Source organism: Cupriavidus sp. L7L, assembly GCF_004353535.1.
GTDB classification, from domain to species: Bacteria; Pseudomonadota; Gammaproteobacteria; order Burkholderiales; family Burkholderiaceae; genus Cupriavidus; species Cupriavidus oxalaticus_A.
Map to the genome: position 1 here is coordinate 457,056 of NZ_SMNY01000003.1, position 115,343 is coordinate 572,398.

At 62.2% G+C, this 115,343-nt stretch carries 95 protein-coding genes and 7 pseudogenes (2 of these 102 cut by a window edge); 52 read left to right on the forward strand and 50 right to left on the reverse strand.

The window, feature by feature from the left end; translation table 11 throughout:
- The 4 genes in view from E1J61_RS04155 to E1J61_RS04170 are tightly spaced (at most 22 nt apart) and all read left to right on the forward strand, a layout consistent with a single transcriptional unit that may run on beyond the window.
- Nucleotides 1-334: the final stretch of a transporter substrate-binding domain-containing protein gene (locus E1J61_RS04155; protein WP_133092854.1), read on the forward strand. Its footprint begins 473 nt before the window's first position; the window shows 334 of its 807 coding nt (coding positions 474-807); its start codon lies off the left edge, out of view; it ends in the stop codon at nt 332-334.
- A gap of 22 nt (nt 335-356) precedes the next feature.
- Nucleotides 357-1,025, forward strand: coding sequence for an amino acid ABC transporter permease (locus E1J61_RS04160; protein ID WP_133092855.1), 669 nt, complete (start codon nt 357-359; stop codon nt 1,023-1,025).
- Nucleotides 1,022-1,678: an amino acid ABC transporter permease gene (locus E1J61_RS04165; protein WP_133092856.1), complete on the forward strand. Its 657-nt coding sequence runs from the start codon at nt 1,022-1,024 to the stop codon at nt 1,676-1,678. The genes E1J61_RS04160 and E1J61_RS04165 overlap by 4 nt, the downstream gene beginning before the upstream one ends.
- Nucleotides 1,659-2,390 carry an amino acid ABC transporter ATP-binding protein gene (locus tag E1J61_RS04170; RefSeq protein WP_133092857.1) on the forward strand — a complete coding sequence of 244 codons (732 nt, stop codon included), beginning with the start codon at nt 1,659-1,661 and terminating at the stop codon, nt 2,388-2,390. Before E1J61_RS04165 ends, E1J61_RS04170 begins: the two co-directional genes overlap by 20 nt.
- Before the next feature lie 155 nt (nt 2,391-2,545).
- Here the strand turns inward: E1J61_RS04170 and scpA are convergent, their stop codons facing one another.
- The 9 genes from scpA to E1J61_RS04215 are packed head-to-tail and all read right to left on the reverse strand — an operon-like array spanning nt 2,546 to nt 11,282.
- The gene (gene scpA, locus E1J61_RS04175) at nt 2,546-4,645 is read right to left on the reverse strand and encodes a methylmalonyl-CoA mutase (RefSeq protein WP_133092858.1); all 2,100 of its coding nucleotides are present in this window, start codon (nt 4,643-4,645) and stop codon (nt 2,546-2,548) included.
- Nucleotides 4,642-5,481 carry a Pnap_2097 family protein gene (locus E1J61_RS04180; protein ID WP_133092859.1) on the reverse strand — a complete coding sequence of 280 codons (840 nt, stop codon included), beginning with the start codon at nt 5,479-5,481 and terminating at the stop codon, nt 4,642-4,644. Before E1J61_RS04180 ends, scpA begins: the two co-directional genes overlap by 4 nt.
- A gap of 1 nt (nt 5,482) precedes the next feature.
- Nucleotides 5,483-6,778 (reverse strand): MSMEG_0569 family flavin-dependent oxidoreductase, encoded by a 1,296-nt coding sequence (locus E1J61_RS04185; protein WP_218959646.1) that lies wholly within the window; start codon nt 6,776-6,778, stop codon nt 5,483-5,485.
- Nucleotides 6,779-6,835: 57 nt separating this feature from the next.
- Nucleotides 6,836-7,123 carry an MSMEG_0570 family nitrogen starvation response protein gene (locus tag E1J61_RS04190; protein ID WP_133092860.1) on the reverse strand — a complete coding sequence of 96 codons (288 nt, stop codon included), beginning with the start codon at nt 7,121-7,123 and terminating at the stop codon, nt 6,836-6,838.
- Nucleotides 7,124-7,126: 3 nt separating this feature from the next.
- A complete protein-coding gene (locus tag E1J61_RS04195) occupies nt 7,127-8,143 on the reverse strand; it encodes a sll0787 family AIR synthase-like protein (protein ID WP_133092861.1) in 1,017 nt (338 codons plus the stop codon).
- The gene (locus E1J61_RS04200; RefSeq protein ID WP_133092862.1) at nt 8,140-8,694 is read right to left on the reverse strand and encodes an MSMEG_0567/Sll0786 family nitrogen starvation N-acetyltransferase; all 555 of its coding nucleotides are present in this window, start codon (nt 8,692-8,694) and stop codon (nt 8,140-8,142) included. Before E1J61_RS04200 ends, E1J61_RS04195 begins: the two co-directional genes overlap by 4 nt.
- Nucleotides 8,691-9,770 (reverse strand): MSMEG_0568 family radical SAM protein, encoded by a 1,080-nt coding sequence (locus E1J61_RS04205; protein WP_133093000.1) that lies wholly within the window; start codon nt 9,768-9,770, stop codon nt 8,691-8,693. The genes E1J61_RS04200 and E1J61_RS04205 overlap by 4 nt, the downstream gene beginning before the upstream one ends.
- Nucleotides 9,763-10,779, reverse strand: a complete 1,017-nt coding sequence (locus E1J61_RS04210) for a Nit6803 family nitrilase (protein WP_133092863.1) — start codon at nt 10,777-10,779, stop codon at nt 9,763-9,765. The genes E1J61_RS04205 and E1J61_RS04210 overlap by 8 nt, the downstream gene beginning before the upstream one ends.
- 20 nt (nt 10,780-10,799) lie before the next feature.
- Nucleotides 10,800-11,282 (reverse strand): MSMEG_0572/Sll0783 family nitrogen starvation response protein, encoded by a 483-nt coding sequence (locus E1J61_RS04215; RefSeq protein WP_018004190.1) that lies wholly within the window; start codon nt 11,280-11,282, stop codon nt 10,800-10,802.
- A gap of 383 nt (nt 11,283-11,665) precedes the next feature.
- Between E1J61_RS04215 and E1J61_RS04220 the strand changes: the two genes are divergently transcribed.
- Complete coding sequence (locus E1J61_RS04220; RefSeq protein ID WP_133092864.1) at nt 11,666-13,057, forward strand: PLP-dependent aminotransferase family protein; 1,392 nt, start codon at nt 11,666-11,668, stop codon at nt 13,055-13,057.
- A 70-nt stretch (nt 13,058-13,127) separates the two neighbouring features.
- Here the strand turns inward: E1J61_RS04220 and E1J61_RS04225 are convergent.
- Nucleotides 13,128-13,601, reverse strand: a pseudogene (locus E1J61_RS04225) (substrate binding domain-containing protein); the annotation flags it as partial.
- A gap of 490 nt (nt 13,602-14,091) precedes the next feature.
- Here E1J61_RS04225 and E1J61_RS04230 point away from each other — a divergent pair.
- Nucleotides 14,092-14,526, forward strand: coding sequence for a MarR family winged helix-turn-helix transcriptional regulator (locus E1J61_RS04230; RefSeq protein ID WP_133093001.1), 435 nt, complete (start codon nt 14,092-14,094; stop codon nt 14,524-14,526).
- A 27-nt stretch (nt 14,527-14,553) separates the two neighbouring features.
- On the opposite strand, the gene E1J61_RS04235 is transcribed toward E1J61_RS04230, so the two are convergent.
- A complete protein-coding gene (locus tag E1J61_RS04235) occupies nt 14,554-15,330 on the reverse strand; it encodes an enoyl-CoA hydratase (protein ID WP_133092865.1) in 777 nt (258 codons plus the stop codon).
- Nucleotides 15,331-15,777: 447 nt separating this feature from the next.
- Here E1J61_RS04235 and E1J61_RS04240 point away from each other — a divergent pair, with 447 nt between their 5' ends.
- Nucleotides 15,778-16,536: a sulfite exporter TauE/SafE family protein gene (locus tag E1J61_RS04240; protein ID WP_133092866.1), complete on the forward strand. Its 759-nt coding sequence runs from the start codon at nt 15,778-15,780 to the stop codon at nt 16,534-16,536.
- Nucleotides 16,537-16,563: 27 nt separating this feature from the next.
- Here the strand turns inward: E1J61_RS04240 and E1J61_RS04245 are convergent, their stop codons facing one another.
- Nucleotides 16,564-17,895 carry a PLP-dependent aminotransferase family protein gene (locus E1J61_RS04245; RefSeq protein ID WP_133092867.1) on the reverse strand — a complete coding sequence of 444 codons (1,332 nt, stop codon included), beginning with the start codon at nt 17,893-17,895 and terminating at the stop codon, nt 16,564-16,566.
- Between the two features lie 198 nt (nt 17,896-18,093).
- On the opposite strand from E1J61_RS04245, the gene E1J61_RS04250 reads away from it, so the two are divergent.
- The 5 genes from E1J61_RS04250 (at nt 18,094) to E1J61_RS04270 (ending at nt 23,657) form a co-directional block, all read left to right on the forward strand.
- On the forward strand, nt 18,094-18,546 hold the full coding sequence (locus tag E1J61_RS04250) for a MarR family winged helix-turn-helix transcriptional regulator (protein WP_165971418.1): 453 nt from the start codon (nt 18,094-18,096) through the stop codon (nt 18,544-18,546).
- Between the two features lie 70 nt (nt 18,547-18,616).
- Nucleotides 18,617-18,943: a YtcA family lipoprotein gene (locus tag E1J61_RS04255; RefSeq protein ID WP_243736767.1), complete on the forward strand. Its 327-nt coding sequence runs from the start codon at nt 18,617-18,619 to the stop codon at nt 18,941-18,943.
- Nucleotides 18,944-18,965: 22 nt separating this feature from the next.
- A complete protein-coding gene (gene mdtN / locus E1J61_RS04260; RefSeq protein ID WP_133092869.1) occupies nt 18,966-20,003 on the forward strand; it encodes a multidrug transporter subunit MdtN in 1,038 nt (345 codons plus the stop codon).
- A gap of 28 nt (nt 20,004-20,031) precedes the next feature.
- Nucleotides 20,032-22,134 carry an FUSC family protein gene (locus E1J61_RS04265; RefSeq protein WP_133092870.1) on the forward strand — a complete coding sequence of 701 codons (2,103 nt, stop codon included), beginning with the start codon at nt 20,032-20,034 and terminating at the stop codon, nt 22,132-22,134.
- A gap of 14 nt (nt 22,135-22,148) precedes the next feature.
- A complete protein-coding gene (locus E1J61_RS04270) occupies nt 22,149-23,657 on the forward strand; it encodes an efflux transporter outer membrane subunit (RefSeq protein ID WP_133092871.1) in 1,509 nt (502 codons plus the stop codon).
- A gap of 401 nt (nt 23,658-24,058) precedes the next feature.
- Here E1J61_RS04270 and E1J61_RS04275 read toward each other — a convergent pair whose 3' ends face one another.
- A complete protein-coding gene (locus E1J61_RS04275; RefSeq protein WP_133092872.1) occupies nt 24,059-26,098 on the reverse strand; it encodes a 4-oxalomesaconate tautomerase in 2,040 nt (679 codons plus the stop codon).
- Nucleotide 26,099: 1 nt separating this feature from the next.
- Nucleotides 26,100-27,071 (reverse strand): tripartite tricarboxylate transporter substrate binding protein, encoded by a 972-nt coding sequence (locus E1J61_RS04280; RefSeq protein ID WP_133092873.1) that lies wholly within the window; start codon nt 27,069-27,071, stop codon nt 26,100-26,102.
- Between the two features lie 145 nt (nt 27,072-27,216).
- Between E1J61_RS04280 and E1J61_RS04285 the strand changes: the two genes are divergently transcribed.
- Nucleotides 27,217-28,146: a LysR family transcriptional regulator gene (locus E1J61_RS04285; protein WP_133092874.1), complete on the forward strand. Its 930-nt coding sequence runs from the start codon at nt 27,217-27,219 to the stop codon at nt 28,144-28,146.
- A 54-nt stretch (nt 28,147-28,200) separates the two neighbouring features.
- On the opposite strand, the gene E1J61_RS04290 is transcribed toward E1J61_RS04285, so the two are convergent.
- The 4 genes and pseudogenes from E1J61_RS04290 to E1J61_RS38785 form a co-directional block, all read right to left on the reverse strand.
- Nucleotides 28,201-29,547, reverse strand: a complete 1,347-nt coding sequence (locus tag E1J61_RS04290; protein ID WP_133092875.1) for an adenylosuccinate lyase family protein — start codon at nt 29,545-29,547, stop codon at nt 28,201-28,203.
- Nucleotides 29,548-29,594: 47 nt separating this feature from the next.
- Nucleotides 29,595-30,785: a CaiB/BaiF CoA-transferase family protein gene (locus E1J61_RS04295; protein ID WP_133092876.1), complete on the reverse strand. Its 1,191-nt coding sequence runs from the start codon at nt 30,783-30,785 to the stop codon at nt 29,595-29,597.
- 22 nt (nt 30,786-30,807) lie between these two features.
- Nucleotides 30,808-31,668 (reverse strand): MaoC family dehydratase N-terminal domain-containing protein, encoded by an 861-nt coding sequence (locus E1J61_RS04300; RefSeq protein ID WP_133092877.1) that lies wholly within the window; start codon nt 31,666-31,668, stop codon nt 30,808-30,810.
- A 138-nt stretch (nt 31,669-31,806) separates the two neighbouring features.
- Nucleotides 31,807-33,166, reverse strand: a pseudogene (locus tag E1J61_RS38785) (porin).
- On the opposite strand from E1J61_RS38785, the gene E1J61_RS38625 reads away from it, so the two are divergent.
- On the forward strand, nt 33,150-33,275 hold the full coding sequence (locus E1J61_RS38625) for a hypothetical protein (RefSeq protein ID WP_256376124.1): 126 nt from the start codon (nt 33,150-33,152) through the stop codon (nt 33,273-33,275). The pseudogene E1J61_RS38785 and the gene E1J61_RS38625 overlap by 17 nt on opposite strands.
- Nucleotides 33,276-33,444: 169 nt before the next feature.
- Here E1J61_RS38625 and E1J61_RS04310 read toward each other — a convergent pair whose 3' ends face one another.
- From E1J61_RS04310 to E1J61_RS04330, 5 genes and pseudogenes are all read right to left on the reverse strand, one after another.
- On the reverse strand, nt 33,445-34,371 hold the full coding sequence (locus E1J61_RS04310) for a glyoxylate/hydroxypyruvate reductase A (protein WP_133092878.1): 927 nt from the start codon (nt 34,369-34,371) through the stop codon (nt 33,445-33,447).
- Nucleotides 34,372-34,381: 10 nt separating this feature from the next.
- A complete protein-coding gene (locus tag E1J61_RS04315; RefSeq protein ID WP_133092879.1) occupies nt 34,382-36,139 on the reverse strand; it encodes a dihydroxy-acid dehydratase in 1,758 nt (585 codons plus the stop codon).
- A 115-nt stretch (nt 36,140-36,254) separates the two neighbouring features.
- Nucleotides 36,255-36,923 (reverse strand): haloacid dehalogenase type II, encoded by a 669-nt coding sequence (locus tag E1J61_RS04320; RefSeq protein ID WP_133092880.1) that lies wholly within the window; start codon nt 36,921-36,923, stop codon nt 36,255-36,257.
- Nucleotides 36,924-37,122: 199 nt separating this feature from the next.
- Nucleotides 37,123-37,419: pseudogene (locus tag E1J61_RS04325) on the reverse strand (IS4 family transposase); the annotation flags it as partial.
- Nucleotides 37,420-37,474: 55 nt separating this feature from the next.
- Nucleotides 37,475-38,467: a LysR family transcriptional regulator gene (locus tag E1J61_RS04330; RefSeq protein WP_133092882.1), complete on the reverse strand. Its 993-nt coding sequence runs from the start codon at nt 38,465-38,467 to the stop codon at nt 37,475-37,477.
- 124 nt (nt 38,468-38,591) lie between these two features.
- Here E1J61_RS04330 and E1J61_RS37310 point away from each other — a divergent pair, with 124 nt between their 5' ends.
- Both E1J61_RS37310 and E1J61_RS04335 read left to right on the forward strand, forming a co-directional pair.
- Nucleotides 38,592-39,257, forward strand: coding sequence for an HAD family hydrolase (locus E1J61_RS37310; protein WP_165971419.1), 666 nt, complete (start codon nt 38,592-38,594; stop codon nt 39,255-39,257).
- A 38-nt stretch (nt 39,258-39,295) separates the two neighbouring features.
- Nucleotides 39,296-40,591: an NAD(P)/FAD-dependent oxidoreductase gene (locus E1J61_RS04335; protein WP_165971420.1), complete on the forward strand. Its 1,296-nt coding sequence runs from the start codon at nt 39,296-39,298 to the stop codon at nt 40,589-40,591.
- A 115-nt stretch (nt 40,592-40,706) separates the two neighbouring features.
- On the opposite strand, the gene E1J61_RS04340 is transcribed toward E1J61_RS04335, so the two are convergent.
- From E1J61_RS04340 to E1J61_RS04350, 3 genes are all read right to left on the reverse strand, one after another.
- Complete coding sequence (locus tag E1J61_RS04340) at nt 40,707-42,032, reverse strand: FAD-binding oxidoreductase (RefSeq protein ID WP_133092884.1); 1,326 nt, start codon at nt 42,030-42,032, stop codon at nt 40,707-40,709.
- Between the two features lie 108 nt (nt 42,033-42,140).
- The gene (locus tag E1J61_RS04345) at nt 42,141-43,604 is read right to left on the reverse strand and encodes an aldehyde dehydrogenase family protein (RefSeq protein WP_133092885.1); all 1,464 of its coding nucleotides are present in this window, start codon (nt 43,602-43,604) and stop codon (nt 42,141-42,143) included.
- A 389-nt stretch (nt 43,605-43,993) separates the two neighbouring features.
- On the reverse strand, nt 43,994-44,875 hold the full coding sequence (locus E1J61_RS04350; protein ID WP_243736769.1) for a CoA ester lyase: 882 nt from the start codon (nt 44,873-44,875) through the stop codon (nt 43,994-43,996).
- Between E1J61_RS04350 and E1J61_RS38110 the strand changes: the two genes are divergently transcribed.
- On the forward strand, nt 44,864-45,469 hold the full coding sequence (locus tag E1J61_RS38110; protein WP_243736770.1) for a helix-turn-helix domain-containing protein: 606 nt from the start codon (nt 44,864-44,866) through the stop codon (nt 45,467-45,469). The two genes, E1J61_RS04350 and E1J61_RS38110, sit on opposite strands and share 12 nt — an antisense overlap.
- Before the next feature lie 11 nt (nt 45,470-45,480).
- Here the strand turns inward: E1J61_RS38110 and E1J61_RS04360 are convergent, their stop codons facing one another.
- Both E1J61_RS04360 and E1J61_RS04365 read right to left on the reverse strand, forming a co-directional pair.
- Nucleotides 45,481-45,975: an Lrp/AsnC family transcriptional regulator gene (locus E1J61_RS04360; protein ID WP_116294987.1), complete on the reverse strand. Its 495-nt coding sequence runs from the start codon at nt 45,973-45,975 to the stop codon at nt 45,481-45,483.
- A gap of 203 nt (nt 45,976-46,178) precedes the next feature.
- The gene (locus E1J61_RS04365; RefSeq protein ID WP_243736771.1) at nt 46,179-47,099 is read right to left on the reverse strand and encodes a GNAT family N-acetyltransferase; all 921 of its coding nucleotides are present in this window, start codon (nt 47,097-47,099) and stop codon (nt 46,179-46,181) included.
- 498 nt (nt 47,100-47,597) lie between these two features.
- On the opposite strand from E1J61_RS04365, the gene E1J61_RS04370 reads away from it, so the two are divergent.
- From E1J61_RS04370 to gabT, 5 genes are all read left to right on the forward strand, one after another.
- The gene (locus E1J61_RS04370) at nt 47,598-48,554 is read left to right on the forward strand and encodes an ABC transporter permease (protein ID WP_133092887.1); all 957 of its coding nucleotides are present in this window, start codon (nt 47,598-47,600) and stop codon (nt 48,552-48,554) included.
- 30 nt (nt 48,555-48,584) lie between these two features.
- Nucleotides 48,585-49,469, forward strand: a complete 885-nt coding sequence (locus E1J61_RS04375) for an ABC transporter permease (RefSeq protein WP_133092888.1) — start codon at nt 48,585-48,587, stop codon at nt 49,467-49,469.
- A complete protein-coding gene (locus tag E1J61_RS04380; protein WP_133092889.1) occupies nt 49,469-51,121 on the forward strand; it encodes an ABC transporter ATP-binding protein in 1,653 nt (550 codons plus the stop codon). The genes E1J61_RS04375 and E1J61_RS04380 overlap by 1 nt, the downstream gene beginning before the upstream one ends.
- A 25-nt stretch (nt 51,122-51,146) precedes the next feature.
- Nucleotides 51,147-52,625, forward strand: coding sequence for an NAD-dependent succinate-semialdehyde dehydrogenase (locus E1J61_RS04385; RefSeq protein WP_133092890.1), 1,479 nt, complete (start codon nt 51,147-51,149; stop codon nt 52,623-52,625).
- 345 nt (nt 52,626-52,970) lie between these two features.
- Nucleotides 52,971-54,263, forward strand: coding sequence for a 4-aminobutyrate--2-oxoglutarate transaminase (gabT, locus tag E1J61_RS04390; protein WP_133092891.1), 1,293 nt, complete (start codon nt 52,971-52,973; stop codon nt 54,261-54,263).
- Nucleotides 54,264-54,384: 121 nt separating this feature from the next.
- Here the strand turns inward: gabT and E1J61_RS04395 are convergent, their stop codons facing one another.
- The gene (locus E1J61_RS04395) at nt 54,385-56,004 is read right to left on the reverse strand and encodes an ABC transporter substrate-binding protein (RefSeq protein ID WP_133092892.1); all 1,620 of its coding nucleotides are present in this window, start codon (nt 56,002-56,004) and stop codon (nt 54,385-54,387) included.
- 640 nt (nt 56,005-56,644) lie between these two features.
- Here E1J61_RS04395 and E1J61_RS04400 point away from each other — a divergent pair.
- Complete coding sequence (locus tag E1J61_RS04400) at nt 56,645-58,048, forward strand: aspartate aminotransferase family protein (RefSeq protein ID WP_133092893.1); 1,404 nt, start codon at nt 56,645-56,647, stop codon at nt 58,046-58,048.
- A 256-nt stretch (nt 58,049-58,304) separates the two neighbouring features.
- Here E1J61_RS04400 and E1J61_RS04405 read toward each other — a convergent pair whose 3' ends face one another.
- Nucleotides 58,305-59,045, reverse strand: coding sequence for a cupin domain-containing protein (locus tag E1J61_RS04405; protein ID WP_133092894.1), 741 nt, complete (start codon nt 59,043-59,045; stop codon nt 58,305-58,307).
- Nucleotides 59,046-59,593: 548 nt separating this feature from the next.
- Between E1J61_RS04405 and E1J61_RS04410 the strand changes: the two genes are divergently transcribed.
- Entirely contained in the window at nt 59,594-60,451 is an 858-nt protein-coding gene (locus tag E1J61_RS04410; protein ID WP_133092895.1) for a GNAT family N-acetyltransferase, read from the forward strand.
- Between the two features lie 108 nt (nt 60,452-60,559).
- Here E1J61_RS04410 and E1J61_RS04415 read toward each other — a convergent pair whose 3' ends face one another.
- From E1J61_RS04415 to E1J61_RS04455, 9 genes are all read right to left on the reverse strand, one after another.
- Nucleotides 60,560-60,856, reverse strand: coding sequence for a hypothetical protein (locus E1J61_RS04415; protein ID WP_133092896.1), 297 nt, complete (start codon nt 60,854-60,856; stop codon nt 60,560-60,562).
- A 244-nt stretch (nt 60,857-61,100) separates the two neighbouring features.
- A complete protein-coding gene (gene acs / locus E1J61_RS04420) occupies nt 61,101-63,083 on the reverse strand; it encodes an acetate--CoA ligase (protein ID WP_133092897.1) in 1,983 nt (660 codons plus the stop codon).
- A 125-nt stretch (nt 63,084-63,208) separates the two neighbouring features.
- Nucleotides 63,209-64,324: a porin gene (locus E1J61_RS04425; protein WP_133092898.1), complete on the reverse strand. Its 1,116-nt coding sequence runs from the start codon at nt 64,322-64,324 to the stop codon at nt 63,209-63,211.
- A 205-nt stretch (nt 64,325-64,529) separates the two neighbouring features.
- Entirely contained in the window at nt 64,530-65,153 is a 624-nt protein-coding gene (locus tag E1J61_RS04430; protein WP_243736772.1) for a response regulator transcription factor, read from the reverse strand.
- 95 nt (nt 65,154-65,248) lie between these two features.
- Entirely contained in the window at nt 65,249-66,178 is a 930-nt protein-coding gene (locus E1J61_RS04435; protein ID WP_133092900.1) for a glyoxylate/hydroxypyruvate reductase A, read from the reverse strand.
- 152 nt (nt 66,179-66,330) lie between these two features.
- A complete protein-coding gene (locus E1J61_RS04440; protein ID WP_133092901.1) occupies nt 66,331-67,950 on the reverse strand; it encodes an ABC transporter substrate-binding protein in 1,620 nt (539 codons plus the stop codon).
- Nucleotides 67,951-68,023: 73 nt separating this feature from the next.
- Nucleotides 68,024-69,313, reverse strand: a complete 1,290-nt coding sequence (locus E1J61_RS04445) for an FAD-binding oxidoreductase (RefSeq protein WP_133092902.1) — start codon at nt 69,311-69,313, stop codon at nt 68,024-68,026.
- 31 nt (nt 69,314-69,344) lie between these two features.
- Nucleotides 69,345-70,010, reverse strand: a complete 666-nt coding sequence (locus E1J61_RS04450; protein ID WP_133092903.1) for a haloacid dehalogenase type II — start codon at nt 70,008-70,010, stop codon at nt 69,345-69,347.
- Nucleotides 70,011-70,242: 232 nt separating this feature from the next.
- Complete coding sequence (locus E1J61_RS04455) at nt 70,243-71,724, reverse strand: aldehyde dehydrogenase (protein WP_133092904.1); 1,482 nt, start codon at nt 71,722-71,724, stop codon at nt 70,243-70,245.
- Nucleotides 71,725-72,229: 505 nt separating this feature from the next.
- Between E1J61_RS04455 and E1J61_RS04460 the strand changes: the two genes are divergently transcribed.
- Genes E1J61_RS04460 through E1J61_RS04470 form a run of 3 tightly spaced genes read left to right on the forward strand, consistent with a single transcriptional unit; the run spans nt 72,230 to nt 75,164 of the window.
- Nucleotides 72,230-72,604, forward strand: a complete 375-nt coding sequence (locus E1J61_RS04460; RefSeq protein ID WP_133092905.1) for a (2Fe-2S)-binding protein — start codon at nt 72,230-72,232, stop codon at nt 72,602-72,604.
- Entirely contained in the window at nt 72,601-74,001 is a 1,401-nt protein-coding gene (locus tag E1J61_RS04465; RefSeq protein ID WP_133092906.1) for an NAD(P)/FAD-dependent oxidoreductase, read from the forward strand. Before E1J61_RS04460 ends, E1J61_RS04465 begins: the two co-directional genes overlap by 4 nt.
- Nucleotides 73,998-75,164, forward strand: coding sequence for an FAD-binding oxidoreductase (locus E1J61_RS04470; protein ID WP_133092907.1), 1,167 nt, complete (start codon nt 73,998-74,000; stop codon nt 75,162-75,164). Before E1J61_RS04465 ends, E1J61_RS04470 begins: the two co-directional genes overlap by 4 nt.
- Before the next feature lie 108 nt (nt 75,165-75,272).
- On the opposite strand, the gene E1J61_RS04475 is transcribed toward E1J61_RS04470, so the two are convergent.
- From E1J61_RS04475 to E1J61_RS04485, 3 genes are all read right to left on the reverse strand, one after another.
- On the reverse strand, nt 75,273-76,694 hold the full coding sequence (locus E1J61_RS04475; RefSeq protein WP_133092908.1) for an aspartate ammonia-lyase: 1,422 nt from the start codon (nt 76,692-76,694) through the stop codon (nt 75,273-75,275).
- Nucleotides 76,695-76,817: 123 nt separating this feature from the next.
- The gene (locus E1J61_RS04480) at nt 76,818-77,171 is read right to left on the reverse strand and encodes a cupin domain-containing protein (protein ID WP_133092909.1); all 354 of its coding nucleotides are present in this window, start codon (nt 77,169-77,171) and stop codon (nt 76,818-76,820) included.
- A 34-nt stretch (nt 77,172-77,205) separates the two neighbouring features.
- Nucleotides 77,206-78,387: an amidohydrolase gene (locus tag E1J61_RS04485; RefSeq protein ID WP_133092910.1), complete on the reverse strand. Its 1,182-nt coding sequence runs from the start codon at nt 78,385-78,387 to the stop codon at nt 77,206-77,208.
- A 383-nt stretch (nt 78,388-78,770) separates the two neighbouring features.
- Between E1J61_RS04485 and E1J61_RS04490 the strand changes: the two genes are divergently transcribed.
- On the forward strand, nt 78,771-80,894 hold the full coding sequence (locus tag E1J61_RS04490; RefSeq protein WP_133092911.1) for a TonB-dependent siderophore receptor: 2,124 nt from the start codon (nt 78,771-78,773) through the stop codon (nt 80,892-80,894).
- Nucleotides 80,895-81,109: 215 nt separating this feature from the next.
- The gene (locus E1J61_RS04495; RefSeq protein ID WP_133092912.1) at nt 81,110-82,219 is read left to right on the forward strand and encodes a tartrate dehydrogenase; all 1,110 of its coding nucleotides are present in this window, start codon (nt 81,110-81,112) and stop codon (nt 82,217-82,219) included.
- A gap of 17 nt (nt 82,220-82,236) precedes the next feature.
- Here E1J61_RS04495 and E1J61_RS04500 read toward each other — a convergent pair whose 3' ends face one another.
- The gene (locus E1J61_RS04500) at nt 82,237-85,650 is read right to left on the reverse strand and encodes an adenylate/guanylate cyclase domain-containing protein (RefSeq protein WP_133092913.1); all 3,414 of its coding nucleotides are present in this window, start codon (nt 85,648-85,650) and stop codon (nt 82,237-82,239) included.
- Nucleotides 85,651-86,035: 385 nt separating this feature from the next.
- Between E1J61_RS04500 and E1J61_RS04505 the strand changes: the two genes are divergently transcribed.
- Genes E1J61_RS04505 through E1J61_RS04520 form a run of 4 tightly spaced genes read left to right on the forward strand, consistent with a single transcriptional unit; the run spans nt 86,036 to nt 89,686 of the window.
- Nucleotides 86,036-86,731: a haloacid dehalogenase type II gene (locus E1J61_RS04505; protein ID WP_133093005.1), complete on the forward strand. Its 696-nt coding sequence runs from the start codon at nt 86,036-86,038 to the stop codon at nt 86,729-86,731.
- 8 nt (nt 86,732-86,739) lie between these two features.
- Nucleotides 86,740-87,795, forward strand: coding sequence for a phosphotransferase (locus E1J61_RS04510; RefSeq protein ID WP_133092914.1), 1,056 nt, complete (start codon nt 86,740-86,742; stop codon nt 87,793-87,795).
- Between the two features lie 4 nt (nt 87,796-87,799).
- Nucleotides 87,800-89,155, forward strand: coding sequence for an aspartate aminotransferase family protein (locus E1J61_RS04515; RefSeq protein ID WP_133092915.1), 1,356 nt, complete (start codon nt 87,800-87,802; stop codon nt 89,153-89,155).
- A gap of 27 nt (nt 89,156-89,182) precedes the next feature.
- Nucleotides 89,183-89,686, forward strand: a complete 504-nt coding sequence (locus tag E1J61_RS04520) for an Lrp/AsnC family transcriptional regulator (RefSeq protein WP_133092916.1) — start codon at nt 89,183-89,185, stop codon at nt 89,684-89,686.
- Nucleotides 89,687-89,826: 140 nt separating this feature from the next.
- Here the strand turns inward: E1J61_RS04520 and E1J61_RS04525 are convergent, their stop codons facing one another.
- Nucleotides 89,827-90,747, reverse strand: a complete 921-nt coding sequence (locus E1J61_RS04525; protein WP_133092917.1) for a LysR family transcriptional regulator — start codon at nt 90,745-90,747, stop codon at nt 89,827-89,829.
- A 350-nt stretch (nt 90,748-91,097) separates the two neighbouring features.
- Here E1J61_RS04525 and E1J61_RS04530 point away from each other — a divergent pair, with 350 nt between their 5' ends.
- From E1J61_RS04530 to E1J61_RS04585, 12 genes and pseudogenes are all read left to right on the forward strand, one after another.
- Nucleotides 91,098-92,375 (forward strand): FAD-binding oxidoreductase, encoded by a 1,278-nt coding sequence (locus tag E1J61_RS04530; protein WP_133092918.1) that lies wholly within the window; start codon nt 91,098-91,100, stop codon nt 92,373-92,375.
- A 95-nt stretch (nt 92,376-92,470) separates the two neighbouring features.
- Entirely contained in the window at nt 92,471-93,463 is a 993-nt protein-coding gene (locus E1J61_RS04535; protein WP_133092919.1) for an ornithine cyclodeaminase family protein, read from the forward strand.
- A gap of 34 nt (nt 93,464-93,497) precedes the next feature.
- Nucleotides 93,498-94,469: a threonine/serine dehydratase gene (locus tag E1J61_RS04540; RefSeq protein ID WP_133092920.1), complete on the forward strand. Its 972-nt coding sequence runs from the start codon at nt 93,498-93,500 to the stop codon at nt 94,467-94,469.
- 536 nt (nt 94,470-95,005) lie between these two features.
- The gene (locus E1J61_RS04545; protein ID WP_133092921.1) at nt 95,006-95,446 is read left to right on the forward strand and encodes an Hsp20/alpha crystallin family protein; all 441 of its coding nucleotides are present in this window, start codon (nt 95,006-95,008) and stop codon (nt 95,444-95,446) included.
- A gap of 15 nt (nt 95,447-95,461) precedes the next feature.
- Nucleotides 95,462-95,869 (forward strand): Hsp20/alpha crystallin family protein, encoded by a 408-nt coding sequence (locus E1J61_RS04550; protein ID WP_133092922.1) that lies wholly within the window; start codon nt 95,462-95,464, stop codon nt 95,867-95,869.
- Nucleotide 95,870: 1 nt separating this feature from the next.
- Nucleotides 95,871-96,035 carry an Hsp20/alpha crystallin family protein gene (locus E1J61_RS04555; RefSeq protein ID WP_243736773.1) on the forward strand — a complete coding sequence of 55 codons (165 nt, stop codon included), beginning with the start codon at nt 95,871-95,873 and terminating at the stop codon, nt 96,033-96,035.
- Nucleotides 96,036-96,133: 98 nt separating this feature from the next.
- Nucleotides 96,134-96,514, forward strand: a complete 381-nt coding sequence (locus E1J61_RS04560; protein ID WP_133092923.1) for a hypothetical protein — start codon at nt 96,134-96,136, stop codon at nt 96,512-96,514.
- A gap of 148 nt (nt 96,515-96,662) precedes the next feature.
- Nucleotides 96,663-96,950, forward strand: a complete 288-nt coding sequence (locus E1J61_RS04565; protein WP_133092924.1) for a co-chaperone GroES — start codon at nt 96,663-96,665, stop codon at nt 96,948-96,950.
- A gap of 41 nt (nt 96,951-96,991) precedes the next feature.
- Nucleotides 96,992-97,642 (forward strand): annotated as a pseudogene (locus E1J61_RS04570) (TCP-1/cpn60 chaperonin family protein); the annotation flags it as partial.
- A pseudogene (locus tag E1J61_RS04575) lies at nt 97,641-98,546 on the forward strand (Hsp70 family protein); the annotation flags it as partial. The pseudogenes E1J61_RS04570 and E1J61_RS04575, both read left to right, overlap by 2 nt.
- Before the next feature lie 57 nt (nt 98,547-98,603).
- Nucleotides 98,604-98,892 (forward strand): annotated as a pseudogene (locus tag E1J61_RS04580) (tyrosine-type recombinase/integrase); the annotation flags it as partial.
- 61 nt (nt 98,893-98,953) lie between these two features.
- A complete protein-coding gene (locus tag E1J61_RS04585; protein ID WP_133092925.1) occupies nt 98,954-99,382 on the forward strand; it encodes a hypothetical protein in 429 nt (142 codons plus the stop codon).
- Nucleotides 99,383-99,407: 25 nt separating this feature from the next.
- Here the strand turns inward: E1J61_RS04585 and E1J61_RS38115 are convergent.
- A pseudogene (locus E1J61_RS38115) lies at nt 99,408-99,574 on the reverse strand (type II toxin-antitoxin system VapB family antitoxin).
- Nucleotides 99,575-99,847: 273 nt separating this feature from the next.
- On the opposite strand from E1J61_RS38115, the gene E1J61_RS04590 reads away from it, so the two are divergent.
- The 3 genes from E1J61_RS04590 (at nt 99,848) to E1J61_RS04600 (ending at nt 104,799) form a co-directional block, all read left to right on the forward strand.
- On the forward strand, nt 99,848-101,110 hold the full coding sequence (locus E1J61_RS04590; protein WP_133092926.1) for an adenylate/guanylate cyclase domain-containing protein: 1,263 nt from the start codon (nt 99,848-99,850) through the stop codon (nt 101,108-101,110).
- Nucleotides 101,111-101,875: 765 nt separating this feature from the next.
- The gene (locus E1J61_RS04595) at nt 101,876-103,429 is read left to right on the forward strand and encodes a phage integrase family protein (protein ID WP_133092927.1); all 1,554 of its coding nucleotides are present in this window, start codon (nt 101,876-101,878) and stop codon (nt 103,427-103,429) included.
- Between the two features lie 461 nt (nt 103,430-103,890).
- Nucleotides 103,891-104,799 carry a site-specific integrase gene (locus E1J61_RS04600; RefSeq protein WP_243736786.1) on the forward strand — a complete coding sequence of 303 codons (909 nt, stop codon included), beginning with the start codon at nt 103,891-103,893 and terminating at the stop codon, nt 104,797-104,799.
- A gap of 839 nt (nt 104,800-105,638) precedes the next feature.
- On the opposite strand, the gene E1J61_RS04605 is transcribed toward E1J61_RS04600, so the two are convergent.
- The gene (locus tag E1J61_RS04605; RefSeq protein ID WP_133092929.1) at nt 105,639-106,610 is read right to left on the reverse strand and encodes a ParB/RepB/Spo0J family partition protein; all 972 of its coding nucleotides are present in this window, start codon (nt 106,608-106,610) and stop codon (nt 105,639-105,641) included.
- Nucleotides 106,607-107,818: a ParA family protein gene (locus E1J61_RS04610; protein WP_133092930.1), complete on the reverse strand. Its 1,212-nt coding sequence runs from the start codon at nt 107,816-107,818 to the stop codon at nt 106,607-106,609. Before E1J61_RS04610 ends, E1J61_RS04605 begins: the two co-directional genes overlap by 4 nt.
- Nucleotides 107,819-109,154: 1,336 nt before the next feature.
- Here E1J61_RS04610 and E1J61_RS04615 point away from each other — a divergent pair.
- From E1J61_RS04615 to E1J61_RS04625, 3 genes are all read left to right on the forward strand, one after another.
- Nucleotides 109,155-110,552, forward strand: coding sequence for a replication initiation protein (locus E1J61_RS04615; RefSeq protein ID WP_133092931.1), 1,398 nt, complete (start codon nt 109,155-109,157; stop codon nt 110,550-110,552).
- A 583-nt stretch (nt 110,553-111,135) separates the two neighbouring features.
- The gene (locus tag E1J61_RS04620; RefSeq protein WP_133092932.1) at nt 111,136-111,468 is read left to right on the forward strand and encodes a YqjD family protein; all 333 of its coding nucleotides are present in this window, start codon (nt 111,136-111,138) and stop codon (nt 111,466-111,468) included.
- A 236-nt stretch (nt 111,469-111,704) separates the two neighbouring features.
- Nucleotides 111,705-112,103, forward strand: coding sequence for a TraR/DksA family transcriptional regulator (locus E1J61_RS04625; RefSeq protein ID WP_133092933.1), 399 nt, complete (start codon nt 111,705-111,707; stop codon nt 112,101-112,103).
- 1 nt (nt 112,104) lies between these two features.
- Here E1J61_RS04625 and E1J61_RS04630 read toward each other — a convergent pair whose 3' ends face one another.
- The 3 genes from E1J61_RS04630 to E1J61_RS04650 form a co-directional block, all read right to left on the reverse strand.
- Nucleotides 112,105-112,359, reverse strand: coding sequence for a hypothetical protein (locus E1J61_RS04630; protein ID WP_133092934.1), 255 nt, complete (start codon nt 112,357-112,359; stop codon nt 112,105-112,107).
- 881 nt (nt 112,360-113,240) lie between these two features.
- Entirely contained in the window at nt 113,241-113,393 is a 153-nt protein-coding gene (locus E1J61_RS38740; protein WP_371702781.1) for a tyrosine-type recombinase/integrase, read from the reverse strand.
- A 176-nt stretch (nt 113,394-113,569) separates the two neighbouring features.
- Nucleotides 113,570-114,484, reverse strand: a complete 915-nt coding sequence (locus E1J61_RS04650) for a LysR family transcriptional regulator (protein WP_133092935.1) — start codon at nt 114,482-114,484, stop codon at nt 113,570-113,572.
- A 163-nt stretch (nt 114,485-114,647) separates the two neighbouring features.
- On the opposite strand from E1J61_RS04650, the gene E1J61_RS04655 reads away from it, so the two are divergent.
- Nucleotides 114,648-115,343: the 5' portion of an alkene reductase gene (locus E1J61_RS04655; protein ID WP_133092936.1), read on the forward strand. 387 nt of this gene lie beyond the right edge of the window; only the first 696 of its 1,083 coding nucleotides appear in the window; its start codon is at nt 114,648-114,650; its stop codon lies beyond the right edge, outside the window.

Below are 115,343 nucleotides of genomic sequence, written 5' to 3' on the forward strand. Positions count from 1 at the left end.
GGAAGACCTGGAACTGAGCAAGATCGCTCCGGCCAGCGCGAACATCAAGCGCTATGAAGACAACAACGCCACGATTTCGGCCTTTCTGTCGGGGCAGGTGCAACTGATTGCCACCGGCAACGTGGTGGCCTCGACGCTGATCGCCAAGCATCCGCCCAAGGCGCCCGAAACCAAGTTCCTGATCAAGAATTCGCCGTGCTTCATCGGAATGAACAAGGGTGAGAAGGGGCTGCAGGACAAGGTCAACGCCATCCTGGCCGAAGCCAAGAAGGACGGCTCACTGAACACGCTGTCGATCAAGTGGCTGCTGCGTCCGCTGCCGGCGCAGCTCTGATACGCACCGCCGAGGTAGAAGCATGGCTTACGCGTTCGATTTCGTGTCGGTGCTGGATTACACCGACGTGCTGCTCAAGGGCATCGCGGTCACGGCGCAGCTCACGCTGACGGGCGGTGTGCTTGGCGTGGCCGTGGCGTTGGCGGGTGCCTGGGCCAAGACCCAGGGACCCGCCTGGCTTCGCCCCGTGGTCAGCACCTATGTGGAGCTGATCCGGAACACGCCGTTCCTGATCCAGCTGTTCTTCATCTTCTTCGGGCTGCCCAGCCTTGGCGTGCATCTGCCCGAAATGGTGGCGGCATCGCTGGCCATGGTTATCAACTTGGGCGCCTACGGTACCGAGATCGTGCGCGCCGGCCTGGCTGCCACCCCGCGCGGGCAGTTCGAAGCCGGCGCGAGCCTGGCCATGTCACCATTCCAGGTGTTCCGGCACGTCGTGCTGCGCCCGGCATTGCAGAAGATCTGGCCAGCGCTGTCGAGCCAGATTGTGATCGTGATGCTCGGATCGGCTGTCTGTTCGCAGATCGCAGCGCAAGACCTGACGTATGCGGCCAACTTCATCCAAGGGCGAAACTTCCGCGCTTTTGAGGTCTATCTCGTGAGCACAGCGATCTATCTTCTTCTTGCCCTCGTGCTGCGGCAATTGCTGCGCGGCGTTGGCCGGCAGCTTTTTGCGCGGAGGGCGGGATGATCGAGTTCACGTTGTGGGATATCGTCCGCAACCTGATGTTGGCAGCACGCTGGACGGTGCTGCTGTCATTGGTTGCGTTCGTGGGCGGTGGCCTCGTTGGCCTGCTCGTGCTGTTGATGCGTACCGGCAAGCGCCCGGTAGCAAGACGCCTGGCGCAGGCGTATATCGAGCTTTTCCAGGGTACGCCGCTCCTGATGCAGCTATTCCTCGCTTTCTTCGGACTTGCACTGTTTGGCATCGAGGTGCCAGCGTGGCTGGCCGCCGGGCTTGCGTTAACGCTGTGGACGTCGGCCTTCCTGGCCGAAATCTGGCGCGGCTGCGTGGAAGCCATACCGCGCGGCCAGTGGGAAGCCTCAGGCAGCCTGGCCATGGACTACGTGCAGCAGATGCGTTACGTGATCCTGCCACAGGCCTTGCGGATTGCCGTGGCACCGACCGTTGGCTTTGGTGTCCAGGTCATCAAGGGCACGGCGCTAGCGTCGATCATCGGCTTCACCGAGCTGTCCAAGGCGGGCACGATGATTGTGAACGCCACATTCCAACCCTTTACCGTATATGCCGCCGTGGCGCTGATGTACTTCGCGCTGTGCTGGCCGCTTTCGCAATACAGCAAGATGCTGGAGAGGAAATTCCATGCCGCTTATCGCCATTGATCAGGTTCGCAAGTCGTTTGGCAGCAACGAGGTGCTGAAGGGCGTTTCGCTCTCCGTCGAACCTGGCGAAGTCATCGCCATTATCGGCAAGAGTGGCTCGGGCAAGAGCACGCTGCTACGTTGCATCAACGGGTTGGAAAGCATCGATTCGGGCGCCATCACGGTGGCCGGTGCTCACCTGGCCGACAGCGAACTGCAATTACGCGCGCTGCGGCTGAAGGTAGGCATGATTTTCCAGCAGTTCAATCTGTTTCCGCACCTCAGCGCCGGGCGCAACGTGATGCTGTCGCCCATGATCGTCAAGGGCGCGTCGCAGGCCGAGGCCCGTGAGCTGGCCGAACTGAACCTGGCACGGGTCGGGCTTTCTGCCAAGTTCGATGCATATCCGGACCAACTGTCTGGCGGTCAGCAGCAACGTGTCGCCATCGCTCGCGCGCTTGCCATGCAGCCAACCGCGCTGCTATGCGACGAAATCACCTCCGCGCTGGATCCAGAGCTTGTTAACGAGGTACTGCAGGTTGTGCGCAGTCTCGCGGCCGATGGCATGACCCTGCTGATGGTGACGCACGAAATGCGCTTCGCGCGCGAGGTGTGCGACCGCGTAGTCTTCATGCATCAGGGCAAGGTCCACGAAACCGGCGCGCCCAATGAAGTGTTCGGCCGGCCACAGACGCACGAACTGCAGCAGTTCTTGGGAATGGTTGAGGCTTGACCTGCCACCTGCCGCGCAAACTGCAACATGCATCGTGGAGATTGCTGACCGGGCGACCCTCGACTTCAGCAGCCAGCTAGCCCCTCGAGAACGGGCGAGTTCACCGCTCGTTGCCTGCCGGCACAGCTTCCGGCCTGCTCAGTAAGCCGCTGTGGTCACCGGTGCTCCGCTGCGACCGCACGCTGTCTATCGTGTTGCGCGGTCAGCACCATCACGATCTCTGTGACGATTCGCTCCAGTGGCGTCCCTGGACCATAGATGCCACGGACGCCTGCCAGCTGCAAGGTGTGCCTGTGCGGCGCCGGAATAATCCCGCCAACAAACACCGGCACAGTATCCCCGCGCTGGCGAAGGGCCTTGAACAACATGGAAACCTGGGCAAGATGTGCACCGCCGAGCGTCGAGATGCCGATGGCATCGAAGTCGCCATCGCACGCTTGCGCCGCAATGGCCTCGGCCGACTGGAACAATGGCGTAAGCCGGACCAGGAACCCGGCATCGCTCAGGGCGGCGGCGACAGCCTTCGCGCCGCGATCGTGCCCATCCTGCCCGAGCTTTGCCACCAGGATTCGCGGCGCGCGTCCAAGTATTGCGCTCAGCTGCCTGACCCGGTCGCAAGCCGCCGCCCAGTTCGGACTCCCTGCGCGGGTAGCGCCGTAGTGCGCCTTGTCGTAGCCCGGTTGCGCTGCGTAGCGCGGCCAGACATCAAGCAAGGCGCGCGTGCATTCGCCGACCGTCGCCCGGCAGCGCATGGCGTCAATGGCGCAGTCCAGCAAGTTCCTGCCGCCCCGTTGCGCAGCTTCCGCCAGTGCGCCCAGCGCCTGTTTGACTGTGTGCTCGTCCCGCCTTGCCCGCAATGCCGCCAGTCGAGTTGCCTGCTCGGCGCGAACGCGGCCTCCGTCGATCTCCAGGCACGCTGGTAGTGCTTCTTCGTCGGCCTGGAAACGATTGACCCCCACCACGACCTCCTCTCCCGCATCGATCCGCGCCTGTGTCCGCAGGGCATTGCGGTGAATGCGCTGCTGCACCCAGCCTGATTCCAGCGCCTTGAGCACGCCCCCATGCGCATCGATCTCTGCGAGGATCGAGCGGACGGTATCGGCCATGCGCCCCGTCAATGACTCGATCAGGTAGGAACCGGCCCACGGATCCGCCACGTCGCAAAGACTGAATTCGTGCTGCAGGATCAACTGCGTGTCACGCGCGATACGCGAGGCTTCGACGCTGGGCAGCGCCAGAGCCTCGTCAAAGCCGTTTGTGTGCAGCGACTGCGTGCCGCCAAAGATTGCGGCCATGCCCTCGATCGTGGTGCGGGCAATATTATTGTGCGGTGCCTGCGCCGCCAACGTCCAGCCCGATGTCTGGCAGTGCATGCGCATCGCCGCGGCCTGGGCAGTGGTGCCGCCTCGTGCACGGACGATGTCGTGCCACAAGAGCCGGGCGACGCGCAGCTTGGCAATCTCCTTGTAGAACTGTTTGCCGACGCCGAAGAAGAAGCTCAGCCCACCGCAGAAGGCATCGACATCGAGACCCCGGGCGCGCAGCGCATCGACATAGGTCCGCGCGTTGGCCAAGGTCAGGGCAAGTTCCAGCGCCGGATCCGCCCCGGCTTCCTGGAAGTGGTAGCCGGAAATCGACATGCCGTGGAATTTCGGCGCATGCCTGGCGAGCCATTCGACCACATCCGCCGCAATGCGTAGCGACGGCTCCGGGGCATGGATCCAGGTATTGCGGACCATGAACTCCTTGAGGATGTCGTTCTGGATGGTGCCACGCAACCGTTCGAAGGGAATTCCCGCTTCCTCGGCCACGACCAGGAATGCCGCCAGAACGGGCAGTACCGCACCGCTCATGGTCATCGACACGGAAACCCGATCCAGCGGTATGCCGTCAAACAGGCGCCGCATGTCGTCGACCGAGTCGATCGCCACCCCAGCCATGCCGACGTCGGCCGCCACCTCCGGATCGTCCGAATCGTAGCCGCGATGGGTTGGCAGGTCGAACGCAACCGACAGGCCCTGCGCCCCTTGCCTCAGGGCCTCGCGATACGCCAGGTTCGACGTCGCGGCGTCACCATACCCGGCGTACTGCCGGATGGTCCACGGGCGTTGCCGGTACATGGTCGGGTAAGGCCCGCGTACGAATGGCGCCTCGCCAGGCATGCCGCCGAGGTGGCTCAGGCCGACAACATCCTCCTCACCGTAGACGGGTTTCAGGTCCACGCCGAAGCGCAGCTCATTCCACTCCTGGCTCATCGCTGCCTCCAGCGCTTGCGGGTCACGATATCCGCGATCTTTTCACCATCCGCAGCGCGCCGGACCTCGCACCAGTGCGCCAGTCCCGACTCGTCTTCGCGCAGGGCCGCGAAGGTCAGCTCCAGTGCCTCGCCGACATTGACGTTGCCATGGAAGAACAGGTCCCGCGCGGCCAAGGTTGGCGGTTCCGCATGGCTGCGCCATTGCCACTCCGCGCGGTCCACCATCGCCTGGAAGCTGGCGAAGTACATCAGGTCGGCGCCGTTGAAGTCGTTGTAGGGACATGGCAGGAAGTCGACGACATGGTTGACGCCATCCTGCTGCTGGCGCAACCCGAGATGCGTACCCCAATCCCCACTGCGAAAGAGCCGTGCGAGCTGTGATAGCGCCGCCGCCTCGCTCGTGGTTGCCGCGTTGTTCCAGCCAGTTGCCACGGACGGCATCGCGCGTACGACCGAGCGATTGTCCCGCTCGCGCGTGCGCCGGATAAAGGTCGACAGCATGGTGACGGTCGCGCAGCGCGTGCCGTCCAGCGACGCCACGGCATGCTGGCTGAGGCGCTTCACGCCGCCTGCCGGCAACCCGCCCGAGTCCAGCGTGAAGGTGCCGTGCTCGCCGATCCTCTCCAGCGCTGCATCGCGTACGCGTACGGCGGTGAAGGCGGCATAGACAGGATTGCCCTCGCCGTCACGAAAGTCCGGTACTGCCAGGCCGCAGCCCGCGGCCAACTGGCGCCAGTGCAGGTCGCCGCAGGTCTTCAGCAACCAGTTTTCCGACAGGCCGGTGTAGGCCAGTTGCGGCATACCGGCGATATGATGCGAGCGGACGGTCTCCATTTCACGCTGCCAGTGCGGCGCCGGGCCCGTATGCGGCGATCAGCCGGGCCAGGTACTCGGCATCGCGCGCGACGCCCGAGAAGCGCCCCGACCCCCACGTGTGCAGCCACGGCAGGCCAACGAAATACAGGCCGGCATGCGCAGTCACGCCACGCTCGTGGCCCGGATAGCCACGGCCGTTGAAGACCGGGACCTCCAGCCAGCTGAAGTCGGGTCGGAACCCGATGCTCCAGATGATGGTGCTGATCCCCGCCGCACGGGGATCGAGTGTGGTGCGTTCCGCCTCTGGCGTCCATACCGGCGCATAGATACTCGCCGGGGGCGCGTCGATGCCGCGCTCGGCAATAAACTTGTCGATGCTTGCGTTGATGCGATTGTAGGTCGCATCGGCATCGTCAAGGCTTTGGCGCAGGTCCGGGGCAAAATGCAGCTGCCCGTCGCGGTAGTCCTCCAGCACGCCGTACAACTGCATGCCTTCGGTGGCAAACTTGCGCAGGTCGATATCGCGGCCGCCATCGCGGCCGGTCACATAGTGGTTGGTGTTGTCGCGCACGCCTTCGCGCAGCGGATGCTCGGTGACAGGCAGGTCGTAGTACTTCATGTCGGCGAGCCAGTCGACCACATCGCGGCCGCGATAGAAGCGCGCGCAGCGGGGCGCTTCCCCGACCGCCAGAACGACCTCGCGGCCGGCCAGATGCAGGTCTTCGGCAATCTGGGCGCCCGACTGCCCGGACCCCACTACCAGCACAGCGCCTTCCGGCAGGTCTTGCGGGTTCCGGTAGTCGGCCGACTGGATCTGGCGGATCGAAGCAGGCAGGCGCTCGGCCATGCGCGGCACGATCGGCGTGTGGTAGCCGCCGGAAGCGACGACCACCTGGTCGGCGCTGAAGACGCCGCGGCTGGTCGTAACGAGGTACCCGCCCTGCGGCCTCGGCTTGACGCTCAGCACCGCGGTATGCTCGAGCACCGGTGCCGCGACGGACTGGATGAACCCGTCCAGGTACGCGATGATCTCATCCTTCCTCATGAAGCCGTGCGGATCCTCTCCGCGGTATGGATGCCCCGGCAGTGCACATTGCCAGTTCGGCGTGACCAGGCAGAAGGCGTCCCAGCGCTGTGTGCGCCAGGTATGGGTGAGCGTGTGCTTTTCCAGCACCAGGTGTTCGATCCCGGCCTGCTTCAGGTAGTAGCTGACGGACAGGCCGGCCTGGCCGCCCCCTACCACGATCACCGGGAGATGACGGGGTTCCGCGTTAATGGGAGTTTTAATGGGGGTATCGATGCTGTTGCGTGTCATGGCGGGGTTTCCTTGATGCGATTAGGGTTCGGCCACGGTGGCAGCCGTCAATGCTGGCTAATGACCGAAGCCGATCACCTGCACGGTGGCATCCGGCTGGTCGTGGAATCTAGCGGCGACCTCTTCGATGGCCTGCAACTGGTCCATGGCGGACGAGCACGCGTAGCCATATTTCATGCGCACGCGCTCCGACGCCTCGGCCAGGGCCGCGCGGGTCAGGCTGACAAACTCCGCGAGCGGATAGGTGCGGCCTGCGTCGAGATGCGCCGTCACCACCGATGACGGCGAATAGCAAACCGCTTCGCTCTGATCCGGCCAGCGGATCCGGAAATGGGTAACAGGCATGGCTTACGCTCCCGGCGTGACGGGTTCCGGCTCTTCGAAACCCGCTGCCTGTTCAGGCAGGATGAAGGCGGCCCTGGCAAAGTCCCACAGCAAGGCCGACTCGCCCCCGTGGGCGATCGACACGCGCGTGGTGCCGTCGAATTGGCCGATGGACGCGCACGCGATGTCGCGCGCCTCGAAACGCGCCGTGACTTCCGCAACATGGCCTTCGTCCACGGCGAGCAGAAACCCATAGCTTGGGAAAGCGCTCAGCCAACGGAGCAACGGCACATCTGGTGGCATTGGCACGGCGTCGAGGTCGATCCGTCCGCCGACGCGCGAGCACTCCATCAACATCAATGCCGTGCCCGCGATGCCCGCCATGCTGATGTCCTTGGCGGCCGCGCACAATCCGGCCTCGGCCAGCGCGGGAAGGATCTCCAGATCGGCGCGCAGCCGTTCGGCTGACGCGCCAGTGGACGCGTTCCAGTAGGGATAAGGTTCCTCAAAGGCACCCCGCAGGTCCACGGCCATCAGCAGGTGCTGGCCGGCACGCGCCGCGAAGCTCGACAGCAGCCGGCGCGCTTGGCCCAGAATGGCGACGGCCAGTTGCGCGCCATCACTCCTGGCATTGCTATGCCCGCCGACGACCGGCACGCCATAGGCGGCCGATGCGGCAGCCATGCCCCGGATGACTTCGGCCGCGCCGTCGATGCCATCGCTCCAGATCGCATCGACCACCGCCAGCGGCCGGCCGCCCATTGCATAGATGTCACTGACGTTCACCATCACTGCGCTATAGCCAGCGAACCAGGGCATGGTGCGCAGGAATTCGCCGACCATGCCTTCGATCGCGAACAGCAGGTGTCCGTCACCGTCCGGAATCGCGGCACAGTCATCCCCCAGTGCGATGCCTCGGTCTTCCGCGCCATGCCCGGCTGGCAGCGCATGCCTGAACACCGACAGCATGCCCGCGATATCGGTCTTGTGGCCGAAGCCGCGGCCAGCCCGCAAAACCTTCGCCAGTTCCGCGGCGCTCATGTTGCCCTCCTCTCCTCGATGACCAGTCCGGACAGAGGCGTGTGGCAAGGCGGATAGTGATTCAGGTCTGCCTCCATCAGGTGATGGGACCGGCCCAGCAGCACTTCCTCCTGCAGCGTGGTCCAGTGCAGACGGCGGAACAGCGGCACATTCTGGCTCTGTACATGGGCCAGGAAGCGCCGGCAGCCAAGCGCGTTGGCGCTGCTCACGGCCAGGCGGATCAGGGTCGCGCCGATGCGCCCCTGCCGGCGGTACGGCGCCGCCACCGCCAGGCGCGAGCCATACCAGACGCCGGGCTCGCTTTCGTGGATACGCACGGTGCCGACGACCTCGCCTGGCTCGCCCGGCAGGTCCGGATCGGCCCTGAGCGCCACCAGCAACTGCGCCACGTCGTCGATGGCATCACGGTCGTCACCGGCAAAGAGCTGCTGCTCTTCACAGAACACGGCGCGGCGCAGTGCATAGGCCGCATCCTTTTCACGGCGCGTATCCGCCCAGCGGATCCGGTACACCGGGATCGCCGGGACCTCGATGCAAAGATCGCGGCTCATGACGGCACCCCTTCGTACGCGGACAGCGACGAGCACGCCCCGCACTTGCCGCAGCCGGCCTTGATGTCGGCCGAGCGCATGCCGGCCGCCGCTACCATTGCGCCCAGCGGCGCCAGGATTTCGCGCATGAACGCCGGCGTCGGCGCGGGGTGGTCTTCCAGCGGGGTTCCGGAGATCGGCACGAACGGCACCACGAAGGGATACACGCCCATGTCCACCAGCCGGCGCGAGATGGCGAGAATGGACTCGGCCGTGTCACCAAGTCCGGCGAGGATATAGGTACTCACCTGTCCGCGCCCGAACACGCCTACGGCCGCCGCGAACGCGTCCATATAGCGCGATAGCGGCACGGATGCCTTGCCGGGCATGATCCGTTCGCGCACGGCAGGCGTGACCACCTCGAGGTGCATGCCGAGGCTGTCGATCCCCGCGGCGCGCATGCGCGCAAACCAGCGGTCGTCATCCGGCGGTTCGCACTGCCCCTGGATCGGCAGGTCGACCGCCGCCCGGATCGCAAACGCACTGTCGCAGAGGATGCCGGCGCCGCGATCGGGTGTCGGCGGCGTGCCGGTCGTGAGCACCATGTGCTTGACATGATCGAGCAGCACTGCCGCGCGCGCGACCTCGGCAAGCTGCTCCGGGGTCTTCCTGGCGATGGTGCGGCCGGCCGCCAGCGACTGCCCGATCGCGCAGAACTTGCAGGTCTTACGCCGGCTCTCGTAGCGGATGCAGGTCTGCAGCACGGTCGTGGCCAGCACATCGGCGCCATGCAGCGTCGCGATCTGCGCGTACGGAATGCCGTCCAGCGTCTGCAGGCCGTAGAAGCGGGGCGCTTTCGGGAAGCTGATGTCGGCGATCGGAATGGCGCCCCGCTTCAGTGCGCTTCGCCCGCTGCCATCCGGCGCCGAGGCGACGAAGGGCGAGTTCCACGCGGTGCTGGTATGCACGGGCACCATGATGGTCACGCCATCGATGGTCACCGCCTTGTGGTCGGATGGCCCCGCGCCGCCGCGTCGGCTGGCGGCGCCCGCGCTCGGATCTTCCAGCCGCAGTCCTACGGACTGCAGCTCAGTCATCAACTGCCGGCTCGAGGCCGACATCGTCTCGCTGGCTTGCATGATCGGGGCTCCGATAAGTGGGAAGAGGAAATTCGCCCATGGCCGACACCGTGGCCGCCGGCCGGTCGTTGATGGCGAGGCTGAGCAGTTCGGGGCGCGCATAGTGGCCCACCGAGTCCATCATGCGCTTGCGCTTGGTGATGAGGCCCATGTCGAGGTCAGCGATCACCATCCCTTCGCCTTCGCGCAGCGGCGGCGCGAGGTGCTGCCCCTCCGGCGAGATGATCGCCGTGTTGCAGCCACCGCGCAGCGCCTTCTGCAGCGCGGGATCGGTCGTCACGGAGGCGACCTGCTCGTCTGTCAGCCACCCTGTCGCATTGACCACGAAGCAGCCGGCTTCCAGCGCGTGATGGCGGATCGTTGCCTCGATCTGGTCGGCAAAGATGGGTCCGACCAGCGAGCCGGGAAACTGGCTGCAATGGATCTCTTCATGCTGGGTCATCAGCGCGTAGCGCGCGAGCGGGTTGTAGTGCTCCCAGCACGCAAGCGCGCCGACCCGGCCGATGGCGGTCTGCGCCACCTTGAGGCCTGCCGCATCGCCCTGCCCCCAGATCATGCGTTCATGGAAGGTCGGCGTCAGCTTGCGCCGCTTGACGGCAAGCCGCCCCTCCGTGTCGAAGATCAGCTGCGTGTTGTACAGGCTGCCGTGGTCGCGCTCGTTGACGCCGAGCACGACCACCATGCCATGCTGCCGCGCCTGTTCGGCGACGGCCAGCGTCACGGGGCCGGGTATCGTCACGGCCTGCTCGTACAGGCGCAGATGATCGCTTCCGGATTGCACCGGCGGGCGCACGAACGAGAAGTACGGGTAGTACGGCACGAACGTCTCCGGGAAGACGATCAGCTGCACGCCCTCGCGCGCGGCCTTGTCGATGGCTTCGAGCACCTTGGCCAGGGTTCCCTCCCCGCTTTCCAGGTCCGGCGAGATCTGGACCGCCGCGGCGCGGACAATGCGTTTCTGTGACATGGCGATACCCCTGCGCTGGATCAGACGGTCCAGGTGTCGATGATCAGTGCGTTCTCCTTGCGGTGGAGCAGCTTCAGGTCCAGCACGTCAAGCGGATTGATCGGGCGGATGCCCTCGATGAGCGACGCTTCGCCATGGCCATAGAGGGCCTGCAGCGCGAAACGGCAGGCATAGACCTTGCCGCCCTCGTCCATGAACTTGCGCAGTTGCTTGTTGAAATTCAGGTGGCCGGCAAAGGCTTCATCGCCCAGGCGCGGAAAGCCGCGCTGCAGGCCAAGGGTCACGCCCGGGCCGTACAGCAGGATGCTGGTGTCAAACCCCTTGCGCTGCAGCCGCGTGGCCTGCAGCAAGTTGACGAAACCGATCGATCCCTCGAAGGCCACGGTATGGAAGGTCACCAGCGCCTTCTCTCCGGGTTCTGCCTTGACGTCCTCGAATACCTTCTCTTCGAAATCGACCAGGAAATCGCCATCCTGATGGGCAGGTTTGTTGACTGCGGGCATGCTGTGCTCCAGTGGTGGTTTGCGGTTCGGATAAGCCGGTGCGGCGCCATTTGCCACACCGGGCCGGCGCTGCCGCCGACGTCCGGGTTTTGCAACCGATATGCCATCAAGCGGATTCACCCCTCCGATCAATGGCCGATCATCCAGCCGCCACGCGATCGATCGCATCATTGATCGCATGACCCACATGCCTTTATCGCAACGCGAAGAGCGCCTGACAGTTGCACCAGAATTGCGTCGCGCGCCGCTGCACAGCGCATTCAGATGGTGCGGCCAGCTGGCCTGTGCACCATCATGCAGCCATTCAGATGCAATCAAACTGGCACGCACCATGCATTCATTTGCGCGGCGCCGCGATGGCGCAGCCCCGTTTGGAGAGAATCTTGTCCGGCCTGACCAGTCATTGGGCAAAGCGCATTGCAGACAGCCCCAAGCCCGCCTACCTGACCATTCCCGACCTGATCGAGGAGGCGCTTGCCGACGGGCGCCTGCAGGCTCGCGACCGGCTACCCGGCTTGCGCGACCTGGCCGAGGCGCTGGACCTGAACTACACCACCGTCGCGCGTGCCTATGGCGAGGCGCGCAAGCGCGGGCTGATCGATGCCAAGGCCGGCAGCGGCACCTATGTGCGCGGCCGTGCGCCGGCTGTGCCGCTGCGCGCCGGCACCAGCGCCGAAATGACGATGAACATGCCGCCGGAGCCACCCACGCTGGCAACGCGGCTGCGTGAATCGTCGGCGGCACTGCTCGCCGGGACGGATCCGTACACGCTGCTGCGCTACCAGGATTTCGGCGGCACGCCGGCCGACCGTGCGGCCGTGACGGGCTGGCTGCGGCGGCTCGTACCGACGGCAGCCAGTGAAACGCTGCTCATCTGCCCGGGCATCCACAGCGCGCTGGTTGCCCTGCTGTCACAACTGGCGCGCGGCGGACAGACGCTATGCGTTGAGGCACTGGCCTATCCTGGGATCAAGGCCATTGCTGCGCAACTCGGGGTCCAGCTGCAGGCACTGCCAGGCGACGAGGATGGAATGATCGGCAGCGCCTTCGAGAACTTCTGCAAGGCGCACAAGCCCACAGCGCTCTATTGCAACCCCACCATCCAGAACCCGAGCACGCGCACGATGCCCCAGGGACGCCGCGAGATCCTCGCCGATATCGCGCTACGCTATAACGTGCCGATCATCGAGGACGATGCCTATGGCATGCTGCCCCGGCGCACCCCGGACACCTTTGCAGCGCTTGCCCCGGAACTGACCTACTACATGACCGGCCTGTCGAAATGCTTCGGCGCCGGCTTGCGCACAGCGTTCGTCCATGCGCCCTCAGCCAGGCAAAGCCAGCGCCTGGCAGGCACGTTGCGCGCCACCACCGTGATGGCCAGCCCGTTTACCAATTTGCTGGCCACGACCTGGATCAAGGACGGCACAGCCGATGAGATGCTTGCCGCAGTCCGGCAGGAAAATGCCGCACGCCAGGCCATTGCCACGCGCGTGCTGGCCGGCCGCACGTACGCCGCCGATCCGGACGGTTTCCACTTCTGGCTGCATCTGGGCGCCGGCAATGCCTGGCGCCCGTCTGAACTGGCTTTGCACCTGCGTTCACGCGGTATTGGCGCCGTGTCGAGCGCGGCCTTCTCGACGGATGGCAACCCGCCCGATGCGATCCGGCTTTGCCTTGGCGGACCCGGCGACCGGGACGAAATCGAGGAGTCGCTGCAGATCGTCGCGGATACGCTCGATGATCCGCACCATCTGCATTCGGCCATGCTGTAGTCCAGGCTATGGCGCGCAACCGCGCCGACACGCGCCGCCCTTCAGGATGGGCAATGTAGATGGCTTCCTGCTCCGCCTGCAAGCCGATCTCGATCACTGCCAGCGCGCCGCGCCGGATGGCCTCGCCAACGATAAAGGTAGGCAGCAGCGCGATACCTACGCCGGCTTCGGCGGCGTCACGCATCATGTCGCCGTTGTTGACGCGCAGCGCGATGTGGGCATGGACGATCTCGATGCCGCTGGAGCCTTGCAGGCGCCAGTCGGCGGCGCCGCGATTGGCATAGTAGATGCCGCGGTGCTGCTTCAGCTCCTCCAGGGTGGCCGGGATGCCCATTTGCGCGAGATAGCCGGGTGACGCCACCAGCAGGCGACGGCTGGGCGCTAATTGCCATGCCACCAGCCGTGAACTCTCCAGCGGTCCGTGGCGAACGACGGCGTCGTAACTGTCGGTGGCGGCGTCGACGCGGCGGTCATCGAGATCGAGCGTCAGTTCCAATTCCGGGTGCTGCGCCACGAAGGGATAGAGTGCCGGCCCCAGGTGCATACGGCCGAATGTGACTGGCGCGGAAATGCGCAGCGTCCCGGCCAGGCTGCCGCGCCGCTCTGCCACGTCGGTGACTGCTGCCTCAACCTCGTTCAGGATGCGCGTGGCGCGCTCCGCGAAGATCTTGCAGATGCTCAAACATGGCGGCGGCTCGGTGATCTTTACGTCGACGTTCGCCGGCTATACCGTTGCCTTCTCCGGGGTGGCGGCTTATGCGGCGCTGAAATCCGGCACGCTCGTGAGGCTGCTTGAGGCCTTCGAACCGCAACCCGTGCCGGTCCACCTGATGTACGCGGGCCAGCGCCAGATTCCGCTCAAGCTCCGGGCCTTCATCGATTTTACAGTCCCGAGGTTGCGGGAGAGGCTCGGCCTTGCGAGTGCTGCTTCCCAGATGAGCGCGCGGAGCACAGTGAGCAAGACAGTCAGTTGGCTTGCGAGAGCGTGGTATATTCGCGTACGAACTAATCTCGAAGTCCTGGTGGATCACGGTATGGAACATCGCCTTGTCTATCTGTTGAATGTTGGCCAGCGGCGCCTGCAGCGATGGTCGCAAGCGCGCGTGGCCGGCGGCGGCGTGACCGCAGCCCAGTCAGGGCTACTGTTCTTCCTGGGAGGCAACGACGGCGCGCTGATGAGCGAGGCCGCTGCGGCCCTGGATCTTGGGGCACCGGGAATGAGTGGTCTTGCCGACCGGACCGAAAGGGCAGGGCTGATCGAGCGCCGGCCGGATGAGTCTGATCGCCGCGTGTCGCGGCTTTGGTTGACCGAAGCCGGACGCGCCGCGCGCCAGCATTCGAAAGTCAGCATGAAGGCATTGAACGCCAAACTGACCAAAGGCTTCACCGAGGCCGAGATAGACATCGTCGCACGGTGGCTGACGAGCCTGCAGACAAAGTTCCCGGCCACTGACAACGGCGAAGCATAGCCCTGGACCGCAGGGCCGTTCTCCCGCTTACTTCCGGTCGAGTCGGGTGAAGTCCGGCTTGCGCTTCTCGGCAAAGGCCGAGAAGGCTTCCCTTGCTTCAGCGCTGCCGAGCCGCTCCTCGAACTGAGCGCTTTCGCTCGCCATCTGCGCGACCAGCCTTTGCGCGTCGCGCATCAGCTTCTTCATTGCGTTCAGCGAGCCAGCCGGCTTTTCGGCAATCCGGCTGGCCATCCGCTGCGCTTCTGCCCGCAGCTGATCATTGGCGCACACTTTGTTGGCAATGCCCCATGCAACGGCGTTCTTCGCATCGAGCGGCTCGCCCAGCGCGAACATCTCGAAGGCCCGGGCATGTCCGATGCGCAAGGGCAGCAGATAACTCGACGCCGCCTCGGGAACGAGGGCGAGGTTGACGAAAGGCGTGATGAGTTGCGCATCCTCCGCGAGCACGATGTAGTCACAATGGAGCAACATGGTGGTGCCGACGCCGACCGCCTTGCCGTTGACCGCGGCAACTACGGGTTTCGTCGCATTCGCCAGCGCGTGCAGAAAGCGATGCACGTGTCGTTTCGCTGGCCCCTTCCCGGCCGCGATTGCAGCAAATTCCCCAACATCATTGCCGGCCGTGAAACTGTCTCCATCGCCCTGCAACAGCACAATGCGGATGCTGGGGTCCAGTTGCGCCGCCTCGATCGTGTCGGCCAGCACGCCGTACATCTCGTTGGTCAGGGCATTCTTCTTGTCAGGCCGGGCAAGCGTAATGGTCAGAATGCCGTCGCTCAGGTCGGTATGAATTTCCGCGGTCATGGTCGATTTCCAGGTGGGATGAGGATGGACGCCGCAGGCATCCGTGTGCTTCGCATGCGAAGTATATATTTATTTCGCGTGCGAAGCAATCAACCAAGAATGTGCTGCGCTGGACGACCATCAAGATCTCATCGTCCCCGGCAAAGTCTTAAGCCAGCCCGCCCTGGAAAGCACCGCTCGCCTTGATGACTAGCGTGTCGCAGGCAGCTTCCGGGGAAGCTGTATGCATGACAATATTTATATTGTATTGATCCGGTGGACTACGATAGCCCTGTCTCTCCACCGATGCACTCAAGCGCAGCAGGTCGCTGCCCGAGGGCAGCCGAGAGCGTTCGGAAACATGACTGGGTCTGCAATGCATACATATTCCACACAAGCCGCAGGAATCACGGGCGATACGCCCCGGCACGGCCACTCTGCCCGCCGCTCGACCGAAGGGGTGGCCAAATGGAACTGAACACCACTACCATCCTCGTCACTTTTGCCGGCGTCTTCCTGATCTGCTTCATGAAAGGGGCCTTCGGGGGCGGCTTTGCCATCGTTGGCATTCCCCTGCTGTCACTCGTAATGGATCCCGTGACTGCCGGCGGCCTGCTCGCGCCACTGTTCGTCGCGATGGATCTGTTCAGCCTGCGCTACTGGAAGCCGTCCACATGGTCCAGGCCCGACCTGCTCTTGCTGGTGCCCGGCCTGGTGGTCGGCATCGGGGTCGGGTACATGCTGTTCAGGGTGCTGGACCACCGGGCTATCGCCATCATGATGGCGGCAGTCACGTTGCTGTTCGTGGGCCTGTGGTTCTTGCGCGGCGGAGAAGTCGTGGTGCGGCCGCGCTCATCGACCAAGGCCGTGGCCGCCGGCGTGACATCGGGCATCACCACCATGGTCGCGCACTCGGGCGGGCCACCGCTGGCGATATACCTGCTGCCGCTTGGCCTGAGCAAGCAGGTCTATGCCGGGACCACCAGCATGTTCTTCACGGTCGGCAACATCATGAAGGCGGCACCATGGCTGATGCTCGCCAGTCCAGCCGGCGCGGTATGGACGTTGATGGCGATCTCCCTTCTCGCCATTCCTTCAGGCGTCTGGCTGGGGTGGCGCCTGCACGACAAGCTGGACCAGCGGCAGATGTACCGTGCCTGCTATGGCTTGCTCGTGCTGACGGCGCTGAAGCTGCTGTGGGACGGTGCGTCGGGTTACCTTCATTGACAATGCGTAGCGTCGGGATAACTGTGTTCAGTCTCCCTGGTCCGCCACGACCTTGTCGACGATCTCCAGAGATTGCCTCAGCGCTTCGAGCGGCACCGAGGCAAGTGCCAGGCGGATGGCATGAGGCACAGGCTTCGATGCCGCGAAAGGATGCGCGGTAGACACGGAGATGCGCTCCCGCAGCAATGCCTTGGCGACGGCATCCGCGCGAACGTTTTTGGGCATTGGCAGCCAGACGAAGTAAGAGTAGGCGTGACGAACGGGCTTCAGATGTCCGAGCACATCGCCAACTACGCGCTGTCGCAGATTGGCGTCCCTCCGTTTCTCGGCCTCAAGTCTTGCCACGGTGCCATCCTCGAGCCAGCCGCAGGCAATCCCTGTCATGACAGCGGGCGTTGTCCACGTCGTGGCCCGGATGGTGCGTTCCAGCTTCGGAATCCATTCTCGCGGCGCGCATACCATTCCGACGCGAAGTCCGGTAGCAACACTTTTTGACAGGCCAGACACATAAACCGTCGCTTCCGGCGCCAATGCAGCCAGAGGCGGCGGAGCGCCCTCTGCCAGAAATGCATAGGCGCCGTCTTCGATCAGGGTCAGCCCGTGCTGGCGTGCGATCGCGACCAGTTCAGCGCGGCGTCGCATACTCATCACCCATCCGAGCGGGTTATGAAGCGTCGGCATCGTATAAATGGCCCGTACCCGCCGGCGGCGGCATATGCCTGCGAGCGCATCGAGGTCCGGCCCGCGTGCCGTGGCGGGAATCGGCACGAGTTCGAGCCGGCATGCGTCAGCCGCGAGCTTGAATCCCGGATAAGTCAGTGCATCGACGGCTACCACGTCGCCGGGATCCAGCAGCGCCATGGCCGCGGCGGTCAGCCCGTGCTGCGCGCCGCTCACCAATACCGTGGTCGCTGCTGTCGCTGGCACGCCCCGGCTGCCAAGGTGGCGGGCCATGATCGCCCGTTCGTGTTCCCGTCCGCCATGAGGATGGTATCGAAGCAGCGCCTCCAGATCGCCTGCCCCGGCCAGCCTGCGCAAGGCGGCGCGCAGCAGATCGGTCTGGCCGGGCATCGACGGATTGTTGAAGCTGAGATCCACCGTGTCTGCGCTCCAGGCAGGCAGGTCGACGCCTTGTCCGGCGGGAAGCACCTCCTTGACGAAGGTGCCGCGGCCCGCTTCCCCGCTCACCAGTCCCATCGCGTGAAGCTCCGCGTAGACCCGCGTGGCCGTCACCAGAGCCAGACCCTCTCCAGCCGCCAGGTCGCGATGCGTCGGCAGCCTGGTCCCGGGACTTAGCCTGCCTTCGCGTATATCGTCGGCGAACCGGTCCACTACTTCCTTGTAACGGAGTCGGGGCATTGTTCTTCATCACCATTGTCGCGGCCCCAATTATCGGCACTACGCCGATGCGGCGCAACGCAACGGGTCAGGCAACCCTGGGGGACACGCCGGACAGAGTGACGGCGCGCAACCATGACGGATATCGAAATGCACCATTGCCAGAACTGCACGCTCACATATTGCCTAGGCAATGTACTATCCAGACCAATGCCAATCATGACCGCCCCCACCATGAAGAAGGACATCACCTCCTACGAGCAGCGCGCGCACGTCGGACGCTTGCTCCACCGAAGCGAGAGCCGGCTCGTAGTGGCATTGGACAAGGAACTGGAGCCGTTCGGGGTCACCGCCGCCCAATATGTGATTCTGGCCGCGCTGTGGTACGACCGCGCGGATACCGCGGCGCAGCTCTGCAAGGAATTGTCCTATACGCCGGGAGCCATGACCCGCATGATCGACCGGCTCGAGCAAAAGCGACTGGTGTGCCGCGTGCCGCACCCAGACAGCCGCCGAGCCAACAAGCTGGAGCTGACCGAGCCAGGAAGAGCGACATTTCCCGAGCTGCTGGCGGCGTCGACGACCGTCATCGACCGCTATTTCGGCGGCTACAGCGCAAGCGAGCTGGCCCTGCTCGAGTCGATGCTCGAACGCATGCTGGCCCAGGAATAATTTTTTTGATCAATATATTGCCTAGGCAATAGTCAGCCATCGCACATGGCATCCAACGATGTGAACGCCGATGAAAACCCACCTGATCCCCAAGGAATCACGCAACGCTCCACACGCCCGGCAATGCAGCGCGACGCTCACCCTCGTCGGGGTGTCTTTGGTATGCGCGATGCTGGGCGGTTGCGCCACCGCGCCGTCGATCGGCGTGCTGGGCGCGTACTTCCCTGACTGGCTGTTCTGCATCGTGGGCGCCATCGCCGGCACGGCAGTGCTCCACGCGATCTTGCGTGCGACGGGGCGCGTGCTGCCTTCCGGCACCCCCTTCCTGCCCCTGGCCTACGGCGCGCTGACGGTGGTCCTTGCGCTGACCGGGTGGCTGATTTTCTTCCAGAACTGATTCAAGCGTACGGAGCAAGGCCATGCCTGAAGACACTGCAAACCGAGTCCGCCATGGCCGTGCCCTGGCGATATTGCTGACCCTGGCGGCTATCGCGCTGACGATCGTGGTCGTCTGGCGGCTTGATACCGCGCCGCGCACCGACGATGCCTACGCCTATGCGGACACCATCAACGTGGCGCCGGAGGTCAGCGGCCGTATCGTCGAACTGGCCGTCAAGGACAACCAGGCCGTGAAACGCGGCGACGTGCTGTTCCGGCTCGACCCGCGCCCGTTCGAGGCGCAACTGGAGAAGGCGCGGGCCACGCTGACCGCGCTCGACCGCGAGATCGAGCTGACCCAGCGCTCCGTCAACGCGCAGAAGCTCGGTGCGGCCTCGGCCAGCGCCAGCGTCGAGCGCGCACGTGCGGCCGCCGAGCAGGCCAAAGACACGCTGGCACGCATGGAGCCGCTGCTGGGCAGCGAATACGTGGCCGCGGAACAGGTCGACCAGGCACGCACTGCCCGCCGCTCCGCGCAGGCGCAATTGAATGCCGCCGTGCTGGATGCGCAGCGCGCCACCGCCGGCATCAGCGGTGTCGACGCGCTGGTCGCCAAGCGCGACGTGGTGCGGGCGGAAATCGCGCTGGCCGAACTCAATCTGGAATACGCGACCGTGCGCGCACCGTTCGACGGCATTGTGGTCAACCTCAAGACCTCGGCCGGTCAATTCGCCGGTGCGGGCCATCCCATATTCACGCTGGCCAACACCACGCGCTGGTATGTGGTGGCGAATTTCCGCGAATCCGACCTGGCAAATATCAGGCCCGGCGAGAAGACGCAGGTCTACGTCCTGGGCCAGGCGGACAAGCGCTTTCGCGGCGTGGTGGAATCGGTTGGCTACGGAGTGTTCCCCGACGATGGTGGCGCCGACGCCGGCGGCCTGCCGCACGTGCCCCGATCGATCAACTGGGTGCGCGTGGCCCAGCGCTTCCCGGTCCGCATCCTGGTTGAAAAGCCCGACCCGGTCGTCTTTCGTATCGGCGCCTCGGCCGTGGCGATCCTGACGCCGGACGCGTGATCTCTGCTATCCCATCACGAGCAATGCCATGAATATGCAAGCAGCCGATCACCAGCGCGAGGTCCTTGCCTCCGTACTGGCAGTAATGCCCGCATGGCTTCGCGCCGAGTTGGCGCCGTTTCCCGGGCGCGTGGAGGCGTTATGGCGCTTCCTGCTGAGCACCACGCTCGTCGTCGTGATATCGATGGCCTTGCAGGTGCCTTTCCTGCCGCTCTCGCTGGTCATGGTGTTCTTCACCGCGCAGGAAAATACCGTGCTGACCCGGCTGTCCGGCATCGTCATGCTGATCGGCACGACCATCGCGGTGGTCGCCGGCCTGCTGCTGTTGAAATTCACCGTCAACTATCCGCTGCTGCGAATTCTCGCCGCCTGCGCGCTCGCGTTCTGCGGCATGTATTTCATGCGCATCAGCAAGCTGGGCGCAATGGGTTACCTGCTCGCGCTCTTCGTCTTTTATTTCCAGAGCTTCGTCGACCAGTCCATGAGTCCCGAGGCGCTGGTCCGCGCGCTGCTGTGGGTATGGATCGCGATCACGTATCCGATCCTGCTGACAATCACGGTCAACTTCCTGTTCCTGCCGAGCCGCCCTGCCCGCCTGCTGACCGAGGAGATGCGCCGCCAGATCGATCACGTACTCGCGCAACTTGAGGCCCACCGCACCCATACGGCCGCTCGGCCGCTCGGCACGGAATCCGTTGCGCGAGCCGTGCTGCTGCTGCATCGTCACCTGGCCTTTGCGGTCCAGGGCGACCAGGCATGGCAGCGCGACCGTGCGTATCACCTTGCGCGCGTCGCGGCCATCGACCGCCTGCATACCGCAGCCTCGCACCTGTCGAGGCTGCCGTTGACCGCACTCTCGCCGGAGCAAGCCGAACAGATCGTCGCGTTGCAGTCGCACTGCCGGGCGTTGCGCACGTCGCTTGCCGATGACACGCCATTCACTTGCGACCCGGACCTTGCCGGCACCCGGCCGGTTGCTGGCCCGCTCGACACCGTGCTGCGCGAAATGGGACATGCACTGCAGGCAATCGGCGAAGCCGAATTGCTGCCGGCGGCCGCGCCACAGAGCAAAGAGGGATGGATTGCCCGCGATGCCTTCACCAACGGGGCATATGGCCGCTTCGCGCTGAAGACCGTGCTGGGGGCCGTGCTTTGCTATGTGTTCTATACCGCGGTCCAATGGCCCGGCATCCATACCTCGATGCTGACCTGCTTCATCCTTGCGCTGCCAAGCCTCGGCGCGACCTCGCACAAAGGACTGACGCGCGTTGTTGGCTGCGCGCTGGGCAGCGTCGTGGCCCTGGCGGCGGCCGTCTTCATCATGCCGCACCTCGATACCATCACGGGGCTGCTGGCAGTGACGCTGCCGGTGATCGCCATTGGCGCCTGGATCGCCGCCGGCTCGCCGCGCACTAACTACATCGGTGTCCAGTTCGTCTTTGCCTTTGCACTGTCGCAGCTTGGCCGTTTCGGGCCGACCACGGACCTGACCGAGATCCGCGACCGCATGATCGGCATCCTGATCGGTGTCGGGGTGTCGATCGCCATCTCGACCGTGCTCTGGCCTGAGCGCGAAGGCGATGCGCTCATGCGCCTGCTGGCGCGGCTGCTGCGCAGCGTCGCCGACCTGGCACGCGCCGGGCAAGCCGCAGACCGCCGGACCCGGCGCGATGCCATCGACAAGGCCCGCCTGCGCGGCTGGTCGCTGCTGACGCAGAACAAGGAAATGCAGGCACGCGTGGCGCTGGAACCGGGCTGGCAGTACGCGCACGACGCTGTTACGCCCGAAGTCACTACGGCCCTGGCGCAAACGCAGGAGATCCTTTTCGCGGTCAACTGGCTCCATGCCCAGGTGGAAAGCGCGGGGCCGGTCCTGCCGCATGCGACTGCCGATGCGTTCCGGGCCTGGCTCGAGCACGTTGCAGTGCGGCTGGAACGTATCGCTGGCCAATTCGAACATCCCGACGAACCGGCGTGGCATGCAACCGACGTGATCCCTGCCCTGCCTGCCGACATCATCGGCGCCGGTGCGGCATCGACTGGATCACTGGATGAAATCCTGCAGGCCGCGCGCGTGCTCGACGAGCGCATCGCACAACTCGACCGCTGCCCGCCGGCGCCGGTCCATTGACTGACGAGGGGACCATGAACCGCACAACGCATCGCTCAAGGCAACATCATTTCGCCACACGGCTTGCCGCGACCGCGGCAGCCATCTCGCTGCTACTGGCCACCGCCGGCTGCGCGCTGATTCGCGAGGACACGGCCCCGGCGGCACAGATCCCCGCCGAACAGATCCGCATGGCGCAGGACGCCGAGCTCCCGCAGGCCGACTGGCCGTCCGCGCAATGGTGGAAGGCCTGCAACGACGACCAGCTCGATGCGCTGGTGGATCGCGCATTGCGGGATTCGCCCACGATGGCGGTGGCCACGGCGCGTGTCGACGCCAGCCGCGCGCAGGCGAAACTGGTCGATGCATCGACCGGGCTGCTGGTCGGACTGTCCGCATCGGTCAACCGCCAGAGCGTGTCGGAGAACGGCTTCCTCGGGCCTTTCGCCCACACCAACCCTGCGCTGGGCACCACGGGTCCGTGGTACACCGAAGGCACCATCGGCCTGGGTGCCACATACTCGGTCGACCTCTGGGGCAAAGACCGGTCTCGCGTCAATGCCGCGATGGGCGTAGCGCGGGCCCGCCAGGCCGAGGCTGCGCAGGCGGCTCTGGTGCTGTCGTCGCAGGTGGTCCGCGTCTACTACGAGATCCAGACCACCTATGCCCTGCACGACCTGCTGGTGAAGGCACGGGACATCCGGCAGGAACAGCTGGAGGCCAGCCAGGCCCGCACCACGCGCGGCCTGGTGGCTCGCACACAGGTGGCAGGCGCCGAGGCCCAGCGTCTCCAACTCGACCAGCAGATCGACTCCGCGCAGACGCGCATTCGCACGCTGCATGAAATGCTGCGACAGTTGACGGGCGCCGGGCCGGACGGCTTGCCCGCGATCACGCAACGGCCGCTGCCGGACGGCGCCGCTGGCGTGCCGGCCTCGCTTGGCTATGAACTGCTCGCCCGCCGGCCGGACCTGCAGGCGATGCGCTGGTACGTGCAGTCGTCGATGGATCAGATCGACGCGGCGAGGGCAGCGTTCTATCCGAGCTTCGATATTCGCGCGTTCATCGGGCTGGACTCGCTGCACATGTCCGATCTGCTGCGCAAAGCGAGCCGCCAGGTCAACCTGATCCCAGGACTGAGTCTGCCGATCTTCGACAGCGGACGGCTAAATGCCAACCTCGCTGCGACGCGCTCCCAGAGCAATCTGCTGATCGCCCAGTACAACGAGTCGGTATTGAATGCCGTGCGTGAAGTCGCACAGGCCGGCCTTGAACTGGACAGCCTGGACCACCAGCAGACATTGCAGGCAGGCAAGCTGAAGGCAGCGGTCTTTGCCTCCGACAGCGCCGCCGCCCAATATCGGCAGGGCCTGCTCGACAAGGCCACCGCGCGAGAGGCCATGCTGCCAGTACTGATGGAGCAAAGCCAGGCCGTCGAGATCCGCAGCCGGCATCTCCAGGCGGCAGTCACGCTGTCGACGGTGCTGGGAGGCGGCTACATTGCGCAGGGTGAGGGCAAAGATCGCGAGGCGAAGCCTGACTGACAACCGGCACGACCGCTTCCTTGTGCAGTGCGATCACGCGGAACGGGCGAAAGCCCTCCCACGGCCTGCGCTGGATATCGAAGGCAGCCTCGCGCTCCACGCGGCAGCGGTAGGACCGCAGCGGCGACGAGTGCGTTGGCGGGCGCGCCCCCTTCTGCTAGCCGCATAGAGGGTGGCAAGCAATTTTGGCGATTAATTGCATTTTCAGGAGGTCGATTTCAACGTTTCAAACTGTTATTGAAGCTCATCATCCGTGCAAGCCACTGGCTGCCGTCCATAACTGGCTCTGTTTCCCCACAATATCTCCGCTCTCGCAGGCAGGCGAAACCCAACAATCGAGCGTGCCCGGTTTCAAGCACCACATCGGCTGCCAACCTCCACCCTTGCGCGGCAGTTTGGTTTTAGCAAGGCTCCAGAAACTGTTGCACTGGGTCACCGTCGATCGACGACGGCGCAAGACCTGACACCTTAACAATGCGCTGCCAGCGCTCCAGTTCAGTCTCCACCCGTCTTGCGAGCAGTTCAGGACCGCCCGGCTCGGGGGCTGCGCCGTAACTCTCGAAGCCCGCTTTGACCTCTGGATCCCGTAGGACTTCGGCCAAGGCGCCATTGAGCTGTTCCACCATCGCGGCAGCGGTTCCCGCGGGGGCAAACAGACCATACCACTGAGTCAATTCCATGCCCCTAACGCCCAACTCCGCAAGCGTCGGTACTTCTGGCAGCACTGGCAGGCGTTTTGGTCCGGCGACTGCCAGGGCTCGCAACTGACCGGCACCCACTGGCCGATATGCTGTCAGCAGGCTGGCAAACATAACCTGTGTCCGTCCGTCAATGGTCGACGCGATGGCTGGCGCAGCGCCTTCGAAGGTAGTACTGCGCATCGAAGTACCAGTGGCCAGTTGGAAAAGCTCTGCGGCAAAGTGCGGCGGTGTACCGTCCCCTGCGGACGCGTAGCGAAACCTTCCAGGCTCGCGCTTCATGTGGGCGACCAGCGTACCCAGATCAAGCGGCGTTTGCATTGGATTCGCCACCAACAATATTGGGGACGATCCTATAAGCCCGACCGGAGAAAAAGAGGAAACCGGATCGTACCCGACGGGTTGCAGGGCCGGATTCATCGAATGAGTTCCAATATAGCCGAGCAAGAGCGTCTGACCATCGGGTTCTGCCCGCGCCACGAACTCGCAGGCAATGCCGCCGTTGGCACCGGGACGGTTATCGATGATGACATCATGTCCCAGCAGTCGTCCAAGCCTGGGGCCAATAAGGTGCGCCACAAGATCGTTGCCACCCCCGGCACGGGTAGGTACGATGATCCGCAGTGAATGCCGAGACGAAGCCTGCTTTACTCGGCTGCCTTCCGGCCGCGAGAAGACATAATCGGGCAGATGGAGCTGGCCTTCTATGATCTTGCGTGCCGTTCGAACGAGGGCCGCTCTTGTTACAGTAGCCGCAGCGCCCTCCCCCTCCAATTCCACCTCCACTTCGATCCGTCCCGCTGGGTGCAAGACGACAAGTGCGTGGCGGCCGGGCAATCGGGTCAATTGGCTAGCAACCGTCCCCGGTAGCGCGAATGCGCTGGCAACGCCGATGGCGCCGGTGACGGCATGCGACGCATGACATTTGCGAGGCGTAAAGTAGCGCGACGTAATACTGTCCGGTGAATCGCCAGGACTGACCAGGACTGGCTTTGGAATAACGCTGTCCGAGACATCGCCCAGGCCCATCAATTCCCCAGCCTGCAAGCGCAGCGCTTCCAGACGCGCAAGCAGTGTCGGGTCATTGTCGAGCGTGGCCGGCGCCTCGCGTCCACTGACACCGAGGTCGCGTGCCCGGACGAGCATCAATGGCATCGCCGCATCGATACAAGTCACTTCGACGCCGTCAATCAGATCAACGCGGCTGCCCGTCGGAAAGACCTTTCCGGTCACTGCGCCCCACGCATCGACGAAATCGAGCAGGATGGGTGAACCAGTCCCCGCAACGCCATCGATTCGAGTGTCGCCGTCATAGGTGACCCGACCGTCAGGCGTGCGGACCGTCACATCGATACGTGACCCCGTATTGACGTTGTGAACGCGCACGCGGGTTGAGCCGAGTTGGGCGGCAACCAGTCCTTGCTCGATCGCAAAGGGGGCGACTCCGGAAAGCATATTGCCGCAGTTCGGCCGGGTGTCCACCGAGGAGTTGCCCACTCCTACCTGTACGAACAGGTAGTCAAGGTCACAGCCGGGTTGCGTGGATCGCGAAACAATCGCCACCTTGCTGTTCAGCGTGCTACCGCCGCCCACCCCGTCCAGTTGAAGCGGGTCGGAGGCACCGATGGCACCGATCAACGCCTGGTCACGAGCCTCTACGCTTTCCGGCAGCCACTCTCGCAGAAAGAACGGTCCGCGCGAGGTGCCGGCTCGCATCAGCACGCAAGGAATCGTCTTGCTCATCTCAGTCCGCCTTCAGTTTTGCCGCCTGCACTACTTTCTTCCACTTGACCTGTTCCTCCTGAATAAATGTTCGCATCTGGGCCGTGGACATGGCCGTAACCTCTGCGCCCTGTCCCTCCAAACGCTGGACAACAGTCTTGTCCTTTAACGCCTGGTTTAATGCCTTGTTCAGTGCCTCTACGACGGGTGCTGGCGTGTTCGCGGGTGCGAAGATGGCGTACCACTGGGAGACATCGACGTCATTGATCCCTTGTTCCTTCAGCGTGGGCAACTCTGGCATCAGCGAAGAGCGCTTGCTGCCTGCAATCCCGACCGCCTTCAGCTTGCCGTTCTTCAACTGGGGCAATGCGGTGAAAAGACTCGGAAACATCACTTGCGTCTGCCCGGCAACTGTGTCATTAATCGCCGGAGCTGATCCCTTATACGGCACATGAAGCATCTCGGTGCCGGTCGAGAGTTTGAACATTTCCGCGGCAAAATGCGGAGCCGTTCCATTGCCCGCCGAGGCGTAACTGATCTTTCCTGGCGTTGCTTTGAGTAGCGTCACGACTCCCTTGGCATCGTTGGCCTTCAGGTTCGGATTGACGACCATCACTGTTGCCGAAGAACCAACCATGCCGACCGGTACAAAATCCTTAACGGGATCGTACCGAAGCTTCTGCAGAGCAGGATTCATGGCATGTGTCGCCACGTAGCCGAGTAGCAACGTGTAGCCGTCCGGTGGGGCACGCATGACAAACTCACTGGCAATCGCGCCGTTCGCCCCCGCTTTGTTGTCGACCACGATTGTCTGCTTGAGGATCGTCGACATTGCTTGGCCAACTACCCGCGCCATGGCGTCATTAGCGCCTCCCGCTGCAGTGGGCACTACCAGCGAAATTCTCTTTTCAGGGAACGCCCCGAAGGAGCTGGCGCTCCCAAGTGCTGCCGCGATCGCAATGCTGCACAGCAAAAATCGCTTGGATGATTGCATCTGTCTGCTCCATATGATGTGGTTTTAATGGTCGGCCTAGTGGAGCCGCCTCGGTATGTTCGTAGTTCCCCGTCATTTAGAGAATTGAATTTTTAGGATCAATTGATGCACAATGGGCATCAGTGATGACGCTCGGGAAAGTGCAATGACCATCAACTTCAACCTCAATGATTTGCAGGCATTTCGCGCCGTTGCCGAACTGAATAGCTTCCGCAAGGCGGCTAACTCCCTGAACGTCTCGCAGCCGGCCTTTAGCCGCCGCATAGACAAGCTTGAAGAGGCATTGGGAGTGCGCTTGCTCGACCGCACTACCCGCCGGGTGAGCCTGACGACCGTCGGCCGGGATTTCGACCGTAAGGTAAAGGAGATACTTGACGAACTGGATCAGGCACTGCTCGGCATACGCGGAGTGACGACGACGCGGATGGGGGAAGTGACTATTGCTTGCGTACCGTCGACGGTCTATTACTTCTTGCCGCAAGTCATCTCGCGCTACCATGCGCAGTATCCGAAGATTCGGGTAAAGATTCTGGATGCCAGCGCGAACGAGGTGCTGTCAGCGGTGTCGCGCAGTGAAGCAGATTTCGGCATCGATTTCGTGGGAGGCCAAGAGCCGGACATTGAATTCAGGCCCTTGCTGGAAGAACGCTTCGTTGCGGCCTGTCGTCGCGATCATCCACTGGCGCAGCGACGGCAAGTGACCTGGGCAGACCTCGCCGGCTACGACTACATTTCGGTCAGCAAAGCTTCCGGCAACCGGCTGCTCCTCGATCAGGCGCTATCCAACGTGTCAGGATTGCCGCAGAGTATCTATGAGACACAGCACGTCACCACGACCTTGGGCCTGGTCGAAGCCGGCCTTGGCATCGCAGCGGTGCCATCGATCGCCATGCCAGGTCCAGACCATCCGCTTCTAGTTAGTGTTCCACTAACCGACCCGGTCGTGACGCGCAAAATTGGGTTAATACGCCGCAAGAGCCGATCCTTAACACCTGCCGCGCAGCAGCTCTACGACTTCCTTTGCGAAACACGACCAAGACGTGGCGCGCCCGCCGGCAAACGGCGTGGCAAATAGTATTTTGGCCAGCGGCATGCCGGCAGGCCGGCATGCTCGTCTTGGCAGTGCGTGTTAGCGCCGGCTAGCCAGTACCCTGTCGACCATTACGCCGGCTTGGCCAACATTGTTGCGTGGATCGCACATGGCCTCGAGTTGTGCGCGTGACACGTGGCTGCTTACTTCCGGATGTGCCGCGAGGATGTCGATCAACGGTCGGTTGTTGGCAATGGCCTCGCGGCAAAGGTCATAGACCAGATCGTGCGCGTATTCGCGCCCAATATATGGTCCCAGGCCCATCATCACCGCCTCAGACATAACCAGCCCGTTTGTCATGTCGATATTCGCGCGCATGCGAGCCGCGTCCACTTCCAAGCCCTGCAACACGAACTTCGCCTGCTTCAGGGCACCGGAAATCAGGCAAAAGATCTCCGGTAGGGATACCCATTCGATCTCCCACGGGCCTGTTGAACGCTCGTGGTCAGCCACCATCGCATCCATCAGGGCCGCCGCGTGCTGCCGTGCAACCGAGATGTTGGCGTGGATGTACAGGCACGAAATCGGGTTGCGCTTCTGCGGCATGGTTGATGAAGAGCCGCGCCCCGGCGCAAAGGGTTCGAACACCTCGGCAACTTCGGTCTGCATCATGAGCTTCACGTCCATGGCGATCTTGCCGAGCGAGCCGCCGACGAGTCCGAGAAACGCGCCCACTTCGGCAATCGTATCGCGCACCGTGTGCCAGGAGATCAGTGGCTGCGCCAGCCCAAGTTCCTTCATCAACGCAGCCTGGGTTTCCATGGCTCCCGTCTGCAACGAGGAAAGCGTACCGGATGCGCCGCCGAACTCACCCATCAGCACTCGCGGCTTCAACTGCTGCAGCCGCTCGCGGTGGCGCTCGATGCCGGCAAGGATGCTGGCCATCTTGTAGCCGAACGTAATAGGGGTGGCTTGCTGCAGGTTGGACCGACCGATCACAGGCGTGTCGCGGTACTGCTTCGCCAGCGTTGCAAGCGCGTCAGCGATGTCCTCGAGGTCCGACTCGATCAGTGCCAGGCCCTCGCGCATCTGCAACACCGCCGCTGTGTCGGTAATGTCCTGGGTGGTGGCGCCCCAATGGCAGAATTCGCCAAGCCCATCTCGGCAGTTCGCGTTGATCTGGTTGACCACCGCGATAATCGGATATCCGATCTGTTCGGTCTTTGCCTTGAGCTTAACCCAGTCAATTTTGGAAAGTTCGCAATTCTTGACGATCTCGTCGGCCGCTTCCTGCGGGATGATGCCAAGCTCACCTTGCACTTTTGCCAACGCGCGCTCGATGTCCAGGTATTTAGCCGTGCGGTTTTCATCGGACCACACTTCGCGCATGCGCGCGTCGCTAAACATGTCGCCAAAAATGCGGGAATCAATGATGGTGGAAGCCATAGGTTACGTCTCCGTTAGGTCACATGTATGGTGCGCTAGGCCAGGCGTTACACAACGCTATCAGCGCGCATCACGGCGATTTCGTCGGAGGCATATCCAAGCTCCGCGAGAATTGTGTCGGTGTGCTGACCAAGTGCCGGTATCGGATCCATACGCGGCCCTTCGTTCCAGGTCCCCGGGGGCAAGAGAGCGGGCAGCATGCCCTTGGGCGAGTCGACTTCAGTCCAGCGGCCGCGCGCCTTGAGTTGAGCATGCTCCCACACCCCCTGCATGTCATTGACGCTGGCATTAGCGATCTGGGCTAACTCCAGTCGCTGCACCACTTGAGCACCGCTTAGAGGCAAAAAGGCATCTACGATGATCTGCCTCAGAGCAGTGCGCTCGGCCACGCGTCTGGAGTTTGAGCTAAAGCGAGGATCTTCGATCAGTTCGGGCCGCTGGAGCACCGTGTTGCAGAAGCTTGCCCATTCCCGCTCGTTCTGCAACCCCAACATTACTGTCGCCCCATCGCCAGCCGGAAACGGTCCATAGGGGTAGATAGTGGCGTGGCTTGCGCCCGTGCGCTGCGGCGGCTGTGCCCCGTCAAACGCGTAGTAGAGAGGGTAACTATTCCATTCCGCCAGCGCCTCTAGCATGGAGATGTCAATACGTTGCCCTCGGCCCGTCTGATTGCGTTGTAACAGAGCGGCCAGAATGTTTGTGTAGGCATACATGCCGGCGGCAATATCGGCAATGGAAGGCCCAGCCTTGCAAGGCACGTCAGGCGTCCCCGTCACGGACAGAAATCCGGCTTCGCTCTGAACGAGAAGGTCATAGGCCTTCTTGTCGCGGTATGGTCCGGGATTCTCCGGGTTGTCGCCATAGCCCGAAATATCACACACAATGATTTGGGGCTTGACGGCGGAAAGCGTTTCGTAGCCGAGACCAAGCCGTGCTGCGGCGCCTGGTGCGAGGTTCTGAACCACCACGTCCGCCTTTTCCTCAATCAAACGCTGTAATACGCCAGCCGCGGCCGGGTGCTTGACATCGAGCGTCAGGCTTTCCTTCGAGCGGTTTGTCCAGACGAAATGCGAGGCCAGGCCACGGACCCGCTCATCATAACCACGGGCGAAATCGCCGACCCCAGGCCGCTCGATCTTAATAACTCGTGCACCCAGATCGGCAAGCTGCCGCGTGGCAAAAGGCGCCGCAATCGCGTGTTCAAATGTGACAACCGTGATGTCTTTGAGGGGTTGCATCAGGATCTTCCGTAAAGCGAAATCAGCGAAGGACTGCCGTGGCGTCCATGGTCAGCCAGCCCTCGTGGTCCGATGCCCACAAGCGAACTGTTTTGCCGTCAGACTGCGGTTGACCGCTGACCCGGAAGGGATGCAGGTCGAAGGTCGGGCGCACCGCACGGAATCGAAAGCTGGCGACCTCGGCCTGGGGCAATTCACGCTGCAGCAGATCCAGTAGCAACGTAGCAATCAGCGGGCCGTGGACAATCAAGCCGGGGTAGCCTTCGACCTCTGTCACGTAGCGGCGGTCATAGTGGATGCGATGCCCATTGAAAGTCAGGGCCGAATAGCGGAACAGCAAGACGTCGTCCGGAACAATTTGGCGCTGCCAAGCCGCTTCCGCGGGCGCCGCCTGGGGCATGACAGGTGCCTCGCCAGACTGCTGTGCCTCTCGGTAAACGATGTCGTGAAACTCCACTAACGCCGGTTCCGCAGTACCGATCACGCGGATCTCGTGACGCACTTTTACAAATACTAACTTCCCGGTCCGCCCCTCCTTGCTTGTAACATCGTCGATGATGGAGGTGCGCTGGATCTTGTCGCCCACCCGAAGTGGATGGCGAAACTCGAATTGGCCGCCTGCCCACATGCGGCGTGGCAATGGCACAGGGGGTAGAAATCCGCCGCGCTTGGCATGGCCATCGTGCCCAATTTCGCTTTGACGATGCATGGGTAAGAAATACAGCCAATGCCACAGTGGCGGCAATGGAGTGCCTGCTGTCTGCGCTGCTGCGGGGTAATCCAGCGTCGCACGCAGCGCTGCGATCGGCGCGGCAGTGACTGTGTCCTCCCACTGCTCGCTGCGTCCGATCCACGTCCTGGGGTCAACTGCCTGTTCGTCCACTGCTGGCTCCTTGCATTTGTGCTAGCCCGAATGCCCGTTCACGCGCGGGACCAGCGGAGTTAGATCAATTCGAAGAATAGTTGGGCACATTGAATCGCCGGCGCACCAGTTAGCCGCCTGGCAGAACAATGGAGCGCTCTAGAAGCGATGTCGCAAGCCGATGCCACCGCCGACTTTGCTGCCTTTCACTCCCATGAAGGTGGGCAGCGCATAGGCACCGTTGATGCGATTGAAATCAATTTCGGCGTAAATGTCGGTGCGCTTTGAAAGGTTGTAGTCCGCGACGCCGGTCACCATGATGCGGCTGCCGGAGGCATTGCGCTGGCGGTCGTAGTGCGACGCAACGGATAGCGTGAGAGCAGAGGTAGCCGCCACAGCGAAGCCGCCACTGAATACATCGTTTCGCGTCGGGCTCACATCGAATCGATTGTTGAGATAGCCGAAAGTTAGCTTGACTCCCCCATTGATAGTTGCCACCCACGCCCCAGACTTTTCTCGACTCGGGCGTGGTTAGGGCATTGGCCTGCTGCCAGAAACCACCGACGTCCACCGGTCCCTGCTTATAGCCAAGAGTTGCGCCGTAACTAGAGCTCGGCTTCATATGACCCGACACCTCGCCAAAGGTGTAATACGCTCCCGCAGATAGCCCTCCCCATTGTCCGAAGTATTTCGCCATATTGTCTTGGCGCGGTCCCGTATAGCCGTTAAAGATGGTGACTGCGTCCAGATTGGGGTGACCGTTAGGCTGAAAGCGGGAGGTCGCATCGTAGCCCGTGGTGAATTGCCGGCCGAACGTCAGCCTACCGAAGCGCTCGTGGTTCAATCCGACCCATGCCTGCCTTCCAAACAAACGCCCCTGACCGCCGGTGCTCTGCTGTCCATAGTTTGCCGTTGCGGTGCCTTGCTGCGATACGCCAGTCGAGGGATCAAAGCCACTCTCCAAATTGAAGATGGCGGACAATCCGCCTCCGAGCGCCTCGTTGCCCCGCATGCCCCAACGCGAACCGTTGAAATAGCCGTCGGTCAATGCAGCCAACTTATTGTCGCCCGCGTTATTGCTTGAGTAGCGAAGAGTGGTATCGATGATGCCGTACAGGCTTACTCCGGACGAAGTCTGTGCTTGCACAGTAGTGGTGATTGCAATCCCAAGGACCGCCCCGGCCGCCAACTTCCCATTTGACCGACTTTTCCGTTCTTGCTCGATGCCCATCCTATCTCCCCATTTCGGTCTATTTGTCGTCACCTTCCCCTGCCCCCGCGAACGGGAAAGGCGAATTGACGCCAGTTTGCAGAGACAACTCGCAGAGGGGAATTGCAATGTTTCGATGAATTGATGCATTGCTCGCATCAAAACAGGAGGGATTGTTGCCACGTAGAGTGAGGAGTTACCGCCATGAATTGACTGAAATGCGCGCAAGAGCTGGGGGCAAGGCGCACTGGCCCAGCCGTCGAGCTCCCACCAACGCATAGAGACGGATGGAATGAAGACGATCGTCATTGCCGGCGGCGGAACCGCCGGCCTTCAACTGGCGGGCCGGTATCCAGATCCTGCTGTCACCGGCGTCACAGAAGCCTCCTCGCCCGGGTGCATTGCCAGCAAGCACTGACCGAGCGCCCTCTCGCACCAGCCCCAGTCCAGCAGACATAGCCGGTGCCGACATTCGTCACGTCGCCCTGCTCGCCAACGGCTATCGCCGCAGCGGCAGCAATGGGGGCTTTCCCACCAGCAGGGGCAGCCTTGGCCGCTATGTTGGACCCATGCAAGGGCCGCTAACCTCAATAGCCGCGACAGCGGTCGATAACGTCCGCGAGCGGCTCACCCCGCTGATGTCGACGAACGTTCTCCAGCAGGATCGGCGCAGCCGATTCGGGCTGGGTCATGCTCGCCACATGGGGCGTCAGGAATACCCGCGGATGGGCCCAGAATGGATGCTCCGCAGGCAGAGGCTCAGGCTCGGTCACGTCGAGAATCGCGCGCGATAGCCGTCCCGAATCCAACGCCTCGAGCAGATTCGCATCGACCAGATGCGGACCGCGCCCGACATTGATCAGCGCCGCACCGGCAGGCAGCAGCGAAAACAGTTCGCGGTTCAGGATGCCCCTGGTGGCCGGCGCGAGCGGCAACAGGCAGATCAGCACGTCGCACCCTGCGAGAAAGGGTTGCAACTGATCCGGGCCGGCGAAACTCTCCACGCCCTCGATCTCACGCGGGGAGCGGTTCCATCCGCGCAGGTTGAAGCCGTAGCTCGCCAGGCGCTCCAGCACGGCACACCCCAACGCGCCCATGCCCATCACGCCGATCGTGAGGGCCGAGGCAGGCGGTACCTCCAACGGATCCCAGACGCGCGCCGCCTTCGCCGCCACGTAGTCGAAGAAGTCGCGATGCAGAGCCAGAACGGCCAGGCTGACATATTCCACCATGCCGTTGGTGATCCCTGGCTCGACCATCCTGACAATGGGAACGTGCTCGGACAACGCGGAAAAATCGACATGATCGACACCGGCTCCGGAGGAGAAGAACACCTTCAGCCGAGGCAGCTTGGCGATGAACTCCGCCGGTGCCTGCCAGGCGATCAGGTATTCGACCTCGGCGAGGTCGCCGGCATCGGGCCAGACACGAAAGTCGAGGTCGGGTGCGTGCTCGGCGAAGTAGCGCGCCCAAGCTGCAGCGCGAGGGGCATCTGATCGATAAAGAATACTCATACCAAAGGTCCTACCAGCCTCCTACCCAGCCATCGAACAGCCCCTCGGGAAGGGTGTCCTTGTTGGCGCCACGGAGAAAATCGAAGTCGCAGCCCAGATGAGCCTGCTCGATGTGTTGGTTATATAGATTGCGGTAGCCACGCACGTGCTGGGACGGCGGCGCCTGCCAGGCTTGGCGCCGACGTTCGAGTTCATCCGGTTCGACGCAGAGTTCCAGTCGCCGCGCGGCGACGTCGAGCTCGATGATGTCGCCGTCACGCACTAGAGCCAGCGGACCACCGATCGCAGCCTCGGGAGAAACATGCAGCACAGCGGCACCATAGGCGGTACCGCTCATTCGTGCATCCGAGATCCGTAGCATGTCGCGCACGCCGCGCTCCATCAGATGGCGCGGCAGAGGCAGCATGCCCCACTCCGGCATCGCCGCGCCCACGGGCCCGGCATTGCGCAGAATGAGCACGCTGTTCTCGTCGATGCCGAGTTCAGGGTTATCGATCTGGTCGGCGATCGTCTGTACGTCTTCGAACACCACCGCCGGGCCGCGATGGCGGAACAGCTTGGGATTCGCCGCACAGGTCTTCATCACCGCACCGTCCGGCGCCAGGTTGCCTTTGACCACGACCATCGTCTCGCCAGGCTTGACCGGTTTGTCCAGCGGGCGGATCACATCGCTATCGAAGACTTCCGCCGTCTCGAGAATCTCGCCGACCGTGCGGCCGTCGACGGTGCGCGCATCGAGATGCAGCAAGGGCCCGAGGGTCTTGAGCAGGGCCGGTACGCCGCCCGCGGCCATCAGTCGCTCAGTCAGGTGTTCACCGGCGGGCTGGACGTTGGCGATCAGAGGCACGCGCCTGGCGATCTCGTCGAAGCGCTCCAGAGTCAGCGGTACGCCGACGCGGCCGGCGAGCGCTAGCAGGTGGATGATGACGTTGGTCGACCCACCCACCGCGCACAGCAGGGTAATGGCATTGGCAAAGGCTCTCGCATCGAGAACCTCGCTCGGGCGGGGGCTGCCATCGGCGGCCATGCGCACGCTACGACGCCCCACCTCGCGGGCGAGCTGATGACGACGCCGGTCGACCGCCGGCACCAGGCTGCTACCGGGCAGCGACACACCCAGGGCCTCGCAGATGACCGCCATCGAAGAAGCGGTACCCATTTCTGCACAGTGGCCGGCCGTCCCCATCACACTTCGCTCGAACGCGGCAAAATCGCCTTCCGAGAGTTCTCCTGCACGCAGTTGGTCGACCAGACGCCAGACACCGGTAGCGTTCGCCAGATTTCCGCCAGTCGCCGAGCGGGGCGTGGCCGGCCCGCTGGCAAGGAATATGAACGGAACGCCAGCGCTGGCAGCCCCCATCAGGAGTGCCGGCTGCGTCTTGTCACATCCGCCGAGCAGCACCACCGCATCGAAGGGATAGCCGCGAATGGTCTCCTCGGCTTCCATCGCCAGGAGGTTGCGAAACGGGAAGGAGGTCGGCTTGATGATGTTCTCGCTGATCGACATCAACGGCACCTCGAACGGGATACCGCCTGCCTCGAGAATCCCGACTCTTACTTCTTCGGCAAGGGTGCGTAGATTGAGATTGCACGGGTTGATATCGGACCAGGTATTGAGAATGCCCACGACGGGGCGCTCCATCAGGTCTTCGCGGCTCCAGCCGGCGGTCGACAAGGTCGAGCGATGCACGAAGCCAGGCAGATCATCCTTGCGAAACCAGCGCGCGCTGCGCAGCGGCCGACCATTCTTAGTTTCGTTATCGCTCATGCGATCACCTTGTGGACCTATGTTCGGGAAAATTCGATAAGGCAGAGTTACCGCATGCCGGGGATACGGCACAACGTCGCACCGCCTCTTGCCGAGGCGGTGCGACGATTGCTGGTCAGAGGCCGACCAGACCGGCCAGCCCGCCGATATCGGCGATCTGGCGGTAGTTGTAGCAAGCGTTACCCGGCTGTTCATGACCACGGGCGACGAAGGCCTTGTTCTTGATCTTCATGTCTTCAGCCGGCATCAGGTCGTAGCGGAAGCTCGAAGAAACGTGCAGCACGTCTTCCGGACCGCAACCGAGGTGGTCGAGCATGTATTCGAAGGCCTGCAGGCGCGGCTTGTAGGCCTGGGCCTGTTGGGCAGTGAATACCTTGTGGAAAGGCACGCCCAGCTTGTCGACGTTGGACATGATCTGTGCGTCCATCGCGTTAGAGAAGATCACCAGCGGGATCTTGTCGGCGATCTTCGCCAGGCCGGCCGTCACGTCGGGATGCGGGCCCCAGGTCGGCACGGCGTTGTAGTAAAGCTGTCCTTCGCCGCGGTATTCCACGCCCCAGCGCTTGCACACGCGGGAGATGGCGGTATCGAGGATCTCGTCATAAGGACGCCAGTCACCCGTCACCTGATCCAGGCGATAAGCAGTGAAATCCTTGACGAACTGGTCCATCTGCTCAGGGGCAACGCGATCGGCGAACAGCTCGCGGGTCAGCGGACCCATCTGGAAGTTGGTCAGCGTGCCGTAGCAGTCGAAGGTGATGTATTTAGGGCGCATGAAGCTCATTTGGGCAGTCCTGAAAGTTCGTTGATAAGAGCGGTGATCCGTCGCAGCACCACGACTTCATTACAGCACGGTGAAACCAGCATATGACGTTGAAAGTTCGAGCCACTCGATACAAAGACACAATTATTCGAGCCCCCCTCAGCAGACTCTGCGGAACGCCCTCTAGCCCTCTAGCTCATGCGGCTATACGCAATTGTCCCCATCGTCGACGGCTCGTGCGGTACCAGTCAATAAGCTCAATCGCATCATCCAGGCTGGCTTCGCTGCGACTTGTCAGGCCGCGCCACTCGATTGGCTTGACGCCGGCAGGTGCATCAAATTCACGGGCGATGATGCTCGTCGCCGCGACCGTCTTGCCCTTACCTGCTGGCAGGTCAACCCGTTGCACCCAGAGTTTCTGACGCACGGTGCGGGTTTTGATGCCATGGCGCGATCCGATCGTGAAAGCGATCTCGCAAATGGACTCGCTGATGGTGCGTTGCCACAGCTTCTCGCCCTTCATCTGAGCGGATTGGTGCCCGGTGGCTGAGGCTGGCCGGGATCGTGCCGGCCTATTTCTGAACGCTCCCCCTAAGCTTCGCACGCCGACGTTCGGACTGGTGCAGCCGCTTGAGAATGCCATCGAACGATTCAAGTTGCCGATGGATCTCCTCAGGCCCGTTCTCAACCAGAAACGCGCGGAATGCGGACGCGACCGGCGGCAATCGGACAGCCGGCAGGTGCGCCACATACCAGTCGCGCTCCAGCGGATTGCCTGCCAGCGGCAGCACATCGATCAGCCCCGCTTCGAACTCCAGCGTGCAGGCGTGCAACGACAGGAACGCGATGCCCAGCCCCGCCGAGACCATGCGCTTGATCGCCGCATTGCTGGACAGCTCGGATCCATGCGGCAAGCGCAGCCCCGCCTCGCGGAACAGTCGCTCGACGGTATCGCGCGTGCCTGAGCCGCGCTCGCGGACCAGCAGGTTTTCCGTCAGCAGATCCCGCAGCGTGTTGTGCCGCCGTGACATCAATGGGTGGTCGGGTGCGGCAATGAAGGCCATCGGATGCTTGGCAAAGGCGACCGCATTCGTCCTGAGCTCGGAAGGCGGGCGGCCGATGATTGCAAGATCAATCTCGTGCATTCCCAGCATGCGGACGATCTCTTCCCGGTTGCCGACCCGTAGCACGATCTTCACATCCGGATTGCATTGGGTGAACGCCACCAGCATCTGGGGAAGCAAATACTCAGCGGTGGTGATTGCGCCGACGCGAAGGGTCCCCGCGATGCCGCCGCGCAAGGCAGCCACTTCCTCCACCGCGTCGCGCCATAGCTTGAGTATCTGGCTGGCGTAGCCTGCCATCACCTCTCCGGCGGGCGTCATCAGCAAGCCGCGGCCGGAACGCTGCACCAGCGGTGTGCCCGTGGCTTCTTCGAGCAGCCGCAATTGCAGCGAAACCGTGGGCTGGGTCAGGTGCAATTCTTCGGCTGCCCGGGATACGCCGCCGAGGCGCGCGACCGCGTCGATCGCATTGAGCTGCCGGAAGGTGGTGGTCTTATTCATAGAAGAAAACCTATCGGTCGGATATGTTTCTTAATTATTCAATATGATTTTTCCCGCGTACAGTGCAACCGACAACCCTTATCTAGCCAGCCCTTCGCCTTCTGCGAAACCAACGGAGTTCACCATGTCGATCGAATTGCTGATTGTTTCCGCCGACCATGTACTGTTCCAGGCCAAGGCGCAACATGCGGCCGGCTTGGCAGCGGCCACCCATGCCCGGTCGGAAGCGGCGCCTGCCAGCGCAATTAGCGAAGACTTCTGCGCGGCGTATCAGGAGGCGTTCGTTCAGGCAAGCACGGGAGCAAAACTATCCGTGCGCCGGCAAACCGAACAGCTGATGCGCGAGACCGAGCAAGCCGGGGCCAGGCTTGCCATCGTAACCATGATGTCATCACGCATGCTGAGCGCCCTACTTGACCGTTATGACCAGCCCGCCTGTACCGATCGCTTTGCCGTGACTGCCACGGCGGATTCGCTTGGCCACGGCCGCGGCCATGCAGACCTGCTGCGGCTCGTCCTCCATGCCGTTGACGTTCCTGCCGATCGCGCGCTGTTCGTCGGTGCGAATGCCGGTGAAGCCAGTGCTGCCGCCACGCTTGGCATGCCATCGATGTGGCTGCACGACGACATGGCGCAGGCATGGCAGCAGGACGAGGGCGCAACCATCCTTTCCGACGCGCCCACCGCGTCGTGGCCATCGTTCGACGACATCGAGATGCGATTCACGCAAGGCGCACTGGCCCAGACGTGGCGCTACACGCGCCTAAGGACGTTGGCCGCCCCGGCATGAGCCGGCGTGGCACCACCAAACGCATAGAGAGGGACGGAATGAAGACGATCGTCATTGCCGGCGGCGGAACCGCCGGCCTTCAACTGGCGGCCCGGCTGGGAAGGCAATTGGGCAATCGCGGACTGGCGAACATTGTTCTGGTGGACCGCTACCGGACACACCTGTGGAAGCCCCTGCTGCACGAAGTCGCCGCGGGAAAGCTTGAGCCGTATATCCACCACACATCCTTCGCGCTCCAGGCGCGCCGCTACGGTTTCCGCTTCGTACAAGGCGAGTTCACCTCGCTGGATCGCGACAACCGCACGCTAGCGATCACAACGTCCGGATGCGATGGTGTCACGCACACGACGACGCTGACCTATGACACATTGGTGCTGGCCATCGGCGGTACCACGCAATACTTTGGCGTCCCGGGGGCGAGTGAGCACGCCCTGGCGCTGGACAGCGTACCGGGCGCAGAGTATGCGCGGACCCAGATCGTGGATGCGCTGCGCCGCGTATCGTCGCAGGCTAAAGCGACCGACCGTCCGGCGCGGGCCAGCGTCGCCATCATCGGTGCGGGCGCGACCGGGGTGCAGCTGGCCGCCCAAGTGCGGCAGATGTCGCGCGTGCTGAGCCAGTACGGCATCCATTCGCTCGATCCGGACCGCGGCACCGAAGTCCTGCTCGTCGAGGCTTCCGGCAACATCCTGCCGGGCATGGATCGTCGCCTCGCCGACACGACCGCAGCCGAGTTGCAGGCCCAGGGTATCCAGATCCTGCTGAACACGCGCGTCACCGAGGTCCGCCCGGACTGCCTGCATATTGCAGGCGCGGCCCCTATTGCCGCGGACGTGACGGTATGGACCGCCGGCGTCACCGTATCGCCTGTGCTGTCGAACATCGGCCTGCAGGTCACCCGCAACGGACGCGTTCGGGTAGGAGATACGCTCCAGACCCTGGAGGACAAACATATTTATGCCTTGGGTGATTGCGCGAGCTTCCGCCCGGCTGGGGAACAAGCAGAGCTTCCCACGCGAGCGCAGGTCGCGCATCAGCAGGCCATTTACCTGGCCCACGCCTTGCCACGTGTGCTCGCCGGCAAGTCCGTAGGCAGGTTCACATTTCGCGATCGGGGCTCGGTCATCTCGTTGGCCGACGACATGGCGTTGTGCCATCTGCTCGCGCCCGGCAGCAGCGACGGCTGGCAGGTACGGGGCGCACTGGCAAAGCTGGTGCACCGCGTTATCTACCGACGTCACATGCTGGCGGTGCAGGGTTTTGCGCGAACCGCCGCGATGGCACTGTCCCAGCGTCTGGAGCGGCTGCTGGGGGCGGGCTATCGGCTCGACTGAGGCGCACGTTCCAATGCAGGCGCGCAGGCATGGTCATCCGCATGCCTGCGCGCCTGCATTGAGGAACAGCTGAGTGAACATCAGCCGCGCCGGTTCACTGTCCTGGAGTGCACCTTCAGAAGTCGGCCACTTTGCCCCAGGCCGACTGCTTGAAGCGCGCCGGGTTGTACGGGGCAGGATCGAAGATCGGCTCGTCACCGGTCACCAGGTCCGCGATCAAGTGGCCCGCTCCGGGGCCGATGCCGAACCCATGCCCGGAGAAGCCCGCTGCCAGGATGAAACCGGGGATCTCCGGCACTTCGCCAATCCCCGGCACACCGTCAGGGGTGCTGTCCACAAAGCCGGCCCAGGCACTGGCGATGCCGGTCTGGCCCAGTGCAGGCATCAGTTCGACAGCACGACGATAGGTTTGCTTGACCGCCGCCGCATCCGCCTTTGGGTCGAGTATTCGCATCCGCTCCATGGGGGTTGGTGCATCCAGCCGCCACCGCGCGAGTGTTTCATGGCCTGCGCGAATCCCTTCCAACCCGCCTGGAAACACGTTACGCCAGCGCTTGGCAAACATGGGCAGGAACTGCGGCGCGAAGCGCATCAGTTGCGCCGTCGGGTCCACGCGTCCACGCCCGCTGATGGCAAGGTTGTAGCTGCCATCGCTGCGGCGGGTGATGGACACGCGCGCGGTGTGCAGGGCGTCAGGGAGATGCCCGGCCACCCCGGACACGCGCACGATGGACTGGCGAACGGTAGCCTGGGGAAAACGAATGCCCAGTTGGCGGCAGAACGAAGAGGCCCACGCGCCTCCGGCGAACACCGCGACGCGGGTCTTGATGGTTCCGGCTTCGGTGACGACGCCGCTGACGCGGCCGCCCTCAAGCTCAATGCCCCGGGCGGCGCAATTCTGCAGCACGGTGCCGCCGAGCTTCATGAGCGCCGCAGCCACCGACGGAGCTGCCTTGGCTGGATCGGCCGTACCGTCACTGGGCGAGAACACGCCACCCTTCCATGCGCGGCCAGTATCCCGACCCCGTTCGCTGGCCTCGCGGCCGCTCAACATGTGGGTTGTCACGCCGGCAGTTCTGGCGAAATCTCGCCATCTGGCCCAGCGTGCAATCTCGTCTTCGTCGTTGCTGAGGTAAAGCAAACCACACCTGTGGAAGCCCGTGTCCTCGCCGGTTTCTTCGGCGAACCGCTCCCACAGCTCGAGGCTCCTGGAGGCCATAGGCAATTCACGCGCGTCACGGTTCTGTTGGCGGCACCAGCCCCAGTTGCGGCTCGATTGTTCGGCGCCGATGCGGCCCTTTTCTACTACGGTAACCGAAAGGCCGCGCCGGGCCAGGTAGTACGCAGCAAAAACGCCGATGATGCCACCGCCGATCACTACGGCGTCGGCATGGGCCGGCAGGGATGAGGTACTCTCGATGAGACGCAAGGGCTGGGACATGGATGGATCTCCTCGCATTATTTGTCTTGCACGTTTTGTTTCAGGTTGAACCCGGCAACACCCTCTGCGCTCCGCCGTCCGGCAAGATCATGGCGGCCTGCATGCCGGCTAGTCGTCGCCGTGTTCAAGGATGGCCTTCGTTTCGAGATACTCTTCCAGGCCTTCCAATCCGTATTCGCGACCATTCCCCGAGCGCTTATAGCCGCCGAAGGGAGCGTGGGCATTCCATGCCGGATAGTTGATATGCACCTGGCCGGCGCGGATCCGCGCAGCCACGGCTCGCGCCGCGTCCAGATCTCGGCCCTGCACATGGGCGCCCAGACCATAAATGGTGTCGTTGGCGATCTCCACGGCTTCGTCGACGCTGTCGTAGGGAATGATCGAAAGCACTGGCCCGAAGATCTCTTCCTGAGCGATGCGCATTTTTGAATGTACGTCCGAGAAGATTGTCGGCCGTACGTAGAACCCGCGCTCCAGGCCCGGCGGCCGACCGAGGCCGCCGCAGACCAGCCGCGCGCCTTCGGCAAGGCCGGCGCCAATCATTTCTTGCACACGGTTGAACTGCGCGCCGTTTGCCACCGGTCCGTGCGTGGTTTGTACCGAGCGCGGGTCGCCGACCACGAGGCGGGCAACCGCCTCGCAAGCGATCCGCTCTACATCGGCCAGGCGATCGCGCGGCACGATCATTCGCGTCGGTGCGCTGCAGGATTGCCCGACGTTGCGGAAGGCCGCCGCCACACCCGCCGGCACGGCTCGCGCGAGGTCCGCATCCGGGAGGATGACGTTGGGGGACTTGCCACCCAGTTCCTGCGCTACACGCTTGACCGTTACGGCCGCCGCCTGCGCGACGAGAACACCTGCACGGGTAGAGCCCGTGATCGAAATCATGTCCACGTCCGGGTGTTCCGCCAGCGCGGCACCGACCTCCGGCCCTTCCCCGTTCACGAGGTTGAACACGCCCGGAGGAGCGCCCGCGTCGTGCATCACCTGCGCGAACAGCAAGGCACTGAAGGGTGACAGCTCGCTAGGCTTCAGCACGACGGTGCATCCTGCTGCCAGTGCAGGACCTACCTTCGCAGTAATCTGATACAGCGGCCAGTTCCATGGCGTGATGAGGCCACATACGCCGATGGCTTCACGCGTGATCGTCATGCCGTCCCGATGCGAGACAAAGGGATAACGGCTCATGACGTCGCAGGCCACCCGGATGTGCGCTGCCGCAGCCGGCACGTGCGCGCCGAGCGCCACGCTGCTGGCTGCGCCCATCTCCAGCGAGATTGCCTCGGCGAACACCTCTGCCCGCTCTAGTATGAGGTCGTGCACACGGTTAAGAAGACCCTTCCGGATCTGTATGGAACTGACTGACCAATCAGCAAAGGCGGCTCTGGCAGCGGCCACGGCGGTGGCGGCGTCTTGCCTGCTTCCCAAGGCGATCTCTGCAACAACGTCTTCGGTCGACGGGTCGGTGACGGCGGCCCGGGCCTGCCCTATGGGGCGGACCCACTCGCCGTCGATGAAGATACGATCCAGATGACCTGCGCTGGTCAGGCGCTCAATGATGGCGTGTTTCATCCGAGCTTTCCTTCGCACAAGCCCTTCAGATGCATGGTCTCATCCTCGTCGGGCAGCATGCACGCGGCTGGGAAAGCGATCCAGTACGTATAGAGTTTCATGGCAGTGGCGCTTCGATGTTTCGCTGTGACGTAGCGATTGAGTGAACTTTCGGTTACTGTCATTGCAACATAGAGTTGCCATGCGCTTGTCGCGAAACGCACCGTTGATCATCACGAAGCTGCTGTTTTATGACACGCTGCCAGCATGCCGTGCCGAGCGTGTGCAAGGCGTGCAGGATGCGCATCTTTGCTCAGTCCCGCATCCGGTTAAAGCCTTACTCCATGGACTGACCGATCATTGGGGCCATGACACCCCCTCCAGGGCCGGTGAGGCCCGAGCAGCGGCAATCAGTCCGCTCCCTCCGCCCGGCAAAGAATACGATGAGCCAATCGCAGATGTGGGCGATCAATCATCGCATTGCCTAGCCTTGCAACGCCGGAGGCGCCGACTTTGGAGAATGCTTCGATGACTTGTCTCGCCCACTGTATTTCTTCAGCATGGGGCATGAAAGCTTCATTGATTGCTGCAATATGGGACGGATGGGCGGCCGCCTTGGCGGTAAAGCCATCGCGCCTGGCAAGGGCCGCCTCATGACCGATCTCGAAGTTGTGCGACAGGTTTGTACTGACAGCATCAATGGCATCGATACCTGCCTGAGCAGCGGCTAACAGACACATCGTTCGTGCAACGGAGAACGGTGAGGTAAGCTCCCTTCCCTGATGCGACGAGCGAACGCCCAGATCGGCCGCCAGATCCTCGACGCCCCACATCAAGGCGCGCAGACGCATCGGCGCATTCCGATACGAAGACAGGCCAAACACACCTTCGGATGATTCCGTGGCCATGGCGACAATCCCCGTCTCCCATGCGCCATTGAGCAACACATGCTCGAGCGCGGCAAGAAAATCGCACAGGCGATGGACATCTTCAATCCCCCTGCACTTTGGAAGAACGATCGCATCGGGTTGATACGGCAACACTGCGGCCAGATCGTGAAGAATATGCCCGGATGCCAGCCCATTGACCCGCACCAGCACTTGTGCGTCTATCGAAAGACGATGCTCGGCAAGAAAGCCCGCCAGCTTCCGGCGGGCCTCGTCTTTCCCATGCTCCGGGACGGCATCTTCCAGATCGAACACCAGGCCATCGGCACCTGCCTTGAGTGCGGCGGTGAGTTTTCTATCGCTATCAGCAGGCACGAATAGCAAGGAACGCAAATGTTGCGGCATGATTTTGTGCATAGTATCTGGCTTTCAATTCCTTTAGCGCTCCGGTACGGCGCCTTCTGTACACGCTGGTCAGACACGCCGGTACCGCAGTTTCTGCGTTCCGAGCAGCACAGTTCGCAATTTGCTCTTGGCGGCGGCGTCAAAATCAGCGTCTTGCACGGCAACGGTGCTTTTATGCTGGATGGCATCATCCTGACCGTTGCCGCTTACCCGATGCACGCCCACGCCCCCTCTTTGGACGAACACGCACATCCCCGTCTCGACGCTGCGCTCAAGTACATCCATCGTCACCTCGGCGAACCGTTGCGGCTGCCTTTTCTCGCGCAGCTATCCCGGTTAAGTGTCGGGCGCTTCGTCACCGTATTTCGGCTGACGGTAGGGGTCACCCCGCATCGCTACATTTACCTGAAGCGCATTCATCGCGCGCAGTGTTTGCTTGGGCAGGGCCACACTCCGGCACTGGCGGCACACGAGTGCGGGTTCTATGATCAGAGCCATCTGACGCGCTGCCTGAAAAGCCAATGCGGCATGACACCACGGCAGTTCCAAACGGCGATGAAATCCGCATCTGCCGGTGCCGATCACTCTCCCTGAGTCCGGGTGTATCACGTTGCCAACGGGAACAACCGTTCAATCGGATAGTGAGTCTTGATGAATGGCGACTTGATGACGATAAAGCTGAAGTACTTTTCAATTCCGATATTGCGCTCCAGCAAACTTTCCATCAGCTCCTGGTAATGATTGACACCACGGGTAATGAACTTGAGCAAGTAGTCATAGCCTCCGCTGACAAGATGGCATTCGACGATCTCGTCGATCGCGTACACGGCCTTTTCAAAGCGCGCGAAGTCTTCGCGATGGTGGTCCTCCAGGGTGACCTCGGTGAACACCGTAAGGATGTCGCCGAGTTTGTCCATGCGGATTTGCGCGCTGTATCCGCCGATATAGCCGGCCTGTTCCAGGCGCTTGACCCGTATCAGGCAGGGACTCGCAGACAGGCCAACTGCGTCGGCGAGATCCACGTTGGTCATGCGCCCGTTCTTTTGCAACTGGGCGAGAATGCGGAGGTCAAGCCGGTCAAGTTTGATGGGGGCGGACATGGTCTTTCAAGGCAGGGTGACTGAATCACATTGTCGTCATATGCGCCGGTCAGGGCAACCGGGGCGCGCCCGGGGAGAGTTGCGGGTCAAAATCCCCTATGCTCACACCCGCGGGTCGCCTGGCAAATTCCCTGTACGTCGCGCAGCCGTTGCTTGGCGCGCCGCGAGAATGTGCGCACCGCACTACTTCTTCGTTCGCCACACTACCCGATCGCCTTATCGGCGAGCGCAAATGAAAGGAATGGCCTGACAGGGGAATAAGGAGTGCCCCGGAAGAGAACGGCTGCATCTGCGACGCGGGACAGGCCAAGACCAGGAAGCCATTCCTCGAGTTCCCCATGGGCGTGTACGTCCAAGCGCAGCGTGCGCCCAGTGACCAGGCCCGCCAGGTGCGCAATCATTGCCTTGGCCGCCATCGGGCAAGGGGCGACGACAGGGCCGATTGTCGCGCCGCGGCCGAAGCGCCGCAGAATCGCAAAACCTTGTGGACCGTCGGGATGATCCAGTACCACGGTGCCGATGGAATGGCGCAGCCAGGCCTGGATTAGTTTTTCGCGGACAACGCCTCCTGCGCGCTCATCCATTTCGACCAGCAACTGCATGTCATTGCGTCCCCCTGGGCGCAGACGGGTGTCTTCAGGCAGGGGCATCAAGGGCGCCTGCAAAGCCTTGCCCTCGTACTGGTGAATTTCGCCAATCCGTTCGAACCCCATACTTCCATAGAAGCCGTGAATGATCCCGGCGGCGTGAAGCAGCACGGCGCGCCTGTCCAGACCCGCACACAGTGCTTCCAACAAGCTGCGCCCAATGCCCCGCTCACGGAATGCCGGGTTAACAATGACGAGGCCGACGGTAGCACCGCGCTCCCCCCAGAGCCAGCGCATGCCTACACCAACCACGGCGCCCTCGACCTCCGCCACTCGCCCCTCGCCCATCGCGAGCAGAGTCTTCCAGTCACTGGCACGATGCGGCCACCGCTCTGCTTCGGAAAGAGAAAGAGCGACAGGCAAGTCTGACAGGACCATCGGTCTGATCACGGGAAGGTGTTCGGTGGCATGCACTGGATGCTTGGCGGAGTTCATTGCGGTATGGTCGTCGCCGGACAGATTGGTAGCGTAGATCATGCGATGAACCGGCAGATCCGGATAGGAAAAAGTTGCTGCGTGAGCGCGCACCAATAATGCGCCAACAATAGGGTAATCCCGAAGAATGCTGCAGTGCACATGCCCATCCCAAGTGCACGTGGCATGCAATGCCAAACCGCGCGCATGAAACCGCAGCTTTGACTGCCATGACTCGGAATACCCCACAAAGCCTTTGGCCCTACATGCTTCAATGTCAGGGAGATACAACGTAGCAGGCGCGGCCGCTTTCGAGTCCCACCATGAAGCCTGCAGCGTAGAGGCCTGCCCCCCACGGCGGCCATGTCGGAAAAGACACCTTCGGAAACTTTTTAAGCAACCGGAACATATATTAGCGCCGTCTCCACCGAATCGAGACTCCTGGCACGAAGTGTCCACACGGGGCTTGGAAATCGGTGCACCGTACCGCTCTGATCCGGATGCACAGTCCGACGGGCGGTTCCAATGCGGCCACGTTTATCAACTAAGAAAGGAGACACCGTGAACCTGTTCATCCTGCGCCTGCTGGCGCGGCGCGTCGGACTGGCGCTGATCTCATTACTGGCCGTCTCGGCCATCGTTTTCGCGATCACCGCGGTATTGCCCGGCGATGCCGCCCAGGAGCAACTCGGCCAGGACGCCACGCCTGAAGCGCTGGCCGCGCTGCGCACACAGATGGGCCTTAACGTGCCAGCGCCGGTCCGCTACGCCCAATGGCTGGGCGGCATGCTTACGGGAAATGCAGGCGAGTCCCTCGTCACGCGCATGCCAGTTTCGGAAGCCATCGGCAGCCGTCTACCGAATTCGCTGCTGCTGGCAGGCCTGACCGCGTTGATCTCCGTTCCGGTGGCGCTGGGTCTTGGCATCCTGGCGGCGGTCTACCGTGGTACCTGGTTCGACCGCAGCGTCAGCCTCGGTGCTGTGGCAGTGGTGTCCGTGCCGGAATTCCTGGTTGCCACCCTGGCGGTCCTGCTATTTGCAGTACAGCTGCGCTGGCTGCCCGCTCTTGCCTATATCGGCACCAACGAACCATGGGACAAGGTGCTGCGTTCCCTGGCCATGCCGGTGCTGAGCCTCTGCTGTGTGATCGTTGCACAAATGCTGCGCATGACGCGGGCCGCCGTGATCGATCAGCTCAATGCGCCGTATATCGAAATGGTGCGGCTCAAAGGCGCATCCCCCACCCGCATGGTGCTGTTCCATGCGCTGCCGAACGCCATCGGCCCGATCGCCAATGCCGTCGCGCTAAGCCTCTCCTACCTGCTGGGCGGCGTCATCATCGTCGAGACCATCTTCAACTATCCGGGAATTGCGAAGCTGATGGTGGATAGTGTCGCCCAGCGCGACATGCCCGTCGTCCAGGTTTGCGCCATGATCTTCTGCGCGGCGTTCCTGACCCTCGTAACGCTTGCCGATGTATGCGGCATCGTCGCTAACCCGCGTCTGCGCCACCGCTGATGCCCTGAACGCATGCTGGAGCCGCTACTCATGTCCACCACATCCAATACGCAAGCAACCGCCGCAGCGAGCGCCGTCGGCAAAAGCCGTCGACGTTTGCGCCTGCCCTACATGGGCTTCACGGCCTGGATCGGCTGCCTGATTCTGCTTGGCTGGCTGCTTGCCGCCGTACTTGGCCCGATCCTGATCAACGCTGACGGCTCGCCCACTGGCGAAATCCAGATCTTCGGGCCCATCAGCGCGCAGCACTGGCTGGGCACCGATTACCTGGGGCGAGATATGCTGACCCGGGTGATCCTGGGTGCGCGCTATACCGTCTGCGTGGCGCTGGTATCCACGCTGTGCGCAAGCGGCATCGGCATTACGCTGGCGTTGCTGGCAACAGTCAGCGGCCGCTGGATCGATGCCTGCATGAGCCGCGGCCTCGATACGCTCACGGCGATTCCAAGCAAGATGTTCGCGCTGATCATGGTCGCGGCCTTCGGCTCGTCGGTCTGGATGCTTGCCATCACGGCAGCGATCATCTACATACCGGGCGCCTATCGCATTGCGCGTTCGCTGGCGGTAAACATCAATGCCATGGATTACGTGACCGTCGCCCGCACCCGCGGTGAAGGTACAGCCTACATCATGCGCCAGGAAATCCTGCCCAACATCATCGGCCCGATGCTGGCCGACCTGGGCCTGCGCTTCGTCTACGTCGTGCTGCTGCTCGCCAGCCTGAGCTTCCTTGGCCTGGGTATCCAGCCTCCCGATGCCGACTGGGGTTCGCTGGTACGCGAGAACATCGGCGCGCTGTCCGACGGCAGCATGGCCGTGGTGGCGCCGGCTCTGGCCATTGCCAGCCTGACCCTTGCGGTCAACCTCGTCATCGACAACCTGCCGGGTCGCTCGGCACGCAATGGAGTCAAGTAATGGGCACGTCTGTAAAGGTCAGCAACCTCCGCATTACCGCCGGGCCCGCGACGCTGGTCGACCGCGTCGACTTTGAAATTGAGCCTGGCAAAGTGCTCGCCCTGATCGGCGAGTCCGGCTCCGGCAAGACCACCACCGCGCTGGCGCTGATGGGCTATGCACGCCACGGCTGCGAGATTTCCGGCGACATCCGGGTCGGGCACCATGACGTGCTTCGCCTGCCTGCGGGCGAACAACGCCGGTTGCGCGGGCGCGAGATCACGTACATTGCGCAAAGTGCGGCAGCGTCGTTCAACCCCTCCCGCACCATCATGGACCAGGTTGTCGAGCCTGCGTTGATCCATCGCCTCATGGATCGCGACGCTGCCGAAGAGAAAGCCGTGGCGCTGTTCCGGGAACTGGCACTGCCGGATCCGGAATCCATCGGTGAGCGTTATCCGCACCAGGTATCCGGCGGCCAGCTGCAGCGGCTGATGGCCGCGATGGCTCTGATCACCGATCCCGATCTTGTGATCCTCGACGAGCCGACCACTGCCCTGGACGTCACCACGCAGGTGGAAGTGCTGCGGGTATTCCGCCGCGCCGTGCAGGAACGCCGTACCACTGCGGTCTATGTCAGCCATGACCTGGCCGTGGTGGCCCAGGTCGCGGACCATATCCTGGTGCTGCGCGACGGCAAGATGCGCGAACTGGGCGAGACGGACCAGATCCTGTACCAGCCAGCGGACGACTACACCCGTTGCCTGCTCGCCGCCGCCAAGCCCGCCGAGCGCCCCGGGGCCACCGTCGATCCGGACAAGAGTCCCCTGCTGCTAGAGGTTCGCGACCTGTCGGCCGGCTATGGTCCGCTCGACGCGCACGGCCAACCCGCCTCGAAGATCCTGGAGGGCGTGGACCTGAAGCTGTACCGCGGCCAGGCAATCGGCGTCATCGGCGAGTCCGGTTCGGGCAAGACCACGCTCGCGCGTGCGATTGCCGGGCTGGTCGCCCCCTGCCGTGGCAGCATTGCGTTCAATGGCCATTCGTTGAAGCCGACCGTCGCGCAGCGCAGCCGCGAAGAGCTGCGGCGTATCCAGATCGTATTCCAGATGGCCGATACCGCGCTCAATCCGGCTCGCACGATCGAGGATATCCTCGCGCGTCCGTTGCAGTTCTTCCATGGACTGCGCGGCGAAGCCCAACGCGCCCGCATTCGTCAACTGCTTGATCTGGTGCGCCTGCCGTCCGGCGTGGCCCAACGCCTGCCCGGCGGCCTGTCCGGCGGGCAAAAGCAGCGTGTGAACCTCGCGCGCGCCCTGGCGGCCGACCCGGAACTGATCCTTTGCGATGAGATCACCTCCGCACTGGACACCGTGGTGGGTGCGGCAATCCTTGACCTGATGGCGGAACTGCGCAAGGAACTTGGCGTCTCGTATCTGTTCATCAGCCATGACCTGCATACCGTGCGCGCCATCTGCGACGAGATCGTGGTGATGCAGCATGGCCGCAAGGTCACGCAGGTCGCACACGAGGACTACGAACGCGGACCGCATCATCCTTATTTCACGCTGCTCGCCCGCTCCGTGCCGGAGCTGCGCCGCGGCTGGATCGACGAAGTCAACCTGCATATCGAAGGCGCGCGCGCGGTACAAGGCGTACGCAGCGCCGCCTGATTCATTTTCACGGAGATCTCTTTTCATGCCTTTGTACCTGAACCAAGACTTGCTTCCCGGCCGCAACTTTGTCGGCGGCGAATGGTGCAGTGCGGCCGATGACCGCACCGTGTCCGTGGTGGACCCCGCCACGGAAGAAGCCTTCGCGACCGCGCCGGATAGCGGCGCTGCCGACGCGCTCCGCGCCGTCGACGCCGCCCACGCCGCATTCCCCGCATGGCGCAAGACCCCGGCCAAACAGCGCGCGCAGATCATCAAGCGCTGGAACGATCTCGTGGTCAGCCACCAGGAAGACCTTGGCCGGCTGATCTCCAGCGAGCAAGGCAAGCCGCTGGCGGAAGCCAAAGGCGAGGTTCTGTACGCGGCCAGCTATATCGAATGGTTCGCGGAAGAAGCCACGCGAGCGGATGGCGACGTGATCGCCGCGCCGGTACAGGGCCGCCGCATGCTGGCGCTGCGCGAGCCGGCTGGCGTCGTCGCCGCGATCACGCCATGGAATTTCCCTGCCGCAATGATCGCGCGCAAGATTGCCCCCGCGCTGGCTGCCGGCTGCACTGTGGTATGCAAGCCGGCGGAAGATACCCCGCTGACCTCCCTCGCACTGGTAAAGCTTGCCCAGCAGGCCGGCGTGCCGCCGGGCGTATTGAACATCGTCACGGCCTCGCGCGAGCGGGCTGCCGAAGTCGTCGATGTGTGGCTGGATGATGCACGCGTGCGCAAGATTACCTTTACCGGCTCGACGCCCGTCGGCAAACACCTGGCACGCCGCTCCGCCGATACGCTGAAGAAGCTGTCGCTGGAGCTTGGCGGCAACGCTCCGTTCATTGTGTTCGACGATGCGGATCTGGATGCCGCCGTCGACGGGCTGATGGCCGCAAAGTTCCGCAACGGCGGACAGACCTGCGTGTCTCCGAACCGGATCTATGTCCAGGACAAGGTCCACGATGCCTTTGTCGACAAACTTGCCGCGCGCGTCGGTGCGCTGGTCGTTGGTCCCGCGACCGACCCGGCGGCGCAGATCGGCCCGATGATCAACGCGCGCGCGGTGGACAAGATCGAACGCCATGTGCGGGACGCGCTGAGCCGTGGGGCCCGCGTGGTGGTCGGCGGCCAGCGCATTCGCAACGCGCAGTGCACCGGTCCGAATTACTACGCGCCGACCGTGCTGGTGAATGCGGATGCGTCCATGCAATGCTCTTGCGAGGAAACCTTCGGCCCCGTAGCGCCCGTGACCCGCTTCCATACCGAAGCCGATGTGGTTGAGGCGGCCAATGCCACGCCGTTCGGCCTCGCCGCGTATTTTTACTCAACTGACGTTCGACGGATCTGGCGCCTGGCTGATGCACTGGAGACGGGCATTGTTGGCGTCAACGAAGGAGCACTGGCCGCGGAAGCGGCCCCCTTCGGCGGCGTCAAGGATTCCGGATACGGGCGCGAAGGCTCGCGGCACGGCCTCGACGAGTATATGCACATCAAGTACGTGTGCCAGGGCCAGCTGGACTGAGCGGCTGAGTCAGGCGAAGGCTTTTCTTGTCAGCATGCGGAGCGGCCGGCCTTGCCGGCCGCTCCGCATTTCAACGTCGGCGACGGACGCGATCATCCGGCCAACGAAGGAACTGCTGTTCCCCTCCTTACAACAGGATTCGCTACCAATACAGGGAGCGAAATCCGTCAAAGCGCCTCCGGCATCCTCCCTATACTCGTCTTCACGATTAGCGTCAGCCAGCGTGAATGACAAGACTGCACGGCGGCCAGGACCGCCCCGTGCAGAAACGCTTGCCGGCTCCAGTTCCTTCACAACTCACCGCGACCCCGGCTTCGCGGAACCTGAAAAAAGAGGTGTAGTGCAATGACCCAGTCCAACCAGGACCTTATCGCGCTCCGTACGCAACATGTGCCTCACGGCATCGTCACCGCCCATCCGGTTTTCGCGGACCGGGCCGAAGGCTCTTACATCTGGGATGTGGAAGGCCGCCGTTATATCGACTTTGTGGGTGGCATTGGCGTGCAGAACATCGGCCACAACCACCCCAAGATTGTCGAGGCGGTGCGCAAGCAATTGGGTCGCGTTACCCATGCGGCGTTCCAGGTGGTTGGCTATGACGGTTATGTCGAGCTGGCCGCGCGGCTGAACAAACTCGTCGGCGGCGCGGCGCACTACAAGACCCTATTCGCGACAACAGGCGCGGAGGCCGTCGAGAACGCGATCAAGATCGCACGCGCCTACCGCAATGTGCCGGGGGTCATCGCGTTCCGTGGCGGGTTCCATGGACGAACCTTGCTCGGCACCACCCTCACAGGCATCAGCGCTCCTTACAAGCAGAACTTCGGGCCCCTCGCCGGCGAGGTTTACCACACGCCGTACCCGGATGCCTTCCGCGGCTTTTCCAGCGCGGACGCGATTCGCGCCCTTGAAGACCTGTTCGCGACGCAGATCGCGCCCGACCGCGTTGCCGCCATTATTCTAGAGCCCGTGCAAGGCGACGGAGGCTTCATCCCTGCCGGAAGCGAGTTCCTGCGCGCGCTGCGCACGCTGACGGAAAAGCATGGCATCGTGCTGATCTTGGATGAGATCCAGGCCGGCTTCGGCCGCACCGGCAAGACGTTCGGCTTCCAGCATGCGGGCATCCAGCCGGACCTGGTCACCGTCGCGAAAAGCCTGGCCGGTGGCTTGCCGCTGTCCGGCGTGGTCGGGCGCGCCGAGATCATGGACGCGCCGGCAGGGGGAGGCCTGGGTGGGACCTATGGTGGCAACCCGCTCGCTTGCGCCGCCGCGCTGGCCGTGCTCGACGTATTTGAGGAGGAACAGCTTCTCTCCAAGGCACACGGACTAGGCGAGACACTGCGTGCAGGGCTCGATCAGCTCGCCCGGGAGTTCCCCGCCATCGGCACCGTGCGCGGTCTGGGCCCCATGCTGGCATTGGAGTTCGTCAAGAACGGCGACCCGTTCCAGCCTGACGCGGCCTTCGCGCAAGCGGTTATCGACCGCTGCCGCGAAGGGGGCTTGCTCGTGATCAAATGCGGCGTGCATCGAAATACCGTACGCCTGCTGGCACCGCTGAACACCAGCCTGGAAACCGCTCAGGAGGCCATGGAGATCCTGCGCGCGGCCATTGCACTGGCCACTAACGCTGAGCAATAACCAGGACACCGGCGCCGCGAACGGCGCCCGGCACACAGCAATTCCGCTGGGCGCGCATGAAAGCCCCGCGGCTCCCTACAGCGTAGGGAGCCTTTGCCTCATCTGCCGCTACAGAGGCCAGTCAGGCATCGAGCCACACATGCTCGGCAAACGAGTAGCCCATCAGACCTCCCAACGGGATGGGCGACAGGCCCTTGAGCTTGGTCGTATGGGCGTCGATGCTTGCCAGGAACAGCGGGATGCCGATGCCCGCATCCTCGTGAATCATCGTCTGCATGTCGGCATACATCTGACTGCGCTTGCCGTTATCGGTTTCGGCCCGCGCGGCCAGCAGCAACTGGTCGAACTTTGGATTCTTCCAGCGGGACTCGTTCCATGGCGCGTCGGACTTGAAGAACTGAGTGAGAATGGTGTCGGCGCTGGGCCGTGGGTTCACGTTGCCGAACCCTACGGGGCTATTGAGCCAGTGATTGGACCAATACCCGTCTGCCGGCATGCGCTTGACTTCGAGCTCCAGACCCGCACGCTGCGCTGCCTGTTGCAACACCAGCGCCATCTCGACCGAATACAGGGCAGCCGGCGATGTCACCACTGGCACTTTGCCGGTCACGCCCGACTTGCGCAGATGAAACTTCGCCTTCTCGGGATCGAACGGCCGCTGCGGCAGATCCTTGAAATAGAAGCGGTTGGTGGGGTCGATGGGCTGGTCGTTGGCAACCACCGCATTGCCAAGCGCGATCGCTTGCTTCATCTGCTGGCGGTCCAGCAAGTACTTCATCCCCAGGATAAAGTCAGGGTTCGTGCCCGGCCCCACGTCCTTGCGCATGATCAGGTCGGAGTACTGGCCCGATTGCGTCGTCATGATGGCGTAGCCGGGAGTCCCTTTGATCCTCGCCACGGCGCGTGGGTTTATCATCGCGACCAGGTCCATGCCGCCGGACAACAGCGCATTGAGCCGCGCACTGTCGTCGGCAATGCCGATGAGTTCAATCTCGTCGAGGTAAGGCTTCCCGGGCTTCCAGTACGCGTCGTTGCGCACCACCAGTGTGCGCACGCCGGGCTTGAACTCCTTGATCTTGTAAGGCCCGGTGCCAATGCCGGCGCTGAAGTCGGTGGTGCCGTCCTTGACGATGTGGAAATGGAACGTGCCCAGAATGACCGGCAGATCGGCATTGGGGCTGTTCAGCACCACCGTGACCTCGTTCGGGCCGGTGGCCTTCACGCTCTCGATCTGCTCGGCCAGCACCTTGGCCTTGGAGGCTGTGGCCGGATCCTTGTGGCGCATGATCGAGTACACCACGTCGGCCGGCGAGAGCGCCTTGCCGTCGTGGAAGGTCACGCCCTTGCGCAGCGCAAAGACCCAGGTCTTGGCGTCCGTGGTGTTGAACGTCTCCGCCAGCGCCGCCCGCGGCGTCAGGCTTCGGTCCAGCGAAGTCAGTCCGTTGTACACCATGTTGCAGCGCACATAGTCGTTCTGGTTCGACTGCTTGGCCGGATCGAGGGTATCGGAAGCGGCAGCCGTGGCTGCCGCCACGCGGATGCGCCCGCCGCGCCTGGGCGTCTGCGCATGCGCGCCGACCGCCGCGCCGGCGAGGCCGCCGGCCAGCGTGGCCTGCATGCCCCCCGCCAGCAGCATCTTCAGGACATCGCGCCGGGTGGCTCCGCCTTTGAGCGCTTCCATCATGCGAAGGCTTTCGCTGGGGCCGATAAAGTTTTCCAACTGGTTACGGCTATCGCTCATCGTCTGCTCCTTTGGTGCCGGGGCACGAGGACTGTGCCCTAGGCGGAATGCTGTTGACCCTCGGGCTTGGCCCGCAATTTCTTTATTTTTTCCGAGATCGCCGACTGCCAGGATCGGCTTCAGGTGCTTCATGCTAGTCAACCCCCACCAGCATTTGTTTCCGTTGGGGACTGCGCGACCGCATCGAATTGCAAAGCTGGGACCTCCGGCAGACGAATCTTTCAAACTACGGATAAACCCCAGCCCGTTCCAGCAAACTGGCATCAGGTCATTTGGCATCATGCGCTGTGCGACGCGCTCTTTCCAGTCCTTCCTGCGCTGCCTTGCCCTTCCTGCACGGCGAGTCGGCCGCCTCCCTGCCCCTACCGCCAATGGAAGCCGGCCCCCGCCGTCCCGATGCAGCCGGCGCCACTCCGTCTCCCGCTGTGGCGCAGCCGCCAGAACAGCCAGTCAATACGGGACAGCGTCGTTCAGGCGCTTGACGGACTCCGCGCCAAACAATCTGCTGTCTCGCCCCGCATAACGGCAGCGTTCATCGTGGCGCCCCCACAATGCAGCACCATACCGCGCGCCAGCGCCGCTAAGCTTGTTCCAAACCAGCCGGCAGCGCTACGCACGAATGGATGCGAAGGAAACCGCGATGACCCTGATCAATGACCTGCCCCAACTCGCTTCGCTTGACGCCGCGGACCGCGCGCATCTGATCCATCCCGTCTCGCCGTGGCGCCTCCACGAGCAGCGCGGTCCTACCGTACTGGCTTCCGGCCGCGGCGCGTGGTTGACGGATGCCAACGGCAAAGAAGTCCTCGACGCGTTCGCCGGCCTTTGGTGCGTCAATATCGGCTATGGACAGGAAAGCGTGGTGCAGGCCGCCGCCGAGCAGATGCGCCGCCTGCCCTATGCGACCGGTTACTTTCACTTCAGCAGCGAGCCTGCCATCCGCCTCGCCGAGAAGCTTGTGCAACTCACGCCCGGCTCATTGAACCACGTCTATCTCACCCTGGGTGGCTCCGAAGCGGTTGATACGGCTGTGCGCTTCATTACGCAATACTTCAATGCCACCGGCCGGCCAACCAAGAAGCATTTCATCGCGCTGGAGCGCGGCTATCACGGCTCTTCTTCCACCGGTGCCGGACTGACCGCCTTGCCTGCCTTCCACCGCGGCTTCGACCTGCCCCTGCCAACGCAGCACTACATTCCCTCTCCCAATCCCTATCGCGCCAGCGACCCTGACGATGCCCAGGGAATCATCGACGCCTCGGTGGCAGCGTTGCGCAACAAGGTCGCGGAGCTCGGCGCGGACAATGTGGCCGCCTTCTTCTGTGAACCCGTGCAGGGCTCGGGTGGAGTGATTGTGCCGCCCAGGGGCTGGCTCAAGGCCATGCGTGACGCGGCGCGCGAGCTGGACATCCTTTTTGTCGTCGACGAAGTCATTACGGGCTTCGGGCGCACCGGCCCTATGTTCGCCTGCGAGGCTGAAGAGGTTGTCCCCGACATCATGACACTCGCAAAGGGCCTCACCGCCGGCTATGTGCCCATGGGCGCGACGATGATATCCGAGCAACTGTATGCCGGCATTGCCGACGGCGCTCCCGATGGGTCGCCAGTTGGCCATGGCGCGACATACTCCGCTCATCCGGTCAGCGCCGCGGTGGCCCTGGAGGTGCTGCGCCTGTATGAGGAAGGCGGCATCCTGGCCAATGGTCAGCGGGGCGCAGTGCCGTTTGCCGCGGGCCTGGATGCGTTGCGCAGCCATCCGCTGGTGGGTGACTCGCGCCATCGCGGCCTGCTCGGCGCGTTGGAGCTCGTAAGCGACAAGGACAGCAAGCGCGGCTTCGACCCTTCGCTGCGCCTGGCCGAGCGGATCGCGGCGACAGCCTACCGCAACGGCATTGTGTTCCGGGCCTTCGCCGACAATATCCTGGGCTTTGCCCCCGCACTGACATATACCGAGGCCGAGTTCGAGCTGATGTTCGCACGCGTGAAGATGACGCTGGATGACGTGCTTGCAGCAGCAGACGTGCGCGCCGCGCTTGCAAGCTGATTGCGAACCGGCAGCGTCGACAAATCGATTTCCCTAGCCCCTTGCTTTCGGCACGACTGTTTGCCAGAGCCATCGTTTCCGATCTGTCGCTGAGACGCTCTTTCGACGGGCGACAGCGCCCCCAGCCCCCAGCGCTGTGCCGCAAAGCATCACGTAGCGCCGCTTTAAAAAAAAGCCCACAGGCATGGCAGCCTGCGGGCAAACGCCTCACAGTGAAGCAGGGACCGCTGAAGAAAAACGGACTGGAAATCGATTGCTAGGACGGACGGAAGATGGCATAAACCTTCGCTACATGCTCCCGGCTTTCCCAACTGCATTGCGCATGCTGTTCGACCAGGAAAATATCGCCTTCGGAAAATGTGCCGCTGCGGCCAGTCTCGTCCTGGAACGTCACACTGCCGTCCAACAGGTGCATCAGTTCGTAATGGATATACGGCATTGCACGGCGGTGGTAAGGCGTCGAATCCCAGGTGCCGCAGACAAATTGCCCGTCCTCGGAGCGATAATCGGTATGGTTGCGGCAAACCGGCGTCGGCGTAAGCAGAAACTCGGCCGGTGGCGTGCCGGATTGTTGCAGTTCCGGCGTCTGCGCGATTGGCACCAGTGCGCGCGAGCCAATGACGCTGTGGTTGTAGCGCATGAAAATAATGGTGACAGGCGCTTCGGCACGCCACGCAAACCCCGCATCGCGCAGTATGACGGCACTGTTGCCGGAACCGAGGGCGACCGTTTGGCCCATCTGCGTCAACGTCAGGCTGCCATCGCTGACGATGATGAACTCGTCCGCCTGCAGGTTAGCAACGGCTCCCGCACCAGCATCGAGCGCGATCTTCCCTACCGTGACGGGCCCGGGCGGCAAGTCGAGAAGCCGGCGGCTGGACAGGAATGCATCTTCGCCATCCCGCGCGGTGACCGGGATGCCCCGGGTATGGTCCCGCGCAAACTCGCGCAGATCGACAAAAGTCGCCGGGGTGGCGCGCTGCTGCAAACTCGACATGACTTGTTCCCGCGATCAATGAGATTGCGCTGCATAGCCTGTCCGCGCAGGGTCTCGGAATGAAGAAATTGGTGGACAGGCACGGTCAGAGCACCATGAAAGCGTCGTCGCTCGTTCCTGCAACCCGAGTAGGATTAGACCACTACCGGATTTCCGGCGTATCGTGTTTGGGTCGGGTTTAAGGAAAGAATCTATGGCATTCGCCACGCACGGCGGCATATGTTGCTGCAAGCCTCGCATGCGCACATTATGGGGACGCCGACCGCGCGGTACTCGCTGATGCACCTGCCGACCGTAAGCCAACGGTACGCCCATGGGCTTAGCAATTCATGCGGTCTGCCTCCGGCTTAACCGCATAAGACCCTCGTTACGCCACGGCAGCCAGATGATCGTGCGGAATCTCTGCCAGGCCGCAAAGCGGCCCCAAAGCTATGGCAAGATTACCTGAGTCGCCAGACCCGCCCGACGCGACGATGCCAGGCAATGCTGCCAACGGCGCCCGTAGCAAGTCACGGCGGCCGGTTCAATGTGCCAGAAAGGAAGACATCATGCCAAGCCAAGCTACCGTTGTTCCAGTAACCTATCGCGCGATGAGCGAGAAGGACCTGCCTGCAGCCTATGAGCTGTCGCAGACTATGCGCTGGCCACATCGCCTCGAGGACTGGAGCTTTGTCCTCGGCCTTGGCACTGGCTTCGTCGCCGAAGAGGCCGGTGCGGTGATCGGCACCGGGCTGTGCTGGAAACAAGGACAGCAGGCGTCGCTCGGGATGATTATCGTGTCCCCGGCGCACCAGGGTAAAGGCATCGGCAAAGCGTTGATGAAACTGGTGCTGGAAGCCCTGGGGGAACGTTGCACACTGCTGAACGCAACGCCTGCCGGCCAGCCCCTGTACGAGCAGCTCGGCTTTATCGCGACCGGCACGATCCACCAGCACCAGGGAACGTTGAATGCCGTCGCTAACGCCCCGTCCTTTCCAGGCGAAGCACTGCGCCCGTACGTCCCCGGCGATACCGAGGCCATCATTGCGCTGGGAAACCGCGCCACTGGCATGTCTCGCGACGAGGTCCTCAGGGCATTGCTCGCCGCTGGCGAGACAGTCGTGCTTGAGCGCCATGGCAAGGTCGCCGGATTCTCCATCATGCGCCGCTTCGGACGCGGCCATGCGATCGGGCCGGTGGTAGCGTCTGACACGGATCACGCGAAAGCCCTGATCGCCTATTGGTGCGGAGCCTACGCCGGCTCCTTCGTGCGCATTGACGTCACCGGCACGAGCGGCCTGCAAGGTTGGCTAGCGGAGGCAGGACTACTTCAGGTTGACACGGTAGTGGCCATGGCACGCCACGATGTACCGCAGACGGATAGCACGCTGCAGCAGTTTGCGATCATTAGCCAGGCGCTCTGCTAAGTCAGCACACCAGCAGCTATCCGGAGATTTTCATGCGATCTCTCATATAGCGACCGCCGGCTTGCGCGGCGGTCGCTGTTGAATCTTGCCGCGCCAGTCCATGCGCGCTTATGCAGCCTCGGCATTGAACTCGGACACGAACGCCGGCGCTGCTTCCATGCGATAGCGTTCATCCTGGCTGACGTAGTACATCGCGGACTGGCCCCGGCGCGCAAACGTTACACAACACGCATGCTCGAAGCGCCCGAAGCGCGTGACGCCGATCCCGGGCGGGTCCCTCCACTCCCATACACGCTGTTCCTCAATGCAGTCCAACACCCGATGCTGCGTCCGGGGATGCATGGATGAACTGAGCATCATGCTGATATAGCCGAACTCGCCCAGCGACGGGTAGCGTTGCTGCATTGCCGCCCATCGTCTTTTCGGGGACATTGGGGGAACATTGCCGCCCCCCGTATCCCGCCCGGGATTCCCTCCTTTCTCCGCGTTCATTTGCCTTCCGATATTTGTTGCAGGTTCCTGCCGGTTTTCAACCATGCGGGCTCGATACCGTTTCCGGTACGTCACGCATGGGATCCGCGGGCCATCGCGCGGCGGCCGGCCGCCTCTTGAAGCAGGGATACGTCGCGTGCCGGCCGGTTACGCTGACTTACTGTGCTTGCCTGAGTTGAACCAGGATCGAGGGATCCTCCAGGGTGGAGAGGTCCTGCGTGATCTGCTCCCCTTTCGCGATGCCTCGCAGCAGACGGCGCATGACCTTGCCGGAGCGGGTCTTGGGCAGGTTGTCGGCAAAGCGGATCTCCTTTGGCTTGGCGATCGGGCTGATCTCGCGCGCAACCCACTCGCGCAACACCTTCGCGAACTGCGCTGCTTCCTCCCCCTGCGGGCGTGCGCCCTTCAGGACCACGAACGCGCACACCGCTTCGCCGGTGGTGTCATCCGGCTTGCCCACCACCGCGGCCTCGGCCACGTCGCAGTGGGCCGCCAGCACCGACTCGATTTCCATGGTGCCCATGCGATGGCCGGATACATTCAGCACATCATCGATGCGACCGGTAATCGTGAAGTAGCCGGTCTTGTCATGGCGCACCGCCCCGTCGCCGGCCAGATACAGCTTTCCTCCCAGCTCTGCCGGGAAGTAGCTTTTCCAGAACCGGTCAGCGTCACCCCAGATCGTCCGGATCATGGATGGCCAGGGCCGCTTGATGACCAGAATTCCGCCTTGCCCGTGCGGCAGTTCGTTGCCGGTCTCATCCACCACCGCGGCCATGATCCCTGGCAACGGCAACGTGCATGAGCCGGGTTGCAATGGCATTGCGCCCGGCATCGGGCTGATCATATGTCCACCCGTTTCCGTTTGCCAGAAGGTGTCCACGATCGGACAGCTCCCGTTGCCGACGTTCTGGTGGTACCACCGCCAGGTGTCCGGATCGATGGGCTCCCCCACCGAGCCGAGCAGGCGCAGACTGGACAGGTCGTATCGCCCCGGGTGTACTGCCGGGTCCTTGCCGCTGGCCTTGATCAGGGAACGGATTGCCGTCGGTGCCGTATAGAAGATCGTTGCCTGATGCTTGCGCACCATGTCCCAGAAGCGGCCGGCGTTGGGATAGGTTGGTACCCCTTCGAACACAATCTGGGTTGCTCCTGCGGCGAGAGGGCCGTAGGCGATGTAAGTATGGCCGGTCACCCAGCCGATGTCCGCCGTACACCAGAATATGTCGTGAGGCTTGATGTCGAAGGTCCACTTCATCGTCAACGCCGCCCACAACAGGTAGCCACCGGATGCATGCTGTACTCCCTTGGGCTTGCCGGTGGAGCCAGAGGTATACAAGATGAACAGCGGATGCTCGGCCCCGACCCACTCCGGTTCGCAGGCTGCGGGCTGGGCGGCCATCACCGCATCCAGCCATAGGTCGCGTCCCGCAACCAGCGGAATGCTGGCACCAGTACGCCGGTGAACGACAACGTGCCTCACCGTTTCGCAACTGCCGGGCGCGAGCGCTTCATCGACAATGGACTTCAGCGGCAGGGACTTGCCGCCTCGCACCTGCTCGTCGGCGGTGATCACGGCCACCGCGCCGGCATCGATGATCCGCTCGCGCAGCGACTTCGCGGAGAATCCGGCGAAGACGACGGAATGCACCGCTCCGATGCGCGCGCACGCCTGCATCGCGGCAATGCCCTCGATGGACATTGGCATGTAAATGACGACCCGGTCGCCTTTGGCGACCCCCATGGCACGCAAGCCGTTGGCCAGCTGGCAGACCTTCGCATGCAGTTGCGCATACGTGATCCGCGTGACCAGTCCGTCGTCGGCCTCAAACACGATCGCCGTCTTGTCCGCGTTGCCCAGCTGCAGGTTGCGGTCCAGGCAGTTGTACGAAACGTTGAGCTGCCCGTCCTCGAACCAGCGGTAGAACGGCGCATGATCCTCGTTCAGCGTCCTGGTGAACGGCTTGTGCCAGCTGATGCAATCGCGTGCGTGCCGAGCCCAGAAGCCTTCATAGTCTGCCTCTGCGGCCGCGCAGAGGGCCTGATAGGCCGCCATGCCCGCAATGTTCGCTTGATCCACGAACTGGGCAGGCGGATTGACGAGCTCGAATTGCTGTTGCAGGGGTGCAATATCAGACATTGGCAATTCCTGTGGACGATGAGAGCGTGGGTGCTGCGAGTCAGGCCCGAATCTACGGTGAACTCGCAGCGGTCTGCTCACGAGCGGGGCCCGGATTCCCTTCCGATCCGGGCACCACGGCGGGTTTAGAACTTGTGGCGAATGCCGACAACGGCGCCAAACTGGTTGGCACCGGGGCGCACAGCTTCGCTGCTGGCGCCCAGCTGGTCATTGAACCCATTCACGCCGAGGTTCGACTTGCCGCGGTTCAGCGCGTACGAAACCGTGCTGTAGACGTCGGTTCGCTTCGATAGTGCATAGTCGACCAGCGCCACGAACTGCCATGGATTGCCGGCATTCGAATCTCGCAGATTCTGGTAATAGGCAGAGCCAGCCACAGACAATGCGGGCGTAACCTGGTAGGCAGCGCCAAGCCAGGCGAGGTTCGACACCGTGTTGGCCAGCGCAACGCCCGGCAGGACGGCACCGTTGAACGCGTGCGCATACCGATACCCTGCATAGACCTTGGCCGAACCCACCGAGTAGGTCGCCGCCGCTGCCGCGCGCCGGATCAGGCTGTTGGTCGACAGCGCGGTGGCTGCCGAACGGTTCGACTGGTCATAGATGGCACCGAAGGCGAATGGCCCGGCGGCATAGCTTGCCGAGGCCGAATACGAACGTCCGTTGGTGAAATTCCCCGCGACTTCCTGGTTGTTGCTATTGAAGCTATACAGGCCGCTCAGGCTTAGTCCGCCGAACTTGCCCATGTACTTGACCGAGTTGTCGGCGCGCGCTCCGCCCATGTACGGGTCCTGTGCGCCAACCGAGTACCGGCTGGCGATGGCCATCGGGTCGTAGGTAACGCCGAAGTCGAAGAAGGGCGTAGTGTGCCGTCCGAACGTAACCTGACCCCACCCGGTCTGCAGGCCGACGTACGCGCCGCGTCCGAACAAGCGACCGCCCTGCGCCGAGGTACCGGTATCGATGTTGAACCCGCTTTCCAACAGGAAAATGCTCTTCAGCCCGCCGCCCAGATCTTCGACGCCACGCACCCCCCAACGCGACCCCGACTGGTTGCCCGACTGAATGGCCCATAGATTGTGACCCGCTGCGCCGGCGGCAACGGTGCCATTTGACGCTACGGCATGGTTCAGGTACTCGAATCCCACATCAGCGACCCCATACAGCGTGACGTTCGACTGGGCGTACGCGCCGGAACCCACCAGCCACGCCGCTGACATGACCAACATTCTGTACTTCATGAACTTTTCTCCTCCGATTGATTTGATATACCCATCACATGAGATGCACCGGGCGAAGCGAATTCTGCATTGATATTTCTTTAATTAACAATTCGCATCCTTCATGGTGTCGTCAATGCAACGGATTTCTATTTTTAGGCGTCCGCCTATTCTTTATTGACGTCTGATCTGCATCCGGGATGGGTGAGATTTTTGTTATTGGCGTTTACCGGCCAGCCTGCATCACCAGGTACAACGCAAGTTCGATCTCGTTTCGCAAACCGAGCTTGTTCATTGCGGAACACTTCTGAACGCTGATGGTCTTTACGCTGCGATTAAACTGTCGTGCAATATCTTGTAGCGGCAAGCCGCGTCCAAGCAGGCGAATCACCTCCTGTTCGCGCGGCGTGAGACGATCAGCGGATGGCTCGGCGTCCTGGGAGGAAGACCCCGCCAGCAATGCCTGAGTGGCAGGGTCCAGATATTTTTCGCCGGACAGCACGGCACGGCATGCATCCGCCATGCACTGAAGGTCAGTCGATTTTGCGACAAACGCGTCGGCGCCTCTCGCCAGCAATTGCCGAACCACACCATTCGAGCGCCCGCCCCAGAAGACTACGATCCTCGCCTGCGGTGACATACGGCGGATACGCTCCACCAGGCGCATGCCGTCAGCTTCCCCGCCATAGTCATATCCTGTAATGATGATCTCTGGCGGTTGGCTTGCGTGATGCTTCAGTACGGCGAGCAATCCCGCTGCACTGTTTGCGACCGCGATAACTGCGATGCCATGGCGTTCGAGGTATGGCACGAGCCCCGCCAGCACGACTGGATGGTCATCGGCAATCACCGCGGTTGCCTTTGCATTCATAGCGGACAGAAGATTTACCCGGCTCAAACTAAAGCACGAACAATCGCCCGATATCCGAAGCGCTTTGCGAAGCGTCAGTATCCCTTTGCCCGATCGACAAGCCCGATGACCGGCTCGCCGTTTTCATGGCGGCGCATATTGTCCAGCACAGCCATGGCAGCAGTATCCGGTCGGGTCATGCTTGCAATGTGGGGCGTGATCCATACCCTCGGGTGCCGCCACAATGGGTTGTCCGCGGGCAGCGGTTCGGGATGTGTGACATCGAGAATGGCGTCGCCGATTTGCCCGGAATCCAGCGCGGCCAGCAGATCCGCGTGGTTAAGTTGCTGGCCCCGCCCAGCGTGCACCAGGCCGGCACCCCGCGGCAAGGCGTTGAACAGGCGGGCGTCCAGCATGCCGCGCGTTTCGTCTGTTAGCGGCAGCAGGCACAAGAGGATATCGGTACGTGCGAGGAATGCGTTGAGTTCCGCCTGACCGGCGTAGCACGTCACCCCGTCGATGCTGCGTTGCGATCGCGACCATCCCGCACAGTCGAAGCCAAACGAGCGCAGGCGCGCCAGCACTGCCTGCCCCAGAGAGCCTAGTCCCAGCACTCCGACACGCCGCTCTTGCGCCAGTCGCACCTGGATGGGACTCCAGTTCGACTGCGCCTGTTGCCGCCGATATGCCGGCATGTCGCGGTGGAGCGCCAGCACCGAGAACACCGCATACTCCACCATGCCCTCCACGATACCTGGCTCGATCATCCTCACCAGCGGCATATGTTCCGGCACTGACTTCAGATTGAACTGGTCAACGCCCGCGCCCGTTGAGAACACCACCTGGAGGTTGGGAAAGCGCTGTGCGATATCCTCGGGCGGCTCCCACGCCGCCAGGTACCGCACCTGCGCGGGATCGCCAATATCGGGCCAGATGCGGAAATCAACATCCGCCCGCTCGCGCGCAAAAACCTTGGCCCACTCCTGGCCTCGCGCCGGATCTGCTTTGTAAATGAATGTGCTCATGTAGGGCGTCTCCGGTCTAAGAGCGGTTGTCGTTAAGAAGGGCAAACTACAGCGCGGTCTGCTTCACACAGGGAGCGTGCGGTAGCGAGACCGCCGCGATCATTTGAGGCACGACTCGGCGGCCGGATGATGCGCCGCTCCCTGGGTAAGGATCACGCATCGATCCACACGTTCTCGGCGAACATATAGCCCATCAGCCCCCCCAGCGGAATGGGCGACAGGCCCTTGAGCTTGGTCGTATGGGCGTCGATGCTCGACAGGAACAACGGGATGCCAATGCCAGCCTCCTCGTGCACCATCGTCTGCATGTCGGCATACATCTGCTTGCGCTTTGCGAAGTCGGTCTCTCCGCGCGCCGCAACCAGCAACTGGTCGAATTTCGGGTTCTTCCAGCGCGACTCGTTCCACGGCGCATCCGATTTGAAGAACTGCGTGAAGATGGTGTCGGCGCTGGGCCGCGGGTTCACGTTGCCGAAGCCCACATGACTATTGAGCCAATGGTTCGACCAGTAGCCGTCGACCGGCATGCGCTTGATGTCGAGTTCCACGCCGACACGCTGCGCGGCTTGCTGCAACACCAGTGCGGTTTCCACCGAATACAGGGCTGCAGGAGACGTCACCACTTGTACCTTGCCGGACACGCCGGCTTTGCGCAGGTGGAACTTCGCCTTCTCGGGATCGAACGGCCTCTGCGGCAGATCCTTGAAATAGAAGCGGTTGGTGGGGTCGATGGGCTGGTCGTTGGCAACCACCGCATTGCCAAGCGCGATCGCTTGCTTCATCTGCTGGCGGTCCAGCAAGTACTTCATCCCCAGGATAAAGTCAGGGTTCGTGCCCGGCCCCACGTCCTTGCGCATGATCAGGTCGGAGTACTGGCCCGATTGCGTCGTCATGATGGCGTAGCCGGGGGTGCCCTTGACCCTGGACACAGAACGCGGGTTGACCATCGCCACCAGGTCCATGCCGCCGGACAACAGCGCATTGAGCCGCGCACTGTCGTCGGCAATGCCGATGAGTTCAATCTCGTCGAGGTAAGGCTTCCCGGGCTTCCAGTACGCGTCGTTGCGCACCACCAGTGTGCGCACGCCGGGCTTGAACTCCTTGATCTTGTAAGGCCCGGTGCCGATGCCGGCGCTGAAGTCGGTGGTGCCGTCCTTGACGATGTGGAAATGGGACGTGCCCAGAATGACCGGCAGATCGGCATTGGGGCTGTTCAGCACCACCGTGACCTCGTTCGGGCCGGTGGCCTTCACGCTCTCGATCTGCTCGGCCAGCACCTTGGCCTTGGAGGCTGTGGCCGGATCCTTGTGGCGCATGATCGAGTACACCACGTCGGCCGGCGAGAGCGCCTTGCCGTCGTGGAAGGTCACGCCCTTGCGCAGCGCAAAGACCCAGGTCTTGGCGTCCGTGGTGTTGAACGTCTCCGCCAGCGCCGCCCGCGGCGTCAGGCTTCGGTCCAGCGAAGTCAGTCCGTTGTACACCATGTTGCAGCGCACATAGTCGTTCTGATTCGATTGCTTCGCCGGATCGAGCGTATCGGAGGCGGCTGCCGTGCCCACCGCCACGCGGATGCGCCCGCCGCGCTTGGGGGTCTGCGCATGCGCGTCGAGCGCCGCGCCGGCCAGGCCGCCGGCCAGCGTGGCCTGCATGCCCCCCGCCAGCAGCATCTTCAGGACATCGCGCCGGGTGGCGCCGCCTTTGAGCGCTTCCATCATGCAAAGGCTTTCACCGGGACCGACAAAGTTTTCCAACTGGTTACGGCTATCGCTCATGGTTGTACTCCTGTGTATCGATTAGGAAAGGCATGCAAGTCGCGTTGTTGAATACAGGATCGGTTGGTATGGCTTAAGCCAGCCGATCCTTGAGCTGGTAGTACAGGCCAACGGCGGGCAAGAACCATGGCGCGCCGAAGTGTCCGGGAATGGCGGGCCATTCGCGCTCGCGCCATGGGTTGGCGGCTGCGTCGCCGGCCATCACAGCAGCCATGCGCTCACCCATGTAGACGGACATTTGAGTGCCGTGGCCGCTGTAACCCATCGAATAGAAGAGACCGTCACGCTCGCCGGCATGTGGCAGGCGGTCCTGGGTCATGTCAACCAGCCCGCCCCAGCAATAGTCCAGCCGGACATCGGCCAGCTGAGGAAAGATTTCGGCGAGGCCGGCACGCAGGATTTCGCCGCTGGCGGCGTCCTGCTGCGGACTGGAAACTGCAAAGCGCGCCCTGCCGCCGAAGACCAGCCGCTGGTCGGGGGTGAGACGGAAATAATGGTGGATGTTTGCCACCGTGACGTAGGTGCGGCGCTTGGCCAGCAGTGCAGTGGCGCGCTCTGCCCCCAGCGGCTCCGTGGTCACAATAAAGCTGCCGATCGGCACGATGCGCCGGCGCAGCCAGCCAAAGCTGCCATAGCCGCCATGGCGCGTCGCGCCGGTGGCAAGCAGCACCTGCCGGGCCAGCACGGTGCCGCGCGTGGTGTGCAGGCGGTGTACCTGGCCATGCATGCGCTCAACGCGCTGTACACACGTGCCGGTATGAATCTGTGCGCCATGGCGCTGCGCGGCCACGGCCAGGCCTTGGGCAAAGCGGCCCATATGCATCTGGCCGCTGCGTTTGTAGAGCAGGCCGCCGTGGAAGCGTTCGCTCTGGACCTCGGCACGCACGCGGTGCGCGTCGAGTATTTCCACATCGGTATCCACGCCATCGGCGATAAGCCTGTCCGCGCTGCGGCGCAGCGCATCCATCTGATGCGCACGGGTCGCGAGCTTGAGCTTGCCGTTGCGCTCGAAGTCGCAAGCGATGCCCTCGTCGCGGATGATGCGCGCCACCGTGTCGACCGCATCGTCGTAGGCGTGGTACCAGTCACGGGCCCGCTGCGCGCCAACCCTGGCAGCAACGTCGGCGTAATCCACCGCAAGGCCATTGTTGACATGTCCGCCGTTGCGCCCGGAAGCCTCCGGCGCAACGGTGGACCCCGCCTCAAGCACCACGACGCTCGCGCCCCGCCTGGCCAGCGCCAGCGCTGCCGACAGCCCGGTGAAGCCGCCGCCGACGATGGCGACATCGACCTGGGGCGGCAGATCGTACGCATTCAGAGCCAGCGGAGGCACTGAATCTTTCCAATAGGAATCGAGCTTCATAGTGATGTACGGGAGGGTCCGCTGAGGGTTTTCAGAGACCAACGACGGCAGGCAGGCCACCGATGTCCTGGATCTCGGTGTAGCGGTAAGCCGCGTTGCCCGGGCCGTGGCCGCGATTCACGAACACCTTGTTCACGATGCCGAGGTCATCGGCCGACATCAGGTCGTAGCGCAGGCTCGACGACACGTGCAGCACGTCTTCAGGATTGCAGCCCAGCGAGTCCAGCATGTACTCGAAGGCCTTCAGCCGCGGCTTGTAGGCCTGCGCCTGCTGCGCTGTGTAGACGCGGTGGAACGGCGCGCCCAGCTTCGCCACGTTCTTCTGGATCTGGTCGTCCGAGGCGTTCGACAGGATCACCAGCGGAATCTCCTTGGCCACCTTGGCCAGGCCCGCCGGTACATCTTCGTGCGGGCCCCAGGTCGGCACCGCGTCGTAGTACGACTGGCCATCGCTGTCCAGGTACTGGATCTTCCACTTCTTGCACAGGCGGCGCACGGCGTTCTTCAGCACCACTTCATACGGCTGCCAGTCGCCCAGCACCTCGTCGAAGCGATAGGCGCTGAAGTCGGCGATGAATTGCTCCATTTGCTCAGGGGCAATCCGATCGGCGAACAGCTCGCGCGTCATCTCGCCCATGCGGAATCGCGTGAGCGTGCCATAGCAGTCAAAAGTCACGTACTTGGGTCGGAAGGTCATGTTTTCTGATCCTCAGGGGTTACCGGTCCTCGACCGGGGTGGAACTGCGCGTTGACCGCCGCAGATGACAGCGTGATTGCGGGGGATTAGAGCATGCGAGCTCTTTACGGTTATTGGGAAATTCAGCCGCGTCACGCGGCGAAAATGCGGTTATTTAAGTTGCGACGGCAGGTCGTGCGGCCTGCACCGCGGCTGTGCGTCCACAGGCCCCCTGTCCTGCCGGCATGCATGGCTACCGCGGCTCGGAAAAATCGATCAGCACGCTCTTGAAGCGCAGGTTCGCCTCGACCGCCTGCCGGCCAAGATCCTTGCCGATGCCCGACTGGTGGTAGCCTCCGGTCGGAATCACAAAGTCGGCGCTGCGCCCATAACGGTTGATCCATACCGTGCCGGCCGAGATGCCGCGCATCGCCCGTAACGCCCGCCCGATGTCCGCCGTATGCACGCCCGCGGCGAGGCCGTAGTTCGCGTGCCCGGCCAGCTCCAGGCCTTCTTCTTCATCGCCGAAGGTCTGCACGGTCAGCACGGGGCCGAATATCTCCTCCTGCACGGCAGCGTTGTCTGCGGCCACACCGGAGATCAGCGTGGGCTGGAAGTACGCGCCGCCCGGGCCACCGTCGAACAGGCCGCCGCCGCAGCGCAATTCCGCGCCGGTCTGTCTGGACCGCTCGACGATGTCCAGGATGCGCGACGCCTGCCCTGCTGAGATGATGGGTGCCAGCGTGGTTGCGTCGTCCCAGGTCGCACCCGGGCGCAGGGCTGCGAAGCGCGCCACGATGCGCTCGACCAGCGCCTCGGCGACGCCCCGCTGCACAATCAGGCGCGAACCGGCGACGCACACTTGCCCGGCATTGCCGGTAATGGCCCCGGCGATAATGCCGGCCAGCCGGTCAAGGTCGGGTGCATCGTCGAATACCAGTTGCGGGCTTTTTCCGCCCAACTCCAAGGTCACGGGCTTGGGCCCATGCACCGCGCAAGCAGCCATGATCGACGCCCCGGTGCGCGTCGATCCCGTGAAGGTCATTTTGGCAACCAGCGGGTGGCGCGTGAGCGCATCGCCGGTGGTTTGTCCGTCGCCCTGGACCACGTTGAACATGCCCGGCGGCACACCAGCTTCGATAGCGAGTTCCGCCAGCCTCACCGCCGAGAACGGCGTCAGTTCCGACGGCTTCAGCACGACCGCATTGCCTGCGGCAAGTGCTGCGCCAACCTTCCACGACACCATCACCAGCGGGAAATTCCACGGCGTAATGGCGCCAACGACCCCGTACGGCTCGGCCACCACCATGCCCAGATGGTTGGGCCGGGTGGCGGCTACGTCTCCACCAAGCTTGTCCGCGTATTCGGCAAAGAAGCGCAGGCCCTCGGCCGTGAATGGCACGTCCCAGGCACCGGCATCGCGGACCGGCCGTGTCGAGCACACCGCTTCGAGAGGCGCAAGTCCCCGCACGTCGGCTTCGATCAGGTCCGCCCAGCGGCGCAGCACGCGGGCCCGCTCGCGCGGTGCACGGCGCGCCCAGTCACTGGTGCGCCACGCCCGCCACGCGTCTTGCACCGCGGCATCGACCGTGGCAGCATCGGCCAGCGGCAGCTCGGCATGCACCCGGTTGTCGGAGGGTCGGCGCACCGGGATCCGGCCTGCGTCGGTCACTAGGCGGCCACCGATGAAATGGCCCGCGGGCACAGGGATCGTCTGGGGATCGAATACTTGCACGGGATGTAGGGCGCCTGGGGTTGGCACCGTGGTTGATTCATGGCTTCCATGCTAGACGCGAAGCCTCAGAATTTGTCCCTGTTGCGGTCTGCGCCACCGCATCGAATTTCAAAGCTGCCCCCCCACGCGAACGAATCTTCCAATCCCCGGAGAAACCCTGAGGCGCGGCCCGGCACGACGACATGGAAAACAAGCCTGATATGGCGCTCCAGCCGCATCGATCGATGCGAGGCGGCTCACAACCGTCCAATCCAACACCGAACAATCTGCTGTCATGGCGGAGATAACAGCAGCGTCATTCGTGCGTTCCGCAAATGCAGCACCATGCCATGCGACTGCAGCCCTAAGCTTGTGAAAGCTTCCCGCCGTTTTCGCCACGCACGCATGGAAGCCTGCCGTCATGCAGCCATGATGATTGACCGACGACGCGCTGTCCCGGTCCGACGTCCGCGCGGCAACGACATGACAGCCGCCGCGCCATAACCGCCGTTACCGGATCAACGCCATGCCCGACACCTCCCATTCTCCGCCGCCTCGCTTTATGCGCCTGGCAGAGTCCGATCGCCCCACTATCACCCTGCGCATCGACGGCCACAGCGCCACCGCGCTGGCCGGCGACACCTTGCTGGTCGCGTTGCTGATGAACGGCCGGCGCGTGCGCGACAGCGAGTTCGGCGACGGCCCGCGCGCCGGCTTCTGCCTGATGGGCGCCTGCCAGGACTGCTGGGTCTGGACGCCCGCCGGCCAGCGCCTGCGCGCCTGCTCCACCCCGGCCGAGGCCGGTATGGAGGTGCTGACCCGGCCGCCCGCACAGCACTGGCCGGCCACGCCCGACCTGCAGGAATCGCTCGCCCGCCACCGCCAGGGAGCCGCCGCATGAGCGCCCTGTCCGCATCGCCACGCATCGTCGTGGTCGGAACCGGCCCCGCCGGCGTGCGCGCGGCCCAGGCGCTGGTCCAGGCCGGACTGCGCCCCACGGTGGTCGACGAGGGCCGCCGCGACGGCGGCCAGATCTATCGCCGCCAGCCCGAGGGCTTCAAGCGCTCCTACGCCAAGCTCTATGGCAGCGAGGCCCACAAGGCCCAGGCCCTGCACCGCGACTTCGACGCGTTGCGCGACCGCATCGACTATCGCCCCGACACGCTCGCGTGGAACCTGACCGAAGGCGAGCTGCACGTCGTGCGCGACGGCGAACCGAAGACCTTGCCCTTCGATGCGCTGCTGGTGTGCGCCGGCGCGACCGATCGCCTCATGCCGGTGCCCGGCTGGCACCGCGCCGGCTGCTACAGCCTCGGCGCCTCGCAGATCGCGCTCAAGGCGCAGGCGTGCGCCATCGGCTCGCAAGTCGTCTTCCTCGGCAGCGGGCCGCTGCTTTACCTGGTGGCCAACCAGTACGTGCAGGCCGGCGCGCGCGTGGCCGCGGTGCTCGACACCGCGCCCGCCACCAGGTCGTGGGCCGCCATCGCCGGGCTGCTGGCGCGTCCGCGCCTGGCCCTGCGCGGCCTCGGCCTGATCCGCGCCCTGCGCGCAGCCGGCGTGCCGGTGCTGCAGGGCGTGACGCCGCTGGCCATCGACGGCGATGACAGCCTTGGCGTGCAGGGCGTCACCGCGCGCGATGCGAGTGGGCGCGAGCAGCGCTTTGCCTGCGACGCCGTCGGCCTGGGCTGGCATCTGCGTGCCGAGACGCAGCTGGCCGACCTCGCGCGCTGCGAGTTCGCCTTCGAGCCCGTGAGCCGCCAGTGGCTGCCGCGCATCGACCAGGACGGGCGCAGCAGCACCCGCGGCGTCTACCTCGCCGGCGATGGCGCCCGCATCCTCGGTGCCGATGGCGCCGAAGCCGCGGGCCGGCTCGCCGCGCTGGCGGCGCTGGCCGACCTCGGCCACGCGCGCGGGCGCGAGCTGTACACCGCCGAGTCCGCCGCCCTGCGCCGCACACTCGGCAAGATGGACCGCTTCCGCCAGGGGCTGGCGCGCGCCTTCCCGTGGCCGCACGCGCAGGCCGCCGCTCTGCCCGATGACACAGTGGTGTGCCGCTGCGAGGCCGTGACGGTGGGCGAGCTGCGCCGCTGCGTGACCGAGCTCGACAGCCAGGAACTGAACCGCGCCAAGGCCTTCAGCCGTGTCGGCATGGGCCGCTGCCAGGGCCGCTTCTGCGGCCATGCCGCGGCCGAGATCGTGGCGCAGCGCTGCGCCATCCCGGTCGAACAAGTCGGTCGCCTGCGCTCGCAGGCACCGGTCAAGCCATTGATGATGAATACCAGCGAGGTGAAGGCATGAGCAGCACGGCAACCCAGAACCAGGACGCCGATGTGCTGATCCTCGGCGGCGGCCTGATGGGCACCACCACCGCCTTCTTCCTGCGCCAGCGCGGCCTCTCGGTGATCCTGCTCGAGCGCGAGCTGGTCGGCCGCCAGGCCAGCGGCACCAACTTCGGCAATGTGCGCCGCCAGGGCCGCGCGCTGCACCAGATGCCGCTGGCCAACCGCGCGCGCGCCGTCTGGGGCCGCGTCAGGGAACTGCTGGGCGAGGATCTCGAGTTCGTCCCATACGGCCATCTGCGCGTGTGTTACACCGAACAGCAGGCCGCCGTGCTCGAGCAGCATGCGCACGACGTGAAGCCGCTCGGCCTTGACCTGCAGCTCTACACCGCCGGGCAGCTGCGCCAGCGCTGGGGCATCTTTGCGCCCGCCATCGTGGCGGGCTCGTATTCGCCTCAGGATGGCCATGCCAACCCGCGCCTGGCCGGCCCCGCTTTCGCGCGCGCCGCCCGCCGGGCCGGCGCGCACATCGTCGAGCATGCCGAGGTGATGCAGGTCGAGCGCAACCCCGATGGCTTCGTTGCCCACACCGCCGATGGCCGGCGCTTTCGCGCGCCGCAGCTGCTGGTGGCGTGCGGCGCCTGGTCCAACCGCATCGCCGCGCAGTTCGGCGAAGCCGTGCCGATGGAAGCACGGGGCCCGCAAATGGGCGTGACCGAGCCGCTGCCCTATGCGATCGGCCCCTCCATCGGCATCTCGTCGCCGATCGAATACGAGGGCCTGTACTTCCGCCAGATCTCGCGCGGCAATATCGTCTTCGGCGGCGGGCTCAAGGGACCGGCGCATATCGACCGCATTCGCGCTTACGTCAGGCCCGACAACGTGCTGCGACAGCTCCGCGAGCTGCGCCGCTTCGTGCCGGCCTTCGAGCACGTGCAGCTGATCCGCGTCTGGAGCGGCATCGAAGGCTACACCTCCGACTGGCAGCCGGTGATGGGGCCCAGTGCCACGGTGCCCGGACTGCACTACGCCTTCGGCTTCAACGGCGAGGGCTTCGCCATCGGCCCTGGTGTGGGCGAGACCATGGCCGAGCTCATCGCCACCGGCCAGACCTCGATCCCGCTCGAACCTTATGCCGTCGGACGCTTTGCCAGCGCTGAGGCCCTCCAGGTCAGCGGCTGACCGAGCCTACGTTCCATAAGCTGCGGCAGCATGCTGTGCCGCAGCTGATACGCCCGATCGGAATGCGTCGTGGCGGAGCCGGCGAATCGCGGCTCCGCATGGCTTTGCTTAGCTCGTCAATGCGCTACGGGGCGCCACCATATTCTCCGGCCGTAGAATCTCCGCCAGAAGCGCATTGCTCACGAGCTGTTCCGACTGAACCAGCTCTACCACGGTTCGACCGGTTTCCTGCGCGAGGCGCGCGATTCGCGTAGCGTTCTCATATCCGATATACGGATTCAGCGCAGTCACAATACCGATCGAACGCTGGACCAGCGCGGAGCATTGCTCGGGGTTGGCGGTAATCCCTTCGATGCATTCACGGTCCAGCATGCGCACGGCGCGCGACAATAGCCGAATGGAGTCGTAGAGCTTGTAGGCGATGAGCGGCTCCATCGCGTTGAGCTGCAATTGACCCGCTTCGGCCGCCAGGGTCAGCGCGGCATCGTTGCCGGCGATCTCATAAGCGACCTGGTTCATCGCTTCCGGAATGACCGGGTTGACTTTGCCCGGCATGATCGAGCTGCCGGGCTGGCGCGCAGGCAGATTGATTTCCGCGATGCCGGTCCGCGGGCCGCTTGAAAGCAGGCGCAGGTCATTGCTGATCTTCGACAGACGGAGTGCCGTCTTCTTGACGAGACCCGATAGCAGCACGAAGTCGCCCATGTCCGAGGTCGCGGCGATCAAGTTGGGCGCGGCGCGAACAGGAAACCCGGACAGCGCAGCCAGCTCTTCGATTGCAATGGCCTGATAGCGCGGGTCCGCATTGATGCCGGTGCCGATCGCCGTACCGCCGAGATTGACGGCGCACAGCGTCGCGGGAATGAGCGTACGCAGTTGCTCAAGGTCGGCCGAGACGGTATCGGCCATGGCCTGGAATTCCTGTCCAAGCGTCATGGGAACTGCGTCCTGGAGTTGGGTACGCCCCATCTTCAGGATGCCGCCAAACTGTTGTGCCTTGTTGGCCAGCGTGGCCGCAAGGTGGCCCAGGTTTTCCAGCAGCGGCAGATGAGCCAGGAGCAGTCCGACCCGAATGGCCGTCGGATATGCATCATTGGTCGATTGCGACAGATTGACATCGTTGTTGGGGTGCAGCCGGCCGTAGCTGCCCTTCTGCTCGCCCAGGTGCTCCAACGCGCGGTTCGCCAGCACCTCATTGGCGTTCATGTTCGTGGAGGTTCCGGCACCGCCCTGGATCATGTCAACGACGAAGGCATCGTGGAACGCCCCATCCAAGACTTCCGCGCACGCCTTGGCAATGGCGCCGTGCTTGGCGGCGTCCAGCAGGCCGAGCCGATGGTTGGCATTGGCGGCCGCATGCTTGACGATAGCCAACGCCTTGATGAAGTCCGGGTACTCGCCGATGCAACGGCCGGAAAGATGGAAGTTTTCCTTTGCGCGCAGCGTCTGCACGCCGTAGTACAAGGTGTGATCAAGAGCTCGCGTACCCAGTAGATCCTTCTCCTGGCGCGTGGGCGTAGCTGTGGTCATGATGAGGCTTATGTGATGGGTCGAAGGAAAGCGGACAGGACCTGCCGATCCGAGCGGTCAACGGCCTGACAGCCTGAGCAATAGCAGCCTGCGCCGCGCCACCATGGGTAGATTTCGTTTCGTTCAGGCCGACAACACCACGAATACCTTGCGCAGCATTTCCGTCACGTGCCATTCGCCGGTCGTGTTGGCGGGAAAAAAGAGTGTGTCACCTGCACGGATCTGCTGCGCCTCCCCGTCCGTTGGGGTGAACGTGCAAGCGCCGGCGAGGATGTGCATGACCTCGGCGTTCGCAATCTGGCGCTCGAACCGGCCCGGCGTACATTCCCAGAGACCGGCATGGCTCTCGCCGGCGCCCTCGAGGTCGATGTCGATGCCGCTGAGCTCGCAGGGCGGCTGGGTCAGAGGGCGGGCAGGCGTGCCCTGTTGTTGGAAACCTTCGGCGGTCGCCGATTGGCGAATGATAACGATGCTCATGAATGATCCAGTGTCGATAGGGTAGTTAGCCGCGTCAGTCTGGAGCCAGCGAGCGGCGGGCAACTTCGCAGAACCAGCGCACGCCCAGGGGCAGCGCGTCGTCGTTGAAGTCATAGCAAGGGTGGTGCAACGGTCGCTCTCCATCGGGCCCGGGATCGGCACGTCCCTGTCCCAGCCAAAGGTAGGCGCCAGGCTTTTGCTGCAGCATGAAGGCAAAATCCTCGGAAGTGAATGCAGCACGCGGGGCCATGCGCGCCTCCAGCCCGATGGCACGGGCCGCGTCAACGGCCAGTGCCGCTTCCTGCGGGCTGTTCACCGTGGCCGGGTAATAGCGGTCGTAATGCACTTCGACCTCGGTTCCGCTCGCCGTTGCCACGCCATGCGCCATCGCACGCAATGCAGTCTCGATCCGGCTCTGGGCTTCCATATCGAAGCTTCGCACCGTGCCGGTTATCCGCACTTCGGCCGGTAATACGTTGTGGCTGTGCCCGCCTTCGATACGCGTGACGGACAACACGGCGGATTCGGCAGGATCAATGCGACGCGCCACGATCGTGTGCAATTGCGACACGAGCTGGCTTGCGGCCAGGATGGCGTCTGCGGTGTGGTGCGGCTGCGCGGCATGGCCCCCACGCCCGCGCACCACGATATCGAACCGATCCGCCGCCGCCATGATGGCGCCAGGCAAGGTCTGGGCGTGGCCGAGCGGCAAGTCCGGCCAGTTGTGCAGGGCATAGACGCTGTCGCAAGGAAATCGCTCGAACAGGCCCTCAGCGATCATGCGGCGGGCGCCCCCCTTGCCTTCCTCTGCCGGCTGGAAGATGAAATGCACCGTGCCATCGATACCGCTGCGCGCAAGCTGACGCGCGGCGCCCACAAGCATGCTGGTATGGCCGTCGTGGCCACAGCCGTGATGCTTGCCGGGCGCGTGGCTGACATAAGCCGGGCGGCCCAGTTCCACCATTGGCAATGCGTCCATATCCGCGCGCAGGCCTACGCTGCGCTTTCCCTTGCCGGCGCGCAGCGTGCCCACCACGCCCGTGCCGCCGATCCCCTCGTGCACCGTGAGACCCAGCATGCGCAATGCCTGCGCCACGATGCCTGCCGTGCGGTGCTCCTCGTAGCCAAGTTCGGGATTGGCGTGCAGGTCCCGGCGCAGCGCAATCAGGTCCGGCAGCAAGTCGGCCACGGGTTCTGCGATCTGGTTCCACCTCATGAGCCGGCCCCCGCTCCATTGGAAGGCTGAATCTGGCGAGGAATGGGATGGTTGGACAGGACTTCAAGATCCCAGAGGTCCATCGGTGCGCTCCGGTGTTACTGAATGCAGAAAGGTAAAAGGTTCAGCAGCGCCACGCGTGCTGCATCGTTGCCAGCTTAAGAGCACTCTCGCCAACGATGGTGCCGATCGCAGCGTGCCGCGCCGCATTGAATTGCGTTTTGCCAGTCCAGGTGAACAGATTGTTCGGCGTCCTGAGCCGGCTTTCCCCGGTAGCACGCAATCCGGCATGCCGCTTGATTCCCGGTCAGAGAGTAGGTGAATGAGAATCTCTATCATCTGCGCGGCTAAATTCCGGCCCTGCAGTTACTCATGCCACGCTCATGCCATCATTTCCGCCACGCGCCAGGCGCATCGCGCGCCATGCCTGTCACGTCAGCCTGTTCCTGTTCCCGCTATCCGATGGGGCGCTTGCCGAAGCGCCGGGGCCTGCGTCGACGGCCGATCTTCCCGAAGTGCGCGTCAGCGCCAATGCAGGCGGCAGCGGGTACGTTGCTGCCGAAGCCGCTGGCGCCACGCGAACTGAAACGCCGCTGCGTGAAATCCCGCAGTCAGTGCGCGTGGTTACCTCCGAGCTCATTGACGACCTGCGCGCGACACGGCTTTCGGACACCGTCGACTATGTCAGCGGAATCGCGCGCCTCAATGACTTTGGCGGGACCTGGGACAACTATGCCATCCGCGGCTTCAGCAGCACGGAGATGGGATATCTGGTCAACGGTTTTCCCGGCTCGCGTGGATACAACCCCATGCGCGACGCCGCCACGGTCGAGCGCTTTGAATTCCTGAAAGGCCCGGCCGCGGCGCTTTACGGCAGCAGTGAACCGGGCGGCTCCATCAATATCGTCACTAAGAAGCCAAGGTTCGCGCCCGCGACCTCGGCGGAACTGAGTGCCGGGACGCTCGGGTTCCGGCGCGCCACCGCCGATACCACCGGCCCCCTGAGCAAGACGCTGGCCTATCGCTTCAACATCATGGCCGAGGACAGCGCCAGCCGCAGCTCCCTGATCGACGGCCACAAGTACCTCGTGGCGCCTGCATTGGCATGGGCGCCGGACGACCGCACCCTGCTGCAATACGAAGGAGAGTTCCTGCGGTTGCGTACGCCGCTCGACCGTGGCCTCGTCAATGTGAACGGACAAATCACGCTTCCCCGCGACCGCTACCTGCAGGAACCCAGCGACCCCAACCTTCATCTTTCCAGCGACACGCACCAGCTGACATTCGAGCGGCAGCTTTCTGCGGCCTGGCGCACGCGGATCGGGGCGAGCTACAAGGAATCGGGCTTCGAGGGATACGCCGCGGAGTTTGGCAGTCTGCTCGCCGATGGCCGTACGCTCACGCGTCGCAACAGCCTGCGGACATTGCCCTCCCGCGACACGTCTGCCCGCGCAGAGGTGGAGGGCAACTTCCATATGGCTGGCCTGGGCCACCGCATGCTTCTCGGCATCGAAGCCTCCCGCCTGTTCATGGGCATGGATATCGCCTACTCCAGCCTCGCGGCCAACGCGTATGCGATCGACATCTATGAGCCGGTGTACGGGCAAGCGAAGCCGGCGGTCTCGCCAGGCATATCGACGCGCGAAAACCAGCGCAACCTGGGCGTCTATCTGCAGGACGAGGTGTCGATCGACGAGCGTTGGAAGCTGCTTGCCGGCGTCAGGTTCGATAACTACCACCAGTCAGTGGACAACCTCCTTTCCGCGGCAGCGACCCGACAGCGCCAGAGTGCCGTGTCGCCCCGGATCGGGCTGACGTGGCTCCCGACCGCGCAGCTTTCCGCGTACGTGTCCTTCGGAAAATCGTTCCGTCCGAACAGCGGCGTGGATGAGTCCGGCAACGCCTTTGATCCGCAGTACGCCCGCTCGGTGGAGGCAGGGCTGAAGTGGCAGTCCCACGACGAACGGCTAGGGGCAACCCTTGCCCTCTTCGACATCCGCAAGCACAACGTCCTGACGCGCAGCCCCACCAATCCCAACTTCAACATCGCCACGGGCCAGGCCGCGAGCCGCGGGCTGGAGGTCGATGCATTCGGCAACCTGGACGAGCACTGGCGCATCAGCGGCAGTCTTGCACTGGTGAACGCCAGGGTCACCGAGGACAATGCCATCGCGCCCGGCACCCGGCTGGCCAATATCCCGAGGATCAGTGCGAGTCTGCTCGCCATTCGTGAAGATGCCATGCCGAAGTTCGGCGGCCGCTATGGTATCGGCACCGGCATCGTCTACGTCGGCAACCGATCCGGAAATGCCACCGACACGTACTCGCTGCCCGCCTACGCCACCGTGAAGCTTGTCACGTACTGGCAGTTCGATCGCCGCACGCGCCTTTTCCTGGACGTTCACAACGTGTTCGACAAGACCTACTATCCCGCCTCGTGGGGCAACCTCGCCGTAGTGCCGGGACTGGGGCGCCAGTTTGTCGCCGGACTGCGGTACCGGTTCTGACAGCGGGGCAATGTCGTCCATGGGACCACATGCCGGCCGGCATGCAGCCGCCGCCACGCACAGCATGCCGAGCATGGCGATGAATACGGGATTTCCTTCTGCCGCCCACCCGGTATACGCAATGTGCCGTCGAAATCCAACCACTACAATTTCGGTCACTACTCGCGGCCCTGGTAGCGACCATGGCGCTGTTTCGTTACTTCACAGGACTCGTCATGACGACCCAGACATACAATATCGCCGTGATCCCGGGCGATGGCATTGGCAAGGAAGTCATGCCAGAAGGCTTGCGCGTACTCCGTGCCGCCGCAAGCCGCTTTGGCATTGACCTGAACTTCACCCATGTCGAGTGGGCAAGTTGTGATTACTACGCGGCCACCGGAAAGATGCTGCCGGATGACTGGAAAGCGCAACTGGCGGGCATGGATGCCATCTACTTCGGCGCAGTGGGCTGGCCCGATATCGTGCCGGACCATATCTCGTTATGGGGCTCGCTGCTGAAGTTCCGCCGCGAGTTCGACCAGTACATCAACCTGCGCCCCGCCCGCCTGTTCGAGGGCGTACCGTGCCCACTGGCCGGCAGGAAGCCGGGCGATATCGACACGATCATCGTGCGCGAGAATACCGAGGGCGAATACTCGTCGGTCGGCGGCGTGATGTATGAAGGTACCGAACGCGAAGTCGTCATGCAGCAGTCCGTCTTCTCACGGCATGGGACGGACCGCGCGCTGCGCTTCGCATTCGACCTGGCCCGTCAGCGGCCGCGCAAGCGCGTTACCGTGGCGACCAAGAGCAACGGCATTGCCATCAGCATGCCGTGGTGGGACCGCCGGGCATCCGCCATCGCGGACGAATATCCGGATGTCGGCTGGGAAAAGCAGCACATCGACATCCTGTGCGCCCGCTTCGTGTTGCAGCCGCAGCGCTTCGATGTGGTGGTGGCGTCCAACCTGTTTGGCGATATCCTGTCCGACCTGGGTCCGGCCTGCACCGGTACGCTGGGACTGGCGCCTTCGGCCAACCTGAATCCCGAGCGCACGTTCCCTTCGCTGTTCGAGCCGGTGCATGGCTCGGCCCCCGATATCTATGGCAAGAACATTGCCAACCCCATCGGCATGATCTGGTCAGGCGCCATGATGCTCGACTTCCTCGACACGGACAACGATGCCGGAAGGAAAGCGCACGACGCCATTCTTGCTGCCATCGAGCACGTCCTGATTCACGGCCCTCGCACTGCAGACCTGGGCGGTAATGCCTCCACCACCGAGATGGGTGAAGCCATTGCCAGCGTCGTGGAACGCATCGGCCTGACCGGGCAGGCATAGGGCTCGCGTAGCCGGCCTCAGGACAACTCTTCACGCAATTGTCTTTCCCGATGCCGGTCAGCGGAATCCGTGTCCTCCGTGCAGAGGCCGCTCACGCGCGCCAGCAACAGCCGCGCCGCGTCGTCCTTGCCCTGACGATGCCAAAGCTCGGCAAGGCTTATCGCACATCGAAGCTCGATGGAACTGGCACCCTCCCCACGGGCCAGTTCCATCGCCGTGGTGAAACACGCCTCGGCTTCGCGGTCTGCCTTGGATGACGAAGCACCTCGCGGACCCCTCTTCTGCACCAGGACCTCGCCCTTGAGCCGGAGCAGCGCGGGCTCGTCAAAGCGTTCTCCGGTGTGCCCTGCCAGGGCCAGGGCCTCGGCCAGCACACGCAGCGCAGGCTCGTCTTGCGCGGAGCGTCGATACGCATCCGCCAGCAGTCCCAGCAGTGAGGGCCGTCCCAATACCGCGCCGGCGTCCTCCAGATCATCGAAGCCGCGGCGCATCAGGTCAATCCCTGCTTCAGCCTTGCCCGTTGCGGCCAGTGCCCAACCACGCAGTATCGATCCCCAGCTTCGGTACAGCTGGAACCCATGCTCTTCTGATAGTGCGATAGCCGCCTTCGCGCACTCCAGCACACGTTGCGCATCACAACGGCGCTGGTGCAGCTCGGCCGCGAAGATGAGGCTCACGGCCAGGCCGAACGGATCGGCGGCCCGGCGTGCCAGCGCGAGCGCCTCCTCGCTTCGGTTCAGAGCTTGCTGCGGCAGGCCGAGGTACCAGAGCACCCAGCTCAGCGAGCTGCGCATGTGGACCGCCGGGTTCCGCGCGTAGCGCAGCAGGTGGCCATAGGCGTGCTGGTCGGGACGGTGCAGCGCCAGCGCTTGCTCCAGGTATGTACGGGCCATTCGGATATCGCCGCGCCGGAACCGTGTAACGCCCAGCACGCGCTGCGCCTCCGCCCGCTGCTCCGAGTCTCCACTGTCTTCGGCGAGTTGGTGCAGGCCTTCAGCCAGGGATTGTGCCGTCAAGAGCTTGCCGCGCAACAGATAGAAGGACCAGAGCCCCAATTGGGCGGAAAAACGCTGCGGCGTCTCCGCTCCTTGCTCGCACAAAGTCAGCGCCCGCGTGTAGATTGTCTCGACTTCCGGTGCCCCATGGCCCCGTGCCGTGATGCATGCAATGCCGAGGTTCAGCAGCAGGCCCAGTTCGTCACGTGCGCGCTCGGGGTTCTCTGGCAGCGTCTTAAGCAAGTCGAGCGCCGCATTGAGATGGCGCATTGCCTCGCGCTGCGCGGAATGCTGCGCGGCGTGCTGCCCGGCAAGACCGAGGTATTCGATCGCCTTGCGGGTATTGCCACTTCGGCTGTAGTGGTGTGCCAGTTCGCTGCAGTAATCCATCAGGCTGCCGGGGAACAGCGTTTCCAGGGCTTGGGCGGTGCGCTCGTGCAGCGCGCTGCGCCTGTCACTCAGCAGCGAACTGGCGGCAACCTCCTGCGTCAGCGCGTGCTTGAACACGTACTCCACCTCCGGAAACGCCGGGCGCTCGTAAATGAAATCTCCGGCCTGAAGATCGGCGAGCATCGCATGGAGAGCACTGTCCGCCAGCGCCGTGACGTGCCGGACCAGGCTCAAGGCAAATTCCTTGCCGATGATAGCGAGCGTCTGCAGCAATTCCTTTTGAGCCGGCGGCAGGCGGTCGATGCGGGCGGCAAGCACGCCTTGCACGGTGGTAGGCATATGCAGTGACACGACACGGTCGTCCAGCCGGAAGTTACCCCGTTCTCCGTGCAGGACGTTCTCCTCGATGAGGGTTGTGACGACCTCCTCCATGAAGAAGGGATTGCCTTCGGTCTTCAACTGGATTTCGCGCTTCAGTGGCTCGAGCGAAGGATGGTCACCCAACATCGCGCTAAGGAAGCCTTGCGCATCGGCCTGGCCCAGGGGCTCCAGCTTCAGCTTGACGTGGCATTGCATGCCCCCGTCATGCGCGTATTCGGGGCGGTAATTGACGAGCAGCAGCATGCTTGCCCGGGGCACATGATCAGCCAGGATACCGAGAAAGGCCTCTGATTCACTGTCGAGCCATTGAAGATCATCGAACAGCACCATCAGCGGCTGGATCTCGCTCTCGCGCACAAGCAGCCGTACCAGCGCATCGAAAGTTCGTTGGCGCCGCACCGAAGCCTCCATCATCGGAAGCGTCGACGCCGGATCCTTGATACCAAGCAGATAGAGCAGATAGGGAAGAACGTCGTCCGGGGCACAGGCGATCGCGATCAGCCTGGCAGTGATCTTCTCGCGAATCTGACGGTCGTCATCCTGGGCGGCAATATCGAAGTACGCCCTGATCAGGTCGATCAATGGCAGATAGGGAAACGCCTTGCCATGCGAGACCGAGAAGGTTTCGAGCACCTTGCAGCCCTGTTGCGCACGCGTCCGGAATTCGTGAAACAGGCGCGACTTGCCGACGCCTGCCTCGCCTGATACGCCAAGGACACGTCCCTGGCCAAGCCTTGCCGACTCCAGCGCCTCCTGCATGCACTGCAATTCAGCCTGGCGGCCGACAAAACGCGACAACCCGCGATGCGCCGCGACTTGCAGCCGCGTGCGCAACATGCCGGGGCCAACAACTTGGTAAACGGCAAGCGGTTGCTGAATACCCTTTACCGATGCCGTCCCGAGGGTACGAAACTCAAAGTAGCCCTCCGTCAGCCGATGCGTGGCTTCGCTGACAGTGATCGATGAGGGCATTGCAATGCCTTCCATCCGTGACGCGATATGGATGGTGTGGCCCACCGGATCGTAGTCAGTGCGCAGATCATCCTTCCGGATCGCCCGCACTACCACTTCGCCGGTATGGACGCCAACCCGGATCCGCAGCTGCATGCCCCTCGCTACAGGCGTCTTTTCATTATGACGGCGTATCGCAGCCTGCATCCGGAGTGCTGCGTAGAGCGCTCGAATGGGGTGGTCCTCATGCGCGATGGGCGCACCAAAAAGCGCCAGGATGCCATCGCCAAGCGATTTGGCAACGTATCCCTCATAGTGGTGAACCGCCTCCATCATCATGGCCACGACGGGGTCGATCAATCCGCGGGCATCCTCGGGATCCAGGTCCTGAATCAATGCCGTCGAGCCGGCGATATCCGCAAACAGCGCGGTAATGGTCTTGCGTTCGCCAGCGGTTTGCCCCCTTGCTTCCATCGCCGCCTGTTCGGCGAGAATGCGCTCGGCCAGGTGCGCCGGCGTATAGAAAGCGGGCGCAGCCCCACGGTGCTGACCGGTGGGGCCGTCAGGCAGCAGCACCCCGCAAAGGCCGCAGAATTTCGCCGCGGCCCCCGACTCATGGCCGCATTGCGGGCAGATTCGCGCAAGGCTCTCTCCGCACGCCTCGCAGAAGCGCCCGCCTGCGGGGTTATCGAATCCGCACTTGATGCAGCGCATATCCCCTCTGACCACCTGGCCCGACAACAGTCATTAGAGACCACAGGACAGGCGTCTCGCAAGTTTCCAGAGGCTGATCGGGAGATTGGAAGCTGTGCAGAAAACCACCAAGGGAACTGGGCTGCTGCGCGAGCGGCCTTCGTTCGCGGCATGACATGTTTGCGCCGGTCTCGCAGTGTCGCAAGAGACTCAATATGCCCCTGTCCTCAGGCCCTGCCTTAATGAGCCGCCCGACAAAGTTAGATCTGAACGGTCGACGTAGGAAATATCAGGCGTGCTCGAGATTCAAGTGGAAACTGCCTGGTTCTCTCCGCAAAAAAGCATCTCCTTAGCACTGATACCAATAAACTTATTTGTACTTGTCCACCTGCAGAGAATCACCCAAATGATATACAAACCGAAATTCATCAGCTTCGATTGTTACGGTACTCTCATTAACTTCGAAATGGGGCCGACAGCCAAGAAGATTTTCGAAGATCGCGTTCCGACTGATCGGATGCAGGCATTTCTTGACAGCTTCCGATTTTACCGCCTCGATGAAGTATTAGGCGAGTGGAAACCTTTCTTTGACGTTATTGAAAATTCCATTCAACGGGCGTGCCAGGCACACGGCGTTGAATATCGCTCATCTGATGCGGTCGCCTTGTACGACGCGGTCCCAACTTGGCAGCCCCATCCGAACGTAGTTGAGGTGCTTGAGGCAATTGCTCCGCACATCCCGCTGGTGATTCTCTCGAATTCGATGGTCGATTTGATTCCGCATAGCGTCGCGCACCTCAAGGCGCCCTTCCACGCCGTTTACACCGCCGAGGAAGCAGGCGCCTACAAACCGCGGGCCCAGATGTTCGAATATATGTTCGATCAACTCGGTTGCGGACCAGACCAGATGATGCACGTCTCGTCGAGCTTTCGTTATGACCTCATGACGGCGTCCGATCTGGGATTCATGGCCAAAGCGTTCATCGATCGGGGCCACGAGCCCACCTCCGATAGCTATGGTGTCAACAGGTTGACCGATGTTCGCCAACTTCCCGGTTTGCTTGGACTTGAATGCCTGCTTCCCACCGCGATGGTGAAATGAGACGCAGGATGCCGGAGAATCGCCCGATTACGGCAGCGGCGTTGAGCACAGCGGCGCCCAGCCTTGTTCTAGACGAAGTGGGAGCCTTGGTCAATCGTCTCTACGGTATCGATGGCAGTGTCAAATCATTGGCCGGTGAACGAGACCAGAATTGTTGCATAGAGACGGCGGACGGCACTCGTTACGTTGTCAAGATCAGCAATCCATCCGAGCCGGTTTCAGTGGTCGATTTCCAGATCGCTGCGCTGGAACACATCGCGCGTGTATCGCCCGACCAGCCAGTGCCCCGAGTCGTGCGGACGCTTAGCGGACGTACGCGCGACACTGTGGCATTGGCCGATGGGCTTCAAACCACCGTGCGGATGCTTACCTATCTCGACGGCGTCCAGATTCGGGAGACTCCCCGGACCGCCGCACAGCGTCGGGCCATGGGGACAGTGCTCGCCAAGCTAAACCTCGCGTTGCGCGATTTCACGCATCCTTCCGCGATGCACAATCTGCTCTGGAATGTTTCGGCGGCGCACCGGCTGACAGCCAAGCTCGATGGCATCGTGGACGCCCCGCGTCGCGCGCTCGCTGAGTCGTTCATGTCGCGCTTCACCGACCATGTCCTGCCGCGACTCGCCTCGGTGAGGGCGCAGGTAATCCACAACGACTACCATCTCTACAACGTTCTGGTCGCACCCGACGATCATGAACGCATATTGGGGATTATCGACTTCGGCGACATGCTGTATGCGCCGCTGGTCGGCGAGGTCGCTACAGCGGCGGCCTTTCATATGACTGGCAACGCCGATCCGTTCGAGGGGCCTGCGCAGTTCGTCGGGGCCTATCACGCGACGCTGCCGCTTACCGAAATCGAGCAAGAGATCATCACTGATCTCATGGCGACACGCCACCTGATCACAGCGCTGATTTCGGAATGGCGCGCCGCGCGCTACCCCGAGAACCGGGCCTACATCATGCGCCACAATCCCGCAGCATGGGAAGCGCTCTCTCAGATGGCCGCTCTTTCCCGCAATGAGGCGCGCGACCGACTACTAACCGAAGTACGAAAAGGATAAGTGAATGAAAAGTACCACTGACCTCAACATGGTCAACGCCTATATCCCCGGACGTGCCAACGTGGGACCTGTCACTGCGGCGATGATCGATCGGCGCGATGCATTGCTCGGCCCGGCATATAGGCTGATGTACGAGCATCCGCTTCACATCGTGCGCGGCGAAGGCGTGTGGCTGATCGATCCGGAAGGTCGCCGTTACCTCGACGTTTACAACAACGTCGCGTCACTTGGACATTGTCACCCCGCGGTGACCGAGGCGATATGCAGGCAAGTGCAGACGCTGGCGACCAACACCCGCTATCTGCACGACACGATTCTTGAGCTCGCCGAACGCCTGCTCGCGAGCGTGCCTGAGACTAACCTTGCCCATCTCATGTTGACCTGCACGGGCAGCGAGGCAAACGACCTTGCCTATCGCATCGCAAAGGTGCGCACCGGTGGCACGGGCGTGATCGTGACCGAAACCGCCTATCATGGCTTTACCGACGCAGTGTCGCAATTCTCGCCATCACTCGGCGTGACAGTCGATCTCGGCGCCCACGTTCGCCTGGTTCCAGCACCGCGTCTCTATCATGCTGAGGGTGCTGACCTCTCAGAACGCTTCACGCGCGATGTCGAGGCGGCGATCGCCGATCTTCGGCGTCACGGCATCAAGCCTGCGGCACTGATTGTCGATTCCCTGTTCACGAGCGACGGCATCCTTCCTGAACCAGCGGGCTTTTTGAAGGGCGCGGTCGACGCGATCAAGCGGGCTGGCGGCCTTTTCATCGCCGACGAGGTCCAGCCAGGCTTCGGCCGGACCGGCGAGCATATGTGGGGCTTTCAGCGTCACCGTGTCATCCCCGACATCGTCACCCTCGGCAAGCCGATGGGCAATGGACAACCTGTCGCGGGACTGCTGGCCACCGCTGACGCGCTGGCAGAATTCGGAAAGAACTCAAGATACTTCAACACATTCGCCGGCAATACCGTATCGTGTGCGGCTGCGCTGGCAGTCTTGGATACGATCGAGAAGGAAAGCCTGGTGCAGCATGCCGCCAGCGTAGGCAACATCCTGCGTAACGGCATCGCCGATCTCGCCAGCCGACACGAGGCCATTGGTGACGTGCGTGGCGTGGGCCTGTTCGTCGGTGTGGAACTTGTCTCGGACCGCGCATCGCGAACGCCCGATCGCGAGCTCACCACCCGGGTAGTCAATCGAATGCGCGACAAGGGAGTCTTGCTCAGCGCCTGTGCGATGGGGCACAATGTTCTCAAGATTCGACCGCCACTGGTGCTATCCTCGGAACAAGCCGGCATCGTCATCGAAACGCTCGACGAAGCGCTAACACAGTGCAATCGGCAAAACGGAGGTAACTAGGGCCGACACTGACGGTAGTATCGACTCATGCGAGCTTCAGCTTCCCTCGACCAGTTTGACATCAAGATTCTTGTGCATCTTCAGCGCGAGGGACGCTGTTCGAATGTCGACCTGGCCGCAGCCATTGGCCTCAGTGAAAGCCCATGTCTTCTCCGCACGAAACGGCTTCAGGAGACCGGCGTTATCCGTGGCTACCGTGCGGAGGTCGCACTGGAGAAGCTGGGCAGCCACGTAATCGTGTTTTCCGAGGTCACTATCAGCAGCCATCGGCCCCAAGACTTCCGCAAATTTGAAGCAGGGGTTGGGAAGTACCACGAAATCGTCGAATGCTACAACGTCAGTGGCGGTTACGATTACCTTCTGAAAGTCATCGCACCTAATATCGCTTATTTTCAGGCGCTCATGGAGCAGTTGTTGAAAGACGATATCGGGATCGAAAAATTTTCCAGCCGGATCGTATTGCGCAAGCCGCTTGAGCAACGGGGGTATCCGCTGCGAATTATTGCAACCGGAAGGCCGGACTGGGATTAATGAAATCCGCACTGCCCATAAAAATCTCGCGCTGGTGCCGACGTAGTGGTCGCCGGCGCGATGCGTAGTTGGCGACACTCCCTACCAGGACCGCCAACTTTAGGAGGCGCTTGCGGTCTTCTGTTGATTAAAACGTGACGTCATTTGCGCCAAGGTGCAGGGCTGAAGGCCCGCTTGGCCGCATCGAGAAACACGCGTTGGCGGACTGTTAAGCCCTGACGCGTCGGCGTCAGGGCCATCACTGGCGCAGGTTCTAGCCGCCAAGCGGGCAACAGTCGCTTCAGCTTACCCTCGGCGATCAACGGTGCGGCATCCCATTCCGAGCGCTCCACAATGCCCAGGCCGTCCATCGCCCAGTCCCTGACCACGGTGCCGTCGTTTGACGATAATGTGCTATCCAGCCGGATCGTAACGACTTTGCGCCCACGCTTTGCCCCAGTTTCCTGTTGAGTGAAACGCAGGCGGGTGACGTATTCGTCGTTCTCGCGCAATGTCAGAAATTCGTACTGTGTGAGTTGGGATGGATGATCGAGTTTCGACAGCCGAAGGGCAAGGGCCGGACTCGCGCACAGGAACCGGTCGTTCGGGGCGAGGTAATGACCTATCCAGGAAGACCCCTTGACGTTGCCGATCGACACGACCGCGTCGGCGCCCGAGGCTGCCGCGAGTGGGCTTTCCGCCAGGATGAGGGAAATCGCAAGATTTGGGTGCGAGCGATGCAAATCACGAACCAGCGGCGCGACATAGACGCGACCAAACCCGAAGGGCGCCACAACGCGCAAATGGCCGCTCACACCGCTGTTATCGCCCGCGACGCGTGAGGGAATCGACTCGATTCGCTCCAGGATTTCAATCGCTTCCTGAACAAGCTGCTGGCCTTCGGTGGTGAGTGAAATACCTCTGGCGGCGCGAATGACGAGGCGAAACCCCATCCGTTCTTCTATCCGCTGAAGACGCACCGTAACAGCAGGGGGAGTCAGATTTAACAGTCTCGACGCCGCGGCGAGCGATTGTGACGAGCCCAGCGCACACAGCATGCGCAAGTCTTCCACTTCAAGCATTGATGGACCTTTAACGACCTTTAACGAAGGGTTTCGTTCCATATTAAACAGGATGGCGTTCTTTTTTCTATGGCACCGCGTGAGCAGGCAAGGGACCATTCCTGCGAAAGACTCTTCCTACGCTGGAGGTGCCTCACACCATGCAGACCGTTAAGCTTGACTTAACGGTGGCTTAATTGAGTTTTCAGCCACACAAGCTTAAGAGGGCCGATAATCCTGACGTGCGATGAAACGCCGGTCGGCGCGCTCTGGCTAGTCCGCGAGTTTAGCGCCCCCACCCAGGCTGAACCGAGCAACGGAACGGATCGTGTTGAGCCTGCGACAATTACAAGTCCGCCGGGGAGTCTCTAATGCATTTTAGTTCTTACTGGCTGGACACCTCCGAGCCGTTCGTCAGCAGATCGCCTGACGTGCCGGATGGAAGTTGCGACGTGGTAGTGGTTGGCGCGGGCATAACGGGTACCGCTGCGGCATTGGCGCTTGCCAAGAAAGGCGCACGCGTCATGGTATGCGAAGCGGAGACCGTTGGTCATGCGGCGTCGGGACGAAATGGCGGCATGTGCAATAACGGCTTTGCGCAAGATTATGCTTCACTCTCGCAGCGGATCGGCACCGAACTGGCCAACCGGCTATACCTGGCCTTCGACGCGGGCGTCGATACGGTCGAGCGGCTGGTCAGGGAAGAGTCAATCGATTGCGATTTCGTCCGCACGGGTAAGCTCAAACTCGCAGCAAAGCCCGAGCACTACGACAAGCTCGCGCGAAGCCAGGCGTTGCTCGCAGCGAGCGTCGACCCTGATACGCGCCTTTTGACAAAGGCGGAGCTTTGCGACGAAATCGGCTCGAACCACTATCACGGCGGGTTGATCTTCGAAAAGAGTGCTGGGATGCACGTCGGTCGCTATGTTCGCGGTCTCGCGAAGGCTGCGGAATCTCGCGGAGCGTACATTCTGGAGCGTACCCCGGTTTTAGGTTTGCAGAGAGGATCTCGGTGCGGATACGTGGTCAGAACGCCGCGGGGGGAAATATGCGCGCCGCAGGTGCTGCTGGCGAGCGGTATCTCCCAGATAGGACCGCTCGGCTGGATCCGGCGTAGGATCGTGCCGGTTGGGGCCTTCCTCATCGTCACCGAACCCTTGCCGCACGAACTGCTAGACCGGCTGCTACCAACCCGCCGGATGGCCACTGACACCAAGAATTTCGTCAACTTCTTTCGTGTCACCCCCGATAACCGCATGTTATTTGGCGGTCGTGCACGCTTCGCGACGTCGAACCTCAGTTCGGACGAGAAAAGCGGACTGATCTTGCGCCAGCAAATGGCAACCGTGTATCCCGAACTGACCGACGTACGGATCGACTATTGCTGGGGCGGCATGGTAGACATGACGGCCAATCGCTTGCCTCGCGCGGGCCAGCGAGACGGTGTCTACTATTCGATGGGCTATAGCGGCCACGGCACCCAGATGGCCACCCTGATGGGCACGCTGATGGCGGAGATCATGGACGGACGCGCCGATCTCAACCCTTGGAAAGACTTCGACTGGCCCGCCATCCCCGGACACTTTGGAAAACCATGGTTTTTGCCCCTGGTGGGTGCATGGTATCGCCTCAAGGACGGGCTGCAATGAATTCAGCTGCTCGTCAGCTTTTGCTAACGGAAGACGATTATTCTTTGCCGACGTCCGCACCGATATGACGATCGAAAATAATGGAGATGAAGTAAATGAAAACACTGCTGCTTAAGAAAGAGGAAGTAAGCAGACTGATTTGCATGAGGGAAGTCATAGGTACTGTGGAAGAAGCATACAGGGCCTTTAGCGGCAATCAGGTAGTTCAACCAGGTTATATCGGAATACACCTCCCGCCACCTGGCGGCGAAATCGATTTCAAGCTTGGGTATTGCAAATCCAACGAAATCATCTCCATGAAGGCATCTTCTGGAGGTTTCATTAACAACCCGGAATCTCACGGCGTTCCCAGCGGAATGGGGACTATTCTTCTATTTGATGCGAGAAGCTGTGCGTTGATTTGCGTTATGGAGGGCAGCCTGATCACCGGCCTCAGAACCGGCGCGTCCGGCGCTGTTTCCGTGAAAGTATTGGCAAGAAAGAACGCGAAAAGCATCACCTCTATTGGCACAGGAAATCAGGCGAGGATGCAAATTCGCGCCATCAAAGAGATCATGGACGTTGAAGTGATCCATGCATGGGACAGCAACCCGGATACGCTATCTAAATATAAAACTGATATTGAGACCGAACTCGGCATTCCTGTAGTGATGGCAGATTCCAAAAAAGAAGCTGTTAAGCAGGCTGATATTCTGATTACCACGACCCGCGGTAAAGGATCGTTGGTGGAAGCTGACTGGGTAAAACCGGGCACACACATTGTTGCGATCGGCACAGATCAACAAGGCAAGCAGGAACTGGATCCAGAGCTATTCAGAAATGCAAAAATAGTCAATGATTCAATTGAGCAATGCATCGAAAAAGGAGAAACATGGCACCCGCTGAATAGCAATATTATCACCAAGGACGATATTCACGGGGAAATTGGCGAGATATTGTTGGGCAGAAAGCCGGGAAGAGAAAACGATCAAGAGATCACGATTTTCGACTCGACGGGAATGGCCGTGCAGGACAATACTACCTCAACAAAGATCTATCAAAATGCAATAGAAAGCCAGACCGGGACTTTTTTTGAGTTCTTTGAGTAAGATAGTTATTAAACGCGGAAAATCAATAAGTACCATGTTCGACCACCCTACCATTCATGACATTCGAGACGCCCAAGAGCGGCTGAAGCCCTTCATCAGACATACGCCGTTACTGCGTGCGGAAAAGATCGAAACCGCTTTTGGCTATCAGGTATATCTGAAACCAGAGATGCTGCAAATTACTGGAGCCTTTAAAATTCGAGGTGCACTGAACAAGTCACTATCGTTAACGAAAGATGAGATAGCCAACGGCATCATCGCCACATCGTCGGGCAATCATGCCCAGGGGCTTGCCTATGCCGCAAGGATGCTTGGCGTTAAATCGATACTGGTACTTCCGGTTACCACACCGAAAATTAAAATTGCCAACACAAAAGCCTTAGGGGCCGAAGTTATTCTTTTCGATGGCGATACGGCTGCCAGATGGAAGCGGGTTTATGAAATTGCTGAAGAATGCAACTATGCAGTTGTCCACGCTTTTGAGGACCCTCTGGTAATGGCCGGCCAAGGAACAATCGGCTGTGAAATATTGGAGGATCTGGAAGAGGTAGACACGGTAATTGTTCCCATGGGTGGCGGAGGCCTCATTTCAGGAATCGCTACCGCCATCAAAGAAACCGCCCCATCAGTGCGCGTCATAGGCGCGGAGCCTGCCCTAACGCCAAAGTATTTTTACAGCAGAAAGAATAAAGAGCGCACATCACTTCCTTTAAAAAATACTATTGCGGACGGACTAAGGATAAGTGTCCCGGGCCAGAATCCATATCCCATTATTGAAAAATATGTGGACGAGATCGTTCTGGTAGAAGACGAACTTATAGTTGCCGGCATGCGCATGCTTGCAAAAGATGCAAAATTGATTGCTGAGCCCGCTGCTTCGATTGGTATCGGGGCTTTGTTGGGCGGCAACATTCAATTTAAACCGCATGAGAAAGTTTGCGTGGTTTTGACTGGAGGCAACTGGGACTTAGGCGATTTATCCCAGATATACAAATTTACTGAGTGAAATTGGTCGCTCATGAATTATTATTAATTATGCTAGGTGGTAGGAAGGAAAATTTTCAACCATCGGGGGGCTTAGCTGTTGTGCGCGCTCTCGAATGCCAAAGCACGCCGGCGTCGCCGACCGGCTTGTAACCGGCGTCGAAAGCCGCGGGTACATAGAAGCGAGTAAAGCTCCATGGCTGCGTCAAAGGCGTGATTGCGAAAGCAAGCGCCAGGTACGGCCCTTACCCCAACGCCAGGCGGCGCGGCAAATGCGCTCCATGCGGCACATGGATGTGGCGCGTGTAACGGAAGCAACCCCGGTGATGCAATGTAAGGGAATCTGCCCAACCGTGACCGGGGCAGCCGATGTCCTTTCGCGGAACGGCGCAAGCTGGCCCCCTTGAAATTTGGGTGGCCAATTACTATTTTATTTTCGCTCAGGCAGTCGCGACCGTTGCGCGCTGCGTGTTTCTGTTTGTTTGCCAGCAGCTTGGCAGGTGGATGGGAGCGCGTATGCCCCTTCGCCTCCTCGCTGCATCGAAGGAGGATACGACCATGAGTGATCTATTCTTTGGGACCGACCTTTTCAGCGAACTCGACCGCATGCAGAGGCAGATGGCGAGTTTGTTCGGCGGGTTCCCATCCAGCATCCGCTCCGGCCGTTTCGGGGCATTTCCCCCCGTCAATATCGGCGCCACGGACGATTCCATCGAGATTGTCGCGTTCGCACCGGGGCTCAAGCCAGACAAATTCGAGGTGTCGATCGACAAGGGCTTGCTGACCATCAGCGGCGAGCGCGAAGCGGCGCAAGCGGAGGATGATCCGGAGGTCCGGCTGTACGCGCAAGAGCGATTCACAGGCACGTTCCGGCGTGTGGTCGAATTGCCACAGAGCGCCGACCCCGACAAAGTCCAGGCGCGCTATGCCAACGGCTGCCTGTCTATCAGTGTCGGCAAGCGCGAAGCCTCAAAGCCCCGGGCGATCACGGTCCAGTAACGTGAGGAGAATGCCATGAACGAGACTACCCAAGTGACTGAGCGCAACCAGAACGCGGTGACAAAAGGCCAGGAGGACAGGTCCACGTCGACGATGACCCTGCTTCCCGCGGTCGACATCGTCGAGGACAGCTACGGCGTCACCCTCTGGGCCGATCTTCCGGGTGTGACCAAGGACAAGCTTGAGGTGAATGTCCACGACGGCAACCTCCATATCGAGGCGGAAGCGGTCGTGCCAATGCCCCAAGGCCTGCGGGTGCAACACGCGGAGATTCGGCAGCCTCACTTCGCCCGCGCTTTCTCGCTAAGTGCCGACCTTGACGCGTCGAAGATCGAGGCGAACCTGCAGGACGGCGTGCTCAAGCTGACGATCCCGCGTCGCGACGAAGCGCGTCCGCGCCGCATTGCAGTCAACGTGGCGTGAGTTGCCGCCGCAGGGTACCGGTGGCGTCTGCAAGGGCGCCACCGCAGTACCCAATGGCATCGACCTCGATCACATCGATGCGAAGTTCGACAGAGGCGTATTGACGCTGCGTCTACCCAAGACCGGCTCGTCACAATCTACGGTGAAGAAGATCGAGGTGAAGTGAGCGGAAGATGACGAGCTGCGTCAAGGGAATAGATTCGCGTGAAATCGCAGGACTGGCCTCTATTTTCGCGGCAAACACTTCCCGAGATGGAGACTTCGATGGAATTCGATTCTGAGTGGGTGACGCTAGGCAGGCATCGGGTGCGGCTCAAGTGCACGCGCGGCTTTCCTACCGAGCGGACGCGGCGCGTAGCGGAGTTGGTCACAGTCGCGATCGATAACAACCTCAGCGCGCGGGCCCGTTTGGTCGACGTCACGGCGCAAGGCGATGCTTACGTGATCAGCATCGGCACGACGTTCGAAAAGGACAGAGTGGCGGCCCCCCACCTGGAAGTGGCACTGGCCACGATGTTCGGCTTAGCGCCCGAGCAGATCACGATTGACGTTGTGGTCGTCAGTCAGGCAGAGGTGGATGTGCATTTTGGCGTATATGAGCGAATGCTGGCAGAGAAGCTCGGCACCGTGCCGGCCATTCAGTGAAGCGCCAGGATCGGTTCCTGGCCAATAATGCTTGTGGCTTGAATCCAGACGCCGGCGTTGACACGTGAATGCCCTGAACGGCCGCCCGGACACGACCCGATCGGACGGACAAGCTCATGATCACAGTGATGGGACGAGGAGCAAGGCTATGAACATCCGTCCACTACACGATCGCGTCATCGTCAAACGCTTGGACGCAGAACACAAGACGGCCAGCGGTATTGTCATCCCCGATACCGCCGCCGAAAAGCCGGACCAGGGCGAAGCCCTGGCTGTCGGCCCCGGCAAGCGCCTGGGCGACGGCCATGTCAGCGCGCCGAGCGTGAAGGTTGGCGAGCGCGTGCTATTTGGCAAGTATGCGGGCACCGCCGTCAAGCTTGAAGGCGAGGAGGTACTGGTGATGCGTGACGAGGATATTCTGTGCGTCGTTGAATAGAGGAAGGAACAGAAGACTGGCGTCTCGCGAGGAGTCTCATCATGCCAGCCAAGGAGATCCAATTTCAGGAGTCCGCGCGCCGCCGCGTCGTGGCGGGAGTCAACCTGCTGGCCAACGCCGTCAAGGTCACGCTCGGCCCCAAGGAGCGCAATGTGGTCCTCGAACGATCGTTCGGGCCCCCGCTGATCACCAAGGATGGGGTGTCGGTCGCCAAGGAAATCGAGCTGCGCGACAAGTTCGAGAACATGGGGGCCCAGTTGGTCAAGCAGGTTGCGGCCAAGACATCCGACGTGGCCGGCGACGGCACCACGACCGCCACCGTGCTGGCCCAGGCGATGGTTCAGGCGGGCATGAAGGACGTGGTGGCGGGCCTGAATCCGATTGATCTGAAGCGCGGCATGGACCTGGCGGTGAGCGCGGTCGTCGAGGCGCTGCGCAAGCTGAGCCGGCCCTGCACTACGAGCAAGGAGATCGGCCAGATCGGCGCGATCTCCGCCAACGCTGATGAGGCGATCGGCAAGATCATCGCTGACGCGATGGCCAAGGTCGGCAAGGACGGGGCCATCACGATCGAAGACGGCAAGTCGCTGGAGAGCGAGCTGGAGGTCGTCGAAGGCATGCAGTGCGATCGCGGTTATCTGGCCTCGTACTTCATCAACCAGCCCGAGAAGCAATCCGTCATGCTCGAAGACCCGTATGCCCAGAGTGCAGGAGAAAGTCAGAGCGTTCTTCGGCCGCGAGCCGCGCAAGGACGTCAACCCCGACGAAGCGGTGGCGGTGGGGGCGGCGATCCAGGGCGCGGTGCTCGCCGGTGATCGCAAGGACGTGCTGCTGCTTGACGTCACGCCGCTTTCGCTGGGAATCGAGACCCTCGGTGGCGTGATGAGCAAGATGATCACCAAGAACACCACCATCCCGACCAAGTTTTCTCAGATCTTTTCTACGGCCGACGACAACCAGGCGGCGGTGACCATCAAGGTCTACCAAGGCGAACGCGAGATTGTTACGGGCAACAAGATGCTGGGCGAGTTCAACCTGGAGGGCATTGCACCGGCGCCGCGCGGCATGCCGCAGATCGAGGTGACGTTTGACATCGACGCCAATGGCATCCTGCACGTGTCGGCGCAGGACAAGGCTACTGGCAAGGAGAACCGGATCACCATCAAAGCCAACTCCGGCCTGTCTGAAGGCGAGATCCAGCACATGGTAAAGGACGCCGAGGCTCATGCTGACGAAGACCGTCGACAGCGGGAGTTGGTCGATGCGCGCAACCACGGCGACGCGCTGGCACACAGTTCGCGCAAGGCGCTGACCGAATACGGCGAGAAGCTGGACGCGGACGAGAAGGAGAAGATCGAATCCGCAATCAAGGACCTTGAGGCGGCACTGAAGACCTCCGACAAGGCCGAGATCGACGCCAAGGCGCAGGCCCTGGCCACGGCCTCGCTGAAACTCGGCGAAAAGATCTATGCGGACGATCAGGTTCAGCCGGACACTGGCTCCGGTCGCGCCGCAGACGCGAAAGACGCGAGCGCCGAAAAGAGTGACAAGGACGTGGAGGATGTGGAATTCAAAGAAGCGGGCGCCAAGCAGTAATAGAGCTTCGTTCTCAACCCCTGGCGTCGCCCGACGGACCGCTCTTATTACACTTCACGGCTGGTGCTGCCCGTGATTGGAAGCGACGAGAGCGCTGTCGCGCGGTGCGCTGCACCTGATCCTCAAAGAGGTGTTCGGCATGGCCACGGCGCGCCTGCGGGCGCGCGGGCCGGAATGGGAACCGCAAGCCGCCGTGCTGGCCAGCGCCTCGGCGCACTGGCCGCGTCACACCGCCGGCTCGCACATGACCGACCGGCAGGTTGACCTGCGCTTTGTGCGCGACAACTTTGGGCACAGCTCGCTGTCGACGACGAGCGGCTACCATCGTGCATGGGCCCTTTTGTGAAGACCAGCTGTCGCCGGATATCCCTGGGCCCGTTCAACTCGCAACCCATTGGAGTACAGGCATGGTCGCAGTCAAATACGACGATCTTTCCATGTCCTTCGAGTTCGTTAGCTGCGCGGCGCCGACGGCGCACAACGCCTATGTCTCACTCGATACCGGCAAAATCTATTGGACATCTGAATTCAATGACGACTTCGACGAGGAGATTCCTGACGACATTGAAACTTCGGACCGCTACGTTGCAATACCGCATAAGACCGAGCTCGGTCTTGGAAGACGTCTCGCCCTCCAGTTTGTCGCCCAAGAATTGCCTGAGCGTTACGATCAGGTTGAAGAATTCTTCCGACGGCCAGGGGCTTACGCGCGCTTTAAGGATCTGGCGGAGCGCGAAGGCATTCTCGAGATCTGGTATTCCTTTGAAGCCGACTGTGTCGAAAGAGCTCTGAGGCAATGGTGTGCCGAAAACGGGCTGGAGGTTCTGGAGTCGTAGGCGCCGCTTAGACATGCCGAAAGAATCATTCGATGTCCTGCCGGCGACGCGGCGCCCCCTTGATGCCCGGTTGGCTACCGCCAAGATTCGCGAGTCGTTTCGCAGCTTCACGCTGGATCAAGGCCTTTAGTGCCTCGCGCACGAGTGCCGTTTTCTCCTCCAGGCCCTATAGGCTTGAGCCTTGGCGATCAGGTCGTCTTACCAAACCTTCCCAGCCTTTCCGAGCCTTCCGCTTTTCAGCCCACCAATATGATCAAAGCGGCATATTGGACTTTGCGGTAGTCCGCCTCGGAACGTGAACTGACCACGGTCAGGTGCCTTTCGCACAACGCTTGACTCTGCTGTTTTGAAGCCCCTAGCTGGCTTTCCATGGGGACCGCCGACAAACTATGGTTCAAGGTAGTCACGGTCTGGACGAAAACGGGCTCGCGCTCGTCGCGGTGCCCGAGGCGCAAGAGGTGAAGTATGGCTACCATTCACCGACGGCATTTCTTCACCCCCATGGAACTCCGGGTGCGAGATGTCACGCTTTCTGTGAGCGACGATTTCCGGACCCAGCGGGACAAGCTCGCGCGCATCATGCTGGACGCGATGTACCAGTTCGTGGGCCTGCTGGATGCGCACGGCACGATGCTCGAAATCAATCGTGCCGCGCTCGAGGCGATTGGCATAAGGATGGACGACATTCGAGGGAAGCCGTTTTGGGAGGCACGCTGGTGGGTGGGCTCACCAGAGACCCAAGCGTTGCTGCGAGAAATGATCCAACGCGCAAGCCAGGGCGAATTTGTCCGTTGCGACTTCGAAAACTACGTCAAGGGCGAGAGCGAGAGCGAGGAGACGATCATTGTCGACTTCTCGCTGCTGCCAATCAGGGATTCGAACGGAAACGTTGTATTCCTGCTCCCGGAAGGACGCAACATCACCGAGAAGAAGCACGCAGAAGCCGTGCTGGCGCGGAAGAATGAGGAACTGCAGGCAAGCTGGGAATTGATCCGCCGCCAGCACGACGAACTCCAGAGCCTCTACGACAGGCTTCAGGCCGAGCAGAAATTGTCGGAGCGGCTGTTGCTCAATCTGCTGCCCTGCTCGATCGCTGAACGGCTGAAAGCGCGTCCAGATCTTGTCGCCAGCGGCGATCCGGAACTCATCGCCGACAGCTTTCCGGACGTGACGGTCCTCTTTGCGGACATCGTGGCCTTCACGCGGTTTTCGTCGGGCATGAGCCCCGAGCAGCTGGTGGCCGTCCTCAATGAGATCTTTACCGAGTTTGACACCGTTGCCGACCTCCGCGGCCTCGAGAAGATCAAAACCATCGGCGACGCCTATATGGCGGCCGCGGGGCTGCCGGAGCCGGCACCTGATCACGCGGTGCGGGCTGCGCAGATGGCGTTGGACATGACAGAGGCCTTCATGCACTTCAACCAGCGCACCGGCTTCGACCTGCAGATGCGCATTGGCATCCATAGCGGACCAGTGGTCGCCGGTGTCATCGGCAAGCGCAAGTTCATCTACGACTTGTGGGGTGCCGCCGTCAACATCGCAAGCCGGATGGAGTCCCACGGCGTGGCCGGACGGGTGCAGGTCACCGACGCGACCAGGCGCCTGCTGGGCGACTCGTTCCTGTTCGAAGAGCGCGGCGCAATCGAGGCGAAAGGGATCGGCACGCTGCAAACGTGGTTCCTGACGGGCCGCAACCCGGCTTGCCGGGCTGGGGCGATGGTGAGGTGAGGTAAGTCGAAAGGCAAGAGAGCTCTCACTCCAGAGGGATCGAGGACCTGATGCCAACGTAGTTCTGCAGAACTTCTAGCCTACTTCCCAGTTAAGAGCCACGGTCCCGCGGGTGATGATCCTCGGCACTGGCGGTCGCATGATGAGCGCGGTTCGCACGAAATGCTGGTCTTCAACACTTCAACAATTGATGTGCCGCGGCCACCGACGCCGTGGCCGCCATCGCCCTACAGGGCATCAAGGCATAGCTCCTCCGAGGCATTGCAGCGGCGTGAGCATCGCAACAAGTGCCAATGCCACCATCTCCGCAAGCTGGGAAGGCAAGGCCGCTTCACCTTCGAAACGGAATGATCCTTGCGCGCACGAGCCAATGCGCGACGGAAGGGCTTGCGAGCTGTATATCCATAGCGGTCCGTGCCAGGCACCCCGGTGGGTGCCCCCTCGCCATTATCCAGCCATTGGAGATCCTCGATAGGACCATGAGCGGCTGGTTTTGACTTTCGCGCACCAGCAAGCGCGCGATCGCCTCGGAGGTGCGCTGTCGCCTGATGGCCGGATCCATCGTCGGCAATGCCGAACCGGGCTCAACGACACTCAACAGACAACTGCTTTGGACCAAACGAGGAAAGGCCGCGCAAGGTCAGCCGAAAGGCGTAGCGTTGGGCACAAAAATAATTTACATTGCGCTTTAGTCAGCATTTTCGTCCGGCTCTGGGTGACTACTGTTGAATATTGTTATAGATCAAGCGCTTAGCGCAGTTTGCGATGGTTAGCGATCCCAGCCTCAACGCCGTCACCAAGCTCACCCGCACCGAATTTGCCGTAGTCCGTGCCTATGCACAAGGCATGCGGCCGGTGGACATCGCCAACCGCTACTTGGTGGACCCGGATGAGGATGAGCACCTGAGCGAGGCCCAGGCGATCCAGCGCATCCTGGCATTGCGCGACCGCCTGGTGCAGTTCGCCCTACAGCACGGTCAGCCCGAAATCGCCAGCATGTTTGAAGCGCTGCGGGCGCGGTCGGATGTTGGCATGACCCGGCGGGTAGACGCTGTGTCGGCGCTTGAGCAGCTTGGGCAGAGCTACCCCCAGCCACAGCACGAGGTCTCGCTTTGGTTCAAGCCGAGCCTGGCGCGCCGGCTGGCGGCGGCCAATATCCGGCGGATTGAGGATCTGACGTCCTTGGCGAATCGGCGCGGCAGCAGCTGGTGGCGCGCTGTACCACGTATCGGCGCGCAGTCGGCGGAGGTCATCACGCACTGGCTGGTGCGCCAACGAGCTGCCATGGGCGCTGCGGCAGTCAATACCTATGTGCTTCCGCCTGCCGCCCATGCCCGTCGCGACGCCTTGGTGCCGCTCACCTTGGCCCCCGGTATGCCATATCCGGTGCCACTCGAGCATATGCTGGCGCCAGCGGCAAATTCCGCAGCAGGGCGGACGCTCGGCGACGATCTGGCGTTCGTACGCGCCTGGCTAAAGGACCGGGCGCCACATACCCACAACAGCTATCGGCGTGAGGCAGAGCGGCTGCTGTTGTGGAATGCGTCGCGAAAGAAGACGTTGAATGCGTTGGAGGTCTGCGACCTTGAGGCATATGAGGAATTTCTGGCGGACCCGCAGCCGGCGGCGTTCTGGTGCGGCCCGAGCGGGGCGCGCGACAGAATGCACTGGCGGCCTTTCGAAGGCCCGCTGGGGACCAGTTCGGTGGCGGCAGCCTTGCGGGTAGTTCGGGCACTGCTTCGCGCATTGGCTAAGTGCGGGCATCTGACGAACGCCCCGCTCATTCCAAGGCAAGCGCCCGCCACGGCACCCACGGCGCTGCGCCTACCGTCCCACCAAGCCGCCGTGGAGGCCTTTCTGGCTTGGCTGGGAGAAGCGGGACAGGGTCCGCGACATCGCGCTGCGCTGGTTGCAGCCCAACTGATGCGCAGTTGCGGCGTGCCACTGAGCGAGCTGGCGGTGCTGCGCTGCGCCAGCTTACATTCCAGCGGTAGCGGCACGATATTGCAACGCCAAGGTTCGCGCCGGCTGGCGGTGACCATCGATATCTCCGTCCAACAGGCGTTACAGGCGCATTGGGCCGACCGCGGCTGGGCAGACATGATGCCACCGGCGCAAGCAGCGCTATTAGCCCCGACGGAACGACCGGACACCACGCGCGGGCGCAATAAGAGCCTGGAAGGCGTGGTGGCCGGCTATTCGGCCAGCGGCCTTGATCAGCTGCTTCGAAGCTTGTGGCGCCGCTTCTGCGATCAATGTGGACTTCCTTGGGAGGGTTTTTCACCCGGACAGCTTCGTAGCCGCGTAGGAAAAGCTTAATCCTCGACCGCTGTGCACCGAGAGTAGCCGACTCCAGGGTCGCATTCATTCATTTACCATTATCCTAATAATGGTATTGCAATGAATATAATAGGAGGCCTTGGTTCAACCCCTAACCTGGGGCGGCATGGCTGTGCTTGTTGCCTATCAATGCGTGTATGACATCCGACCGATCTGTCCCGGCCGCCTTGCCGCATGAGCCGTCTCTTGTACCGAACGCGCTAGCTAGGCCAGTGCTGCCCGCCGCGGCCACCGATGCGCAATGGGCCCGAGCCTGGCTCGACGCGAAATCGGCTGCAGGGTTGGGACTGAGGGCTACCACGCTTGCTCAGTACGAACTCGAGGCGCGACGTCTCTTGTGGTATGCCAATGACATTGGCCGGCCTCTGGCAGCTTGGCAGGTCTCGGATGCCAGTGACTACCTTGCCTTCCTTGCTAACCCGCCAGCGTCTGCGGTCAGCATGGGCCGGGCACGCCGGACTAGCCCGAATTGGCGGCCGCTCCAAGGGCCACTATCGGAGGCTTCGCGGCGCCAGAGTGCAATCATTGTCGGCATCTTGTTCGACTGGCTGGTGCGGGTCGGCGCACTGCGAATCAACCCATTCGCCACAGTGCCGCGAGCGCGTGTCGCGACAGGACTTGGTTCTCAGCGACGCTTTCTGGAACTCGAACAAATCGATGCCGTATTCGAGGCGATAGAGCGCAGGGCGGCATTTACGGAGTCGGCACGGCTACACAAGGCTAGGGACCGCTGGCTCGTTGCGCTCCTATTTCTGACTGGATTGCGCGCCTCGGAAGTCATCGCGCTCACCTGGGCGGACTTCGAATGCCTGGTTGGGCGTTCCGGCCCATTCTGGACGGTACGGATCCGACGGGCTAAAGGAGGCGACGATCAGCTGGTGCCGTGCGACAACGTCATGGAAGAACTGGCACGGTTTCGGCGGCTTGTTGGACTACCGCCAACGCCTAGCTCGTCGGATAGCATGGCTGTCATCCCAGCTCTTGGCGGTGGACGACAGCCCTCCAGGCACCAAGGTCCCAAACCTACTGAACGCCAGGAAAAGCTAGACCGCCGATTGGGTACGCGCCAGGCGATTTACATAATCGTTCGCACGGCGTTTGACGAGGCAGCCCACCGCCTGACGTCCGAAGGACGGACCGAGGATGCTGCTCGGCTTCGCACGGCGTCGACTCACTGGTTGCGGCATTCGCACGCCACACATCTGCTACGCGCCGGCGTACCCGTTACCGACGTGCAGCGCGCACTAAGGCATCGCGATATCAATACGACCCGCAGATATACCCACGAAGCGCTGGAGGATGTGGCGCATGCCCTGGCGGGAAAAATTTCCGGCGGAAGGGAATCGTAAGCCCCGAAGCGGCAAAGGCAATGTCCTACGCAATTAGGAACCCGCACGCGGTCCGCGCCCATTCGTCGTGGTTCTGTCCCAAGTTGGGAAAGTCGGGCATCCGCGCGAGGTACGGTCCCAGGTCGGGAAGTCGGGCGTCCAGTCTAGGCACCGTCCCAAGTCGGCACGGTCTGGCACCCGGTCGAGATACCGTCCCAAGTTGGGAAGGTCTGGCCCCTAGTCGAGATACCGTCCCAGGTTGGGAACGTCTGGCCCCTAGTCCAGGTATCGTCCCAAGTCGGGACCTGGCACCAGATCGAGGTACCGTCCCAAGTTGGGAAGGTCTGGCCCCTAGTCGAGGTACCGTCCCAAGTTGGGAAGGTCTGAGTCCCCTAGTCGAGGTACCGTCCCAAGTTGGGAAGGTCTGGTCCCCTAGTCGAGGTATCGTCCCAAGTTGGGAAGGTCTGGTCCCCTAGTCGAGGTATCGTCCCAAATTGGGAAGGTCGGGCCCCTAGTCGAGGTATCGTCCCAAGTTGGGAAGGTCGGGCGCACAGGCGAGGTACCGTCCCAAGTTGGGAAAGTCCGGCATCCGCGCGAGGTACCGTCCCAAGTCGGGAAGTCGGGCGCCCAGGCGAGGTCCCGTCCCAGATTGGGAAGGCTCGGCGTCCAGTCGAGATACCGTTCCCAGTTGGGAAGGTCAGTCTTCCAGCAGAGGCACCGTCCCAAGTTGGGAAGGCCTGCGCCCACTCGAAGGACGGTCCCAACTTGGAATCTGCGCGCAGCCAACGCGCCCGGAAGGGGTACTCCCGACACCAGGGCGAAAAAAAACCCGCTAAGCAAGCGGGCTTTTCAGTTTGATATTACTTGGGCTGGTGGTGGAATGTCTCGCTGATGAGCTCTCGAATTTGCGTCTCAAGCGCTTGCGACATCGCACCGGCTTTAATCTTCACGGTAAAACCGTTGACGTCCTTCGTAATAGACCCCGCCTGCTCTTTCCCCGAAAAAAACTTGTCAATGCTTCGCTCACTCGAGGAGCTAGGCTCCGAGGTCCGTCGTGTTGCCAGCGCCTTGATGGCTCCTGCGGCTTTACCCTGGTCCATCTTGCCAGACGCCACGAGCGGCCAGATCTCCTTCGCGGCATCGCTACCAGCTTCCCCGTACTTGCGGATCGTCGTCACGATCGCCTCCGCAGCGCTTCCGCCGAGCAACCGGGGCTGAAGGTCGAGGTCCTTCACGACGAAGTCTGGCAGCTGTGCAAAGCTAAGAAACCGGTAGAGACCGCTTTTGGAAAGACCCAGCGCCTCTGCCAGGCGTACCCGCGAGGGAAACTCCTTCTCCGACTGCCGGATAGACAGGGCAATTTCATAGTCGGACAGATCGTCGCGGCTGATATTTTCGACCATGGCGAGCACCGCCATGTCGGCATCAGAACACTCCACGACAACTGCTTTGACAGCATCCAGACCAAGCATTTTGTGAGAGCGCCACCGCCGCTCACCTGCCACGATCTGGTAACCCGTCTCGGCGCGGCGCACCACAATAGGTTGCATGAGTCCGACTTCACGAATCGACTCTGCGAGCTCCGACAGCTTGACTTCGTTGAACACGCGCCGAGGCTGCCATGGATTCGGGACGATGTCCGCAACAGCGAGTTGCGACGCGACGCCAGCGGCCTCCAACTCCTGGACACGGAGTTGCGCAACGGCCAATGCCCCGGTCAGGCCCGGTGCCGTCTGGGTACGGTCGTTGCGCTTGACCTCGTCTTGCTTAATCGCCGAGGTCTTTCGGATGCCCGCCGTCTTGGCCAGCAGCTGCTCTCGCATATTGCTCATTGCGCGTTCCTCCACTTTTCCGCATAGATATCATCCAGCCACCGGCAGTAATCAAAAATGGGCTGGCGCACGCGCTGCAGCGACTTGGATGCGCTATGCGTGCTGCTCACGTCAAACACTGTCGAGAATGCCAGCGCACCGGTGCTCATTACCGAGCTCGCAGGCACCTCAATCGGATGCAACCACTTTTCATAGGCACTCTCGGCCCAGGCACGCACAATCGGCGCGGACGAGGTGCGCCCATAGTCAACCTTGGATAGCAGCAACGAGACGAAGTCATATTTCTTGTCCGCCTCATACTTGATGAAGCTCTTGGAGACGTCTGAGAACAGACGCCAGAACGACAGAGAGCTGATGAAGTCAAGGTTCTCCGGGACCATCGGCATGACCATCGCATCTGCCGCGAGCAACGCGTTCAAATTCATGTACGAGAGCGATGGCGACGTATCCATCAGGATGTAGTCATAATGCTTGCGCAGCGGCTCTAATCCCTCCCGGAGCACCGTCCAGAAACGGAAGCCAGGTTTGATTTTCTGCATAGCGGGCAGATGAAACTCTGCCCCAATCAGTTCCGTGTGCGCGGGAATCAAATCCAGGCCATCCCAATAGGTAGACTGGATGCTACCCATCAGTCCCCCTTCGATCTGCTGGTCATAGATAAAGGGCAAGACCGTGTCTTCCGGCGTGACATCTTTTTCCGCATACAAGCCGCACAATTCCGAGAGCGAGGCTTGGGGATCCAGATCGACCACGAGGACTTTCCGACCGCGCAATGTCAGCCCTTGGGCAAGACACATGGTCGTGGTGGTCTTTGCGGACCCACCTTTTAGCTGGGCCGTGATAATGATTTTCCCTTCAGGCTCACGCGTTCCTGTGACCAGAGGCGTCTGATAGATGTCAGAAACCTTCTGCACCCAGATGCGTGCCTCCTCCAGCGTGAAGGTTCTGGTACGCCCTGTACCCGCGGCTTTTCCAGGCGGCAGGTCGCCGTCACCCTTGGTCGCGAGATACTGGACTTGGGAGTGAGAGATGTTGCACAACTCTGCAATCTCCCCCGTTTTGAAAATCGGCGCGGTTTTTCTCGGCCGAGGCGCGAGAATAGTTTCGCGAAGTTCGTCCGTGAAAATGGTGACCCTTTCCGCGAACTGGGATATCTGCTCTAGCGGTACAGTTCGGTCGACTGCAGGAAGTTGGCTCGTTTTCACCATTTTGAGGTTTTTCCGGAAAATTCGAGAAAGCTCAGAATACAGGAAATGCTTGAGTTATGGCGCATAAGCCGCTGATCTTCAACGAAAGTTTTGGGAAAAACAACAAATTTGATTAATTTTTGGGCAGCTTGGGGATGTCTTGGAAGGCACGTCCTGCCTAACCACGTCCGTGAGCAGGTGCGCTTCCTATAACCGACAGCACAAATGACCTCACCTTCCTCCCGGAATCCGCATTCCACAGGGCCAAAGGTGAGGTCATTTGTGCAGTTCCATAGAACAGGTGAGGTCTCCTGGAAAGGTTTCAGCACAACGAACCTCACCTTCCCTCAGTGCCCCGAGAAGGTAGGGCAGCGCCGAGCGTTACTGCACAATCAACCTCACCTACAACTCGAGCTCGCCCAGGTGTGCCCTCAGAACCAGCCATACCCCGGAGTGACGGTTATACAGATTCGCAAAAGTGCGGATAAAGATGGGTCATCGCGACTGTGAGGGCATTTCGGGGCGGCCAACTGCCTTACTGCGAGGCGTCAAGCGGGCACAATAACCCTCACCATGCCCAACTACGTGTCATCGGCTGTCACCAAGGTGAGATTCATTGTGCAAAGCAACATGGATCGTCGTCGCACAAACAACCTCACCTTAGCGTCTTGCACAAATAACCTCACCTTAGCGTCAAGGCCCTAATCGGCGCAGTGTCGAGTCAAGGAACTGGCGCTACTCCTCAGACTGATTCGCCAAGCAGTGCAGGTGCTCTGCCAGATCTCTCGGGTCCGCTTGTCGCCCGCTTCCATGATTGAACCAGCGACGCATAAATGGGTACTCTACCTTGGCCACCTCCCGAGGACTTCGCGCGGCGCTTCGATACGCGAGTGGTTGCGTGCTGTGGGTTGGATGTTTTTGAAGTAAACAACCTAACCCACAAACAGAGAAACTCGATGTTCTTATAAATCAGAGACTTAACCTTCAAAAGGTGCGGTTCAATGTGTCAAAGGTGAGGTTCTCTGTGTCGTCATGGTGAGGTTTACTGTGCGGGGACGGTGAGGTCTATTGCGCGCGTTGGTGAGGTTCCTTGTGCTGATACTTCGAAGGTGAGATGTATTGTGCGGCACCTGTGGAAAAGTCCGATCCGGCTAAGCAGTTCATGGGCGTGGCGCCTCAAACGGTAAACATGGGTGAGGTTCGTTGTGCGCCAGGTGAGGTTTGTTGTGCGCCTCAAATTCCGTTCGGCCGAACTCGCGACGCCAATGGGTGATGGTGAGGTTTGTTGTGTTGACAGGACCTCACCATCACATGCTAGAGTGCCCGAGCACAAAAAAACGAGCGGGGAAAGACGAGTATGTCGACGGACAATCCGGTGGAGGTCAACGCGAGGACGACGCCTCGCCAGATGGCGCTGGCATTGTTCGAGGATATGTTCGACCTCGGGATGCCCATCAGCGAGGCCAACCGCGAAATCGGCTATCAGCGCAATAACTTCTTCACCGAAATCGTCAACATGGGGTTAGCGGCACGACGGTTTCTAGATGCCGCCTATTTCATCGTCGCGCAAGATCCCGAGATTCCTGACCAATACGATGTCGAGCTGAACTACTTCAAGTGGTTGATGCGCTATGACAGCCGTAACCTCAAGCATCTTCGAACCATCGCGGACGAAGCACAGAACGCCAAGATCCGGGTCACCAATACCCCATCGGACCGTGAGCCCGATGAGAACGATATCTGGATCCAGGTTCAGCTCATCGGCATGGTGGCCATGCACCGCGGACGCATCCGCTTCGATGTCCACCATAGCCTGATTCCCCATATTCGAGACCCCCGCAAGTCTCACTGGCTCAGCCTTCGCATCTCAACGGCTTTCACCCGCAGTCTCGCCCGCGCGATCTATGACAAGGTCTTGCCAAGCGTGCCCAACGGGCGTACGGACTGGATCAGGCTTGAGGAAATGCGCACCTGGCCAGGCAAGATGGGGGCGAACGCGAACATCTTCAAATACTTCAAGCGCGACTGGTTGGAGCCGGCGGTCCGCGAAATCAATGAGATCTCGGACATCGAACTCAGCTATGAGACCAAGACGGAGTCGACGTCCTCCAAGAAAGTCGATCGGATTCGCTTTCTCCTGAAACGCAAGGACACCGCCGACGCCGTAATGGCAAGCCTGTCCGATGCCAGCCAGATCTATAAGATCCTGAAGGACGAGTTCAACCTCTCCACACGCCAGTTCGGCGAGATCTCCGAGAATCGCGAGACATGGAACGACGATCGCATCCTGCAGGCAATCGAGTACACGCGGTTCAAACTCAATCGCGGCCAGATCAAGAAGAGTCCCGCCGGCTATTTGATGAAAGCCCTACGCGACAACTGGAGGATGTCCGACGCTGAACGGACGATGGTTCAGGTGCAGACCAAGCTGCTTGTCGAGGAAGAGCAGAAGGAAGCCGCGAAGATCGCGGTCAAGACAAGCGTGGAGCGCAGTGTCGCCTCGCGTGATGACGAGACCCGCGCTCGCATGAACGAAGAGTCGCGCCAGGGCCGCGAGCACTTCGGTGCGGCCGATACCAAAGCGCGACAGGAGTTTGCACGGGCATGGCTGGCCTCGCGCGAGGGCAAGCTCGTGCTGAAGCGGATGAAGCTGGACGCCTCGTCCGTGTCAGAAGACGTGATCTTGGCCAACTCGGAGTTGGCATGGTATCTGGGCCAATTCGTATTTGGGCGCATGGCCGCGTCACGTGCCTGAGGGTCGCCGATTTCCAACTTTGCCGTAACTATTGCCTGCCACGGAACAGGTTGGTGGTAGACCTCCGAGACAATGCAGGCCCTCCCATGAATCGTGGGGCGCCGCCGCCACGCGGATCTCTTAGCCCCAGTATGCGAATCCCGGCGCAGTTTTATCAGGGCGAGCCAGTCACTATCGCATTCCCCATAGGAAGACGTCGAACGGGCCGCCGCGCAAATCGTCGAGCGGGCGGTGGAGCAGGTCGATTTACCCCATGGCAACGATCCGGATGATGACGATGCTCCCGATGCCGCCAAGCATCGCTGTCATCGTGGACCACGTTCTGCTCCCTGACCGGATGTATGCCGCACGGCACGCCAGCCAGACAGGCCAGCGATAAGCCATCCCAGCGGCAAGAGGCCTTCGAGGCGTAAGCGCGACGATACTTCCGTGCATTGGTTGCCGGCTCCTCTTGTCTCCTTGCGGGCCGCTGCATCGCGGCTTGCTGTTTGTCATGGCGGACTGTCAAGCCAATCCTATATTGGACAAAATGCCGATCGTGCTGCGCGATGCACCGCGATGATCTCGCTAACAGGAGGGAAAGATGAACGACATCCAATCCGATCTATCCATGCGCAAGGACGCATTGGTACGCGACGTCGATACGCTGATGGCCGACGTACAGGCACTGCTTCATGATGTCAAAGCCGAGACTGGCGTAGGAGCCAGCCTTGAGCGCCACGCGCTCAAGGCCCGGCAGCGCGCGCTGCAGGAGCGCCTCGTTTCGCTGCGCGAAGACAGCCGCGCCAAAGTCTCCGAGTGGGCGACAACAACCGATCGCTACGTTCACGAGCATCCCTGGCAAAGCATGGGGACCGTGGCCGCCATCGCGGCAACCACAGGCGCTATCGTCGCGCTGGCTGCCAGCCACCGTTAGGGATTCGTGACTGCGGCGCCGGCGCGGCCGTGGCACCTGATAGTCCCGCATGGGGCACATGGTGTTGGCCATGCCGGCAAACGATACCAGCCCCTTGCGGAAGCCTCCGATCTGAGGGGTGACACATCTGGGCGGCAATATGGCAACTGTATCTGCCAAATCCGCCTGCCCTTGCGCGATACGCTGTGCGGTCTGCCTGCGTGCGACCCGCAAGATGTTTATGGGGGAGGCCAGTCGTGAAAGGACTGACAAAGGAAGAATTGGGGAAGCTGGCGGCACAAATGGACGCTGAAGAGTCGCGTATCCGTGCTATCGCCGGAACTGCGGATTCGCCAGTGGTGACGCCAACACAACGTGAACACCTTGATGATGGTGAAGTGGCAGACGTAAAGACCGTGCAGCGCCAGGGCGACGCCATGCTGAAACACTATCGTATGCAACTGGCCGACATTGAGGCCGCCCAGTCACGGATGAGGAGCGGTCAGTATGGCGTCTGTGTCGACTGTCAGCAGGCTATCCCATTCCCACGCTTGCTCGCGTGCCCAACGGCCATGCGCTGCACGCCATGCCAGAATCTCCACGAACAGCCCATCACCGCCAGGCGCTGTAGTCACGATTATTCATCGCCGAGCTGACTTACTCGTTCCTGAGATCAATGCCGAAACCGCCAGCCAGTTCACAATCGATGATCCCGGCGGCGTAGGCAAAAAGCCAGTCCTCTGCTTCCTGCGGCGTTGCGGGCGGGCGGGCCCAGTCGGGCGTAAAGCGGATCCCCATGTCCTCGTTGCGTGTGGAGATCTGGACGCGCCCGTTTGGCTTGCCCTGCTCAATCACGTCCGGCACGAACAAGGTAACGTGAAATCCCTTGTAAGAGCGCTTTTTTTCGAGCATTTCAGCCTCCGGCAATTTACGCAGGTCCGTGGCTGAGCTCCTGTGGCCGGGGTGGTCCCCAGCACTTTACGAATCGCCCGAGCGCTGGACATTCTTAAGCTCACGATATAGCGAGGCGCTGCTAATGCCTAGTAATGTCGCGTCCTGTACCGAGTTTCAGCAACAGGAACATCGGGATCATAGTGGAGCGGGCAGCCGATTTTGACCTAAACTGAAAAGTTCCGTCGCGCGCTTAGCGGCCGCTTTGGCGCTATGTAAATTCGCTGGTAGGCGCGGGCGAATGACAATGGGACGGGCAACACACTGTCATCTGCTGTCTGAATTGGCATGCGCCGCGTTCAATGCGCGCGTGCCCCCAGCCTGGCCGCGCTGGGCACGTCGGCCGTGCAAGTCGATGAACGGGTGGTGGCTGCCGGCCGGAGTGCAGTGGCTGCGAGAAGCCGACCAACTGCCAGAATCCGGCTTGCGCCGCGAAGCGGGAGAGGTCGAATTGACGGGCAACTTCCTCTCCACCTTCGGTAGCTGGCTGCGCAACCGATCAACAGATGCCGGCCGCTCGCGGGCCTGGCTCGATTGGCAACTGCGCTGCGCAGAGCCCCTGGCCTTGCGCCGTCCTGGCAACACCGGAGCCCGGCCGGGATGGACACGATCCCCCACGCCTTGATGGCGCGCAGGTAGCCCAGTAGCACGAGAGGTTCGCTTAGTCGAAGGCTCTGTCACCGAGAAGTCCTGTCGGGTCGATCGAAAGCCATCCTCGCTCACCGAAATGGATGCAACGAGGGGCGCTGCAAAGCGCGACGCGCGTGCAATTTGCACACGACTGAGCATGCGCGCTCGTTTAGAACAGTATCGTGAACGAGACTATCCGACGTTGATTGTCTCTACCCGAACAGTACTCGAGTCACGCGGAAGTCGACATTCTGTTCGAGCAGGTGGGTGGCGAAGCTGTGTCGCAGCATATGCATGGATACGCGCTTATCAATCTGTGCATCCTGGGCGGCGGCATGGATGGCGCGATTGAGTTTGACGGACACTGATCGGCTCGATCGGATTGAGGCCCGGGAACAGCCAGGCACCGGCGAGCCCGCTTCCTACCCCTATGCGCTGGCCAATACGGCCCTTCAGTTCAGAGGGAGCAGCGCAATAGGAGGAGCAGTGCCCATCCCGACGTCCACGAGTATCAAATCGATGCAACGACCTGCATTGCGGCTCACTTCGTCTTGCGATGCGCGGCTTCGCGAGCGACTTCGGTGACCAGTTCACGCAACCACTGGTGCGCAGCATCATGGCGGTAGCGAACATGCCAGGCCATATCCACCGGGAATGTCCCGAGGTCCACTGGCGCGGCCAGGACCTTCAGCCGCACATCGCTCGCAAGGTGGCGACAGATCAGGGCAGGTAGCGTCGCGCAGTAGTCCGTCGCGGCAACAAGTTCTGGAATGGCCATGAAGTGCGTGACCGATATCGCTACCTCGCGGCGAAGGCCGTGGCGCTGAAGTGTCTGGAAAAGGCCTGCGCGAAGGCGGCCGGGTGGCAAAACATTGACGTGCTTGAGCTGCTCGTACTGCTGCTTGGACATTCGCTTGTGTACATGCGGATGGTCAGACCGCACCACGCACGCAAGGCCGTCTTCCATCAGGGGCTGCACCACAAGGTTGTCGGGCGGGTCGACAATGCGGCCCAGCACCAACGCCGTCGCGCCGGAGCCTACGCCGGTCTCGGCCAAGTCCGTGCCGAACGGCACCAGCCGCAGCCGAATTCCCGGTGCTCGCTCACTCAATCGCGTGACAATTCCAGGCAACAGCACGAACTCGACGTAGCTGCTCGGCGCCAGTATGAACAGACGTTCCGCCTTGGTCGGGTCAAAGCCCTGCTGACCCAGTACCAGCTCATCCAGTTGGCCGACCGCAGCGGCGATGCCAGGCGCGAGCGATTCGGCCTTCTCCGTCGGCTGCATGCCGTACCGCTCGCGAATGAACAGGGGGTCCTGCAGCAAGTCCCGCAGTCTCGCCAGGGCATTGGATAGCGCCGGTTGCGTCATCCCTAGTCTCTCGGCTGCACGCGTGACGTTTCGCTCTTCCATGAGCGTCAGGAATACGGGCAAGAGGTTGAGGTCGTAGCGCATCCAGATATATTGACAGGGATATAACTAGAATCCAATAAATAAATTGGATGAATGGAACGGCCGCGCACATACTGCATTGCAACGAGGGGTTGCTCTCCTATCTGGCAGACGGGGTTGCAGCACTTCTTCCATACCGCATTCGCACACAGCCACTGGAGCCGCCATGCTTACCGAACCTCTTTTCTCCGCCTCCCGCCTGGGCGCTATCGATGTCCGCAACCGCATTGCCATGGCGCCGCTTACACGGTCGCGCGCGGGCATGGACGGTGTCCAGACGCCGCTGGCCATCGATTACTACGCACAGAGGGCGTCGGCGGGCTTGATCATCACCGAGGCAACCAACATCTCTCGCCAGGGCCGTGGCTACGCTTACACGCCCGGCATCTACACCGATGCGCACGTGGACGCCTGGGCACCCGTGACAGACGCCGTCCATGCCGCGGGTGGCCGCATCGTGATGCAGTTGTGGCATGTGGGGCGCATGTCACATGTGAGCTTGCAGGAAGGCGGCGCTGCGCCCGTGGCGCCCTCCGCCATCCAGGCCAGCGGCAGCGTCTTTACGGAAGCCGGACACCTGCCGCCGTCGATGCCGCGCGCGCTCGCCACCGAGGAGATCGCCGGCATTGTGGAAGACTACCGAAAGGCCGCGCGTCGCGCAAAGGACGCCGGGTTCGATGGCGTGGAAGTGCACGCAGCCAACGGCTACCTCCTGGAGCAATTCCTGCGCGACAGCACGAACCACCGCGACGACTGCTATGGCGGCTCCATCGAGAACCGCGCGCGCTTGTCGTTGGAAGTGGTGGAAGCTGTCGCCCAGGTTTGGGGAGCCGATCGTGTTGGGCTTCGCCTTTCCCCCCTT

Bases quoted from the DNA above. Each gene is read 5' to 3' on its own strand.
- E1J61_RS04160 (WP_133092855.1), top strand. From the start codon at position 357: ATGGCTTACGCGTTCGATTTCGTGTCGGTGCTGGATTACACCGACGTG.
- E1J61_RS04165 (WP_133092856.1), top strand. From the start codon at position 1,022: ATGATCGAGTTCACGTTGTGGGATATCGTCCGCAACCTGATGTTGGCA.
- E1J61_RS04170 (WP_133092857.1), top strand. From the start codon at position 1,659: ATGCCGCTTATCGCCATTGATCAGGTTCGCAAGTCGTTTGGCAGCAAC.
- scpA (WP_133092858.1), bottom strand. From the start codon at position 4,645: ATGAGCCAGGAGTGGAATGAGCTGCGCTTCGGCGTGGACCTGAAACCC.
- E1J61_RS04180 (WP_133092859.1), bottom strand. From the start codon at position 5,481: ATGGAGACCGTCCGCTCGCATCATATCGCCGGTATGCCGCAACTGGCC.
- E1J61_RS04185 (WP_218959646.1), bottom strand. From the start codon at position 6,778: ATGACACGCAACAGCATCGATACCCCCATTAAAACTCCCATTAACGCG.
- E1J61_RS04190 (WP_133092860.1), bottom strand. From the start codon at position 7,123: ATGCCTGTTACCCATTTCCGGATCCGCTGGCCGGATCAGAGCGAAGCG.
- E1J61_RS04195 (WP_133092861.1), bottom strand. From the start codon at position 8,143: ATGAGCGCCGCGGAACTGGCGAAGGTTTTGCGGGCTGGCCGCGGCTTC.
- E1J61_RS04200 (WP_133092862.1), bottom strand. From the start codon at position 8,694: ATGAGCCGCGATCTTTGCATCGAGGTCCCGGCGATCCCGGTGTACCGG.
- E1J61_RS04205 (WP_133093000.1), bottom strand. From the start codon at position 9,770: ATGACTGAGCTGCAGTCCGTAGGACTGCGGCTGGAAGATCCGAGCGCG.
- E1J61_RS04210 (WP_133092863.1), bottom strand. From the start codon at position 10,779: ATGTCACAGAAACGCATTGTCCGCGCCGCGGCGGTCCAGATCTCGCCG.
- E1J61_RS04215 (WP_018004190.1), bottom strand. From the start codon at position 11,282: ATGCCCGCAGTCAACAAACCTGCCCATCAGGATGGCGATTTCCTGGTC.
- E1J61_RS04230 (WP_133093001.1), top strand. From the start codon at position 14,092: ATGGAACATCGCCTTGTCTATCTGTTGAATGTTGGCCAGCGGCGCCTG.
- E1J61_RS04235 (WP_133092865.1), bottom strand. From the start codon at position 15,330: ATGACCGCGGAAATTCATACCGACCTGAGCGACGGCATTCTGACCATT.
- E1J61_RS04240 (WP_133092866.1), top strand. From the start codon at position 15,778: ATGGAACTGAACACCACTACCATCCTCGTCACTTTTGCCGGCGTCTTC.
- E1J61_RS04245 (WP_133092867.1), bottom strand. From the start codon at position 17,895: ATGCCCCGACTCCGTTACAAGGAAGTAGTGGACCGGTTCGCCGACGAT.
- E1J61_RS04250 (WP_165971418.1), top strand. From the start codon at position 18,094: ATGACCGCCCCCACCATGAAGAAGGACATCACCTCCTACGAGCAGCGC.
- E1J61_RS04255 (WP_243736767.1), top strand. From the start codon at position 18,617: ATGAAAACCCACCTGATCCCCAAGGAATCACGCAACGCTCCACACGCC.
- mdtN (WP_133092869.1), top strand. From the start codon at position 18,966: ATGCCTGAAGACACTGCAAACCGAGTCCGCCATGGCCGTGCCCTGGCG.
- E1J61_RS04265 (WP_133092870.1), top strand. From the start codon at position 20,032: ATGAATATGCAAGCAGCCGATCACCAGCGCGAGGTCCTTGCCTCCGTA.
- E1J61_RS04270 (WP_133092871.1), top strand. From the start codon at position 22,149: ATGAACCGCACAACGCATCGCTCAAGGCAACATCATTTCGCCACACGG.
- E1J61_RS04275 (WP_133092872.1), bottom strand. From the start codon at position 26,098: ATGAGCAAGACGATTCCTTGCGTGCTGATGCGAGCCGGCACCTCGCGC.
- E1J61_RS04280 (WP_133092873.1), bottom strand. From the start codon at position 27,071: ATGCAATCATCCAAGCGATTTTTGCTGTGCAGCATTGCGATCGCGGCA.
- E1J61_RS04285 (WP_133092874.1), top strand. From the start codon at position 27,217: ATGACCATCAACTTCAACCTCAATGATTTGCAGGCATTTCGCGCCGTT.
- E1J61_RS04290 (WP_133092875.1), bottom strand. From the start codon at position 29,547: ATGGCTTCCACCATCATTGATTCCCGCATTTTTGGCGACATGTTTAGC.
- E1J61_RS04295 (WP_133092876.1), bottom strand. From the start codon at position 30,785: ATGCAACCCCTCAAAGACATCACGGTTGTCACATTTGAACACGCGATT.
- E1J61_RS38625 (WP_256376124.1), top strand. From the start codon at position 33,150: ATGAAGACGATCGTCATTGCCGGCGGCGGAACCGCCGGCCTTCAACTG.
- E1J61_RS04310 (WP_133092878.1), bottom strand. From the start codon at position 34,371: ATGAGTATTCTTTATCGATCAGATGCCCCTCGCGCTGCAGCTTGGGCG.
- E1J61_RS04315 (WP_133092879.1), bottom strand. From the start codon at position 36,139: ATGAGCGATAACGAAACTAAGAATGGTCGGCCGCTGCGCAGCGCGCGC.
- E1J61_RS04320 (WP_133092880.1), bottom strand. From the start codon at position 36,923: ATGAGCTTCATGCGCCCTAAATACATCACCTTCGACTGCTACGGCACG.
- E1J61_RS04330 (WP_133092882.1), bottom strand. From the start codon at position 38,467: ATGAATAAGACCACCACCTTCCGGCAGCTCAATGCGATCGACGCGGTC.
- E1J61_RS37310 (WP_165971419.1), top strand. From the start codon at position 38,592: ATGTCGATCGAATTGCTGATTGTTTCCGCCGACCATGTACTGTTCCAG.
- E1J61_RS04335 (WP_165971420.1), top strand. From the start codon at position 39,296: ATGAAGACGATCGTCATTGCCGGCGGCGGAACCGCCGGCCTTCAACTG.
- E1J61_RS04340 (WP_133092884.1), bottom strand. From the start codon at position 42,032: ATGTCCCAGCCCTTGCGTCTCATCGAGAGTACCTCATCCCTGCCGGCC.
- E1J61_RS04345 (WP_133092885.1), bottom strand. From the start codon at position 43,604: ATGAAACACGCCATCATTGAGCGCCTGACCAGCGCAGGTCATCTGGAT.
- E1J61_RS38110 (WP_243736770.1), top strand. From the start codon at position 44,864: ATGTTGCGGCATGATTTTGTGCATAGTATCTGGCTTTCAATTCCTTTA.
- E1J61_RS04350 (WP_243736769.1), bottom strand. From the start codon at position 44,875: ATGCCGCAACATTTGCGTTCCTTGCTATTCGTGCCTGCTGATAGCGAT.
- E1J61_RS04360 (WP_116294987.1), bottom strand. From the start codon at position 45,975: ATGTCCGCCCCCATCAAACTTGACCGGCTTGACCTCCGCATTCTCGCC.
- E1J61_RS04365 (WP_243736771.1), bottom strand. From the start codon at position 47,099: ATGATCTACGCTACCAATCTGTCCGGCGACGACCATACCGCAATGAAC.
- E1J61_RS04375 (WP_133092888.1), top strand. From the start codon at position 48,585: ATGTCCACCACATCCAATACGCAAGCAACCGCCGCAGCGAGCGCCGTC.
- E1J61_RS04380 (WP_133092889.1), top strand. From the start codon at position 49,469: ATGGGCACGTCTGTAAAGGTCAGCAACCTCCGCATTACCGCCGGGCCC.
- E1J61_RS04385 (WP_133092890.1), top strand. From the start codon at position 51,147: ATGCCTTTGTACCTGAACCAAGACTTGCTTCCCGGCCGCAACTTTGTC.
- gabT (WP_133092891.1), top strand. From the start codon at position 52,971: ATGACCCAGTCCAACCAGGACCTTATCGCGCTCCGTACGCAACATGTG.
- E1J61_RS04395 (WP_133092892.1), bottom strand. From the start codon at position 56,004: ATGAGCGATAGCCGTAACCAGTTGGAAAACTTTATCGGCCCCAGCGAA.
- E1J61_RS04400 (WP_133092893.1), top strand. From the start codon at position 56,645: ATGACCCTGATCAATGACCTGCCCCAACTCGCTTCGCTTGACGCCGCG.
- E1J61_RS04405 (WP_133092894.1), bottom strand. From the start codon at position 59,045: ATGTCGAGTTTGCAGCAGCGCGCCACCCCGGCGACTTTTGTCGATCTG.
- E1J61_RS04410 (WP_133092895.1), top strand. From the start codon at position 59,594: ATGCCAAGCCAAGCTACCGTTGTTCCAGTAACCTATCGCGCGATGAGC.
- E1J61_RS04415 (WP_133092896.1), bottom strand. From the start codon at position 60,856: ATGCAGCAACGCTACCCGTCGCTGGGCGAGTTCGGCTATATCAGCATG.
- acs (WP_133092897.1), bottom strand. From the start codon at position 63,083: ATGTCTGATATTGCACCCCTGCAACAGCAATTCGAGCTCGTCAATCCG.
- E1J61_RS04425 (WP_133092898.1), bottom strand. From the start codon at position 64,324: ATGAAGTACAGAATGTTGGTCATGTCAGCGGCGTGGCTGGTGGGTTCC.
- E1J61_RS04435 (WP_133092900.1), bottom strand. From the start codon at position 66,178: ATGAGCACATTCATTTACAAAGCAGATCCGGCGCGAGGCCAGGAGTGG.
- E1J61_RS04440 (WP_133092901.1), bottom strand. From the start codon at position 67,950: ATGAGCGATAGCCGTAACCAGTTGGAAAACTTTGTCGGTCCCGGTGAA.
- E1J61_RS04445 (WP_133092902.1), bottom strand. From the start codon at position 69,313: ATGAAGCTCGATTCCTATTGGAAAGATTCAGTGCCTCCGCTGGCTCTG.
- E1J61_RS04450 (WP_133092903.1), bottom strand. From the start codon at position 70,010: ATGACCTTCCGACCCAAGTACGTGACTTTTGACTGCTATGGCACGCTC.
- E1J61_RS04460 (WP_133092905.1), top strand. From the start codon at position 72,230: ATGCCCGACACCTCCCATTCTCCGCCGCCTCGCTTTATGCGCCTGGCA.
- E1J61_RS04465 (WP_133092906.1), top strand. From the start codon at position 72,601: ATGAGCGCCCTGTCCGCATCGCCACGCATCGTCGTGGTCGGAACCGGC.
- E1J61_RS04470 (WP_133092907.1), top strand. From the start codon at position 73,998: ATGAGCAGCACGGCAACCCAGAACCAGGACGCCGATGTGCTGATCCTC.
- E1J61_RS04475 (WP_133092908.1), bottom strand. From the start codon at position 76,694: ATGACCACAGCTACGCCCACGCGCCAGGAGAAGGATCTACTGGGTACG.
- E1J61_RS04480 (WP_133092909.1), bottom strand. From the start codon at position 77,171: ATGAGCATCGTTATCATTCGCCAATCGGCGACCGCCGAAGGTTTCCAA.
- E1J61_RS04485 (WP_133092910.1), bottom strand. From the start codon at position 78,387: ATGAGGTGGAACCAGATCGCAGAACCCGTGGCCGACTTGCTGCCGGAC.
- E1J61_RS04490 (WP_133092911.1), top strand. From the start codon at position 78,771: ATGCCATCATTTCCGCCACGCGCCAGGCGCATCGCGCGCCATGCCTGT.
- E1J61_RS04495 (WP_133092912.1), top strand. From the start codon at position 81,110: ATGACGACCCAGACATACAATATCGCCGTGATCCCGGGCGATGGCATT.
- E1J61_RS04500 (WP_133092913.1), bottom strand. From the start codon at position 85,650: ATGCGCTGCATCAAGTGCGGATTCGATAACCCCGCAGGCGGGCGCTTC.
- E1J61_RS04505 (WP_133093005.1), top strand. From the start codon at position 86,036: ATGATATACAAACCGAAATTCATCAGCTTCGATTGTTACGGTACTCTC.
- E1J61_RS04510 (WP_133092914.1), top strand. From the start codon at position 86,740: ATGCCGGAGAATCGCCCGATTACGGCAGCGGCGTTGAGCACAGCGGCG.
- E1J61_RS04515 (WP_133092915.1), top strand. From the start codon at position 87,800: ATGAAAAGTACCACTGACCTCAACATGGTCAACGCCTATATCCCCGGA.
- E1J61_RS04520 (WP_133092916.1), top strand. From the start codon at position 89,183: ATGCGAGCTTCAGCTTCCCTCGACCAGTTTGACATCAAGATTCTTGTG.
- E1J61_RS04525 (WP_133092917.1), bottom strand. From the start codon at position 90,747: ATGCTTGAAGTGGAAGACTTGCGCATGCTGTGTGCGCTGGGCTCGTCA.
- E1J61_RS04530 (WP_133092918.1), top strand. From the start codon at position 91,098: ATGCATTTTAGTTCTTACTGGCTGGACACCTCCGAGCCGTTCGTCAGC.
- E1J61_RS04535 (WP_133092919.1), top strand. From the start codon at position 92,471: ATGAAAACACTGCTGCTTAAGAAAGAGGAAGTAAGCAGACTGATTTGC.
- E1J61_RS04540 (WP_133092920.1), top strand. From the start codon at position 93,498: ATGTTCGACCACCCTACCATTCATGACATTCGAGACGCCCAAGAGCGG.
- E1J61_RS04545 (WP_133092921.1), top strand. From the start codon at position 95,006: ATGAGTGATCTATTCTTTGGGACCGACCTTTTCAGCGAACTCGACCGC.
- E1J61_RS04550 (WP_133092922.1), top strand. From the start codon at position 95,462: ATGAACGAGACTACCCAAGTGACTGAGCGCAACCAGAACGCGGTGACA.
- E1J61_RS04560 (WP_133092923.1), top strand. From the start codon at position 96,134: ATGGAATTCGATTCTGAGTGGGTGACGCTAGGCAGGCATCGGGTGCGG.
- E1J61_RS04565 (WP_133092924.1), top strand. From the start codon at position 96,663: ATGAACATCCGTCCACTACACGATCGCGTCATCGTCAAACGCTTGGAC.
- E1J61_RS04585 (WP_133092925.1), top strand. From the start codon at position 98,954: ATGGTCGCAGTCAAATACGACGATCTTTCCATGTCCTTCGAGTTCGTT.
- E1J61_RS04590 (WP_133092926.1), top strand. From the start codon at position 99,848: ATGGCTACCATTCACCGACGGCATTTCTTCACCCCCATGGAACTCCGG.
- E1J61_RS04595 (WP_133092927.1), top strand. From the start codon at position 101,876: ATGGTTAGCGATCCCAGCCTCAACGCCGTCACCAAGCTCACCCGCACC.
- E1J61_RS04600 (WP_243736786.1), top strand. From the start codon at position 103,891: ATGGGCCGGGCACGCCGGACTAGCCCGAATTGGCGGCCGCTCCAAGGG.
- E1J61_RS04605 (WP_133092929.1), bottom strand. From the start codon at position 106,610: ATGAGCAATATGCGAGAGCAGCTGCTGGCCAAGACGGCGGGCATCCGA.
- E1J61_RS04610 (WP_133092930.1), bottom strand. From the start codon at position 107,818: ATGGTGAAAACGAGCCAACTTCCTGCAGTCGACCGAACTGTACCGCTA.
- E1J61_RS04615 (WP_133092931.1), top strand. From the start codon at position 109,155: ATGTCGACGGACAATCCGGTGGAGGTCAACGCGAGGACGACGCCTCGC.
- E1J61_RS04620 (WP_133092932.1), top strand. From the start codon at position 111,136: ATGAACGACATCCAATCCGATCTATCCATGCGCAAGGACGCATTGGTA.
- E1J61_RS04630 (WP_133092934.1), bottom strand. From the start codon at position 112,359: ATGCTCGAAAAAAAGCGCTCTTACAAGGGATTTCACGTTACCTTGTTC.
- E1J61_RS04650 (WP_133092935.1), bottom strand. From the start codon at position 114,484: ATGCGCTACGACCTCAACCTCTTGCCCGTATTCCTGACGCTCATGGAA.